Origin of the sequence: Pseudomonas sp. RV120224-01b, assembly GCF_003208145.1 — a bacterium.
GTDB classification, from domain to species: Bacteria; Pseudomonadota; Gammaproteobacteria; order Pseudomonadales; family Pseudomonadaceae; genus Aquipseudomonas; species Aquipseudomonas monteilii.
Genome location: NZ_QKMQ01000002.1, coordinates 1 through 114,782 on the forward strand (window position 1 = coordinate 1; position 114,782 = coordinate 114,782).

At 62.4% G+C, this 114,782-nt stretch carries 105 protein-coding genes and 1 rRNA gene (1 of these 106 running past the window's edge); 61 read left to right on the forward strand and 45 right to left on the reverse strand.

Translation table 11 applies throughout. The features are described 5' to 3' along the window. Nucleotides 1-113, reverse strand: a 16S ribosomal RNA gene (locus tag N436_RS03200); the annotation flags it as partial. A 458-nt stretch (nt 114-571) separates the two neighbouring features. Between N436_RS03200 and N436_RS03210 the strand changes: the two genes are divergently transcribed. After that, nucleotides 572-1,468 (forward strand): formate/nitrite transporter family protein, encoded by an 897-nt coding sequence (locus N436_RS03210; RefSeq protein ID WP_110740418.1) that lies wholly within the window; start codon nt 572-574, stop codon nt 1,466-1,468. A gap of 3 nt (nt 1,469-1,471) precedes the next feature. Here N436_RS03210 and N436_RS03215 read toward each other — a convergent pair whose 3' ends face one another. Continuing rightward, nucleotides 1,472-2,563, reverse strand: a complete 1,092-nt coding sequence (locus tag N436_RS03215; protein ID WP_110740419.1) for an MBL fold metallo-hydrolase — start codon at nt 2,561-2,563, stop codon at nt 1,472-1,474. A gap of 130 nt (nt 2,564-2,693) precedes the next feature. On the opposite strand from N436_RS03215, the gene N436_RS03220 reads away from it, so the two are divergent. After that, complete coding sequence (locus N436_RS03220; protein ID WP_110740624.1) at nt 2,694-3,767, forward strand: diguanylate cyclase; 1,074 nt, start codon at nt 2,694-2,696, stop codon at nt 3,765-3,767. 51 nt (nt 3,768-3,818) lie between these two features. After that, nucleotides 3,819-6,404, forward strand: coding sequence for an EAL domain-containing protein (locus N436_RS03225; protein WP_110740420.1), 2,586 nt, complete (start codon nt 3,819-3,821; stop codon nt 6,402-6,404). A gap of 87 nt (nt 6,405-6,491) precedes the next feature. Here N436_RS03225 and N436_RS03230 read toward each other — a convergent pair whose 3' ends face one another. Further along, a complete protein-coding gene (locus N436_RS03230; RefSeq protein ID WP_110740421.1) occupies nt 6,492-6,818 on the reverse strand; it encodes a DUF2025 family protein in 327 nt (108 codons plus the stop codon). A gap of 117 nt (nt 6,819-6,935) precedes the next feature. Next, complete coding sequence (locus N436_RS03235) at nt 6,936-7,853, reverse strand: LysR family transcriptional regulator (RefSeq protein ID WP_110740422.1); 918 nt, start codon at nt 7,851-7,853, stop codon at nt 6,936-6,938. 111 nt (nt 7,854-7,964) lie between these two features. On the opposite strand from N436_RS03235, the gene N436_RS03240 reads away from it, so the two are divergent. Further along, a complete protein-coding gene (locus N436_RS03240) occupies nt 7,965-8,723 on the forward strand; it encodes an SDR family NAD(P)-dependent oxidoreductase (RefSeq protein ID WP_110740423.1) in 759 nt (252 codons plus the stop codon). 36 nt (nt 8,724-8,759) lie between these two features. On the opposite strand, the gene N436_RS03245 is transcribed toward N436_RS03240, so the two are convergent. The 7 genes from N436_RS03245 to N436_RS03265 form a co-directional block, all read right to left on the reverse strand. Further along, entirely contained in the window at nt 8,760-9,617 is an 858-nt protein-coding gene (locus N436_RS03245; protein WP_110740424.1) for an HlyD family secretion protein, read from the reverse strand. A 12-nt stretch (nt 9,618-9,629) separates the two neighbouring features. Beyond that, nucleotides 9,630-9,836 carry a DUF1656 domain-containing protein gene (locus N436_RS03250; RefSeq protein WP_016713807.1) on the reverse strand — a complete coding sequence of 69 codons (207 nt, stop codon included), beginning with the start codon at nt 9,834-9,836 and terminating at the stop codon, nt 9,630-9,632. Next, nucleotides 9,823-11,811, reverse strand: a complete 1,989-nt coding sequence (locus N436_RS03255) for an FUSC family protein (RefSeq protein WP_110740425.1) — start codon at nt 11,809-11,811, stop codon at nt 9,823-9,825. The genes N436_RS03250 and N436_RS03255 overlap by 14 nt, the downstream gene beginning before the upstream one ends. Nucleotides 11,812-11,995: 184 nt before the next feature. After that, nucleotides 11,996-12,112, reverse strand: a complete 117-nt coding sequence (gene ccoM / locus N436_RS28845) for a cytochrome c oxidase subunit CcoM (protein WP_008097462.1) — start codon at nt 12,110-12,112, stop codon at nt 11,996-11,998. Nucleotides 12,113-12,247: 135 nt separating this feature from the next. Continuing rightward, nucleotides 12,248-12,409 carry a hypothetical protein gene (locus tag N436_RS28520; protein WP_016713805.1) on the reverse strand — a complete coding sequence of 54 codons (162 nt, stop codon included), beginning with the start codon at nt 12,407-12,409 and terminating at the stop codon, nt 12,248-12,250. Between the two features lie 67 nt (nt 12,410-12,476). Then, nucleotides 12,477-12,806 carry a hypothetical protein gene (locus N436_RS03260; protein WP_016713804.1) on the reverse strand — a complete coding sequence of 110 codons (330 nt, stop codon included), beginning with the start codon at nt 12,804-12,806 and terminating at the stop codon, nt 12,477-12,479. Nucleotides 12,807-12,868: 62 nt separating this feature from the next. Continuing rightward, nucleotides 12,869-13,564: a M949_RS01915 family surface polysaccharide biosynthesis protein gene (locus tag N436_RS03265; protein WP_110740426.1), complete on the reverse strand. Its 696-nt coding sequence runs from the start codon at nt 13,562-13,564 to the stop codon at nt 12,869-12,871. A 162-nt stretch (nt 13,565-13,726) separates the two neighbouring features. Between N436_RS03265 and rapA the strand changes: the two genes are divergently transcribed. Both rapA and N436_RS03275 read left to right on the forward strand, forming a co-directional pair. Continuing rightward, nucleotides 13,727-16,573 (forward strand): RNA polymerase-associated protein RapA, encoded by a 2,847-nt coding sequence (rapA, locus tag N436_RS03270; RefSeq protein ID WP_110740427.1) that lies wholly within the window; start codon nt 13,727-13,729, stop codon nt 16,571-16,573. 321 nt (nt 16,574-16,894) lie between these two features. Then, nucleotides 16,895-19,159, forward strand: coding sequence for a bifunctional diguanylate cyclase/phosphodiesterase (locus N436_RS03275; protein ID WP_110740428.1), 2,265 nt, complete (start codon nt 16,895-16,897; stop codon nt 19,157-19,159). On the opposite strand, the gene N436_RS03280 is transcribed toward N436_RS03275, so the two are convergent. Then, nucleotides 19,059-19,946 (reverse strand): NAD(P)-dependent oxidoreductase, encoded by an 888-nt coding sequence (locus tag N436_RS03280; protein WP_110740429.1) that lies wholly within the window; start codon nt 19,944-19,946, stop codon nt 19,059-19,061. The genes N436_RS03275 and N436_RS03280 overlap by 101 nt on opposite strands. A gap of 169 nt (nt 19,947-20,115) precedes the next feature. Beyond that, nucleotides 20,116-20,427 carry a DUF2288 domain-containing protein gene (locus N436_RS03285; protein WP_016713799.1) on the reverse strand — a complete coding sequence of 104 codons (312 nt, stop codon included), beginning with the start codon at nt 20,425-20,427 and terminating at the stop codon, nt 20,116-20,118. A gap of 359 nt (nt 20,428-20,786) precedes the next feature. On the opposite strand from N436_RS03285, the gene N436_RS03295 reads away from it, so the two are divergent. From N436_RS03295 to nhaA, 8 genes are all read left to right on the forward strand, one after another. Continuing rightward, nucleotides 20,787-21,902: a branched-chain amino acid ABC transporter substrate-binding protein gene (locus tag N436_RS03295; protein WP_105945871.1), complete on the forward strand. Its 1,116-nt coding sequence runs from the start codon at nt 20,787-20,789 to the stop codon at nt 21,900-21,902. A 185-nt stretch (nt 21,903-22,087) separates the two neighbouring features. Further along, complete coding sequence (livH, locus tag N436_RS03300; RefSeq protein ID WP_003254876.1) at nt 22,088-23,011, forward strand: high-affinity branched-chain amino acid ABC transporter permease LivH; 924 nt, start codon at nt 22,088-22,090, stop codon at nt 23,009-23,011. Then, nucleotides 23,008-24,264, forward strand: coding sequence for a high-affinity branched-chain amino acid ABC transporter permease LivM (locus tag N436_RS03305; protein ID WP_016713795.1), 1,257 nt, complete (start codon nt 23,008-23,010; stop codon nt 24,262-24,264). Before livH ends, N436_RS03305 begins: the two co-directional genes overlap by 4 nt. Continuing rightward, the gene (gene livG, locus N436_RS03310) at nt 24,261-25,028 is read left to right on the forward strand and encodes a high-affinity branched-chain amino acid ABC transporter ATP-binding protein LivG (protein ID WP_013973920.1); all 768 of its coding nucleotides are present in this window, start codon (nt 24,261-24,263) and stop codon (nt 25,026-25,028) included. Before N436_RS03305 ends, livG begins: the two co-directional genes overlap by 4 nt. Continuing rightward, nucleotides 25,029-25,730: an ABC transporter ATP-binding protein gene (locus tag N436_RS03315; protein WP_003254879.1), complete on the forward strand. Its 702-nt coding sequence runs from the start codon at nt 25,029-25,031 to the stop codon at nt 25,728-25,730. Between the two features lie 238 nt (nt 25,731-25,968). Then, the gene (locus N436_RS03320) at nt 25,969-26,643 is read left to right on the forward strand and encodes a COG3650 family protein (protein ID WP_028698538.1); all 675 of its coding nucleotides are present in this window, start codon (nt 25,969-25,971) and stop codon (nt 26,641-26,643) included. A gap of 103 nt (nt 26,644-26,746) precedes the next feature. After that, nucleotides 26,747-28,354 (forward strand): NAD(P)/FAD-dependent oxidoreductase, encoded by a 1,608-nt coding sequence (locus tag N436_RS03325; protein ID WP_016713793.1) that lies wholly within the window; start codon nt 26,747-26,749, stop codon nt 28,352-28,354. Nucleotides 28,355-28,605: 251 nt separating this feature from the next. Beyond that, the gene (nhaA, locus tag N436_RS03330; RefSeq protein WP_110740430.1) at nt 28,606-29,781 is read left to right on the forward strand and encodes a Na+/H+ antiporter NhaA; all 1,176 of its coding nucleotides are present in this window, start codon (nt 28,606-28,608) and stop codon (nt 29,779-29,781) included. 69 nt (nt 29,782-29,850) lie between these two features. On the opposite strand, the gene N436_RS03335 is transcribed toward nhaA, so the two are convergent. Continuing rightward, entirely contained in the window at nt 29,851-30,315 is a 465-nt protein-coding gene (locus N436_RS03335; protein WP_009684613.1) for a glycine zipper 2TM domain-containing protein, read from the reverse strand. A gap of 147 nt (nt 30,316-30,462) precedes the next feature. Between N436_RS03335 and N436_RS03340 the strand changes: the two genes are divergently transcribed. Further along, nucleotides 30,463-30,696, forward strand: a complete 234-nt coding sequence (locus tag N436_RS03340; RefSeq protein ID WP_104833309.1) for a hypothetical protein — start codon at nt 30,463-30,465, stop codon at nt 30,694-30,696. 42 nt (nt 30,697-30,738) lie between these two features. On the opposite strand, the gene pdxH is transcribed toward N436_RS03340, so the two are convergent. The 5 genes from pdxH to dinG all read right to left on the reverse strand — a co-directional run bounded on the left by pdxH (nt 30,739) and on the right by dinG (nt 38,198). Then, nucleotides 30,739-31,386 carry a pyridoxamine 5'-phosphate oxidase gene (gene pdxH, locus N436_RS03345; protein ID WP_016713790.1) on the reverse strand — a complete coding sequence of 216 codons (648 nt, stop codon included), beginning with the start codon at nt 31,384-31,386 and terminating at the stop codon, nt 30,739-30,741. 18 nt (nt 31,387-31,404) lie between these two features. Next, nucleotides 31,405-32,385: an OmpA family protein gene (locus N436_RS03350; RefSeq protein ID WP_016713789.1), complete on the reverse strand. Its 981-nt coding sequence runs from the start codon at nt 32,383-32,385 to the stop codon at nt 31,405-31,407. A 99-nt stretch (nt 32,386-32,484) separates the two neighbouring features. Further along, nucleotides 32,485-33,630: a serine hydrolase domain-containing protein gene (locus N436_RS03355; protein ID WP_105945867.1), complete on the reverse strand. Its 1,146-nt coding sequence runs from the start codon at nt 33,628-33,630 to the stop codon at nt 32,485-32,487. Nucleotides 33,631-33,739: 109 nt separating this feature from the next. Further along, nucleotides 33,740-35,974, reverse strand: a complete 2,235-nt coding sequence (locus N436_RS03360) for a beta-galactosidase (protein WP_110740431.1) — start codon at nt 35,972-35,974, stop codon at nt 33,740-33,742. A 79-nt stretch (nt 35,975-36,053) separates the two neighbouring features. Continuing rightward, nucleotides 36,054-38,198 (reverse strand): ATP-dependent DNA helicase DinG, encoded by a 2,145-nt coding sequence (dinG, locus tag N436_RS03365; protein WP_019096578.1) that lies wholly within the window; start codon nt 38,196-38,198, stop codon nt 36,054-36,056. Between the two features lie 98 nt (nt 38,199-38,296). On the opposite strand from dinG, the gene N436_RS03370 reads away from it, so the two are divergent. Further along, a complete protein-coding gene (locus tag N436_RS03370; RefSeq protein ID WP_105945865.1) occupies nt 38,297-38,761 on the forward strand; it encodes a CopD family protein in 465 nt (154 codons plus the stop codon). Between the two features lie 118 nt (nt 38,762-38,879). On the opposite strand, the gene N436_RS03375 is transcribed toward N436_RS03370, so the two are convergent. From N436_RS03375 to N436_RS03390, 4 genes are all read right to left on the reverse strand, one after another. Beyond that, nucleotides 38,880-39,638, reverse strand: a complete 759-nt coding sequence (locus tag N436_RS03375; protein WP_105945864.1) for a hypothetical protein — start codon at nt 39,636-39,638, stop codon at nt 38,880-38,882. After that, nucleotides 39,631-39,906, reverse strand: coding sequence for a DUF1145 domain-containing protein (locus N436_RS03380; RefSeq protein WP_016713783.1), 276 nt, complete (start codon nt 39,904-39,906; stop codon nt 39,631-39,633). Before N436_RS03380 ends, N436_RS03375 begins: the two co-directional genes overlap by 8 nt. Nucleotides 39,907-40,004: 98 nt before the next feature. After that, nucleotides 40,005-40,724 (reverse strand): OmpA family protein, encoded by a 720-nt coding sequence (locus N436_RS03385; protein ID WP_110740432.1) that lies wholly within the window; start codon nt 40,722-40,724, stop codon nt 40,005-40,007. An 89-nt stretch (nt 40,725-40,813) separates the two neighbouring features. Beyond that, nucleotides 40,814-41,506 (reverse strand): OmpA family protein, encoded by a 693-nt coding sequence (locus tag N436_RS03390; RefSeq protein ID WP_110740433.1) that lies wholly within the window; start codon nt 41,504-41,506, stop codon nt 40,814-40,816. Between the two features lie 159 nt (nt 41,507-41,665). Between N436_RS03390 and N436_RS03395 the strand changes: the two genes are divergently transcribed. From N436_RS03395 to N436_RS03410, 4 genes are read left to right on the forward strand one after another with little or no spacing between them, the layout of a single operon-like run. Further along, the gene (locus tag N436_RS03395) at nt 41,666-42,160 is read left to right on the forward strand and encodes a DUF6231 family protein (RefSeq protein ID WP_060497855.1); all 495 of its coding nucleotides are present in this window, start codon (nt 41,666-41,668) and stop codon (nt 42,158-42,160) included. Nucleotides 42,161-42,162: 2 nt separating this feature from the next. Next, nucleotides 42,163-42,639, forward strand: coding sequence for a YchJ family protein (locus tag N436_RS03400; RefSeq protein ID WP_025754557.1), 477 nt, complete (start codon nt 42,163-42,165; stop codon nt 42,637-42,639). 2 nt (nt 42,640-42,641) lie between these two features. Next, nucleotides 42,642-43,118 carry an LEA type 2 family protein gene (locus N436_RS03405; RefSeq protein ID WP_105945862.1) on the forward strand — a complete coding sequence of 159 codons (477 nt, stop codon included), beginning with the start codon at nt 42,642-42,644 and terminating at the stop codon, nt 43,116-43,118. Nucleotides 43,119-43,125: 7 nt separating this feature from the next. Then, nucleotides 43,126-43,329, forward strand: coding sequence for an SEC-C metal-binding domain-containing protein (locus N436_RS03410; RefSeq protein ID WP_110679145.1), 204 nt, complete (start codon nt 43,126-43,128; stop codon nt 43,327-43,329). Between the two features lie 31 nt (nt 43,330-43,360). Here the strand turns inward: N436_RS03410 and N436_RS03415 are convergent, their stop codons facing one another. The 4 genes from N436_RS03415 to N436_RS03430 are packed head-to-tail and all read right to left on the reverse strand — an operon-like array spanning nt 43,361 to nt 46,966. Continuing rightward, nucleotides 43,361-44,263 (reverse strand): pyridoxal-phosphate dependent enzyme, encoded by a 903-nt coding sequence (locus tag N436_RS03415; RefSeq protein ID WP_105945861.1) that lies wholly within the window; start codon nt 44,261-44,263, stop codon nt 43,361-43,363. Next, on the reverse strand, nt 44,260-45,471 hold the full coding sequence (locus tag N436_RS03420) for an MFS transporter (protein WP_110740434.1): 1,212 nt from the start codon (nt 45,469-45,471) through the stop codon (nt 44,260-44,262). The genes N436_RS03415 and N436_RS03420 overlap by 4 nt, the downstream gene beginning before the upstream one ends. Then, nucleotides 45,468-46,256 (reverse strand): alanyl-tRNA editing protein, encoded by a 789-nt coding sequence (locus N436_RS03425; RefSeq protein WP_105945859.1) that lies wholly within the window; start codon nt 46,254-46,256, stop codon nt 45,468-45,470. Before N436_RS03425 ends, N436_RS03420 begins: the two co-directional genes overlap by 4 nt. Continuing rightward, nucleotides 46,253-46,966, reverse strand: a complete 714-nt coding sequence (locus N436_RS03430; RefSeq protein WP_177410253.1) for a serine O-acetyltransferase — start codon at nt 46,964-46,966, stop codon at nt 46,253-46,255. Before N436_RS03430 ends, N436_RS03425 begins: the two co-directional genes overlap by 4 nt. 171 nt (nt 46,967-47,137) lie before the next feature. On the opposite strand from N436_RS03430, the gene N436_RS03435 reads away from it, so the two are divergent. Both N436_RS03435 and N436_RS03440 read left to right on the forward strand, forming a co-directional pair. Continuing rightward, nucleotides 47,138-48,478, forward strand: coding sequence for a PLP-dependent aminotransferase family protein (locus N436_RS03435; RefSeq protein WP_105945858.1), 1,341 nt, complete (start codon nt 47,138-47,140; stop codon nt 48,476-48,478). A gap of 103 nt (nt 48,479-48,581) precedes the next feature. Beyond that, the gene (locus N436_RS03440) at nt 48,582-51,023 is read left to right on the forward strand and encodes a penicillin acylase family protein (protein WP_110740435.1); all 2,442 of its coding nucleotides are present in this window, start codon (nt 48,582-48,584) and stop codon (nt 51,021-51,023) included. Between the two features lie 38 nt (nt 51,024-51,061). Here N436_RS03440 and N436_RS03445 read toward each other — a convergent pair whose 3' ends face one another. Next, complete coding sequence (locus tag N436_RS03445) at nt 51,062-51,511, reverse strand: type II toxin-antitoxin system HicB family antitoxin (RefSeq protein WP_256589612.1); 450 nt, start codon at nt 51,509-51,511, stop codon at nt 51,062-51,064. Next, nucleotides 51,508-51,690 (reverse strand): type II toxin-antitoxin system HicA family toxin, encoded by a 183-nt coding sequence (locus N436_RS03450; protein ID WP_110740625.1) that lies wholly within the window; start codon nt 51,688-51,690, stop codon nt 51,508-51,510. Before N436_RS03450 ends, N436_RS03445 begins: the two co-directional genes overlap by 4 nt. Before the next feature lie 205 nt (nt 51,691-51,895). On the opposite strand from N436_RS03450, the gene N436_RS03455 reads away from it, so the two are divergent. The 5 genes from N436_RS03455 (at nt 51,896) to pdeM (ending at nt 58,948) form a co-directional block, all read left to right on the forward strand. Beyond that, nucleotides 51,896-52,912: a ligase-associated DNA damage response exonuclease gene (locus N436_RS03455; protein ID WP_110740436.1), complete on the forward strand. Its 1,017-nt coding sequence runs from the start codon at nt 51,896-51,898 to the stop codon at nt 52,910-52,912. Beyond that, nucleotides 52,909-54,567, forward strand: a complete 1,659-nt coding sequence (locus N436_RS03460; protein WP_110740437.1) for an ATP-dependent DNA ligase — start codon at nt 52,909-52,911, stop codon at nt 54,565-54,567. Before N436_RS03455 ends, N436_RS03460 begins: the two co-directional genes overlap by 4 nt. A 100-nt stretch (nt 54,568-54,667) precedes the next feature. Continuing rightward, the gene (locus N436_RS03465; RefSeq protein WP_110740438.1) at nt 54,668-55,783 is read left to right on the forward strand and encodes a succinylglutamate desuccinylase/aspartoacylase family protein; all 1,116 of its coding nucleotides are present in this window, start codon (nt 54,668-54,670) and stop codon (nt 55,781-55,783) included. 67 nt (nt 55,784-55,850) lie between these two features. Continuing rightward, complete coding sequence (locus N436_RS03470; protein WP_110740439.1) at nt 55,851-58,301, forward strand: ligase-associated DNA damage response DEXH box helicase; 2,451 nt, start codon at nt 55,851-55,853, stop codon at nt 58,299-58,301. Next, a complete protein-coding gene (gene pdeM, locus N436_RS03475; protein ID WP_110740440.1) occupies nt 58,298-58,948 on the forward strand; it encodes a ligase-associated DNA damage response endonuclease PdeM in 651 nt (216 codons plus the stop codon). The genes N436_RS03470 and pdeM overlap by 4 nt, the downstream gene beginning before the upstream one ends. Before the next feature lie 6 nt (nt 58,949-58,954). On the opposite strand, the gene N436_RS03480 is transcribed toward pdeM, so the two are convergent. Further along, nucleotides 58,955-59,182 (reverse strand): hypothetical protein, encoded by a 228-nt coding sequence (locus N436_RS03480; protein ID WP_016713758.1) that lies wholly within the window; start codon nt 59,180-59,182, stop codon nt 58,955-58,957. Between the two features lie 94 nt (nt 59,183-59,276). Then, nucleotides 59,277-59,843 carry a dCTP deaminase gene (gene dcd, locus N436_RS03485; protein WP_003258001.1) on the reverse strand — a complete coding sequence of 189 codons (567 nt, stop codon included), beginning with the start codon at nt 59,841-59,843 and terminating at the stop codon, nt 59,277-59,279. 328 nt (nt 59,844-60,171) lie between these two features. On the opposite strand from dcd, the gene N436_RS03490 reads away from it, so the two are divergent. After that, nucleotides 60,172-60,381: a cold-shock protein gene (locus N436_RS03490; protein WP_003254922.1), complete on the forward strand. Its 210-nt coding sequence runs from the start codon at nt 60,172-60,174 to the stop codon at nt 60,379-60,381. A gap of 121 nt (nt 60,382-60,502) precedes the next feature. Here N436_RS03490 and apbC read toward each other — a convergent pair whose 3' ends face one another. After that, a complete protein-coding gene (gene apbC / locus N436_RS03495; RefSeq protein ID WP_016713757.1) occupies nt 60,503-61,597 on the reverse strand; it encodes an iron-sulfur cluster carrier protein ApbC in 1,095 nt (364 codons plus the stop codon). A gap of 159 nt (nt 61,598-61,756) precedes the next feature. On the opposite strand from apbC, the gene metG reads away from it, so the two are divergent. The 7 genes from metG to N436_RS28525 all read left to right on the forward strand — a co-directional run bounded on the left by metG (nt 61,757) and on the right by N436_RS28525 (nt 67,445). Then, on the forward strand, nt 61,757-63,796 hold the full coding sequence (metG, locus tag N436_RS03500) for a methionine--tRNA ligase (RefSeq protein WP_110740441.1): 2,040 nt from the start codon (nt 61,757-61,759) through the stop codon (nt 63,794-63,796). Nucleotides 63,797-63,885: 89 nt separating this feature from the next. Further along, nucleotides 63,886-64,434, forward strand: coding sequence for an Rnf-Nqr domain containing protein (locus N436_RS03505; RefSeq protein WP_110740442.1), 549 nt, complete (start codon nt 63,886-63,888; stop codon nt 64,432-64,434). Next, nucleotides 64,431-65,405 carry an RnfABCDGE type electron transport complex subunit D gene (locus tag N436_RS03510; protein WP_105945850.1) on the forward strand — a complete coding sequence of 325 codons (975 nt, stop codon included), beginning with the start codon at nt 64,431-64,433 and terminating at the stop codon, nt 65,403-65,405. The genes N436_RS03505 and N436_RS03510 overlap by 4 nt, the downstream gene beginning before the upstream one ends. Next, nucleotides 65,402-66,004: an RnfABCDGE type electron transport complex subunit G gene (locus N436_RS03515; RefSeq protein WP_105945849.1), complete on the forward strand. Its 603-nt coding sequence runs from the start codon at nt 65,402-65,404 to the stop codon at nt 66,002-66,004. Before N436_RS03510 ends, N436_RS03515 begins: the two co-directional genes overlap by 4 nt. Beyond that, on the forward strand, nt 65,997-66,521 hold the full coding sequence (locus tag N436_RS03520) for an Rnf-Nqr domain containing protein (protein ID WP_105945848.1): 525 nt from the start codon (nt 65,997-65,999) through the stop codon (nt 66,519-66,521). The genes N436_RS03515 and N436_RS03520 overlap by 8 nt, the downstream gene beginning before the upstream one ends. Nucleotides 66,522-66,525: 4 nt before the next feature. Next, a complete protein-coding gene (gene nth, locus N436_RS03525; protein ID WP_105945847.1) occupies nt 66,526-67,164 on the forward strand; it encodes an endonuclease III in 639 nt (212 codons plus the stop codon). 104 nt (nt 67,165-67,268) lie between these two features. Beyond that, nucleotides 67,269-67,445: a PA3496 family putative envelope integrity protein gene (locus N436_RS28525; protein WP_012273877.1), complete on the forward strand. Its 177-nt coding sequence runs from the start codon at nt 67,269-67,271 to the stop codon at nt 67,443-67,445. A gap of 56 nt (nt 67,446-67,501) precedes the next feature. Here N436_RS28525 and N436_RS03530 read toward each other — a convergent pair whose 3' ends face one another. Then, a complete protein-coding gene (locus N436_RS03530) occupies nt 67,502-68,125 on the reverse strand; it encodes a response regulator transcription factor (protein WP_019096559.1) in 624 nt (207 codons plus the stop codon). A gap of 369 nt (nt 68,126-68,494) precedes the next feature. Here N436_RS03530 and N436_RS03535 point away from each other — a divergent pair, with 369 nt between their 5' ends. Further along, on the forward strand, nt 68,495-68,962 hold the full coding sequence (locus tag N436_RS03535) for a hypothetical protein (RefSeq protein WP_105945846.1): 468 nt from the start codon (nt 68,495-68,497) through the stop codon (nt 68,960-68,962). A gap of 69 nt (nt 68,963-69,031) precedes the next feature. Here N436_RS03535 and N436_RS03540 read toward each other — a convergent pair whose 3' ends face one another. Beyond that, nucleotides 69,032-70,249: an argininosuccinate synthase gene (locus tag N436_RS03540; protein WP_016713748.1), complete on the reverse strand. Its 1,218-nt coding sequence runs from the start codon at nt 70,247-70,249 to the stop codon at nt 69,032-69,034. A gap of 279 nt (nt 70,250-70,528) precedes the next feature. Continuing rightward, entirely contained in the window at nt 70,529-71,455 is a 927-nt protein-coding gene (locus N436_RS03550) for an OmpA family protein (RefSeq protein WP_110740444.1), read from the reverse strand. A 130-nt stretch (nt 71,456-71,585) separates the two neighbouring features. Between N436_RS03550 and pyrC the strand changes: the two genes are divergently transcribed. Together pyrC and rnt are read left to right on the forward strand one after the other, a co-directional pair. Beyond that, entirely contained in the window at nt 71,586-72,632 is a 1,047-nt protein-coding gene (pyrC, locus tag N436_RS03555) for a dihydroorotase (RefSeq protein WP_016713746.1), read from the forward strand. Between the two features lie 59 nt (nt 72,633-72,691). Further along, a complete protein-coding gene (rnt, locus tag N436_RS03560; protein ID WP_225917480.1) occupies nt 72,692-73,303 on the forward strand; it encodes a ribonuclease T in 612 nt (203 codons plus the stop codon). An 84-nt stretch (nt 73,304-73,387) separates the two neighbouring features. On the opposite strand, the gene N436_RS03565 is transcribed toward rnt, so the two are convergent. Next, nucleotides 73,388-73,990, reverse strand: coding sequence for a peroxiredoxin (locus N436_RS03565; protein ID WP_012273884.1), 603 nt, complete (start codon nt 73,988-73,990; stop codon nt 73,388-73,390). Nucleotides 73,991-74,214: 224 nt separating this feature from the next. Between N436_RS03565 and N436_RS03575 the strand changes: the two genes are divergently transcribed. Both N436_RS03575 and bfr read left to right on the forward strand, forming a co-directional pair. Further along, nucleotides 74,215-74,433, forward strand: coding sequence for a bacterioferritin-associated ferredoxin (locus tag N436_RS03575; RefSeq protein WP_045185737.1), 219 nt, complete (start codon nt 74,215-74,217; stop codon nt 74,431-74,433). A 201-nt stretch (nt 74,434-74,634) separates the two neighbouring features. Beyond that, the gene (gene bfr, locus N436_RS03580; protein ID WP_060497889.1) at nt 74,635-75,108 is read left to right on the forward strand and encodes a bacterioferritin; all 474 of its coding nucleotides are present in this window, start codon (nt 74,635-74,637) and stop codon (nt 75,106-75,108) included. Between the two features lie 57 nt (nt 75,109-75,165). Here bfr and grxD read toward each other — a convergent pair whose 3' ends face one another. Further along, on the reverse strand, nt 75,166-75,501 hold the full coding sequence (grxD, locus tag N436_RS03585) for a Grx4 family monothiol glutaredoxin (RefSeq protein ID WP_016713741.1): 336 nt from the start codon (nt 75,499-75,501) through the stop codon (nt 75,166-75,168). A 91-nt stretch (nt 75,502-75,592) separates the two neighbouring features. Then, nucleotides 75,593-77,701, reverse strand: coding sequence for a molybdopterin oxidoreductase family protein (locus N436_RS03590; RefSeq protein ID WP_105945841.1), 2,109 nt, complete (start codon nt 77,699-77,701; stop codon nt 75,593-75,595). 374 nt (nt 77,702-78,075) lie between these two features. Here N436_RS03590 and argF point away from each other — a divergent pair, with 374 nt between their 5' ends. Then, nucleotides 78,076-78,996, forward strand: a complete 921-nt coding sequence (gene argF, locus N436_RS03595) for an ornithine carbamoyltransferase (RefSeq protein WP_105945840.1) — start codon at nt 78,076-78,078, stop codon at nt 78,994-78,996. Continuing rightward, a complete protein-coding gene (locus N436_RS03600; protein WP_105945839.1) occupies nt 78,993-80,102 on the forward strand; it encodes an ABC transporter ATP-binding protein in 1,110 nt (369 codons plus the stop codon). Before argF ends, N436_RS03600 begins: the two co-directional genes overlap by 4 nt. Before the next feature lie 136 nt (nt 80,103-80,238). On the opposite strand, the gene ybaK is transcribed toward N436_RS03600, so the two are convergent. Continuing rightward, nucleotides 80,239-80,709: a Cys-tRNA(Pro) deacylase gene (ybaK, locus tag N436_RS03605; protein WP_105945838.1), complete on the reverse strand. Its 471-nt coding sequence runs from the start codon at nt 80,707-80,709 to the stop codon at nt 80,239-80,241. A 304-nt stretch (nt 80,710-81,013) separates the two neighbouring features. On the opposite strand from ybaK, the gene N436_RS03610 reads away from it, so the two are divergent. From N436_RS03610 to glpD, 4 genes are all read left to right on the forward strand, one after another. After that, nucleotides 81,014-81,865: an MIP/aquaporin family protein gene (locus tag N436_RS03610; protein ID WP_028698555.1), complete on the forward strand. Its 852-nt coding sequence runs from the start codon at nt 81,014-81,016 to the stop codon at nt 81,863-81,865. A gap of 51 nt (nt 81,866-81,916) precedes the next feature. Then, complete coding sequence (gene glpK / locus N436_RS03615) at nt 81,917-83,416, forward strand: glycerol kinase GlpK (protein WP_110740445.1); 1,500 nt, start codon at nt 81,917-81,919, stop codon at nt 83,414-83,416. 102 nt (nt 83,417-83,518) lie between these two features. Next, nucleotides 83,519-84,274 (forward strand): DNA-binding transcriptional repressor GlpR, encoded by a 756-nt coding sequence (gene glpR, locus N436_RS03620; protein WP_016713733.1) that lies wholly within the window; start codon nt 83,519-83,521, stop codon nt 84,272-84,274. A gap of 174 nt (nt 84,275-84,448) precedes the next feature. After that, nucleotides 84,449-85,978: a glycerol-3-phosphate dehydrogenase gene (glpD, locus tag N436_RS03625; RefSeq protein WP_105945836.1), complete on the forward strand. Its 1,530-nt coding sequence runs from the start codon at nt 84,449-84,451 to the stop codon at nt 85,976-85,978. Between the two features lie 58 nt (nt 85,979-86,036). Here the strand turns inward: glpD and N436_RS03630 are convergent, their stop codons facing one another. Continuing rightward, nucleotides 86,037-90,446 (reverse strand): NEL-type E3 ubiquitin ligase domain-containing protein, encoded by a 4,410-nt coding sequence (locus N436_RS03630; protein ID WP_110740446.1) that lies wholly within the window; start codon nt 90,444-90,446, stop codon nt 86,037-86,039. 338 nt (nt 90,447-90,784) lie between these two features. Here N436_RS03630 and N436_RS03635 point away from each other — a divergent pair, with 338 nt between their 5' ends. From N436_RS03635 to N436_RS03665, 7 genes are all read left to right on the forward strand, one after another. Further along, nucleotides 90,785-91,702, forward strand: a complete 918-nt coding sequence (locus N436_RS03635) for a glutamate/aspartate ABC transporter substrate-binding protein (RefSeq protein WP_110740447.1) — start codon at nt 90,785-90,787, stop codon at nt 91,700-91,702. A gap of 146 nt (nt 91,703-91,848) precedes the next feature. After that, nucleotides 91,849-92,595, forward strand: a complete 747-nt coding sequence (locus N436_RS03640; RefSeq protein ID WP_019096550.1) for an amino acid ABC transporter permease — start codon at nt 91,849-91,851, stop codon at nt 92,593-92,595. Further along, nucleotides 92,596-93,267, forward strand: coding sequence for an amino acid ABC transporter permease (locus tag N436_RS03645; RefSeq protein ID WP_060497899.1), 672 nt, complete (start codon nt 92,596-92,598; stop codon nt 93,265-93,267). It abuts the gene before it with no gap. Then, nucleotides 93,264-93,998 (forward strand): amino acid ABC transporter ATP-binding protein, encoded by a 735-nt coding sequence (locus tag N436_RS03650; protein ID WP_003258023.1) that lies wholly within the window; start codon nt 93,264-93,266, stop codon nt 93,996-93,998. The genes N436_RS03645 and N436_RS03650 overlap by 4 nt, the downstream gene beginning before the upstream one ends. Before the next feature lie 73 nt (nt 93,999-94,071). Next, entirely contained in the window at nt 94,072-95,976 is a 1,905-nt protein-coding gene (locus tag N436_RS03655; RefSeq protein ID WP_025754577.1) for an ATP-binding protein, read from the forward strand. Further along, the gene (locus tag N436_RS03660) at nt 95,973-97,301 is read left to right on the forward strand and encodes a sigma-54 dependent transcriptional regulator (protein ID WP_110740448.1); all 1,329 of its coding nucleotides are present in this window, start codon (nt 95,973-95,975) and stop codon (nt 97,299-97,301) included. Before N436_RS03655 ends, N436_RS03660 begins: the two co-directional genes overlap by 4 nt. 25 nt (nt 97,302-97,326) lie before the next feature. Then, complete coding sequence (locus N436_RS03665) at nt 97,327-97,662, forward strand: GlpM family protein (RefSeq protein WP_110740449.1); 336 nt, start codon at nt 97,327-97,329, stop codon at nt 97,660-97,662. Between the two features lie 18 nt (nt 97,663-97,680). Here N436_RS03665 and N436_RS03670 read toward each other — a convergent pair whose 3' ends face one another. Beyond that, nucleotides 97,681-98,676, reverse strand: a complete 996-nt coding sequence (locus N436_RS03670; protein ID WP_110740450.1) for an alpha/beta fold hydrolase — start codon at nt 98,674-98,676, stop codon at nt 97,681-97,683. A gap of 196 nt (nt 98,677-98,872) precedes the next feature. Here N436_RS03670 and metR point away from each other — a divergent pair, with 196 nt between their 5' ends. After that, complete coding sequence (gene metR, locus N436_RS03675; RefSeq protein ID WP_019097212.1) at nt 98,873-99,790, forward strand: transcriptional regulator MetR; 918 nt, start codon at nt 98,873-98,875, stop codon at nt 99,788-99,790. Here the strand turns inward: metR and N436_RS03680 are convergent. Continuing rightward, the gene (locus tag N436_RS03680) at nt 99,774-100,187 is read right to left on the reverse strand and encodes an NUDIX domain-containing protein (protein WP_105945832.1); all 414 of its coding nucleotides are present in this window, start codon (nt 100,185-100,187) and stop codon (nt 99,774-99,776) included. The two genes, metR and N436_RS03680, sit on opposite strands and share 17 nt — an antisense overlap. Nucleotides 100,188-100,427: 240 nt before the next feature. Between N436_RS03680 and N436_RS03685 the strand changes: the two genes are divergently transcribed. After that, a complete protein-coding gene (locus N436_RS03685) occupies nt 100,428-102,047 on the forward strand; it encodes an FMN-binding glutamate synthase family protein (protein WP_016713720.1) in 1,620 nt (539 codons plus the stop codon). A 124-nt stretch (nt 102,048-102,171) separates the two neighbouring features. Here the strand turns inward: N436_RS03685 and N436_RS03690 are convergent, their stop codons facing one another. Further along, a complete protein-coding gene (locus N436_RS03690; RefSeq protein WP_105945831.1) occupies nt 102,172-103,590 on the reverse strand; it encodes an amino acid permease in 1,419 nt (472 codons plus the stop codon). Between the two features lie 392 nt (nt 103,591-103,982). Here N436_RS03690 and N436_RS03695 point away from each other — a divergent pair, with 392 nt between their 5' ends. The 3 genes from N436_RS03695 to N436_RS03705 all read left to right on the forward strand — a co-directional run bounded on the left by N436_RS03695 (nt 103,983) and on the right by N436_RS03705 (nt 108,521). After that, nucleotides 103,983-107,132 carry a transglycosylase domain-containing protein gene (locus tag N436_RS03695; RefSeq protein WP_110740451.1) on the forward strand — a complete coding sequence of 1,050 codons (3,150 nt, stop codon included), beginning with the start codon at nt 103,983-103,985 and terminating at the stop codon, nt 107,130-107,132. Nucleotides 107,133-107,221: 89 nt separating this feature from the next. After that, nucleotides 107,222-107,767 carry a PadR family transcriptional regulator gene (locus tag N436_RS03700; protein ID WP_028698561.1) on the forward strand — a complete coding sequence of 182 codons (546 nt, stop codon included), beginning with the start codon at nt 107,222-107,224 and terminating at the stop codon, nt 107,765-107,767. After that, nucleotides 107,760-108,521, forward strand: coding sequence for a siderophore-interacting protein (locus N436_RS03705; protein WP_105945829.1), 762 nt, complete (start codon nt 107,760-107,762; stop codon nt 108,519-108,521). Before N436_RS03700 ends, N436_RS03705 begins: the two co-directional genes overlap by 8 nt. A gap of 120 nt (nt 108,522-108,641) precedes the next feature. On the opposite strand, the gene N436_RS03710 is transcribed toward N436_RS03705, so the two are convergent. Both N436_RS03710 and N436_RS03715 read right to left on the reverse strand, forming a co-directional pair. Continuing rightward, nucleotides 108,642-109,277 (reverse strand): Pr6Pr family membrane protein, encoded by a 636-nt coding sequence (locus tag N436_RS03710; protein ID WP_110740452.1) that lies wholly within the window; start codon nt 109,275-109,277, stop codon nt 108,642-108,644. Nucleotide 109,278: 1 nt separating this feature from the next. After that, nucleotides 109,279-109,500: a VF530 family DNA-binding protein gene (locus N436_RS03715; RefSeq protein ID WP_003252112.1), complete on the reverse strand. Its 222-nt coding sequence runs from the start codon at nt 109,498-109,500 to the stop codon at nt 109,279-109,281. 164 nt (nt 109,501-109,664) lie between these two features. Here N436_RS03715 and N436_RS03720 point away from each other — a divergent pair, with 164 nt between their 5' ends. The 3 genes from N436_RS03720 to N436_RS03730 form a co-directional block, all read left to right on the forward strand. Continuing rightward, entirely contained in the window at nt 109,665-111,713 is a 2,049-nt protein-coding gene (locus N436_RS03720; protein WP_110740453.1) for a TonB-dependent receptor, read from the forward strand. A gap of 217 nt (nt 111,714-111,930) precedes the next feature. Next, nucleotides 111,931-113,265, forward strand: a complete 1,335-nt coding sequence (locus N436_RS03725) for a carbohydrate porin (RefSeq protein ID WP_105945826.1) — start codon at nt 111,931-111,933, stop codon at nt 113,263-113,265. Between the two features lie 29 nt (nt 113,266-113,294). Beyond that, nucleotides 113,295-114,782, forward strand: the 5' portion of a protein-coding gene (locus N436_RS03730; RefSeq protein ID WP_105945825.1) for a glucose/quinate/shikimate family membrane-bound PQQ-dependent dehydrogenase. 924 nt of this gene lie beyond the right edge of the window; only the first 1,488 of its 2,412 coding nucleotides appear in the window; it begins with the start codon at nt 113,295-113,297; the stop codon falls past the right edge of the window.

Genomic DNA, 114,782 nt, shown 5'->3' on the forward strand with positions numbered 1-114,782 from the left:
TACTCACCCGTCCGCCGCTGAATCAAGGAGCAAGCTCCCGTCATCCGCTCGACTTGCATGTGTTAGGCCTGCCGCCAGCGTTCAATCTGAGCCATGATCAAACTCTTCAGTTCAATACTGCTTGGGTTTTTAAGAAACCCTAAACTTGGCTCAACAATCTCAAATGACTATGTGATTTCTCGCATGGCCACTTGTGATGCTGATAATCTTTTTGACTATCAGTCCGTACTCACAAGCACCCACACGAATTGCTTGATTCGATTTGTTAAAGAGCGTTTGGTTAAGAGCTTTTCGTCTCAACCGAGGCGCGCATTCTACGCTTTCCTCATTTGCTGTCAAGCGTTTATTTTGAAGTTTTTTACTACCGCTTTCTTTCGAAAGCCAACAACTTCAAACACTTACCGCTTGCCCCGAAGCGTTCATCGCTGCGAGGAGGCGAATAATACGCGCTTTGAAATCAGAGTCAACACCTTGATCTGAAAAAACTTTCCGCGTGTGTTTTACCCCCACCTGGCAACTAATGAAAGCGCCACGGATCTGTAGAGAAACACCCCCACGGAGCGTAGCGGCCATGAGCGATGCGCAAAGCGAGAAAACCCCGGGCCTGTCTGCAGATGAAGAGCAGGAGGTCAGCCACAACCAGCCACCGCGGGCGGCAGTGCTGCACGAGATGATCCGCTACCAGGGCGATCAGGAACTGGAACGTACCCTCGCCGCGTTGTGGTGGTCGGCACTGGCCGCCGGCCTGTCCATGGGGCTGTCGCTGATGGCCATGGGGCTGTTCTACGCACGCCTGCCGGAAGGAGAGAGTGCCCAGGTGGTCGCCAGCATCGGCTACAGCGCCGGCTTCCTCGCCGTGATCCTGGCACGCCAGCAACTGTTTACCGAGAACACCCTCACCGCCGTGCTGCCCGTCATGACCTCCCCCACCCTGGCCAACTTCGGTCGCCTGCTGCGCCTGTGGGGTGTGGTGTTGCTCGGCAACCTGGCCGGCACCCTCCTAGTGGCCTGGGTCATGCTGGAGCTGCCGATATTCGACAGCAAGACGGACGTGGCTTTTCTGGAGGTTGGCCGCAAGGTCATGAAGAACGACCTGAGCCAGATGTTCGCCAAAGGCATCGTGTCGGGCTGGATGATCGCCACCATGGTCTGGATGATCCCGTCCATGGAGCACGCCAAGGTCTGGATCATCCTGATGATCACCTACCTGATGGCCCTCGGCGACTTCACCCATATAGTGGTGGGTTCCGTCGAAGTGTCCTATCTGGTGTGGGCCGGCGAAGAAACCTGGCGCAGCTTCTGGCTGGAATTCGCCTTGCCGACCCTGACAGGCAACATTATTGGTGGCAGCTTCATCTTCGCCCTGATCAGCCATGCCCAGGTACGCAGCGACAGTGGCAAGCCGCCCTCGCAACTGCTGAAAGACGACCAAGCCCCGCACCGGCGCAGCAAGAATGACAACAACTGAATCTCAGCGTGCCGCCATTGTGCGCTCTTTGGCGTGGCCCCGCTGACGCACAGGCCGTGGCTGCCACCAGTTCTGCCCGGCATGCGGTGAGTCAAGGCTGACCCGTTCGCCCATCTGCGGCGTGCTCAAGCGCACCTGGGCCTGGTTGGCCAGCGTCAGTATGCGCTCGAAAGGCTCCTGCCAGCCGTGGGTAGACAGGTCGAACGTACCGTTGTGAATCGGCAGCATCCAGCGCCCGCGCAAATCCAGGTGGGCCTGCAGGCTCTGCTCCGGCTGCATGTGTACGTTGGGCCAGGCGACGTTGTAGGCGCCGGTTTCGATCAAGGTCAGGTCGAACGGCCCGAAACGCTCGCCTATCTGCTTGAAACCGTCGAAGTACCCGGTATCGCCACTGAAGAAAACCCGCACATCGTCATCGATGATCACCCAGGACGCCCACAGCGTCCGGTTGCTGTCCAGCAGCCCGCGCCCGGAAAAGTGCTGTGCCGGGGTGGCGACAAAGCGCACGCCCTCCACCTCGCTTTCCTGCCACCAGTCCAGTTGGCGCACCTTCGCCGGCGCCACGCCCCAGCTCATAAGCAGGTCGCCCACGCCCAGTGGGGCCAGGAATACCCCGGTGCGTGGCGCCAACTGGCGAATCGCCTGCTCGTCGAGGTGGTCGAAATGATCGTGCGACAGTACCACCGCAGCCAGTGGCGGCAACTGGTCCAGCGCCAGCGGTGGCGCATGGAAGCGCAGCGGCCCCGCCCACTGCACCGGCGAGGCGCGCTCGGCGAACACCGGGTCGGTAATAAAGAAGCGCCCGCGCAGCTTGAGCAATACTGTGGAATGGCCCAGGCGCCACACGCTGTGATCAGGGGCGTCGAGCACCTGCTCGCGGGTCATGGGCTGGAGGCTGATCGGGGTGGCCGGCCGGGTTTTCGGGGGCTTGCGCACGAACAGGTACTTGAGCCCGATGCGCAGCTTTTTCAGCACCCCATCCTGCGGCAACGATGCCTGATTGTGAAAACGCCCATCCCGCTGTGGTGCCGGCTCGCCGGCTGCGTTGGCCAAAGGGATCATCAGCAACACTCCGAGCAACAGGAAAGCCTTCATGCTACCCCACAGTGATCAGATCAACCGTGAATTGGCTTGTAAGGTCATTTTTCGCCGATGAAACACTGTTCAACAATATTCATGCGCGTTATGCGATAAACGGTACCCCGGTAGAATAGCGATGAACACGATGGACAACCGCAGCGGCAAAGGCCTTTCATTCGTCAAGCGCATCTATCTGCCGCGTGTCATCGGCCTGGGCATCGGTCTGTTCAGTGTCATGGCGGCCATTGCGCCGCTGTCTCCCCCCACCTGGGCATGGCTGCTGGTGCTGTTCAACGGGTTGCTGTGGCCGCACATGGCCTACCTGTGGGCAAGCCGCTCGGCGATGCCCTACCAGGCAGAACAGCGCAACCTGCTGCTGGACTCGCTGATGGGCGGGTTCTGGACTGCCGCCATGCATTTCAATCCGCTCCCCAGCGTGACGGTCCTTTCCATGATGACCATGAACAACGTCGCAGCCGGCGGCAAGCGCATGGTCGTTCGTGGGCTGCTGGCCCAGTTGGCCGGCATGCTTGTCTCCATCCTGCTGCTTGGCCCCGGCCTGCAGCTGACCGCCACCCCCCTGCAGGTGTACGCCTGCCTGCCAATGCTGACGCTGTACCCGCTGGCCCTGGGCTGGGTGTGCTACCAGTTGGCGATCAAACTGGCTGACCACAAGCGCCGGCTGAGCGCCCTGAGCCTCACCGACAGCCTGACCGGGCTGCTCAACCATGGCGCGTGGAAAGACCTGCTACTGCTGAAGTTCCAGGGCTGTAAACAACAGCAGGGGCACGCGGTCATCGCCCTGATCGACATCGACCATTTCAAGACCATCAACGATACCTTCGGCCACGTGGTCGGCGACTGTGTGCTGCGCCAGCTGAGCGCAGAGCTGCGCCGTAATCTGCGCGAAGGCGACCAGGCCGGGCGTTATGGCGGCGACGAGTTTTGTGTGATGCTGCCAGACACCAGTGAGGCCCAGGCTTGCCAGGCCATGGAGCGCCTGCGCGAACGGGTCGCCAACTACCGCAACCCACAGTTGCCGCACCTGCGCATCAGCCTGAGCATCGGCCTGTCACCCTTCGAAGCCACCCTGGAGTCACCCGAGCACTGGCTCGACCAGGCAGACAAGGCGCTTTACACCGCCAAGCACGCAGGCCGCGACCAGGTCAATTTTGCCCGTGGCGAGGCTTCTACGCTCAAGCTGGCCTATCCTGATTGAACCTCCTTCCTGACTGCCTGGCGGGAGGCTGCTTGAAGGAGCCGCTCACGCATGGCCAGGACTGCCAAACTCCACCCCGCCAGCCCCACACCGCGCTTTCAGGTGCGCCGCCTGATTGCCGGTTTCAGTGCAGTTTTCGGCCTGGCCTGCCTGGTTACGCTGGGCGCACTGTTCAACATCGCCGCCACCCTTGATCACCAGGAGCGTCAGCGTAGCGCCTTCCATGCGAACCAGGCCCTGGAGCAGCGACTGATCGCCTCGCGCCAGTTCTTGTCCAGCTATGCCGTGTGGGATGCTGCCTTCGAACACCTGGCGGGCCAGGTAGACTGGAAGTGGGCCTTTGAAGAAAAGAACGTAGGCGAGTCGCTGTACAGCGCCAGCGGCTACGAAGGGGTGTTCGTTGTAGAGGACAGCCGCACCACCTACGCACTATTCAAGGGACAGCCCAGCCAGGCAGGCGCCAACACCTATATAGACGCGCCCCTGCAGCCGATCATCGACCAGGCCCGCGCCGCGGCCGTACCACGGGAACAGACCACCCGTTACGTGCTGTTCAACGGCTGGCCGGCCGTGCTGACTGCCGCCGCTGTGCGACCGGATCGCGATGTCACCGACAGTGAGGTACGCCAGGCCCCGGTGATGCTGTTCATCGACCAGCTCACCGAAGACAAGCTGACGCGGCTGGGCACCGGTGCCGGCCTTACCGGCATGCATGTGGACAAGGACAACAGGGGTGAGCATGGCCACTTGCGCATCGAACTGGGCGATACCGGCTACCACCTGGCCTGGAACAGCCCGCTACCGGGGCGCCAGCTGCTGTGGGCCGTCTTGCCGCCGCTGGTAGGCGCGCTGCTGATGCTTGGCTTGATCATGCTCTACCTGTTCCGCCTCACCTTGCGCAGCTCGCGGGCAATCGGCCTTACACTCACTCACCTGCAACAGAGCAACCAGGCGCTGGAAGCCAGCGAGCAGCGTTTTCGCGCAGTGGCCGAATCGGCATCCGACTGGATCTGGGAAACCGACCGGCAACAACGCCTGACCTACCTGTCGCAACGCTTTGCCAACGTCACCGGCTACCCCGTGGATGACTGGCTGGGCCAACCGCTCAACCAGCTGCTGGCCTGCGATACCACCCCGCTCTCGCCTTGGCTGGACGCCCTGACCAGCGCCGACCCACAACAGTTGGCCAATTTGCGCTGTACCTACCGCGACCAGAATGGCCAAAACCGCTACTGCAGGATTTCGGCCCGCGCCATCTGGTATGACGACAAGCCCAGCGGTTTTCGCGGCACCGCCAGCGACATCACCGACGAAGTCGACGCCCACGCGCGCATTCAGCACCTGTCGTTGCACGACCCACTGACCGGCCTGGCCAACCGCAACAAGCTCGCCAGGCACCTGGAGCAAGCCCTGCTGCGTGGCACCGACTCGCCACCCTTGAGCCTGCTGCTGCTGGACCTCGACAACTTCAAACCGATCAACGACTCGCTCGGCCATGCTGCCGGGGATGCCGTGCTGCAAGAGGTGGCGACGCGGCTGCGCGATACCACCCGCGACGGTGACCTGGTAGCGCGTCTGGGCGGCGACGAGTTCATCCTGGTGCTAAGCGGTATGGACAACCGCAACGAAATCGACCGCTTCTGCGCGCGCTTGATCAGCCTGCTGCAACAACCCATCACCTTCGACAGCCAACCCCTGCATGTCGGTGCCAGTATTGGCGTCGCCCAAACCCGCACCCAGGGTTTCGATGCGGGCGAATTGATCCGCTGCGCCGACATTGCGCTGTACCAGGCCAAAGCCGATGGCAAGAATACCTGGCGTTACTTCGCTGCCGAGATGAACCAGCAGATCCAGTACCGCCGCCAGTTGGAAAACGACCTGCGCCGGGCCCTGCGCAACCAGGAGTTCGAACTGCATTATCAGCCGCGCTACCGCCTCAGCGACCGACGCATCGTAGCGGTCGAAGCCTTGCTGCGCTGGCAGCACCCGCAGGAAGGGTTGCTGGGGCCGGACACGTTCATCCCGCTGGCCGAGCAAAGCGACATCATCGTCGCACTGGGCCGCTGGGTGCTACGCGAGGCTTGCCGCACAGCCCATGACTGGCCAGCCGACATTCTGGTTTCGGTGAATCTGTCGCCCGCGCAGTTCCTGCGCAGCGACGTGGTAGCTGACGTGCGTGAAATCCTGCTGGAAACCGCCTTCCCGGCCCAGCGCCTGGAGCTGGAAATTACCGAGAACGTGATGCTCAACGACATCGAAGGCGCGCTGGGCACCATGCTGTCGCTCAAGGAGCTGGGCGTGCGCCTGAACATGGATGATTTCGGCACGGGTTACTCATCGCTGGGCTACCTGCGTACCTACCCGTTCGACAGCATCAAGATAGACAAGCGCTTCATCAGTGGCCTGAACAACAACGGCGGCAGCGACCGCGCGGTGGTTCAGGCCATCATCAACCTGGGCGAAGCGATGGGGTTGACGGTGACTGCCGAAGGCGTCGAAAGCGAACAACAGCTCAAAGCATTGGAGAAGGACCGCTGCCACGAAGTACAGGGCTATTTCATGAGCCGACCGCTAGACAGTGCCGGGCTGGAGGCGTTGTTGCACCAAACATCCCAAAGCAGCACACAGCCTCTGTAGGCGCGGGTTTACCCGCGAACACCGGCAGCGCCGGTGCCATGCACCGCATCGGATTCTTCGCGGGCAAGTCAGCTCCTGCAGGGGGCATCAGGGCTGTTGCAGGCTGCGCTCGGCCACGATCTCTGGCAGGTCCTGGCGGCGCAGGTAAGCACGCAGCGGCTCACCAATATTCAAGCGGTCATCCACATGCTGCTCCAGCAACAGCGCCAGCCGTTCACGACACAACGCCATGCGCTGCCCTTGCTCAGGTCGCCAGACAAACTCGTTGCACGGGGTAATGCTGTCGTCGACCACGTCCATGCCGAACGAATCCTCGGAAAAACGCACAATATGGACACCGCGCTTGCCATGAAAACCGACAAAGCCCTTGAGCTGGTCGGCAGCGTTGCAGATGTCCTGGGAAGTGATGGCCATGACGTAACCTCGCAATTATATCGGAAGATACGCACGCCTGGCGGGGGATGGGTCGCCTCTACCGGGCAACTCGCAAGCCGCAGCCTAACGCAGGTGCGCATGAACGCGCCATGGTTTTCAGCGCTCACCGTTTACCGCATCGACCTGAGAGCGCAACAGCTCCGCCAGCCACTGCATGAAGGCCTGGACCCGGCGGGGCACATGCCGCTGCCGTGCATACAACAAAGAGACAGGCATAGCCGGGGCCTGCCAGTTTTCGAGCACCGAAACCAGCTCACCTCGCCGCAGGTATTCGTCGACACCTACCGCCGGCACCTGGATCAGCCCCAGCCCGGCCAGGCAAGCCGCCGAATAGGCCTCGGCATTGTTGACCGTGACCCCACCGGACATGGCCTGGTACTGCAGTTCACCGCCTTGCACGTATTCGAAACCGGCACTGCGTGCGCCCAAGGTGCGTACGTAATGCACCAACTGGTGCCCGGCCAGGTCTTGCAAGGTACGCGGCATGCCATAACGGGCCAGGTAGGCGGGGCTGGCACAGTTACGCATGCTCAATTGCCCGACCGGCCGTGCCACCACGTCCAGGTCATGCAAGGCGCCAATACGCATCACGCAATCGAACCCTTCGCGCAGCAGGTCAACCTGGCGGTCGGTGCAACTAAGCTCCACTTCCAGCTGCGGAAAACGCTGCATGAAAATCGGCAGCGCCGGGATGATGACCCGCCGGGCCATCATGGTCGGCAGGTCGATGCGCAGTCGCCCGGCCAGCTCGGCATCATCGGCACGGAACAGGCTCTCGATCTCGTCCATGCCCGATAGCAGGTCCTTGCTACGCTCGTACAACAAAGCGCCATCCTGGGTCGCCTGCACACGCCGGGTGGTGCGGTTGAACAACTGTGTGCCCAGCAAGCGTTCCAGCGCCCTCACCTGCTCCGACACGGTCGACCGTGGCAACCCCAGGCGCTCGGCGGCCAAGGTGAAACTGTTGACCTCACACACCCGCACAAAGGTGCGCAATAACTCCAGCTTGTTCACTGCGGGCCTCGACTATCCGGTTTTTGCGAACAGTATTTCCGTTTTTGCAGGATTTAACAGCCAGGCAGCGACCAATAACCTGTCCTCATCCACCCACCATGAGGTTTCACCATGACCCGCAAAATTGCCCTGATCACTGGCGCCAGCCGCGGCCTCGGCCGCAATGCTGCCGAACACCTGGCTGCACGCGGTATCGATGTCATCGGCACTTACCACAGCAAGGCGGACAAAGCCCACGCGGTGGTCGCACGGCTGGAACAGGCCGGGGTCAAGGCCGCCATGCTTCAACTGGACGTCAGCGACAGCAGCAGTTTTGCCAGTTTCGCCGAGCGCTTGGGCGTGACCCTGCAGCAGCACTTTGGCCGCGAGCGTTTCGACTTCCTGGTAAACAATGCCGGGATCGGGCTGAATGTGCCGTACGTGGATACCACCGAGGCGCAGTTCGACCAGTTGCTGAACATTCAACTGAAAGGGCCGTTCTTCCTCACCCAGCGCCTGCTGCCACTGCTGGTCGACAATGGCCGCATCATCAACATTTCCACCGGTCTGGCGCGCTTTGCGCTGCCAGGGTATGCCGCCTATGCCGCGATGAAGGGCGCAATGGAAGTGCTGACCCGCTACCAGGCCAAAGAACTGGGTGCGCGTGGCATTCGCGTGAACATTCTGGCACCGGGGGCAATCGAGACGGATTTTGGCGGCGGGGTGGTGCGGGATAACCAGCAGGTGAATGCCTTCATTGCTGGCAACACGGCGCTGGGGCGCGTGGGCTTGCCAGATGACATCGGGGCGGCCATTGCGCTGTTGCTGGAAGACGGTAATGGCTGGATTACCGGGCAGCGGCTGGAGGTGTCGGGCGGGATGTTCCTCTGAGCCCGCCAGTTTGGGGCCACACAGTGGCCCCCCCTTTCACTGCTCATGCACCTGCACACTGGCCGTCATCCCCGCACTCAGGGTCACCCCTTCCGGCACCTGGTCCAGGCGGATCCTTACCGGTATGCGCTGGGCCAGGCGCACCCAGTTGAAGGTAGGCTCCACTTCCGGCAGCAGTTGGCTGTCCGGGTTGCTGTTGCGGTCGGTAATACCGCGGCTGATGCTCTCCACATGCCCTTGCATCGGCTCACCCGCCCCCATCAGCCAGACTTTCACGGTATCCCCCACACGAATACGTGGCAGCTTGGTTTCCTCGAAGTACGCCTGGATATAGAAGGTTGAATCATCCACCAGGGCCATGACCGCTTCCCCGGTGTTCACATAGTTGCCTTCGGCCAGACGCAGGTTGGTGATATGCCCGCTGCGCGGCGCCCGCACTTCACTGCGCGCAAGGTTGATCCTGGCCACCTGCAACTGCGCCTCGGCTTCGTGCAACTCGCCACGGGCGATGGCCGCATTGATCTGGGCGTTTTCACGCAACTCGGCACTGATCGCCTCGGGCCCCAAGGCCGTGCGCCGGGCGGCTTCGCGTTCGCGCAGGCGCAACTGCTGGGCGCGGGTCTCGGTCACGGCGCTGGCCTGGTCGAACGCGGCCTGGAAGCGCTCGCGGTCGATACTCATCAACAGGTCGCCCGCCTTGACCTGCTGGTTGTCATGGACCTTGAGCCCGCGTACCCAGCCGGACACGTCAGGCGCAATCACCACCACATCGGCGCGCACACGGGCGTCGCGGGTCCAGGGGGTAAGCATGTAGTACTGCCACAGCTGATAGCCGGCCAACACGGCCAAGGCCACCACACACAGCGTCACCAAGGTACGTACGGCCGCACGCATCGAAACACTCCTTCATAAAGGCCCCAGCAGGCGTACCACCAGGAACAACACACAAACGAACAGCGCTGCATCAAACAGCGCCTCATGCCAGATCCAGCGCCCTAGCGGCGTGGCCTGCACCACCAGGCGCAACAGGCCGGTGAGCAGCAGCGCCAGCAACACATAAAGCAGAAACGGGCTGAGCAGCACGCCGCCCACTTCCCATTCACGCAACCCCATGGGCTTCCTCCTGCCAGCGGCACCACTTGCCCCAGCTTTTTTGCAGTTGCAGCACCGCACCTTCAGCCAGCCGCAACGGGTCGCTGGCAGGCAGCCGGCGCAGGACAGCGATGAATTGCTCACTGGCGGTGTCCAGGCGCTGCCCTCGCCCGGCGGCAGGCCCTTTGGCCAGTACCGCCTCCACCTGTTGCAGGTACTCGCGCTCGGCACGCCCCAAGGGGGCCTGGGCGACCGCCAGGCACATGCGCAGGTGTACCAGCTCATCACCAATGTCCAGCCCATGCAGGCCGTCGTCCCAGCGCTTGCGCTCGTCTTCCGGTAATTCACTGGCATGCCGCGCCAGTTGCATCAGGCGGTCAGCCATCCGCCCGCCAAACCAGCTGTCGGCCCCACGCAGGTCGCGCCGGGTCAGGCGCACCAGGTCGCTCTGGGTGGCTGCGCGCAGTCGCCGGCCCAGCCAGGCCGGGTGGCGGAACACCAGCAAACGGAAGGCCATGACCGCTGCAGACACCCCCACCAACATGGCCAACGCACTGTTCAGCATGGACGCCACACCGAACTGCATGGCGTTGAGCGGCGACACCAACACGATGAAGTGCAGGCAATAGGAGGTGGCCGTGGCCCCGGTACGGGGGTGGGCCATGCCCAGCGCACCCAGAAACAGCGGCACACCCATGGCAAGGCACAGCATGGCGAAGCTGCTCCATTGCGGCAGCACAATTTGCCCGACCAGAAACGCAGCAGGTATGGCCAGGAAAATCCCGCGCAAAAAACTCAAGCCAATCTGCGCGCCGTTCTCACGGCTGGCGAACAGGCTACAGACTACGCAGGTCAGCACCAGGCCACCCGGCGCCGAAGGCCAGGCCGTGGCCAGCCAGAACCCGCTCATAACCAGAAAGGCCAGCGCACTGCGCGAACCAAACAGCAAGGCCAGCGACCAGTCGCGGTGCGCGGCCAGGCCTTGGGACACATCCTTGGGCGCCCTGCCCGCTTCCACATCCTCCAGCGCCTGGCCGGCAGCCATGGCGTAATCCAGCAGCAGGGCCATGCGCGCCAGGCAGAAGTGCTCCGCCGAACTGATCTGCTCATCGTGGGCGGCATCCCAGATACGTTGGCGCAACAGCAACAGGCCGGGCTTGTCGGGTTTGCCCAACAGTGTGCGCACGTCGTGCAACCAGGGCGCCAGGTGCTCAGCCTCCCGCTCATCCAGTTGCCGCCACTGACGGCGCACCGAACGGGAGATGCGCAACAGCACCATCAGCTTCTGGCTGAGCCCACGAATGGCACGGGCACGCTGCCGGCCACGGTTGCCTTCAAACCAGGCATGTTCGCGCTGGCTGTCGATGGCCACGATACGCCCCAGGCTCTCCAGCAAGCCTTTGCGCGCCTCGTCCTCGCCACCCAGCATGGCACTGGCGGCTTGCAGACCGTTCTGCCAGGCCTGTCGGGCCTGCCCGCCCAGTTGCTGTTCCACACGCATGGGCCAGAGCAAGGCACTGCTGGCGGTGGCGCAGAAAATGCCCAGGCAGATCTCGGTGCAGCGCGCCACCGCCTGGTCGAACACCTGCAGCGGGTGGTCGATGGCCGGCAAGGCGATGATGGCGGCGGTGTAGCCGGCCAGCACGAAGGCATAGGCCCAGGCGCTACGCAGCTGGGTAGAGGCGGCGGTGCACAGGGCCAGCCAAAGGGCCAGGGTGAGCAGAAACAAACCTGGGGTCTGCGAAAACAGGCCAATGAACAGCACCGACATGACAGTGCCAACCAAGGTACCCGCCAGCCGCGCCAGGCCCTTCTGCACCACCATGCCCGACAGCGGCTGGGCGACGATGAAAGCGGTCATCAGTGCCCATGCCGGTTGCTCCAGGCCCCACCGCATCGCCAGCCACAACGCCAGGCCACCCCCGAGCAGGGTCTTGATGGCGAACTTGAGGGCGAGGCTGCTGGGGGCGAACAGGGCCTGGAAGGTAATGGGCACGAAGCGGACCTTGCGGGGATGGTCTTGTAGAAAAGATAGACAATGGGGAGCAGGATAAAGTGGAAATGAATAATTAGCTAGCTAATCATCTTTATCGACGTGCAGCCAAAGCACAAATCCCAGGCAAAAAAAATGGGCGACCGAAGTCGCCCTAAATGCCTTGCGTGCTCGTGTACCCGGAAGGTCAGCGCGGCTTGCGCTTGTTCGAGTCCTTCCAGATGAAAATGCCCAGACCGGCAAAGAAGGCAAACATCAACCCGACCGTTACCACACCGGCGATAACCACGTTGTCGAAGAACATGCTGGCCTCCCCATTCGTTTGCCGTTGTCCGATGGGTGCAAGGTAACCAATGTGGCGGGGGGGAAAATTGATCGGGATCAATGGTGCCCGAGGCCGGGCACGCGAGGCGGGTGCAGGGTTGACCTGCGTCAAATTTCAGCGCTTCTTCGGCTTGCTCTTGGGTTTCTTTTTCTTGCTGCTGTTCAACGGCAGGGCCTGCTCGAACGCGTTGCGCATGTCGTTCAGGCGCTTTTCCTTGAGGTCGTGGACGCGCTTGGCGCGTTCGGCATCGAAATCGATGAGGTTGTCTTGGCTCATGGGTGGGCTCGACGATCAACTGAGACTTGCATGATGAGGCCAGCCGCAGGTACTGACCAGCCCCCTGTCAGACTTCGATGTCCACCAGCAGCCCCTGACGTACGTGTTCGCCCATCAACGGGGCCACCGGCACGGTGTTGTCGGCGTTGACCTCATCACCGGGCATGGCACTGTAGCGTTCCTGGTCACCCTTCTGCCTGCGTTGCTGCTGGCGACGCTGCTCATCGCGCAGCAACAGTGCCTGCTCTTGCGGGTCACGCTGGTGCTTGAGGTCGATGGCACTTTCGCCGGACGCAGGCTGCGTCGGCACCACCGGTTTGATGTCGGGGGTGGGTTTGACCGGGTCCTGTTGCGAGGTCACCGGGGCGGCACTGAGCGGAATGATCGGCGGCAGCATGGACGTTCTCCTGTGCCCCTGTATCGGCAGGTGCGGGTTTACCTTGATGTCATGGACAACATTTACTCGGTTTCGTCGTCAGGCTCGTCGTCATCTGGCGGGCTGGCTTCGCTCCAGGGCCGCTTGTAAACCTCCTGCCAGACCGCGTCCATATGGTCGCGCAATACCTGCGGCGCGGTTTTCAGCGAGGCACTGTCCTCGCGCTCGCCACCGACCGGTTCCTCGCCCGCCGGAGTGATCAGCGACTGGCCGGTAATGGTGTAGCTGGCCTGCCCTTCGCGCATCTCGATGGCGATGTCGTGCGGGTCGATACCGCCGCCACAGAAGGCATGGCTGGCTACCGTCACCTCGGCGACACCGTCCTTGTTCAAGTCGCTCACGTCACTGACGTCGGTGTAGAAGTCCACGTCCAGGTCCAGCCCCGGGCAGGTGGTTTCCTGTTCGATCTGCCAACGCGCCTTGAATGCATCGCTTTCGGCAGTGCGCCCGTACAAGGTGGCCTTGAGTACCACCTTGTCCACTTCCTGTTCGCTTTCCGGGTCACTGGCCTGGCCATCGCTGCGGCTCAGTACCAGCAGGCCTTCACCGTCGCGGTCACGGTAGTGCACGCTCTTGATCGGTGTCTGTACGCCCAGCACTTCAAGCTGTTCCATCGGAATGGGGGGCAAGGTCTCGAAATTCTTCTGCTCGCAGGCACTCAGCAGCAGCAGGCTGCCCACGGCCATGGAAGCGCTCATCCAGCGGTGCTTGGCAGACATATAGAAGCGGTGCCCTCGTCGGCTGCACAGTGCGAGGCGATGAAACAGCTAGACTGACTTACTTCCTGTTGTCGTTCGGCACCTTTCGGTGCGTTCGCACTTTGGTCTGACCGGCCGATCCGTTAACATAATCGGCTTTTTCATCGCGGGAGTTCAGGCAGTATGGCGCAGCAGTATCAACCGGGGCAACGCTGGATCAGCGACAGCGAAGCCGAGCTCGGCCTGGGTACCATCCTGGCGCAGGATGGCCGCCTGTTGACCGTGCTTTACCCGGCCACTGGCGACACCCGCCAGTATTCCCTGCGCAATGCGCCGTTGACCCGCGTGCGTTTCTCGCCCGGTGACCAGATCACCCACTTCGAGGGCTGGAAGCTGACCGTGCGCGAGGTCGAGGACATCGACGGGCTCATGGTGTACCACGGCCTGGACGGGCAGAACCAGCCGCGCACCCTGCCAGAAACCCAGCTGTCTAACTTCATCCAGTTCCGCCTGGCCAGCGACCGCCTGTTCGCCGGGCAGATCGACCCACTGTCGTGGTTCAGCCTGCGCTACAACACCCTGCAGCACACCAGCAAGCAGATGCAGTCGGCACTGTGGGGCCTGGGCGGCTGCCGCGCGCAACCGATCGCCCACCAATTGCACATCGCCCGCGAAGTCGCCGACCGCAGCGCCCCGCGCGTATTGCTGGCCGACGAAGTGGGCCTGGGCAAAACCATCGAAGCTGGCCTGGTGATTCACCGCCAGTTGCTGTCGGGCCGTGCCAGCCGCGTACTGATCCTGGTACCGGAAAACCTCCAGCACCAGTGGTTGGTGGAAATGCGCCGCCGCTTCAACCTGCAGGTAGCCCTGTTCGACGCTGAACGTTTCATCGAGAGCGACGCCAGCAACCCGTTCGAGGACGCCCAGCTCGCGCTGGTTGCCCTGGAGTGGCTGGTCGACGACGAAAAAGCCCAGGATGCGCTGTTTGCTGCCGGCTGGGACCTGATGGTGGTCGACGAAGCGCACCACCTGGTCTGGCACGAAGATCAGGTCAGCGCCGAATATGGCCTGGTCGAGCAACTGGCCCAGGTGATCCCGGGCGTGCTGCTGCTCACCGCCACCCCAGAGCAGCTTGGCCAGGACAGCCACTTTGCCCGCTTGCGCCTGCTCGACCCCAACCGTTTCCACGACCTGGCCGCCTTCCGTGCCGAGAGCGAGCACTATCGCCCGGTAGCCGAAGCTGTACAGGAACTGCTCGACGAGGGCCGCCTGTCGCCCAAGGCGCACGCCACCATCCAGGGCTTCCTGGGTGCCGAAGGCGAAGCCCTGCTGGCCGCGGTCAACGATGGCGATACCCAGGCCAGTGCGCGCCTGATTCGCGAACTGCTTGACCGCCACGGCACTGGCCGCGTGCTGTTCCGCAACACGCGTGCCGCAATTCAGGGCTTCCCTGAGCGCCAGTTGCACCCCTACCCGCTCGCCACGCCCGAGCAATACCGCGACCTGCCGGCTGGCGAACACGCTGAGCTGTACCCGGAAGTGGCCTTCCAGGCCCAGGGTGAGGTAGCCGACGACGAACGCTGGTGGCGTTTCGATCCGCGCGTCGACTGGCTGATCGATACCCTGAAGATGCTCAAGCGCACCAAAGTGCTGGTGATCTGCGCCCACGCCGAAACCGCCATGGACCTGGAAGACGCCCTGCGCGTGCGCTCCGGCATCCCGGCGTCGGTGTTCCATGAAGGCATGAGCATTCTCGAACGCGACCGTGCCGCCGCCTACTTTGCCGATGAAGAATTCGGCGCGCAGGTGCTGATCTGCTCCGAGATCGGCAGCGAAGGCCGTAACTTCCAGTTCGCCCACCATCTGGTGATGTTCGACCTGCCAGCGCACCCCGACCTGCTCGAACAGCGCATCGGCCGCCTGGACCGGATCGGCCAGAAGCACACTATCCAGCTGCACATCCCGTACCTGCAGGACAGCCCGCAAGAGCGCCTGTTCCAGTGGTACCACGAAGGCCTCAACGCCTTCCTCAACACCTGCCCGACCGGCAACGCCCTGCAACACCAGTTTGGCCCGCGCCTGTTGCCGCTGCTCGAAGGTGGCGAGAGCAAGGCCTGGGATACGCTGGTGGCCGACGCCCGCAGCGAGCGCGAACGCCTGGAAACCGAACTGCATACTGGCCGCGACCGCCTGCTGGAGCTCAACTCTGGCGGCGCTGGCGAGGGCCAGGCGCTGGTCGAGGCCATTCTTGAACAGGACGACCAGTTCGCCCTGCCGATCTACATGGAAACCCTGTTCGACGCCTTTGGCATCGACAGCGAAGACCATTCCGAGAATGCCCTGATCCTCAAGCCAAGCGAGAAGATGCTCGACGCCAGCTTCCCGCTGGGCGACGACGAAGGTGTGACCATCACCTACGACCGTGGCCAGGCGCTTTCGCGCGAGGACATGCAGTTCCTCACCTGGGAACACCCAATGGTGCAGGGCGGCATGGACCTGGTACTGTCCGGCTCGATGGGCAACACCGCCGTGGCGCTGATCAAGAACAAGGCGCTCAAACCGGGCACCGTGCTACTCGAACTGCTGTTCGTCAGCGAAGTGGTGGCACCGCGCAGCCTGCAACTGGGCCGCTACCTGCCGCCGGCGGCACTGCGCTGCCTGCTCGACGCCAACGGCAACGACCTGGCATCGCGCGTGGCCTTCGAAACCCTCAACGACCAGCTCGAAAGCGTGCCACGCGCCAGCGCCAACAAGTTCGTCCAGGCCCAGCGCGATGTGCTGGCCAAGCGTATCAGTGGTGGTGAAGAAAAAATCTTGCCGACCCACATCGAGCGCGTGGCCGAAGCCCAACGCCGCCTGGCGGCAGAGGCCGACGAAGAGCTGGCCCGCCTGGTGGCACTGCAAGCGGTCAACCCGAGTGTGCGTGACAGCGAAATCAACGCCCTGCGCAAGCAGCGTGAAGATGGCCTGGCAATGCTGGAAAAGGCCGCCCTGCGCCTGGAAGCCATTCGCGTGCTGGTAGCGGGCTAAAACCCGGAGCTATTGGGGCCGCTTTGCGGCCCATCGACGGCAAGCCAGCTCCCACAGGTACAGAGCAGATCTCAAGTTTTGCCTTGTACCTGTGGGAGCTGGCTTGCTGGCGATGGGCTGCGCAGCAGCCCTGATCTCACGAGCCCCCCGTAGCACAGTCCAAACTCTATTATTCCTGGCTGCGATCGTACTGATAACCAAATCATTGGAATCAATGTGCCATTAGTCAGGAAGGCTTAAATACTCCTTCCTATACTGCCTCTGGACAGTCTGCACAGGGTTGTAGCGCAGACGAGTGAAAACTCGATCAAGAGGCATTCCATGGAGTGGCTAGGGCTGCAACTGTTCGCCGACTTGCCGGCAACCGGGCGTATCGTCATTGATTGCCGCCATGAACCGTTCCTGGTTCTGCTCGCCTACTTCGTTGCCTGCGCGGCCTGCTTCGCCACGCTCGACATGGCCGAGCGACAATCCCACAGCCCCGAACCCACTGCCCACCGCCAATGGAACATGCTCGGCGCGTGCTGCCTGGCCGGTGGCATCTGGGCCATGCACTTCATCAGCATGCTGGCGTTCCAGGCGCCGGTGGAAGTGCACTACGACGTTTCCCTGACCATTCTTTCGCTGCTCATCGCCCTGGGCGTAGCCTGGCTGGCCATGCACAGCCTGGAACGCACACAAATGCGTACGCATCACTTTGTGCAAAGCGCAGTGTTGATTGGCCTGGGCATCATTCTCATGCACTTTGTCGGCATGGCTGCCATGGAAACCGGCGCCGTGCAGTATTACCAGACCGGCCTGCTGCTGGCCTCTGGCGCCATTGCCCTGCTCACCAGTCTGGCCGCGTTGTGCCTGGCCCGTTACTTCCGTAATGGCAGCGGCACCCTGTACCAGGCCATGAAGTACGGCGCCAGCCTGCTGATGGCGGCCGGTATCGTCGCTACCCATTTCACCGCGATGTCGGCCATGACGCTGGTCATCCCGGCCGATACCGCCCTGCGCCTGCCTTCTGGCGACAACAGCCTGCAACTTGGGCTTGGCATCGGCTTCATCACCCTGCTCATCAGTGGTGCCAGTATCAGTGCCGCATTGGCCGACAAGAAGTTGCAGAGTAAAGAGCACGACCTGCGCCGGGTCAGCGTGCTACTCAGCCAGCTGGACCAGGCCCGCGCCTCGCTGCAACAAGCGGCGCATTACGATGCGCTCACCAATCTGGTCAACCGCCGTGGCTTCAACCAGGTGTTTGCCGAGCGGCTGGCCGAACACCAGGCCAGTGAAAGCCGCCTGGCAGTGATGTTCCTCGACATCGACCATTTCAAGCGCATCAACGACAGCCTCGGCCATGACGCCGGTGACGAGCTGCTCAAGGTGATCGCCAACCACATCAAGGCCGCCACCCGCAGCCAGGACCTGGTCGCGCGCTTCGGGGGCGACGAGTTCTGCATCGTCACCAGCCTCAATAACCGCGACGAAGCCCGCCATCTGGCCCAGCGCATCATGCAACGAATGAAAGAGCCCATCGACCTGGGTGGCCGGCGCATGGTCATGACCACCAGCATCGGTATCAGCATCTTCCCTGACGACGGCACCAGCGTCGAAGAGCTGCTCAAACATGCCGACCTGGCCCTGTATCAGTCAAAGGACAACGGGCGCAACAGCCTGAACTTCTTCAACGACAACTTGAAGACCCAGGCCACCATGGCATTGCAACTGGAAGAAGAACTGCGCATGGCCCTGCTCGAAGAACGCGGGCTTTGCGTCCATTACCAGCCCATCTTCGACATGCGCAGCGGGCTACTGGCCAAGCTGGAAGCCCTGGTGCGCTGGCAGCACCCGCAACATGGCCTGCTCGGCCCCGAACGCTTTATCGGCATTGCCGAAGCCAACGGCCTGATCATCGACCTCGACCTGTGGGTACTGCGCCACGCCTGCAGCGATCTGGCCCACCTGCAGCGCTATGGCTACGGCGACTTCAAGGTCACGGTCAACTGCTCGGCCGTGACCCTCAGCCATAACGAGCTACCCAACGAAGTGGAGAAAGCACTGTTTCACGCCGGGCTCTGCGCCCGGCAACTCGAGCTGGAAGTGACCGAGAACGCCCTCATGGGTGATCTCCAGCGCACGGTGAACCTGCTCAAGCGCGTTCGCGCCCTGGGTGTGGCGCTGTCGATCGACGACTTCGGCACCGGTTACTCGTCTCTGGCCTACCTCAAACGCCTGCCGCTGGATGTACTGAAGATCGACCGCACGTTCCTGCAGGATGTGCCGGGTAGCCAAAAAGATCGGGAAATCGTCCAGGCGATCATCGTCATGGCACACACGCTGCACTTGCAGGTGGTCAGTGAGGGCGTAGAGACCGCGGAGCAACAGGCGTTCCTCAAAGCCCACGGCTGCGACTATCTGCAGGGTTACCTGCTGGGTCGCCCGGTACCACTGGCCGAGCTGCGACCACTGCTGGAGCGGTTGCAGCGTCAGGAAGGCGTGCTCAACCCTTGTTACGGTAAAGTTCTACCAGGGTCGCCGGATCTTTTTGCAGGTAACCCTGGCTACCGTGCAGGCGCATCAATTGCGCGGCGAGGCCACTGAGCGGCGTCGCCGAACCCTGCTCGCGGGAGAATTTGACTGCGCCATCAAGGTCCTTGAGCAGCGTGCGCACATGCCACTTGATCGGCTCGAAGCGGCTTTCGGCCATTTGCGGCGCCAGGATCTGCAGGGGCTTGGAGTCAGCAAAGCCACCGGCCAACGCTTCGGCGATCAACGTCGCATCCACCCCGGACTGCTCGGCCAACGCCACGACTTCGGCAATGACCAAGGCGTTGCACGCCACGATCATCTGGTTACAAGCCTTGGTCACCTGGCCTGCGCCCACCGCCCCCATATGCGTCACCCGCTGGCCAAGTACCTGCAACACCGGCCGGGCACGCTCAAGGTCAACCGCCTCGCCACCGACCATGATCGCCAGGGTACCGGCTTCGGCACCGGGCGTGCCGCCGGACACCGGGGCATCCAGCCAGGCCATGCCACACAGTGCGGCCAGCTCGGCAGCCATTTCACGGGTGGCGGTGGGCTCCAGGCTGGAGAAATCGATCAGCAACTGGCCACTGCGTCCACCCTGGGCAATGCCGTGTTCGCCGAACACTACCTCGCGCACCACAGCCGTATCGGCCAGGCATAGCAGTACCATGTCGCTGCCCTGGCACAGTTCGGCAGGGCTGTTGGCCAGGCGCGCACCGGCCTCGACCAGCGCCGCACACTTGTCCGGGCTGCGGTTCCACACGGTCAGCGGGTATCCCGCTGCCAACAGGCGTCGGCACATGGGCAGGCCCATCAGGCCGATGCCGGCGAATCCAAGCGAAGGTAGTGCAGTGCTCATCAATGACTCCCGACTATTCGAATTGTTTTACAGGTTGGCAGAGGGGTAGACACATTACGCATCCCGTAAACTGTTACCGCCACGCCGAATTGTTACTTCCCTCTACCCGCCTTGAATGCTTTCAAGCACCAATAAGGGGCTGCTGCGCATTTTTGCGCACCAAAAACGATCACGCCACTTCCGGGCCCTTCACCTGAATCACGATGAACGGCGACACCACTACCGCCCAGATCTCTGGATCGCGGCTTTGCAGGTCCAGCGCTTGTTCGGCCGACACCGGCCCAACAGTGCCATCACTACGCCACTTGGCGAAGATCTCGCTGCGATTCTCGGCCATCGCCTCGGCAACGGTGATCAGGTCCAGGCTGGGGTCGACCCAAATCAGGTCACCCTTGGCCCAGAAACGCTCCAGTGCTTTCCACTCAATGATTGCCGTCTCGCCAAGCAATTTGGCATAGAGGGTGCTTGTTTGATCAGTCATGGGTGGTATCCGCAAAAATCGGCCAATAAAAAAGGCCGGCATTTTTGCAGAAAAACCCGGTTTCAAATATGTAATTTGGTCGATTGACCCCGAAGTTGTGGGGTGGGGTCACAGATACAGGCAGTTTGATGGCGCCTTTCTGTATCTTTCTGTCGATCAAGCGACAACCCAGGAAACAGGCACTTTTCGACCGCTTTTCAAGCGCTCGAACAGCGCTCTACACTGTACCGGTACAGTTCCGGGACATGTTCCGGGGGAAGGTGGGCTTGCGCGTTGGCATGGCCACGCCGCAAATCCCGCCCGGTCTGTAGCCCTGGCCGCCAGGACTATAAGAATTACAACAGAATGAGTGGAGCACTATGATCAAGATTTCCAAGCTGTTCGCCGCAATGGTACTGGCCGGGGTAGCCAGCCATTCGTTTGCCGCCGATACCATCAAGATCGGGATTGCTGGCCCTAAAACCGGCCCTGTGACCCAGTACGGCGACATGCAGTTCATCGGCGCCAAGCAAGCCATCAAGGATATCAACGCCGCGGGCGGCGTCGATGGCAAGATGCTCGAAGCCAAGGAATACGACGACGCCTGCGACCCTAAACAGGCCGTGGCAGTCGCCAACAAAGTGGTCAACGACGGCGTCAAGTTCGTCATCGGCCACCTGTGCTCCAGCTCCACCCAGCCAGCGTCCGACATTTACGAAGACGAAGGCGTGATCATGATTACCCCGGCCGCCACCTCGCCGGAAATCACCGCCCGTGGCTACAAGCTGATCTTCCGTACCATCGGCCTGGACAGCGCCCAGGGCCCGGCTGCCGGCAACTACATCGCCGACCACGTCAAGCCGAAAGTGGTTGCAGTACTGCACGACAAGCAGCAGTACGGTGAAGGCATCGCCACCGCGGTCAAGCAAACCCTCGAGAAGAAAGGCACCAAGGTTGCCGTGTTCGAAGGCCTGAACGCCGGCGACAAGGACTTCTCCTCGATCATCCAGAAGCTCAAGCAGAACAACGTCGATTTCGTCTACTACGGCGGCTACCACCCAGAGCTGGGCCTGATCCTGCGCCAGGCGCAGGAAAAGGGCCTGAAAGCCAAGTTCATGGGCCCGGAAGGCGTGGGTAACGACTCCATCTCGCAGATCGCTCAAGGCGCCTCCGAAGGCCTGCTGGTCACCCTGCCGAAGTCGTTCGATGCCGACCCGGAGAACAAGAAGATCGTCGACGCCATCAAGGCTGACGGCAAGGACCCAAGCGGCCCGTTCGTGTTCCCTGCCTACTCGGCTGTCGAGCTGATCGCCCAGGGCATCAAGGCCGCCAAGTCCGAAGACACCGACAAGGTGGCCGCCGCCATCCACGCCGGCTCCTTCAAGACCCCGACCGGCACCCTGTCGTACGACGAGAAGGGCGACCTGAAAGACTTCAAATTCGTGGTCTACGAATGGCACTTCGGCAAGCCGAAGACCGAAGTCTCCCCTCAGTAACTGCGTGACTAATAGCTGACCGAAGAAGCCCACTGTGCGAGCAGTGGGCTTTGTTTTACGAGGTTCATGGGCCCGATCCCCGCGATCCGGGGGCAGGCTCACCTGAAAATCTTAAAACCGTCACCCGCGGTTTCCTGGCCTACCCCCGCCAGCGAAATGCAAATCAGGTTTTTAGGAGCGCTGTAATGCCTGAGATCTACCATTTCTTCCAACAACTGGTTAATGGATTGACCATCGGCAGCACCTATGCCTTGATCGCCATCGGCTACACGATGGTGTACGGCATCATTGGCATGATCAACTTCGCCCACGGCGAGGTGTACATGATCGGTTCCTATGTGGCCTTCATCGCCCTGGCGGGCCTGGCCATGATGGGTATCCATTCGCTGCCTATCCTGATGACCGTCGCCTTCGTCGCGACGATCTTCGTCACCAGTGCCTATGGCTACAGTATCGAGCGCGTTGCCTACCGCCCCCTGCGCAACAGCAACCGTTTGATCCCGCTGATTTCCGCCATCGGCATGTCGATTTTCCTGCAGAACACCGTCTTGCTGTCGCAAGACTCCAAGGACAAGTCCATCCCCAACCTGATCCCCGGCAGTTTCTCCTTCGGGCCAGGGGGTGCTGAAGAAGTACTGATCAGCTACATGCAGGTCCTGGTGTTCGTGGTCACCCTGGTGGCCATGACCCTGCTTACCCTGTTCATCTCCCGTTCCCGCCTGGGCCGCGCCTGCCGCGCCTGCGCCGAGGACATCAAGATGGCCAACCTGCTGGGCATCAACACCAACAACATCATCGCCCTCACCTTCGTCATCGGTGCCGCCCTGGCCGCCGTGGCGGCCGTGCTGCTGAGCATGCAGTACGGGGTGATCAACCCCAACGCCGGTTTCCTGGTGGGCCTGAAAGCCTTCACCGCGGCGGTACTGGGTGGCATCGGCAGCATCCCGGGCGCCATGCTCGGCGGGCTGGTGCTGGGTGTGGCCGAAGCGTTCGGCGCCGACATCTTCGGCGACCAGTACAAGGATGTGGTGGCATTCGGCTTGTTGGTTCTTGTCCTGCTATTCCGGCCGACCGGCATCCTGGGCCGCCCGGAGGTTGAAAAAGTATGAACAGAAATCTCAAACAGGCGTTCTTCAGCGCCTTGCTGGTATGGGCCGTGGCCTTCCCGGTACTGGGCCTGAAACTGAGCATCGACGGCATCAGCCTGGCCGTGCACAGCCAAGGGTCGTTCACCATCAGCATCATCGCCGTGTGTTCGGTGCTGATGTTCCTGCGCGTGCTGTTCGACAAGCAGTGGAGTGCGGTGATGGGCAGCCGTTCGGATCGCAAGCTGATCCCGCCGGCCGTCAGCAACTACCTCACCCTGCCCAAGACCCAACGCTACGTGATCATTGGCCTGATCGTCGCGGCACTGGTATGGCCGTTCTTCGGCTCGCGCGGTGCAGTCGACATCGCCACGCTGATCCTGATCTACGTGTTGCTGGGCCTGGGCCTGAACATCGTGGTCGGCCTGGCGGGCCTGCTCGACCTGGGTTACGTGGGCTTCTACGCCGTCGGCGCCTACAGCTACGCCATGCTCTCGCACTACCTGGGCTGGAGCTTCTGGGTGTGCCTGCCGATCGCCGGCCTGATGGCCGCCACCTTCGGCTTCCTGCTTGGCTTCCCGGTCCTGCGCCTGCGTGGTGACTACCTGGCGATCGTGACCCTCGGCTTTGGCGAGATCATCCGCCTGTTCCTGCGTAACCTCACCGACTGGACTGGCGGCCCCAACGGCATCAGCAACATCCCCAAGCCGGAGTTCTTCGGCCTCACCTTCGAACGCCGCGCCGCCGAGGGCATGCAGACCTTCCACGAGTTCTTCGGGCTGGAATACAACTCGATCAACAAGGTGATCTTCCTGTACCTGGTGGCGCTGTTGCTGGCCCTGCTGGCGCTGTTCGTCATCAACCGCCTGCTGCGCATGCCGATCGGCCGCGCCTGGGAAGCCCTGCGTGAAGACGAGATTGCCTGCCGTGCGCTGGGGCTGAACCCGACCGTGATCAAGCTCTCGGCATTCACCCTGGGTGCCTGCTTCGCCGGTTTCGCCGGCAGCTTCTTCGCTGCGCGCCAAGGCCTGGTGACGCCGGAGTCGTTCACCTTCATCGAGTCGGCGATCATCCTCGCCATCGTCGTGCTCGGCGGCATGGGCTCACAACTGGGCGTGATCCTCGCGGCCATCGTGATGATCCTGCTGCCCGAGCTGATGCGTGAGTTCAGCGAATACCGGATGCTGATGTTCGGTGCGCTGATGGTGTTGATGATGATCTGGCGTCCGCAAGGCCTGCTGCCTATGCAACGTCCACACATGGAGCTGCGTCGATGAGCCGCGAAATTCTGCAAGTCAGCGGCCTGAGCATGCGCTTCGGCGGCTTGTTGGCGGTGAACGGCGTAGGCCTGACCGTCAAGGAAAAACAGGTGGTGGCGTTGATCGGCCCGAACGGCGCCGGCAAAACCACCGTGTTCAACTGCCTGACCGGCTTCTACAAGCCGAGCGGTGGCACCATCCTGCTCGATGGCCAGCCGATCCAGGGCCTGGCCGGCCACCAGATCGCCCGCAAGGGCGTGGTGCGGACCTTCCAGAACGTGCGCCTGTTCAAGGAAATGACCGCGCTGGAAAACCTGCTGATCGCCCAGCACCGTCACCTCAATACCAACTTCTTCGCCGGCCTGTTCAAGACCCCGAGCTTCCGTCGCAGCGAGAAAGAGGCCATGGAGCGCGCGCAGTACTGGCTGGAGAAGGTCAACCTGACCGAGTTCGCCAACCGTACCGCCGGCACCCTCGCCTACGGCCAGCAGCGCCGCCTGGAAATCGCCCGCTGCATGATGACCCAGCCGCGCATCATCATGCTCGACGAACCGGCTGCGGGCCTGAACCCGAAAGAAACCGAAGACCTCAAGGCACTGATCGCCTACCTGCGTGAGTCGCACAACGTCACCGTGCTGCTGATCGAGCACGACATGAAGCTGGTGATGAGCATCTCCGACCATATCGTGGTGATCAACCAGGGCACCCCCCTGGCCCACGGCACGCCGGAAGAGATCCGCGACAACCCTGATGTGATCAAAGCCTACCTGGGGGAAGCGTAAATGCTGAAGTTCGAAAACGTTTCCACCTTCTACGGCAAGATCCAGGCGCTGCACAGCGTCAACGTGGAGATCAACCAGGGCGAGATCGTTACCCTGATCGGCGCCAACGGCGCTGGCAAGTCGACCTTGCTGATGACCCTGTGCGGCTCGCCGCAGGCGCACAGTGGCAGCATCAAGTACCTGGGTGAAGAACTGGTCGGCCAGCCGTCCTCGCACATCATGCGCAAGAGTATTGCCGTCGTGCCGGAAGGCCGCCGCGTGTTCGCCCGCCTGACCGTCGAGGAAAACCTGGCGATGGGTGGTTTCTTCACCGACAAGGGCGACTACCAGGAGCAGCTGGACAAGGTGCTGCAGCTGTTCCCGCGCCTGAAGGAACGCTACATCCAGCGTGGCGGCACCATGTCCGGTGGTGAACAGCAGATGCTCGCCATTGGCCGGGCACTGATGAGCAAGCCCAAGCTGCTGCTGCTCGACGAGCCGTCGCTGGGCCTGGCACCGATCATCATCCAGCAGATCTTCGACATCATCGAACAGCTGCGCCGTGATGGCGTGACGGTGTTCCTGGTGGAGCAGAACGCCAACCAGGCGCTGAAGATTGCTGACCGGGCGTATGTGCTGGAAAACGGCCGGGTGGTGATGCAGGGCACGGGTGAAGCATTGTTGACTGACCCGAAGGTGCGCGACGCGTACCTCGGCGGTTGATAAATAAAGGGCCAACTACTGGCCCTTTATTTTGCCTGTCAGAAATGTAATGCCTGTACCGGCCCTATCGCCGGCAAGCCAGCTCCCACAGGTCACCACAATCTTCACGAGCTGTGGAGTCCTGTGGGAGCTGGCTTGCCGGCGATAGGGCCGGTACAGGCAACCATTAACTTGTGATCCCGCGCCAGCCTGAGTAACGTGGCCAGCTCTTTGGCAAAGATTCCCCGGAGCCCGCCCCATGCGCCTCACCCCCACCCTGCTGCTCACCGCCCTGCTGCCCCTGTTCGCAGGCTGCCAACTGATGGCTAGCCCGCCAAGCGACCCGAACATCGGCACCACGCGCATGCAGGGCGAACTGCGTGCCGCCGGTGGCCAGTTGCTGTTCAAGCCATGCAGCGAAAACCGCACCTTCGTGATCAACGATGTCGGTGCGACGGGCATCCTGCAAGAGGCCGCCAACCTCGCCAAGGACGCCAACGACAAGCTGTTCGCCGACGTGCGCGGGCGCCTTACCGGGAGCAAGCAGGCCAACAATGATGGCCAGCTGGAAGTGCGCCGCCTGTACCGCCTGGAACCTTCAACCCGCGCTTGTGACGACCCCAACTTCAAGCAGCTGACCCTGCGCGCCAATGGCCACGAACCGGAGTGGGACATCAAGGCCAGTGGCAAGGGCATGGTGCTCAACCGCGTCGGCCAGGAGCCCCTGCCCCTGCCCTTCCTGGAAGAAGAAGTACCCGGCGGCGGCCTGACCCTGACCAGCGAAGCCAACAACCAGCATGTGGAACTGTGGGTCGCACCGCAGCGCTGTGTAGACAACGCCACCGGTGCCATCCACCACCTGCGTGCCGAGCTGCGCATCGACGGCAAGACCCTGCAGGGCTGCGGTTACTACGGCGGCGCACGCGACAACTGATCGCCGGGCGCTTTTATCCTGCCAGTCGGGGCGGCTAACAGCTTATACTTGGCGGTTTGTGTAAAGCCGCCGGCCGCCCATGGCCGGGATACTGGACCCTGCCATGCTACGAATCACCGAACTGAAGCTGCCCCTGGACCATCCCGACGAAGCCCTGCGTGAAGCCATCGTCCAGCGCCTGGGCATCCGCGACGAGCAACTGCTCAGCTTCAACCTGTTCAAGCGCAGCTACGATGCGCGCAAGAAGAACAGCGAACTGCTGTTCATCTACACCATCGACCTGGAAGCCAGCAACGAAGCCGAACTGCTCAGCAAGTTCGCCGACGATCGCAACATCGGCCCAGCGCCGGACGTCACCTACAAGTTCGTCGGCCAGGCCCCGGCAGGCCTGCAGGAACGCCCGATCGTGGTCGGTTTCGGCCCCTGCGGCATCTTCGCCGGCCTGCTGCTGGCACAGATGGGCTTCAAGCCGATCATCCTTGAGCGTGGCAAGGAAGTACGCCAGCGCACCAAGGACACCTGGGGCCTGTGGCGCAAAAGCGTACTCAACCCCGAGTCCAATGTGCAGTTCGGCGAAGGCGGCGCCGGCACCTTCTCTGACGGCAAGTTGTACAGCCAGATCAAGGACCCGCAACACCACGGCCGCAAAGTGCTGGAAGAGTTCGTCAAGGCCGGTGCGCCCGACGAGATCCTGTACATCAACAAACCGCACATCGGTACCTTCCGCCTCACCGGCATGGTCGAGCAGATGCGTCAGGACATGATCGCCCTGGGTGCCGAAGTACGCTTCCAGCAGAAGGTGACCGACCTGTTGGTCGAAGACGGCCAGCTGACCGGCGTGGTGCTGGAGAGCGGCGAGCAGCTGCATTCGCGCCATGTGGTCCTGGCGCTGGGCCACAGTGCCCGCGACACCTTCCGCATGCTGCACGCCAAAGGCGTGTACATGGAAGCCAAGCCGTTCTCGGTCGGTTTCCGTATCGAGCACCCGCAAACGCTGATCGACAAGGCACGCCTGGGCAAGTACGCCGGCCACCCGAAACTGGGCGCTGCCGACTACAAGCTGGTGTACCACGCCAAGAACGGCCGTTCGGTGTACAGCTTCTGCATGTGCCCGGGCGGCACCGTGGTCGCGGCTACCAGCGAGCCGGGCCGGGTGGTGACCAACGGCATGAGCCAGTACTCGCGGAACGAGCGCAACGCCAACTCCGGCATCGTCGTCGGCATCGACCCGGAGCGAGACTACCCGGGTGGCCCGCTGGCCGGTATCGAACTGCAAGAGCGCCTGGAAGCCCATGCTTATGTGATGGGGGGCAGCAACTACCAGGCGCCTGCGCAATTGGTAGGCGACTTTGTAGCTGGTCGGCCCTCGACCGCGCTGGGCAGTGTCGAGCCGTCCTACAAGCCGGGCGTGACCCTGGGAGACCTGGCGCCGAGCCTGCCGGACTTCGCCATCGAGGCAATCCGTGAGGCATTGCCGGCATTCGACCGGCAGATCAAGGGTTACAACCTGCATGACGCGGTGTTGACCGGGATCGAGACACGTACCTCGTCGCCATTGCGGATTACCCGGGGTGAGGATTACCAGAGCCTGAACCTGAAAGGCCTGTTCCCGGCAGGTGAAGGGGCCGGCTACGCGGGCGGGATCCTGTCGGCGGGTGTCGATGGCATTCGCATCGCCGAGGCAGTGGCGCGGGATATGCTCGGCCTCTGATGCTTGATTGCCTGCCAGCACCCTTTCGCGGGTTTACTCGCGAAAGGGTGCTGGCAGGCATCAGAATAATCCACCCCCAACATCAGGCTTCCCCTCCCCCTTCCTTCCTCAGTTCCATCTAGGCTTCCCCCAGGCCTGTCAGCAACAACATATAACAAAAACGAATATTGTTTTTGTTTTAAAGCATATGGTCACAGGCTAGGGTGTACGCCCGTTCCATTCGTAAACTGCTCATGGAGAGCCTATAGCCCGTGCGTAGCCTGTTCACCCGCTTCTTCCAGCTTGAAGCCGCCAGCGGCCTGCTGCTGATCGCCGCCGCCGTACTGGCACTGATCATCAACAACTCACCGCTGTCCTACCTGTACAGCGGCCTGCTCGACGTTCCCGTCGCTGTCCAGGTCGGCGCGTTGAACATCGCCAAGCCGTTGCTGCTTTGGATCAACGATGGCCTGATGGCGCTGTTCTTCCTGCTGATCGGCCTGGAGGTCAAACGCGAGGTGATCAATGGCCACCTGTCCAAACCTTCGCAGATCGTGCTTCCTGCCACGGCCGCTATCGGCGGCATGGTGGTACCCGCGCTAATCTACTGGTTCATCAACCGCGAAGACCCTGCCGCCGTTGCCGGGTGGGCGATCCCCACCGCTACCGACATCGCCTTTGCCCTCGGCGTACTGGCCTTGCTGGGCAAGCGCGTGCCGGTGTCGCTGAAGCTGTTCCTGATGACCCTGGCGATCATCGACGACCTGGGTGCAATCGTTGTCATCGCCCTGTTCTATTCCGGCACCCTGTCGAGCGTGTCACTGCTGCTGGCTGCGGCCTGCCTGGTGGTGCTGGTGGCGATGAACCGGCTTGGCGTGGTCAAGCTTGGGCCGTACATGGTCGTTGGCCTGATCCTGTGGGTCTGTGTGCTCAAAAGTGGCGTGCATGCCACGCTGGCGGGTGTCGCCCTGGCCTTGTGCATTCCACTGCGCACACGCAACGCCGAAACTTCGCCGCTGCTGGCGCTTGAACATGCCCTGCACCCGTGGGTGGCCTATGCCATCCTGCCGCTGTTCGCCTTCGCCAACGCCGGTGTCTCGCTGGCAGGCATGACCGTAGAAAGCTTCACTCACCCCGTGCCGATGGGCATCGCGGTCGGCCTGCTGCTGGGCAAGACCGTGGGGGTTTTCGGCCTGACATGGGTGGCCGTCAAGCTACGACTGGCCGCGCTGCCTGCTGGGGCCGGCTGGGGGCAATTGCTGGGGGTCGCGATACTCTGCGGCATTGGCTTTACCATGAGCCTGTTCGTTGGCTCGCTCGCCTTTGTGCCGGGTAGCAGCGAATACGCCGGCATGGACCGCATGGGCATTCTTACCGGCTCGTTCTTCGCCGCAGTGATCGGCTATGCCGTCACCGCCATGGCCAGCCGCAAAACCCACGCAGGCTGAGTTGGCTGACGCATGAAAAAACCCCGACTGGCAGGCGCCATGTCGGGGTTTTGTTTTACCGTGCGGCGGTCAGTGCGAAACGCGGCTGGTACCGTCAACGGTCATGATGCGTACACGGTCGCCCACGCGGAAGATTTCGTTCTCCTGCACGGCCTGAACGTAGGCGCGCATGCTGCCATCGTCCTCACGTACGGTGATCTCGACGCCTTGGGTGCGCGTCAGGCCTTCCTCGGCAGCAGACCCGGCCAGGCCGCCGGCGACAGCACCGATAACAGCTGCCACGATGCTGCCACGGCCACCGCCTACGGCACTACCGGCAACGCCACCCACGATGGCGCCAGCGCCGCCACCGATCGGGGTTTTGGTACCCTCGATCTTGACCGGGCGCAGGGATTCGATGGTGCCCATGCGCACGGTTTGCACGCGGCGGGCTTCGTCACGGGAGTAGCTATCACCGGTCAGGCTTGAGGCACAGCCCCCCAGCAGCAGCGACATGGTGGTAAAAGTCGCCACCAGCAAAGCGGATTTACGCATGGGTAAAGTCTCCATAAGTCAGGTGCTCATTAGACGCTGCACATTGACGGCTGTCACGGTACAAACGTAATAAAATTGTTTTCATTCAGCCGGGGTACAGCCTGCGGGGCTGTGTCGAAGGCCTTTCAAGTGAGACCAAGGATAGCCATGGATTACTTCATCGTCGTGGTCACCACCGTTGCAGGGCTGTATTTTCACGGGTGGTTGTATGTGCGCATGCGCCGCTGGATGGACCGTGACCTGGCGTTGTCGTTGGCGGGGGCGGATGCGGGGAAGCGCGCGTATATGCTGCAGCGGCTGGAGCAAGCGCGGGTGGAAAAGGTGGGGCGCAAGCAGTTGCCAGGGTGGTTGGAGCGGGAGGCTGCGGGGTATGTGGGGTAGCCTCTGGTCGAGTATTGGGGCCGCTTTGCGGCCCCAACATTTTCAGGGTGCCAGACGCTCGCGCTGCCATTGCCCATCGACCAGCCGATAGTTCAGCCGGTCATGCAGGCGGCTAGCCCGACCCTGCCAGAACTCGATACGCTCAGGCAGCAAACGGTACCCACCCCAATGCTCAGGGCAATGGGGCTGGGTGTCCGAGAAGCGCGCCTCAGTTGCCTTGACCAGCCCCTCCAGTTCTTCACGCCCGGCAATCACCCGGCTCTGCGGCGAAGCCCAGGCCCCCAGGCGGCTGCCCAGCGGGCGCACCTGGTAGTAGTCGTCCGACTCCTTGGCCGTGACCTTTTCCACCCGCCCCTCAATGCGCACCTGGCGCTCCAGCGCCGGCCAGAAGAAGGTCATGGCTGCAAAGGGGTTGGCTTGCAGCTGCTGGCCCTTGGCGCTGTCGTAGTTGGTGAAGAAGGTAAAACCACGCGTGTCGAGCCCCTTCAACAGCAGTACACGGCAATGCGGGCGGCCTTCGCCGTCGACAGTGGCCAGGGTCATGGCGTTGGCTTCCACCGGTACCTGCTCGGTTTTCACCGCATCGGCAAACCACTGGTGAAACAGGGCGAACGGCTCACCCGGAGCCTGGGCTTCGGCCAGGCCATCACGGGTGTAGTCGCGGCGCATATCGGCCAGGGATTGGGTCATTGCTGCGTTCCTTGACGATCAGTTGGTCTTCGCAGGGCTGTTGGCAGCTACTTTCTTGTCAGTGGTAGCTTTCTTGGCGGCTGGCTTGGCCGGCGCGGCTTTTTTCTTGGCGGTGGTCTTGGCGGGAGCCTTGGCCTTGGCTGCTGGTTTTTTCGCCACTGGCTTCTTCGCGGCTGGCTTGCTGTCGGCGGCCTTGGCAGCCGGTGCCTTGGCATCCTGAACCGCAACCATCGAAGCCGGCGCAGGTGCCGGGCCGGCCTGCTGATATTTGGCCAGCAGTGCGACCATGGTGTTCTGCGGGGTCAGCAACATTTCAACGCGGCGGTTCAGGGAACGGCCTTCGGCGCTGTCGTTGGCGGCACGTGGCATCACCGAGCCCATGCCCTTGAGGGTCAGGCGGTCTCGCTGCAGGCCGCTGAGGCGGAAAATGGCCGATACCGACGCGGCGCGCTCCAGGCTGAGCTTCTGGTTGGCAGCTGCAACACCGCTGCTGTCGGCATGGCCGAGCACCAGCACGGCAGTTTTCGGGTCACCTTCGACGGCCTTGGCCACTCGGGTGATCGGGCCGAGTGTCATGGGCAGCAGCATGTTCGGGCGGTCAGGGTTGTACGAGCTGTCTACCGGCAGGGTTACCGCCAGCACATTGTCGCGACGCTCTAGCTCCAGCTTGCTGTCCTTGATGGCTTCGCGCAGCTTGGGCTCGTACTCGTCCAGCCAGGCCTGGGTCGCCTTCTGGTCGATCTTCGGCACCACAGGCCCTTTGGCTTGCTTGTCATCACCACCGAACGGCCACCACCAGCGGCTGGCGCTTTCAGACTTGGCATCGGCTTTGGCCACGTTTTCAGTGACGGCTGCCTTCACTTCCTGCTCGGCGACCTTGTCCGAACCGAAAGGCCACCAGCTGGAGCCACCTGCCTTGGAGCCTTCCGGAGAGTGGCTGGCACAGCCGGTAACGGCGGTCAGGCACAGGGCGAGTGCTAAGGTTTTATGTGAAGACATCAGCGATACACCATGAAATTAAAAGAAATTTTGCCCACACACATAAGGCGTTGGCATTGAGGATAGTCAAAGGGCTGGGGCAATACCCGCATTACCCGATCAAAGGCAACTGGCAAGGACACGCACCAGCTTCTGGGCTCGTGGGTCCATCAGCACATAAGGGCCGAGGGTATTGACCACGAAGCCGAACGCCACATCGTGCTCCGGGTCGGCAAAACCGACCGAGCCACCGGCACCGGGGTGGCCAAAGGCACGTGCGCCGAGGCCGAAGGTGGCATTGGCCACATCGGGCTGGTCGAGCATACAGCCGAGGCCGAAACGGGTCTGGGTGAGCAAGGTACGGTCTTGGCCCAGGCTGTGTTCACGGGTCAGTTCATCGAGCAGTTCGGACTCGAGCAGGCTGCCGTCCAGCAGCCCGGCATAGAAACCCGCCAGGCTGCGTGCATTGCCATGGCCATTGGCCGCTGGCTGCTGCATGCGTCGCCATTCCGGCTTGTTGGTGCTGGTCAGGATTGCTGGCGGGTTGGTGAAGGCACGGGTCGACAACGCCTCGGGCTCACGCATGGTCACCTGCAACAGGCGCTGCGCGGCGGCATCCCCGGGGTTGCCCTTGCCACGGGCGATGTGCGCCACGCGGTGGAACTCTTCATCTGCCAGGCCAACATGGAAGTCCAGCCCAAGCGGGCGGGCGGTACGGGCCACGATCGAGTCGCCAGGGCCACGGCCATCGGCACGACGGATCAGTTCACCGATCAGCCAGCCGTAGGTGATGGCGGCATAGCCGTGTTCCGTACCTGGAGCCCACCAAGGTGTCTCGGCGGCCAGGGCATCCACCATGGCCTGCCAGTCATACAGGGCTTCGGCTGGCAGCAGTTCACGGATGGCAGGCAGGCCGGCACGGTGGCTAAGCAGTTGGCGCAGGGTGATCGACTGTTTACCCGCTTGGGCAAACTCGGGCCAGTATTTGGCCACTGGCGCATCGAGGGCCAACTTGCCCTCACCCACCAGTTGCAGGGCAGTGACGGCGGTGAAGGTCTTGGTACAGGAGAACAGGTTGGCGATGGTGTCGCTGTGCCAGGCCTGCTGCCCATCCTTGTCGGCGCTGCCGGCCCACAGGTCGATGACGGTTTCGCCCCCTACCTGGATGCACAGCGCGGCGCCACGCTCCTGGGGATCATCGAACAGCGCGGCAAAGGCTTCGCGCACGGCTTCGAACTTCAGCTCATAGTGACCCTGGATCTGCACCCGCTGTACCCCGTACGACCATGTCCAAAAAAGGTGTGCATTGTTTCAGTAGTTGGGTGTTTTGCAAACTGGCTTGGGCCAAATGGTCGCGACGAACGGTAGCCTGCACTCAAGGCGCCGGCTTTTCCAGCTGGGTACGCAGTTGGCTCACGGCCTGCAGGTTGCTCTTGCGCACAGCGTCGACAAACCCTGGGTAGGGCATATCCGTAATCGCGACCAGCCCCAGGTGCCCGTTCTCGCCGTCGAGCAGGCGGCCACTAGCTGGCTGATCGAGGTACTGGAACCAGTGGGCACCCACGATCATCGGCTGCGCCAGGGCCGCCTTGAGGAAGTTGCCATAGGCCGGGCCACGGTCCTCTTCCCGCGCCACCTCCAGCGGCCCTGGCCAGAACGGCCCGCGATCGCGCGAACCGAACTGGAACTCGGACACCAGCACCGGCTTGTCCAGCTCGGCCAGGCGGGCGAAGTCGTAGCCGTCCTGCGGCTTGAGGGTATAGAAGTTGAAGCTGAGCACATCGCAGAATTCGGCACAGGCCTTGACCGCCTCCGGCGTGCTGACCGCATAGCGGCCACCCAGCAGCAGGTGATTGGGGGCATGCCATTTCAATGAGTCGGCAATGGTCTTGAAGTAAGTCTCGGCAAACACCTGCTGGAAGTGCTGGTAGTCGCGCTCGATTTCCGGGTGTTCCGGGTTGGGCAACGGTGCCTCGAAGCCTGGGTCTTCCATCAGCTCCCAGGCGGTCAGTTCGATGCCCCAGGCCTTGGACAGCCCCTCCTGGTTACGGTACTTGTCGCGCAACTGCTTGAGAAAGGCGCGCTTGGCCGGTACGTCGGTGGTCAGGCGCAAGGTGCCATAGGCCAGGCCATAGCGGGCTTTGGGGTCGTTACCGGGGGCAGCCCACGCCAACTCGTTGTCGGCAAAGTAGCCGATCAGCCAAGGGTCGTCGCGGTGATCGCGGGCGGCAATGGCCACGGCGCGCTCTGTAGCCATGGCAAAACGTGGGTCGAACGGGTCGGGCATACTGCCCCACCAGTCCATGCCGGTGCTGATGCTGGCGTAGTCTCCCACGATCGACAGCGGCAAGGTGTAGGGCATCCGCTTGGCCTGGCCCAGGGCAGGCTCACTCCAGTTGCCGATCGTGTTGAACCCCCAGGCCTGCAACCGGTCGAGCGCGTGCGCCTGCCAGCGGGCAGCATCCAGTACCAGCGGCGGGCAGTTGGCTGGCTGCCCTTCCAAGGCCGGCGGGCAGGGTTTACCGTAGGTACGCTGCAGGTTGGCAGCATAGAAGTCGAACCAGCGCCCTTGCTTGAAATTGCGCCCTTGCGACGAGGCATTGCCATCGTCGTTGTTGCCTTCGCCATAGAATGCCGCCAATGCCTCGCCCTCACCCGGCAATGCCTTGAACATGCCTTCACGGCCGGCGACGTAAGTACGCCCGCCGTCTGCAGCTATCGCATTTACCCCCAGGGAATAGAACGGGTGCCCCTCGGGCGTTACCAGGTACCAGCGGCCATCACGCTTTTCGGTACGGAAGAACCCTTTGGCCTCGAACGCCGGCCCGGCAACAAGCCCGCCGTAGCTGTCCAGTTGCTGCTTGTCACGCTCAGCCAGCCAACCCTTGAGCTGTTGCTGCTCGCGCTTATCGGCCGCCTTGAGTTGATCGTCATTGGCGACCTTCTCTGGCCAGTTGGCGCGGGTGGACTGGCCGTAGGCATCGATCAGCTCGTGGTAAGCCGCCTGGTAGGCCTGGTCGTCATCCTGGATGCCCACCCGTTCGATCAGCAGGTTCTGCGCCACCTTGGGGTTGGGGATGCTCAGGCTGACCGAGGTCACCTGCTTGAGGTCAACCGCGCCAGCGCTGCTGGTCAGTAGCAGGCGCTGGCCGCCATGGTTCCAGGGCATGGGAGGGCCGGCGCGCATGCCCTGGCTCAACGGCGAGCTGGCCGTCAGTGGCACCATCACCGTTTGCGCAGGGCCGGCCGGCAGGTCGATGCGGCTGGTCAAGGTGCGGCCATCGCTGCCTTGCACCGTAACATCAACAGTCAGTGCCCAGTCCATGGCACTTTGCAGGCGCAAGGTGAGGAACTGCCCGGCCGACCAGTCCCACACCCCGCCTTGCGGGCTCAGGCGCAAGGTCGGTCGCAGGGCCGGGTTGAACACCACACGGCGCAGCACCTCGCCCTCGGCCGTTTGCTCCGCGTTGTACTGCGGCATGCCTGCATCTTCGGTCGCCACATTGACCACCGAGGCCGGGCGCACGAAGCTGAACAGCGTCTGCTGCCCGGCCAGCAAGGGCGAGCTGAACAACAGGGCGAAAACGGCGGGCAGGGTACGGCGGACCATAAGGCTGGGGCTCTCCTTCAGGGCCGTCATGGCCCAAGACTGAGTAATGGACAACGCGCCGGAGCAAGTGCTCCGGCGGTCAGGAAATCTCCCGCCGGAACGGCGGCAGCGCATTGAGAATAGCCTTGCCGTAGCGCTGGGTGACCAGGCGCCGGTCGAGCAAGGTGATGACGCCGCGATCCTGCTCGGTACGCAGCAGGCGGCCACAGGCCTGGATCAACTTCAACGAGGCGTCGGGCACGGCAATTTCCATGAACGGGTTGCCACCGCGAGCCTCGATCCACTCCGACAAAGCGGCTTCCACCGGGTCGTCGGGCACGGAGAAAGGTATTTTGGCGATGACCACATGCTCGCAGTACGCACCTGGCAGGTCGACACCTTCGGCAAAGCTGGCCAGGCCGAACAACACGCTGTGCTGGCCATCATCGACCCGCGCCTTGTGCTTGTTCAGGGTTTCCTGCTTGGACAGGTTGCCCTGGATCAGCACCAGCTTGCGCCAGTCACGGTCCAGGCCGTCGAACACATCCTGCATTTGCTTGCGTGACGAGAACAGCACCAGCGCGCCACGGGCATCCTCGACGATGTTTGGCAGCTCACGGATGATCGCCGCCGTATGCGCCGCCGCATCGCGGGGGTCGGCCTGCAGGTCGGGGACCCGCAGCAGGCCGGCATCGCCATGCACGAACGGGCTGGGCACCACGCAGGTGACGGCATCGCGCGGCAACCCCGAGCGCATGCGGAAGCGGTCGAACTTGCCCAGCGCGGTCAACGTCGCCGACGTGACCAGTGCGCCGTGGGCAACGCTCCACAGACTGCGGCGGAGCATTTCGGCGGCGAGGATAGGGCTGGCGTTAACTTCGATGTCGAACAGTGCGCCACTCTCGGCCAGCGTCAGCCAGCGAGCCATGGGCGGGCTGTCTTCCGGGTCCTCGGCGGTAAAGGCCGTCCACAGTTCCCAGTTGCCTTGGGCACGGGTGACCAGGCTGCCAAACAGCGGGTACCACTCTTCGGCCTGATGGCTGGCGATACCGATATTGACCTCGCCGTCCATGCCCTCCTTGAGCAAGTCGGCCAGGCGGGTGAACAGGTCGTTGAGGCGGGCAAAGCCCTTTTTCAGTTCGATGCCCACTTCGCGGATTTGCTCTGGCACCACACCGCCCTCGAAGCGGTAACGCGGGCGTTCACGGCCTTCGGTGTCCTCGCTGGGGCGGAAGTCCGCCACCTGCTCGCACAGGGTGAACATGAACTGCTGTTGGGTGCGCACTTCCCGCGCCAGCTCCGGCACCTGCTCGATGTACTTGCCAAGGTCACCGGGCAGCGGGTGCTGAGCCAACAGCTTGGTCAGGTTCTTGGCGGTCTGTTCCAGCCAGTCGGCGGTGGAGCGCAGGCGCGAATAATGGGCGAAATGACCAATGGCCTTGTCTGGCAGGTGATGGCCTTCGTCGAACACGTACAGGGTATCGCGCGGGTCGGGCAACACCGCGCCACCGCCCAGGGCCAGGTCGGCCAGCACCATGTCGTGGTTGGTGACGATCACGTCGACCTTGCCCATGCCTTCGCGGGCCTTGTAGAACACGCACTGCTGGAAGTTCGGACAGTGGCGGCCTGTGCACTGGCTGTGGTCGGTGGTCAGCCGTGCCCAGTCCTGGTCTTCCAGGGCCTCGGGCCAGCTGTCACGGTCACCGTCCCAGCGGTTGCCAGCGAGCTTCTCGATCATGCTGTTGAACAGCTTCTGGCTGCGCTCGTCGACTTCGATACGGAAGCCTTCTTCCTCGAACAGCTGGGCGGTGGCCGACTGGGCATGGCCTTCCTGCAGCAGGATGTCGAGCTTGGACAGGCACAGGTAGCGCCCACGGCCCTTGGCCAGGGCGAAGCTGAAGTTGAGCCCGCTGTTGCGCATCAGGTCGGGCAGGTCCTTGAAAACGATCTGCTCCTGCAGGGCCACGGTCGCGGTGGCGATCACCAAGCGCTTGCCGGCGGCCTTGGCGGCCGGGATGGCTGCCAGGCTGTAGGCCACGGTCTTGCCGGTACCGGTGCCCGCCTCGACCGCCACCACGGCAGGCTCGCCGGCACGGCGGCCTTCATCGTCGCAGGCGATGTCGCCAAGCACCTTGGCCACTTCGGCGATCATCAGGCGCTGGCCATAGCGCGGCTTGAGGCTCTTGGCTTCGAGAAAACGCGAATAGGCGCCCTGGATGGTGGCTTTGAGTTCGTTGCTGATCATGGTCTGCAGGCGCCCGAAGGGCTGGATATATTTTCAGTGTTTCACACGGGGCGGCTATCATACCCCGCTATTGCCCATTATGCCGCATGGAGATCCGGATGCTTGCCTTTGCCCTGCCCTACACACTGCATGTTCTGGCTGCCCTGGTATGGGTCGGCGGCATGTTCTTCGCCTGGCTGGTGCTGCGCCCGGCAACGGTTGTAGCCCTTGAAGGGCCTGCGCGGCTGCGCCTGTGGGTGGAAGTTTTCCGACGCTTCTTCGGCTGGGTCTGGGTGGCCGTGGCGATCTTGGCGATAAGTGGTATCGGCATGTTGCACATGCGCTTCAGCGGCTTCGAGACTGCGCCAAAGTACGTGCAGGTGATGATCGGCGGCGGGATCGCCATGTTTGCCTTGTTCATGCGCATTCAGGCGTTGCTGTTGCCCGAGCTGAAGGCAGCGGTGCAGGCGGAGGACTGGCCGACGGGTGCGGCAGTGCTGGGGCGGATTCGACGGATGGTGGGGATCAACCTGCTGCTGGGCATGGCGGTGGTCGCCGTGGCCAGTTCGCGCCTGATGATCTGATGTTGCCTGAACTAGCCCTATCGCCGGCAAGCCGGCTCCCACAGGTACTCTGCATGGCTTGCAGCTGATGCGGTCGGGGTGGGAGCTGGCTTGCCGGCGATAGGGCCAGTTCAGGTTTTCAAAGGCGCTGCAGGATCAACTCACCCGCTGCCCCCGCCAATCCTGGCTGGCCCGGCTGCCCCGGCCGGCCATTGGCCCCGGCGTCGGTGCTGTACACAAGGCAACCTTTACTCGCCCCGCCTTTACCCGCCTTGCCTGCCGCCCCGGCCTTGCCCGGTGCGCCGCCATCCAGGCGCACCACAATGTGCTCCTGCGGGAAGCCCTGCGGCAGGCTCAGACGAATGCGCCCACCCGGGGCACCGTCGTGCCCGTTGCCGCCATTATCGCCATTGGCACCGCGACTGGCCTGGCCCCATGTGCAACCACCTGCCTGGCCATTGGCACCATCAAGCCCCACGTACCCCGGCGCACCGGCGCCGCCACGGGCATCGATCGCCACCCGCTCGGCATCCAGCTCAGCCAGTTTCAGGTCCAGGCTGCGGCCCGAGCGGGCTGCCCGCTGGTAGCTACCGGCAGCCCCTGGAGCACTGAACTCACTGCCTTCGCCCAACCTGGCGCTGCGCGCCTCGATCAGCAACGGGCTATCGGAAGGTGCAATGGCGATACGCGCATCACGCCCCAGCTCAAGCTGGTCGACCTTCAATTGCGCAAGCGAGGCAGGCAGCAGCAGGGTTGCCGAATCAGCGACACGCAAGTGCGTGAAGTGCACGCTGGCCGATTTGTCGGGCAGGCGCAGCATGGAGTTGGCGGCGACTTCCAGGCTTTCGGCCTGAGCCAGGGGAGTGGCCAACATGGCCAGCAACATCAGATTACGCATTTCGCGGCGCCTCCTGCGCACGGGGAATGGACATGACATGGAAGATACCCGTCAACAGGATCTGCAATCGGTCGAACCAGCGGTGGCTGCGCCCACGCAGGCTGCCATTGAAGAACAGCACTTCGAGCAGGTGCAGGCCGAACAGGAAGATACCAGCGGCATTGATCAGCAGATTGAAGGGCAAAGGTTGTGGCAACAGCTGATTGAACAACACCACACCCCAGAAAGCGACCGTCAGGACCTTGCCCAGGCCCAGGATGAACTTCATACCCCGCCCCTATCGATTGTTGTTATGTCGAGACGGCCCGATCGAGCGGGCCGTGCGCCCCACATTAACTGCAATGCCAAGGCAGGCGCCAGCACCGCTCAGTTGAGGTGCAGCTCCACCCGTCGGTTGCGCGCGCGGCCTTCCTCGGTTTCGTTGTCGGTGACCGGCTCGCTTTCCCCACGCCCCTGACTGGTGACCTTGCCGGGCTCCAGGCCCTGGCTGATAAGGTACTCGGCAACACTGCTGGCACGGCGCTCGGAAAGCGCCTGATTGTAGGTGTCGGAGCCCACGCTGTCGGTGTGCCCGATCACCGCGACCTTGGCTACCGTCGGTGAGTTGAGCTTCGCCACCAGGCCTTGCAGCCGTTGCTGGGCCGCCGGGGTCAGGTCGGCGGAATCGAAGGCGAACATCACCGCGCCGTTGTCATCCAGGATGATGACTTCAGGTGCAGGTTCGGGTGCGGTAACAGGGGGGGCTGCCGGATACACCTTCAACGGGCAACCCATGTGGTCGACCGCCGTGTTGGCTGGGGTGTCGGGGCAACGATCGCGGCGGTCGAAAATACCATCGCCATCTTCGTCACCGTCCTGGGCATAGCAGATCAGCCCCCCGGTAATGGCGCCCAGGGCGCCGCCACCTGCGGCCCAGGCAGAACTTTCGATAGCGCCCAGGCCGCCACCGACCAGGCCGCCCAACAGGCTGCAGATGGGCCAGGTCCTTTGGTTGAGGGGCGCGCTGCCATCGCTATGGGTAGCGCAGCCCGCGAGCAGGCTGGCAGCCACCAACAGCGGCAATGCCGCCTTCGACGTCACACTCATGCTGAATGCTCCTGTGTCATTGGCCACAAACGGCTGACCGGCATCAAGACGCGCCCGTGCCACTGCTCAAGGCACGGGCGCATGCCGTGTTACCGCTGGATCTTGATCTCGGTACGACGGTTCATGGCGCGCCCTTCGGCCGTGGCATTGTCAGCCACCGGTTGGGTTTCACCGGCACCGACCACCGAAACGAAGCTGCTGCGCGGTACGCCGCTCTCGACCAGGTAATCGGTCACCGAGTGGGCACGACGTTCGGACAGTTTCTGGTTGTAGCTGTCGGAACCGACGCTGTCGGTGTGGCCGCTGACACTCAGGCGGGCGGACGGCGCTTCCTGTTTGAGGCGCGTGGCAATGGTGTTGAGGCGTTCTTTGTCGCGGGCGGTCAGCTTCGCAGAGTCGAATTCGAAGTGCACATCGCGGATGACGATGACCTCTTCTTTCTGCACCACCACTTCCTCGACCACGACTGCCGGCTCAGGCGGGCACCCGTTGGCATCGACCTGCACCCCACGCGGGGTGCCAGGGCACTTGTCACGGCTGTCCGGCACGCCGTCGCCATCCTCGTCGCCATCTCCATGGGCCCAGCAGTAACCCGCCGCCAGGCCACCGCCCAGCAACGCGCCCCAGCCAGCCCAGCTGGAACTTTCGATAGCGCCCAAGGCGGCGCCGCCTACACCCCCGACGGCGGCACATTTCGGCCAGTCGGTTTTTTGCAAACCTGCACAACCAGTCAACACACTGGTGAGCAGTACCAGGGGTATCGCTGTGCGTACTATGCTCATTTCATTGCTTCTCCTAGGGGGAATCGGCATAAGGCCGATCTCTGGGAGTAAAGACCGCGCATTCCAACCCTGCCAGCAATAAGCCACGACGCGGTCACATGCCTCTTTGCCCGCAGGCTGCGGCCCGCTAGTCTTGGACGACTTGAACGAGGATTGGCAATGACCGAAGGTTTCTCCCAACGTACGCCGCAGCAGGCTTTGGCAGCCCTGCTGGAGCGCTTCACCCCGCAACGCCTGCTGCTGGTGGGCACACGCTTCCCGGCGCTCGACGCCTTCGCCGCGGCACACCCGCAGGTGAGCATCGCCACAGCGGCCCCTGGCCCGCTTCCGGCCGAGCTTGCGGCCCAGCGTTTTGACCTGGCGGTGCTGGTGGACTGCCTGGAGCACCTGCCCAAACGCACGGGCCTGGAACTGCTCGGCGGCATCCGCAACCTCAATGCCAGCCGGGTTGCCGTGCTGGCCGACCTGGCCGCCTGCGGCTGGCAAGACACCGACTTTTTCGCCCTGGCCCTGTCGGCCAGCGAGAAATTCTGCCGTGACCAGCAGGTATTGAGCCTGTTCACCTATGATCTACATGACTACAAGCAGGTCCCGGACTGGCTCAACGCCAGGTTCTGGGCCAACCCTGAAAACTTCGGCAAGTACTGGTGGTGATGATGAGTGTCTCGGTCTGCCCTTGTGGCAGTGGCAACCTGCTGGATGCCTGCTGTGGGCATTACCATGCCGGCACCCCGGCACCCGATGCCCAGGCGCTGATGCGCTCACGTTACAGTGCCTACGTGCTGGGCCTGGTCGACTACCTGGTGGCCACCACTTTGCCTGCCCAACAAGCCGACCTGGACCGTGCCGCCATGGCCGCCTGGAGCGCCCAGAGCACCTGGCTGGGCCTGGAGGTAGAAAGCGCTGAAGTACTCGGCGGCCAACCGGAACACGGCTTTGTCACCTTCACCGCACGCTGGCACGACCAGGAGGGCGACCACCAGCACCGCGAACGCTCGGCGTTCGTCCAGCATGCCGGGCGCTGGTACTTCATCGACCCTACGGTCGGGTTGAAGGCCGGGCGCAACGACCCCTGCCCCTGCGCCAGCGGGCAGAAGTTCAAGAAATGCTGCGCCAGTTACGTCGGGAGCTGAGCATGAACGCCCGCGCCCGTCTGCTGCTGCTCGGTACACTGATGACATGGCTGGCGGGCTGCAGCAGTTGGGGCGGTGAAGACTGGCGCGAACCCGAGGTGCGCCTGGTCGAAGTCGAAACGGTCAAGGCCAGGTTGCTGGAGCAGGAGTTCGTGCTGCACCTGCAAGTCGACAACCCCAATGACAGCCGTCTGTTCATCCGCAACCTGTCGTATGCCGTGCGCCTGAACGACCTGCTGCTGGTGCAGGATGAAACCAGCGTATGGCGCAGCGTGGGCGGGCATGCCCGGCGTACCTTCAAGATCACCGCGCGTACCAACCTGTGGCAGCACCTCAAGCCGCTGGCCAAGCTGCTCAGAAGCAAGCAACCGCTGCACTACACCCTGCAGGGCGAACTGGCGACCGGGCTGCTTATCCATCGGGACCTGCACTTATCGCGCAGTGGTGAGATAATCCCCGGCGATCACATCCCGGAGTAACCCTGCAATGTCCCAGCAACCCCACGTTCATGGCCCTGACTGCAACCACGACCATGATCACCACCATGACCATGACCATGGCCATGTTCACGGCCCGCACTGCAACCACGGCCACCAGGAGCCGGTACGTAACGCCCTGAAGGACGTTGGCCGTAACGACCCGTGCCCATGCGGTAGCGAGAAGAAGTTCAAAAAGTGCCACGGCGCCTGATCTGACGTCGCCCCCTGCTGAGGGCCTTGGCCTATGCGGCCTTGCGCCGGGTCGCCCCCAGCAGGTCCTGGTACCACAGGCCGGCGTCATAGGCGATGGTCACCACAGTGGTTCCGGCATACCGCGGGTGCTGGGCCATGCGCTGAGCAACGGCCAGGCAGGCGGCAGCGGTATTGCCCACGAAAATGCCACTTTGCATGTAGAACCAGCGCTGCGCAGCCAGCATCTCTGCGTGTTGCACCTGGGCCCGCTCGTCCACCAGCGACCAGTCCATGAAGGGCGGGCAAACCCCCACCGCCATGCCTTCGAAGCGATGGTCGGCAAACACACCTGCCCTTGAGTCACACCCGCAGGGGTCGACCAACACCGTCGACACCTCGAAACCGTGATCTTTCAGCCCCAGCGTAATGCCCGTGAAGCTTGCACCCGTACCCGCACAGCCAACAAACAGGACTTCCCGCCCTGCCCCGGCGTTGGTCAGTTGCACGGCCAGCTCGCTGGCCGTCTGGTAACGGTGGGCCTCGATACCCACCGGGTTGTTGAACTGGTCGGTATAGAAGTATGACTTGCCCAACGCGGCCTGGTTATCCAGGTGGTGCATGACCACATCCTTGGGGGTGGCACCGGCCATCAGCATTTCCTTGCCGATCAGCCGGGCACCGAAACACTCGAGCAGATCCCGCTTGGTCTGGCTGAAGCTCAGCCCGACCGCCAGCTCCACCGCGACCTGGTACTTGTGACAGGCCGCCAGCAAGCCGAAGCCGAAACTGCCACCGGTTTTCTCGATGACGGTTGTCACACCGGGAATGATGTCGCCATTGCGCACGGCATGCTCGACGATGCGCCGGGCCGCCCGGTATTTGTGGCTTCCCCCCGGGTTGTTCATTTCCAGCTTGGTATAGATGCGATCGCTGACACTGATGAGCTCGCTCATTTGCGGCTACCTTCCATTGAAGTATGCAGGCAGGCCTTGTTCTGCAGCAGGCCGGCAGTGGCAACCAGCAGCCCGATGCACAGGGCCATACAGATGGCGTTGGTGCCATCCCAGCCGACCGTGCTCAGCAACAGCGAAGGGCTGAACGCGCCGAGGGTGGCGAAGATGGCAATGGCCAGGTCGTTCTTGCCCTGCATCTGCATCGCTGCCGGGCTGTTCTGCAGCGACTGGGCCAGCAAGGCGCCGCCGCCTACATACGTCAGGTTCCAACCCAGCCCGAGGGCAATCAGTGCCAGGGTCATCATGGCGTAGCTGTGCGACCAGATATTCAGGGCCGAGCAGCCGATCAGCAGGGCCAGGCCCGCGCAAATGGTGGTCCTGATACCCAACCGCTGGATGATCGCACCGGTGAAGAACGACGGGGCAAACATGGCAATCACATGCCACTGGATCGCCAGGCGTACGTCCGAGAAGTCCTCGTGCATGTGCTTCATGTGCATCGAGGCCTGGATCATCAGCAGGTTCATGATCCCGTAGCTCAGTGCAGCAACGCCCATTGCTACCACCACACTCGGGCTTAACGGCTCGGTGCGTGGGCGGGCCGACTGGGCGGCGCTGTTGACCGTGGTGGTCACACCGCCATCGTCTGGCAGGCAAAGGGCAATCAGCAGTGACAGCAGCGCCAGGCCGACAAACGCGGAATAACACAGCGAAAACAGTGGATAGCCACCCACATCTCGCAGCCACTCGGTAAGCGTCGGCCCGACCACCGCGGCGATGACGCCCCCAGCCACAACCAGCGAAAGGGCTTTGGGTTTCAGGGCCTGAGACAGATTGTCGGTGGCCGCGAAGCGGTTGAAGTTGGCGAAGGCGATGTACACGCCCAGCGCAGAATGGCTAAGGACCAGCGTTGCAAAATGCTGGTGCTCCACCGCCAGAAAGCCGCTGATACCCGACAATGCCAAAGGAATCGCGCCCAGCATGAAAGCCTTCTTGCGGCCGATGCGGCTCATCAGCCTGGAGACCGGGTAGGTTGCCAGCATCAGGCTCAGAAACTGAAACCCGTATGGCACGGTGGACCACGCGGCATCAGGGGCCAGCGCCGCGCCGACAATGGCGGCCATGGTCACGGACATGACCGCTGTGGTCAGGTTGATCGACTGTGCGGTGAAATACAGGTACGTGCGCCGCGGTAACGTGCTGTTCATAGTGCGTGCCCGTGGTAAGTGGACAGGTCGATTTCGGCATCGGGGAACGCGCAGATCAGCCGTTCCTTACCTTTACCCAGGCGTTTGCGCCTGACGCTCAGGCGCCCGATACGCCCTGGTGAATCGAGGTGTGTGCCACCGCACGGAATTTCGATGCCGTTGTAGGTCCACAAACGTGCGTCTTCCAGGCCCTCGACCGCGTAGTGCTCGATGGGTGCATCGCAGCCGATCAGTTCGTTGGCCCGCCGCTCTATTTCAACCACCTCTTCGGCCGTGAAAGCGTCCTCGACCAGGAAGTCGAAACGTGCCGAATCCTCTTTGATGTGGCAGCCGATGGTCCATTGCTGCAGCTCTTCACGCAGCCCGATAGCAGCGGCATACAGAAAGTGACTGGCACTGTGAGACAGCGTCAGCCGTTCGCGCCGTTCAACATCGATGGTGATGCGGGCCGGCATGCCTGGCGTGACGTCATCCAGCAAGTGCAGGTCATCAGGGTGCAGGCTGTGAATAATGATGCCGCCCAGTTTTCCGCCCTTGAAACCTTCGAGGCGAATCGGGCTGCCATACAGTTTTTTCACCCAGACAAACCGCACAGTTCCCACCGGTAATTCAATAGTGCCGAAGTCCGCTTCCTGGCCGCCACCTTCCGGGTAAGCCACGGTACTCTGCAATTCAATGCCATCACTGTGCACGCGTGTTACTTGCGTATCAACGCCGGCCAGGTACTGGTCTTTGTAATACAGCTTTTCGGTATTGCGTAAAACTTCATAGTTCAGAGCGTTCATGATTCCAGCACCACCTGCAATGATGTTTTAACCTGTACCCGGGCAGCAGCGGGAACATCTTTGGTAATAATGCAGCCCGGCCCGATAAATGCGCCGTCACCCACGTGGATAGCGCCCAGCACACTGGCGAATGCGCCGATTTGTACCCGGTTACCCAAGGTCGGGTGCCTGGGGCTTGAAGGGTTGCCGCTGATACCGCGGGCGCCCAGGGTGACGCCGCCCAGCACGTAGCAATCGTCACCAATGGTCGAGGTTTCGCCTATGACGGTGCCCATGCCGTGATCGATGATGAAGCGTGCGCCAATACGGCTGCGGAAGTGGATCTCCGCCCCGGAGAGCATTTTGCCGCGCCTGGAGATCATGGCCGCCAGGCATTGACCTCCGGCACCATAGGCAGCAGCGGTATTGTTGTAGATCCAATGGGCGAGCCGATAATGCAGAACGGCAGAATAAGAGGTGTACGTTCTTGCAATGAAGACCAGGTCGCAGCCCGCGGCCGGATCTTTCAGGGCAAAGGCCTGCAAATCGGCATGGGCTTGTTCGGTGACACACTGAATAACTGCAGTTTCTTTAAACGCTTCGAATTCTTCAACTGAACAACACTCCAATAGCGCCGATGTAACAAGGTTCCTTACAACCTTGAATGTTTCCGGTTCATCAGGCACAGGTAGCCTGGCAATGACGGCTGATTGCATATCCATAGAGTGCATGGGCTCGATATCCAGTTGTCTGGTTGAACAGACGCTTAAGGTGCTGCCTTTGCGGGCAACCAACACTTCCGACAAGGGAATAGTGGCATGTACTGGCCATTTGAAAACGAACAGTCGACAAGCATTTCCGTTAACTGTTAGGCTTTTTTTTCTAACGGTTTGAGACCTGCCATGAACACCAGCAGCCTTCATCACCAGTTAAGACAACGCCTGGATGCAGGGGAGTGGCTGCCCGGGCAGCGCATGCCCTCCATCCGGAAACTGACGGCTGCGGTCGACTTCAGTTACCACGACGTTGTTTCGGCCTACGCCCAGCTGGTCAGCGAAGGTGTGTTGACGGCTTCACCGGGCAGGGGCTACTTCGTCGCGACCCGGTCACGGCAAACCGGTGTGATCCACGAGCCCGAATGCATGGCGGGCGACCCGCTCTTCAAGCTGCTGCAAGGTGGCCAGCACTACACCAAGCTGGGCAGCGGCTGGCTCCCCCCCGCCTGGCGTGACACCGAACTGCTGGCCAAGGCCATTCGCCGCACGGCGCGGCTGGAGCAAAGCTCGCTGGCCGAATACGGCGACATCCAGGGCTACCTGCCCATGCGCAAACAGCTGTGCGTACACATGAAACGGCTGACCCGTGTCGATGTCCGCCCCAACCAGTTGCTGACCACACTGGGCGCTACACAAGGCCTGGACCTGGTTGCGCGGCTACTGATCAAGCCAGGCGACCACGTTTTCGTCGACGAGCCGGGTAACGGCAACCTGATCAAGCTGATCCAGCTGGCGGGCGGGCACGTTGTCGGCATACGGCGAACCCAGGACGGGCCGGACGTGGAAGAGATGAAAACCTACCTGGCCAGGCACAAGGTCAAGGCATTTTTCTGCAACAGCACCTTCCACAACCCGACCGGCAGCAACATCAGCCCGCACAACGCCTTCAGCGTCCTGCGCCTGGCGGTAGAGCACGAGTTCTTCGTGGTCGAGGACGATGTGTATGGCGACTTCAGCCCGGCCGTACGCCAGACCTTTGCCGAGCTGGACAACCTTGACCGGGTTATCTACATCGGCAGTTTCTCCAAATGCCTGTCAGCATCGCTGCGCGTGGGCTTCATCGCCTGCTCACAAGACCTGATCGAACCGCTGACACGCCTGAAACTGCTGACCTGTGTTGCCGTCCCGGCGTTTTGCGAACGCTTCGTCAACACCATATTGTCGGATGGCACCTATGCCCGGCACATGAATGATGTGCAGCAGCGCCTGATCAGGCAGCAGGTCCAGACCCAGCGGCTTCTGATCGAGCGAGGCTGGCAGTTTGAAATCGCACCGCAAGGGGGGATGTTCCTCTGGGTCTACCACCCGGACCTGCCAGACCTGCAACCCCTGGTGCGCAAACTGGAACAAAACAAGATCCTGCTGATGCCCGGCTCGGCGTTCGCCGTTACCCGTGACTACCGGCGCTATGCGCGCATCAATTGCACGCACTTTTCCGAGACGTTGGCAGACCACTTCAACGTTTGAGGCAGCGCTGGCAAATAAACCGACCTGGGACCTTGCATGGCGCCTGCGCGCTTACTACCTTAGCGCCTTTCGAAACCCGCCACGCCTTGCAGGAGCCCTTGTCATGGCCGCCCCCGCCTTTCCTCCCTTCCGCCCGCGGTTCGCAACCGCTGCCACGCTGCTCGGCATGCTCGGGCTGGCCGGCTGCCAGACGGGCGGCTACCAGGACAGCGTGCCACCGACCAGTGGCGTGCAGCCGCTCAAGGGCCTGGCGCAGAATGTTTCAGTACGCCGCAATGCCATGGGTGCGCCACTGATCGAAAGCAGCAGCTTCCATGATGCGCTGTTCAGCCTGGGCTATGTGCATGCCGGTGACCGCATCGAGCAGATGGTCGCCATGCGCCTGCTGGCCCAAGGCCGCCTGGCCGAACTGGCCGGCAGCGAAGCGCTGGACATCGACCGCCTGATGCGCGCGGCCAACCTCAAGCAAAGCGCCGCCCAGCAGTACGCCGACGCCTCGCCACGGCTCAAGCGCTTTTTCGAAGTGTACGCACGCGGGGTCAACGCCTACCTGTTCCGCTACCGCGACAAGCTGCCGGCCGGCCTGGCCAGCAGTGGCTATCGCCCGGAATACTGGAAGCCCGAAGACTCGGCGCTGATCTTCAACTTGTACGCGTTCAGCCAATCGGTGAACCTGCAGGAAGAATTGAGTGCCCTGACCCTCGCGCAGAAAGCCGGCAGCGACAAGCTGGCCTGGCTGCTGCCAGGCGCCCCGGACGAGCCATTGGCCGAAGGCGAGGTGGACAAGCTCAAGGGCCTGAACCTGGCCAGCCAGCTGCCTGGCCTGCCAGCGCTGGCGGCCGCCAGCCAGAAACTGGCCGACCTCGACCTGCTCGGCAGCCCGGGCTCGGCCAACCTGGCCCTGGCCCCGCAGCGCAGCCGCAGTGGCAAGAGCCTGCTGGCCAGCGACAGCCGCGCTGCCTGGGCCCTGAGCCCGGTACAGATCCACACCGGCAAGTACCAGGTTGCCGGCCTGTCGTTGCCGGGCTTGCCGATCGTGCTGGCCGGTTACAACGGCAAACTGGCCTGGAGCAGCAGCGCCGTGATGGCCGACAACCAGGACCTGTTCCTGGAGCAACTGCGTCGTCAAGGCAGCCAGCTGAGCTACCTGGCCGACGGCAAATGGCTGCCGGCCCGCGCCCGTAGCGAAACGTTCTTCGTCCGAGGCCAGCGCCCGCTGCGCGAGGTGATGTATGACACCCGCCACGGCACCCTGCTGGCCCAGCCAGACAACGCCAGCCTGGGCCTGGCGCTGAACCTGCCGCAGTTCAAAGGCGACCGCAGCCTGGATGCGCTGTTCGACCTGACCCGGGCCAGGAACGTGGAACGCGCCTTCGACAGTACCCGCGAAGTGACCGCCGCGGCCCTCAATTTTGTCTTCGCCGAGCCGGAGCACATCGGCTGGCAAGTCAGTGGCCGCTACCCCAACCGCCGCGAAGGCCAGGGCCTGCTGCCCTCGCCGGGCTGGGACGGGCGCTACGACTGGGATGGCTATGCCGACCCGATGCTGCACCCGTACGACCAGGACCCGCCTGCTGGCTGGATCGGCCACGCCAACCAGCGCAGCCTGCCGCGCGGCTACGGCATGCAGCTGTCCAGCACCTGGTACTACCCTGAGCGCGCCGAGCGCCTGGCCCAACTGGCCGGCAATGGCCGCCACGACAGCCGCAGCCTGATGGCCCTGCAGAACGACCAGGTGACCCTGCTGGCCGACAAGCTCAAGCAGATGTTCGACGCCCCCGGCATGGCCCAGCCCTTGAAGCAGGCGATCGACGCCCTGCCTGCCGCACAACGCGACAAGGCCCGCGACACGCTGGCCCGGCTCAAGGCCTTCGATGGCCGACTGAGCCCAGTGTCGGCGGATGCCGCGCTGTACGAGCTGTTCTTGCAAGAGGTAACGCGGCAAACCTTCCTCGACGACCTGGGCCCGGAATCCGGCCCGGCCTGGCAGGCGTTCGTCAGCAATGCCCGCTTGTCGTTTTCGGCCCAGGCCGATCACCTGCTGGGCCGCGACGACAGCCCGTTCTGGGATGACCGCAACACCCCACAAAAAGAAGACAAGCCTACCATTCTCGCCCGCAGCCTGGCGGGAGCAATGGACGCCGGGATCGCGCAACTGGGCGCCGACCGCCGCGCCTGGCAGTGGGGCAAGCTGCACCAGTACCGCTGGCCAGCACCGGCCTACCATGGCCTGGGTGAAGCCATCAGCCGCTCACCACTGGCTGCAGGTGGCGACTTCACCACCCTGGCCCTGACGCCATACGCCTGGGGCAGCGACTTCGACACCCGCCTGCCGGCCTCGACGCGGATGATCGTCGACTTCGGCCAGCCCGAACCGTTGCAGGTGCTGACCAGCAGCGGCCAGTCCGGTAACCCGGCAAGCGCGCACTACAACGACGGACTGGATGCCTGGTTCAAAGGCCGGTTCATGAGCCTGCCGCTGCAGCAGCAGAACTTCGGGCGGGCGTATGGCAGCCAGCGCTTGACCTTGGTGCCTGGCAAGTAAGCCCTCGGTCCGAGCCGCCAGCTGTGGCGGCTCGGGCTTTAAACAGCGACGACTGAAAGCTCGATCCGCTGTCCCAACACATGCAAGGCATGCTCAACCTGCTCGATTTTCGAGCGATGCAACAGATCGACCAGACGATCGACCTGGGGACGATTTACCCCTAGCCGGCGTGCCATCTCGGTCTTGCTGATTTTTTGTCCCACCATCGTATTCCACAGCGCCGCCTTCGCTGCCGTCAGGGCTGGCAGGCGTACCACGGGCTGGCCAGCCGCAGGCGCTGAAGGTAGAGGGATAGCCTGTTTCTGATCCACATAGAACGAAAGCGCAGACTCCAAGGCATCCACCGCATCGAACAATGCTTCCTCCGAAGTATCACCCGCGCAGGCCATCTCTGGCACATCGGGACAACTCACCCAGACACTACCGCCTTCCTGATGAACAACCACCGGATACTCGAATATCATCACATGCCTCTCTGAACCCTTCATGCGTTCAATCCCAAGTCTTTCAGGATTTTCTTTCTCAGGCCTTCGCTTATTTCCTTCGCACCATGGTCCGGGAAAATCGTCTGGCGATTACCCAGGTAAACCTTGAAATGACTGCCCTTGGCAGCCACGAACGTAGCGCCTTGGCTACGCAGCCATCGGCGGAATTCACTGTATTTCATGCAGGCCTTCGTAGAGTCAATGTGCATGACGCGCCAGCAGATCGCAACATTTTTGTTGCACCCGTTCAACCACACACAGTTAACCGCAAAAGGCCGTTCGGCATTTCTGAATGGCGTGTAGTCCATTTCGCCAAGTAAAACCGTTCGAACTCCCGAGACCGTTCCGAGCTCTTAACAGGTATTCTCGGCAACCCGCGCTCGCCCTATGGACCTTGTCATCGCCCGCCCCGAAGGCCTCTACTGCCCGCCCGGTGATTTCTACATCGACCCTTGGCGGCCCGTGGACCGCGCCGTGATCACCCATGGCCACGGTGACCATGCACGTACCGGCAATGGCCATTATCTGACCGCCAGCCCAGGTGCCGGCATTCTGCGTAGCCGGTTGGGCCAGGGCATCGATTTGCAGACCCTGCCCTACGGTGAGCGCCTGCTTCACCATGGTGTGACCCTGAGCCTGCACCCGGCCGGACACGTGCTGGGTTCGGCACAGGTGCGCCTGGAGTACCAAGGTGAAGTCTGGGTCGCGTCCGGTGACTACAAGGTAGAGCCCGATGGCACCTGTACGCCCTTCGAACCCGTGCCGTGCCACACCTTCATCACCGAGTCGACGTTCGGCCTGCCCATTTATCGCTGGCCCATCCAGGCTGAGGTCTTCGCCGACATCAATACCTGGTGGCGGACCAACAGCAACCAGGGCAAGGCCAGCGTGCTGTTCTGCTATGCCTTCGGCAAGGCCCAGCGGATTTTGCATGGGCTGGACGCCAGCATCGGCCCGATACTCGTACACGGCGCCGTCGAGCCGCTCAACCGGGTGTACCGGGACGCCGGTATCCACCTGCCGAAAACCCTCTACGCCGGCGATATAACGCGCAACGACCCACTGCTGCGCCAAGCGCTGGTCCTGGCGCCCCCGTCGGCCAGCGGCAGTAGCTGGATGCGCCGCTTCGGCGAGTACAGCGATGCCTTCGCCAGTGGCTGGATGCTGCTGCGCGGCACCCGCCGGCGGCGCGGTGTGGACCGGGGCTTCGTCCTCTCGGACCATGCCGACTGGCCCGGTCTGCTGTGGGCAATCGGCCAGACCGGCGCCGAACGGGTGATGGTCACCCATGGCTCGGTCAACGTGCTGGTGCGCTACCTCAACGAACAAGGCCTCGATGCCCGCGCCTTCGCCACCGAATACGGCGACGAAGACGACGTCGTCACGGCCGAACCCACACCATGAAAGCCTTTGCCACGTTGTACCTGCGCCTGGATGCGACCACGTCCAGCAACGCCAAGCTTGAGGCACTGCGCGACTATTTCGCCAATGCCCCCGCCGAGGATGCCGCCTGGGCCGTGTACTTTCTGGCCGGCGGGCGCCCGCGCCAGCTGGTGCCCACTCGCGTGTTGCGCGCACAGGCAACGGCTCAGGCCGGGTTGCCGGACTGGCTCTTCGAAGAAAGCTATCAGGCAGTGGGTGACCTGGCCGAAACCATTTCGCTGTTGCTACCCATACACGCCGATGGCAGCGATGAAGGCCTTGCCACCTGGGTGGAGCAGCATTTGCTGCCCCTGCGCGGGCTACCGCCTGAGCAGGTTCAGCAGCGCCTGCAGCCGCTCTGGGCGCAGCTGGATCGCCCCAGCCTGATGCTGTGCCTGAAGCTGATCACCGGCAGTTTTCGCGTGGGCGTATCGAAGTTGCTGGTCACCCGCGCCCTGGCGCAACTGGCCGGGTTGGACGCCAAGCGCGTGGCCCAGCGCCTGGTCGGTTACACCGATATTGGCCATCGCCCTACCGCAGCCAGCTACCAGAAGCTGATCGCCCCGGAGTCCGCCGATGAGCATCGCCAGCGCGGCGGCCAGCCCTACCCATTCTTCCTGGCCCACCCGCTACAAGCCTCTATCGACCAGTTCGATACTTTGCTCGGGCCGCCAGGCAGCTGGCAAATCGAGTGGAAGTGGGACGGCATTCGCGCCCAGGTGGTCAAGCGCGAGGGCCAGCTGTGGGTGTGGTCGCGCGGCGAAGAGCTGGTGACCGAGCGCTTCCCGGAACTGCACAGCCTGGCGCAGACGCTACCCGATGGCGTGGTGCTCGACGGCGAGATTCTGGTCTGGAAGCCAGGTGATACGGGGGCTGAACTGGCCGTGCAGCCTTTTTCCTTGCTACAGCAGCGCCTGGGGCGCAAAACGCTGGGCAAGCAATTGCTGACCGACGCACCGGTGGTGTTGCAGGCCTACGACCTGCTGGAGTGGCAAGGCGAAGACTGGCGCAACCGGCCGCAGCACGAGCGCCGCAGCCAACTGGAACGCTTGGTCGATGCGCACCCGCTTGCCCCCGTGCTGCTGTCGCCGCTGCTGACAGGCCCGGACTGGGCCGACCTTGCCCACCAGCGCGAACAGTCGCGCAGCCTGGGTGTCGAGGGCCTGATGCTCAAGCAACGCGAGGCCCTTTACGGTGTGGGGCGCACCAAGGATATGGGTACCTGGTGGAAATGGAAGATCGACCCGTTCAGCGTCGATGCCGTGCTGATCTATGCCCAACGCGGCCACGGCCGGCGTGCAAGCCTGTACAGCGACTACACCTTCGCCGTGTGGGACGCACCGGCCGGCACCCCGGGGCGAGCATTGGTACCCTTTGCCAAGGCCTATTCGGGGCTCAGTGACGAAGAAATGCGCAAGGTCGATGCCATTATCCGCAAGACCACGGTGGAAACCTTCGGCCCGGTGCGCAGCGTAACGCCTACGCTGGTGTTCGAACTGGGCTTCGAAGGCATTGCCTTGTCCAGGCGCCACAAGAGCGGTATTGCCGTGCGCTTTCCGCGCATGCTGCGCTGGCGGCTGGACAAGCCGGTGGAAGAGGCGGATGACCTGGCCACCTTGCAGGCACTGCTGGCCTGAAAAGGTGGCGGCTCCATTGAGGCGCAACCCTAAAAACTATGCTTCTATCAGTGTGCCGACCTGTGTCGCAGACCGTATTCGCCACGCATCCAGGACCACCATGCACCATTCAACCCACGACCTGCTCTCACCCGTTCCGGGCATCACCCGCCAGTTGCACAGTTTCCACTTCGGCCCTCGCAGTGGCGGCAAAGTCTATATCCAGGCTTCCCTGCATGCCGACGAACTGCCCGGCATGCTGGTGGCATGGCACCTCAAGCGCCGCCTGATTGCGCTGGAAGAACAAGGCCGCCTGCAGCGCGAGATCATCCTGGTGCCGGTGGCCAACCCGGTCGGCCTGGAGCAAGTGCTGCTGGATGCACCGCTGGGGCGCTTCGAGCTGCAAAGCGGCGAGAACTTCAACCGCAACTTCGTCGACCTGTCGGACAGCATCGGCGACCAGATCGAAGAGCACCTGACCCAGAACCCGGCGCACAACGTCGAGCTGATCCGCGAATACCTGCGTCGTGGGCTGGACGCGCACCCGGCCCGCACACCGCTGCAAGCCCAGCGCCTGATCCTGCAGCGCCTGGCCTGCGATGCCGACATGGTGCTGGACCTGCACTGCGACTTCGAGGCGGTCGAACACCTGTACACCACACCCGATTCCTGGCCACACATCGAGCCGCTGGCCCGCTACCTGGGCGCCCAGGCCAGCCTGCTGGCCACCGACTCGGGCGGGCAGTCGTTCGACGAATGTTTCAGCCTGGTCTGGTGGCAGTTGCAGCAACGCTTCGGCAAGCGCTTCCCGATCCCGCTGGGCTGCTGCTCGGTAACGGTCGAACTGCGCGGCCAGGCCGATGTCAGCCATGACCTGGCCAGCAAAGACTGCCAGGCGATACTCGACTTCCTTACCCACGCGGGTGTTATCGAAGGCGCCAGCCCTGCCCTGCCACCCTTGCCCAGCCCGGCCACACCGCTGGCTGCTGTCGAACCGGTAGTGACGCCACTGGGCGGGTTGCTGGTGTATCACGCCAAACCCGGACAGCACCTGGAAGCCGGGCAGTTGATTGCCGAAGTCATCGACCCGCTCAGTGACCGGGTAACGGCAGTGCGCAACAGCCAACCGGGCCTGCTGTATGCCCGCAGCGTAAGGCGCATGGCCACTTCCGGTATGGTCATCGCCCATGTTGCTGGCGAGCAGGTATGTCGCAGTGGCTACCTGCTGGGCAACTGATTCGGTAAAACCATTGCGCCTGGCGGGCGGTCTGTAGAAGCACAGCCTTCGAAGGACCACTTGCCTCATGCCCGCCGCCACCGACCTTGCCAATGCCTGGTTTGCCAGGCGTGGTTGGAAGCCTTTCGCTTTCCAGCGCCGCGTTTGGGCGGCTGTGGCGCGCGGCGAGTCCGGCCTGCTGCACGCCAGTACCGGTGCCGGCAAAACCTACGCCGTGTGGCTCGCCGCGCTTCGTGCGTTCAAGCCCCAGCCCCACGGCAGCCAACCGGCGCCATTGCAGGTGGTGTGGGTGACGCCCATGCGCGCCCTGGCTGCCGACACCGCACGCGCCCTGCAGGTGCCCGTGGATGAACTGGCGCTGCCGTGGAGCGTTGGGGTACGCAGCGGTGACACAGGCAGTGCCGAACGAGCCCGACAGGCTCGGCGCCTGCCAAGCGTGCTGGTCACCACGCCCGAGAGCCTGACGCTGCTGCTGACGCGCGCACAGGCCCGCGAAGATTTCGCCACCCTGCGGCTGGTGGTCGTGGATGAATGGCACGAACTGCTGGGTAACAAGCGCGGGGTACAACTGCAGCTGGCCCTGGCCCACCTGCGCCACTGGCATCCAGGCCTGCCGACCTGGGGCCTATCCGCCACCCTGGGCAACCTGCAACATGCACGGGACGTTCTGCTGCCGCAAGGCGGCCTGCTGGTACAGGGCCGACAGGACAAGGCGCTGCAAGTCGATACCTTGTTGCCAACAGCGATCGAGCGCTTTCCTTGGGCCGGGCACATGGGCCTGAAGATGCTCGACCAGGTCAGCCGGGAAATCGAGGCCAGTGCCAGTTGCCTGGTGTTCACCAACACGCGCGCCCAGGCCGAGCTCTGGTACCAGGCCCTGCTTGAAGCCCGCCCTGACTGGGCCGGACTGATTGCCCTGCACCATGCCTCGCTGGCCCGCGATACCCGCGACTGGGTGGAACGTAGCCTCAAGCAGGGCAGCCTGAAAGCGGTGATCTGCACGTCCAGCCTTGACCTTGGCGTGGACTTTCTACCCGTGGAACGGGTGCTGCAAATCGGCTCGGCCAAAGGCATCGCCCGCCTGATGCAACGGGCCGGGCGCTCCGGGCACGCACCGGGGCGGCGCTCGCGAATCACCCTGGTGCCTACCCATAGCCTGGAACTGGTGGAGGCAGCTGCAGCCCGACAGGCACTGATGGCCGGGCACATCGAAGCCCGCTGCTCGCCGCAACTGTGCATGGACGTGCTGGTGCAGCACCTGGTCAGCATGGCCTTGGGCAGTGGCTTTCGACCCAAGCAGCTACTGGCCGAAGTGCGCAGCACCTGGGCCTTCCGCGCGTTGCGCGACAGCCAGTGGCAGTGGGCGCTGGACTTCGTCTGCCACGGTGGCAGTTCACTTTCCGCCTACCCGGATTACCAGCGCGTCGAGCCCCGGCCCGACGGCGTTTACCGGGTTGCCAGCGAACGCCTGGCACGGCGCCACCGCATGAGCATCGGCACCATCGTCAGCGACGCCAACCTGCAACTGAAATACTGGAGCAAGGGCGGTGGAGGCAAGACGCTGGGCAGTGTCGAAGAAGCGTTCATCGCCCGCCTGCGTCCCGGCGACACGCTCGTGTTTGCCGGGCGGGTGCTGGAACTGGTACGCGTGGAAAACATGACCGCCTATGTGCGCCGCAGCACCGCGCGCAAGGCTGCGGTGGCACGCTGGAGCGGTGGGCGCATGCCGCTATCGAGCGAACTGGCCGACGCCCTGGTCGAGCAGCTCGATTCTGCGGCCCATGGCCGCTTTGACGGCCCGGAGATGCGAACCGTGCGCCCGCTGCTGGCGTTGCAGGCACAGTGGTCGGCGTTGCCGACCACCGGCACGCTGCTGGCCGAGACTTTCAAGTCCCGCCAGGGCTGGCACGTGTTCTTGTACCCCTTTGCCGGGCGCCTGGCCAACCTGGGCCTGGCCAACCTGATTGCCTGGCGGGTCAGCCGCGTACAACCGCTGTCGGTATCGATTGCCGTCAACGACTACGGGTTCGAACTGCTCAGCCCTGCACCGGTGGACTGGACAACGCACCTGCCGAAAGCGCTGGGTACCGAGCACTTGCTGGAAGATGTGCTGGCCAGCCTGAACGCAGGGGAAATGGCACTGCGGCGTTTTCGCGAAATTGCCCAGATTGCCGGGCTGGTGTTTGGCGGGTACCCGGCGGCACAGAAGAGCACTCGACAGATCCAGGCATCCAGCGGGCTGTTCTATGAAGTGTTTCGCAAGCATGACGCCGGTAACCTGCTACTCGGCCAGGCACGGGACGAAGTGCTGGGCGAGGAGCTGGAGATCGAGCGGCTGCGTCGGCAATTGCTGAAAATGGCCGGCCTGAAGCTGGACCTGCAGGTATTGAAGCGACCGGGGCCGCTGGCCTTCGCTTTGCTGGTAGAGGGCATGCGCGAGACGCTGAGTACCGAGAAGCTGGCAGACCGGATTGCGCGAATGGTTGCAGAACTGGAACAAGCGGCGGGCAAGGCATGAGTCACCAGCCCATCGAACACGCAGGCCAGGTGCTCTGGCTGCTTGCCGACAAGGCCATCTATTGGCCCAGCCGCCGAGCATTGCTGGTGGCCGACGTACACATCGGCAAGGCTGCCAGCTATCGTGCCCTGCACCAGCCTGTGCCGCGAGGCACCACAGACGCGACGCTCACCCGGCTGGATGCCTTGCTGGCAGCCCATGACTGCGACCAGCTGATCGTCCTCGGGGACTTCCTCCATGCACGCACTGCCCGGGCGCCAGCAACGCTGGCCAGGCTGCATGCGTGGCGGCAGCGCCACGCGTACCTGAACATTGTGCTGATACGCGGCAATCATGATCGTAACGCCGGCGATCCACCTGCATCGCTTCGCATTGAGGTCAAGGATGAGCCTTGGATACTGGAACCTTTCGCGCTACAACACGAACCAGCGCCTCACCCGGCTTACCCAGTGCTGGCCGGCCATGTGCACCCGGTCTTTGTGCTACGCGGCACGGCCCGCCAGCGCCTGCGACTGCCGTGCTTCCTGATCGACGCTCACGTCAGCCTGTTGCCGGCATTCGGAGAGTTCACCGGCGGCTGGAAGATCGCGCCATCCGGCACCAGCCGGGTATACATGGCTGGCGCAGGGCGCGTCTGGCCGCTGTAACGGCGTTCAGGCGACAGGTGCTGGCGGCGGCTCATCCGGCAAGGTCGGCTCGCCCGGCTCCATGGGTGGCCTCTCGCCAGGCTCTGGGGGCTGCGGGGTATCGGGGTCAGGCTGATGGGGCACGCCCCCCGCCTGCATGGGCAGCGGGTGCGCCAGCAATGACCAGGGCAACAACCCCACGTGGTTGGGCTGCAGGCCTGCCAGCTTGGCACTGATTGCGGGATGGAGTTTCATTGGCTGCTCCTGACGAAAGCCGATGCACATCATGCGCACCGGCGTTACTTCGTTGGAGTGCCAAAGGCGCGGGTAATTCCCCGCGCTTGTCGGCTCAGGTACGCGGCAGGGTGACGCCGCGCTGGCCCTGGTATTTGCCCCCACGGTCCTTGTAGGACACTTCGCATTCTTCGTCAGACTGCAGGAACAGCATCTGTGCCACGCCTTCGTTGGCGTAGATCTTCGCCGGCAGCGTGGTGGTGTTGGAGAACTCCAGCGTCACGTGGCCTTCCCACTCGGGCTCCAGCGGGGTGACGTTGACGATGATGCCGCAACGGGCGTAGGTGCTCTTGCCCAGGCAAATGGTCAGCACGTCACGCGGAATGCGGAAGTATTCGACGGTGCGCGCCAGGGCAAAAGAGTTTGGCGGGATGATGCACACGTCGCTCTTGATGTCGACGAAGCTGCCGGCATCGAAGTTTTTCGGGTCGACGGTAGCCGAGTTGATGTTGGTGAACACCTTGAATTCGTCAGCGCAGCGTACGTCGTAGCCATAGCTGGAGACGCCAAAGGAGATCACCCGGCTGTCTTGTTCGCCGCGCACCTGGCGCTCGACGAACGGTTCGATCATGCCGTGTTCCTGCGCCATGCGGCGAATCCACTTGTCCGATTTGATGCTCATGGCGGGGGTGTCCTGAAGAGTTGCGTGGTGAAAATCGTGACGCGCATCTTACCGGTCCCGGCGCCCAGGTTAAAGTTCTATGCCTCATCCCGCGCCGGGCGGGGGCTGCAGCCGCCGTCGATCCGAATTTGCGTAAAGCGCCTTCTGACCATTGGCAGGTTGCGGAAAGTGGGGTAAGGTGGCGCCACTGTGCTGCACGTGACACCGAGAATCTCTAGTTTGATGCACGATCCTGATCGGCCCATCGCTGAATTTTCTGCTCTCTTTGCGCTCAGTCCCGGGCAGGGTTTTTCCTGACCGTTATCAAATTGTCCAAGGAGACAGAAAAATGTCCAACCGTCAATCCGGTGTTGTTAAGTGGTTCAACGATGAGAAAGGCTACGGCTTCATCACCCCTCAGTCGGGCGACGACCTGTTCGTGCACTTCAAAGCCATCCAAGCTGACGGCTTCAAAACCCTGAAAGAAGGCCAGGCTGTTACTTTCGTCGCTACCCGCGGCCAGAAAGGCATGCAGGCTGAAGAAGTTCAGATCGCCTAAGTCGATCTAGCTTCCTAGCTTTCAAAAAAACCCGCCTCTGGCGGGTTTTTTTATGCCTGGTTGAAAGACCGAGTCACCTGTTTCGCGGGCAAGCCCGCGAAACAGGTGACTCGGTCTCCGATCAGTCTTCGCTGATGGTAATGCTCGGCATCGCCGGCGCCGCCGCCTCTTGCAGCACAATCCGCGCGCCTACCTGGCGGGCCAGTTCCTGATAGACCATGGCAATCTGGCTTTCCGGCTCGGCAATTGCCGTCGGCTTGCCGCTGTCGGCCTGTTCGCGGATCAACATCGACAATGGCAACGACGCCAGCAGGTCAACGCCATACTGGCTGGCCAGTTTCTCACCACCGCCTTCGCCGAACAGATGCTCGGCATGGCCGCAATTCGAACAGATGTGCACGGCCATGTTCTCGACCACACCCAGCACCGGGATGTTGACCTTGCGGAACATCTCCACACCCTTCTTGGCATCCAGCAACGCCAGGTCCTGCGGCGTGGTGACGATCACCGAGCCCGCCACCGGCACTTTCTGCGCCAAGGTCAGCTGAATGTCGCCGGTACCCGGCGGCATGTCGATGACCAGGTAGTCCAGGTCATCCCAGGCGGTCTGGGTGACCAGTTGCAGCAGCGCACCGGAAACCATAGGGCCGCGCCAGACCATCGGTGTGTTGTCGTCGGTGAGGAAGGCCATGGACATGACCTCCACGCCATGGGCCTTGATCGGCACAAACCACTTCTGCTCGCGAATCTGCGGGCGGGTGCCTTCGGCAATGCCGAACATCACGCCTTGGCTAGGGCCGTAGATATCGGCATCGAGAATACCCACCCGTGCGCCTTCGCGGGCCAGCGCCAGCGCCAGGTTGGCCGCAGTGGTCGACTTGCCCACACCGCCCTTGCCCGAGGCCACGGCGATGATGTTCTTGACGTTGGCCATGGCCGGCACCTGGGCCTGGGCCTTGTGAGCGGCGACCACGCAGTCGATCGATACCTGGGCGCTGCTGACGCCCTCAAGGTTGCCGATGGCCGTCTGCAACACCTGGGCCCAACCGTTCTTGAACAAACCTGCGGCATAGCCCAGCTGCAATTGCACACTGACCTGCCCGCCCTGGATGTCGATGGCGCGCACGCAACCGGCGCTGACCGGATCCTGGTTCAGGTAGGGGTCGGTGTACTGGCGAAGCACGCCTTCGACGGCGGCACGGGTGACGGCACTCATGGAGACTCCCATTGGCAAACTGAATGTAAAACAGGCGCCTATCCTAACCCGTCAATCGTCAGTAGATGCGCATGCGGGGTGAAATATCTTCGCCAGCCCTTTATAGTGGCCGATCACCCTTAATTTTTACCCCGTAGCCAGATAAGTAGCCGAGCCACCATGTCCGAGCCACGTCAGATTCTCGTCACCAGCGCCCTGCCCTATGCCAATGGATCCATCCATCTAGGCCATATGCTCGAGTACATCCAGACAGACATGTGGGTCCGCTTCCAGAAAATGCGTGGCAACCAGTGCATCTATGTCTGCGCCGACGACGCCCACGGCTCGGCCATCATGCTGCGCGCCGAAAAGGAAGGCATCACCCCGGAGCAGCTGATTGCCAACGTCCAGGCCGAGCACAGCAGCGACTTCGCCGATTTCCTGGTGGATTTCGACAACTTCCACTCTACCCACAGCGAAGAGAACCGCGAGCTGTCGGGCCTGATCTACACGCGCCTGCGTGAAGCCGGGCACATCGCCACCCGTTCGGTAACCCAGTACTTCGACCCGGAAAAGGGCATGTTCCTGGCCGACCGTTTCATCAAGGGCACCTGCCCCAAGTGCGCGGCGGAAGACCAGTACGGCGACAACTGCGAAAAATGCGGTGCCACCTACGCGCCTACCGAGCTGAAGACCCCCAAGTCGGCGATCTCCGGCGCCACCCCGGTGCTGCGTGACTCCCAGCACTTCTTCTTCAAGCTGCCAGACTTCCAGGCCATGCTGCAGCAGTGGACCCGCAGCGGCACCCTGCAGGACGCGGTAGCCAACAAACTGGCCGAATGGCTGGACTCCGGCTTGCAAGAGTGGGACATTTCCCGCGATGCGCCGTACTTCGGCTTCGAAATCCCGGGTGAACCGGGTAAATACTTCTACGTGTGGCTGGACGCGCCAATCGGCTACATGGCCAGCTTCAAGAACCTTTGCGCACGCCGCCCGGAACTGGACTTCGATGCGTTCTGGAACGAAGGCTCCAAGGCCGAGCTGTACCACTTCATCGGCAAGGACATCGTCAACTTCCACGCCCTGTTCTGGCCAGCCATGCTCGAAGGTGCCGGTTTCCGCAAGCCGACTGCCGTCAACGTGCATGGCTACCTGACCGTCAACGGCGCGAAGATGTCGAAATCGCGCGGCACCTTCATCAAGGCCCGTACCTACCTCGATCACCTGCAGCCGGAATACCTGCGTTACTACTACGCAGCCAAGCTGGGGCGTGGCGTCGACGACCTGGACCTGAACCTGGAAGACTTCGTGCAGAAGGTCAACTCCGACCTGGTGGGCAAGGTCGTGAACATTGCCAGCCGCTGCGCCGGCTTCATCCACAAAGGCAACGAAGGCGTGATGGTAAGCGGTGATGCCGCTCCTGAGCTGACCGAAGCCTTCCTGGCTGCCGCTCCGTCCATCGCCGAAGCCTATGAAGGCCGTGACTTTGGCCGCGCCATGCGTGAAATCATGGCGCTGGCCGACCGCGCCAACGCCTGGATCGCCGACAAGGCACCGTGGTCGCTGGCCAAGCAGGAAGGCAAACAGGATGAAGTGCAGGCCATTTGTGCCCAGGGCATCAACCTGTTCCGCCAGCTGGTGATCTTCCTCAAGCCGGTACTGCCGGTGCTGGCAGCAGACGCCGAGGCGTTCCTCAACGTTGCCCCGCTGGCCTGGAACGACCACCTGTCGCGCCTGGAAAACCATAAACTGAACCCGTTCAAGGCCCTGATGAGCCGCATCGAACCGGCCAAGGTCGAAGCCATGGTCGCCGCCAGCAAGGAAGACCTGCTGGCCGCCGAAGCCAAGGCCCCGGCCGGCAACGGCGAGCTGACCAAGGACCCGCTGTCGGCAGAAATCGAGTTCGACACCTTCGCTGCCGTCGACCTGCGCGTGGCGCTGATCGTCCAAGCCGAAGCCGTGCCGGGCGCCGACAAACTGCTGCAACTCACCCTGGACATCGGTGACGAGCGCCGCAACGTGTTCTCCGGCATCAAGTCGGCTTACCCAGACCCGTCCAAACTGGAAGGCCGCCTGACCATGATGGTCGCCAACCTCAAGCCCCGGAAAATGCGTTTTGGCGTATCCGAGGGCATGGTCATGGCTGCCGGCCCTGGCGGTGAAGAAATCTACCTGCTGAGCCCGGACAGCGGCGCCAAGCCAGGCCAGCGCATCAAGTGACACCCCCTGCCCCGGCCCTCGTGCCGGGGCAGTTTCTTCTGCGCCTTGATTACCGGACAATCACCCGCATTCCCGGCTATCGTCATCTCATGAGCGATTACCTTCTGGTCGTGATCAGCGCCGCGCTGGTCAATCACCTGTGCCTGCAGCAGCAGCCAATCCCCCGGCTGAACCTGCATGTGCATGGTCTGGCCTGCGCCCTTTGCATTGCCTTGGGCACGATCGGCGCACAATTGCTGATGCGGGGGGTACTTGCCCCGCTGCACATCCCCGACCTTGCCCTGTTCCTGTTATTGCCCTGGCTGGCACTGCTCGCCTGGGGCTTGCCCTGGCTGCTGGCCAAGTGGCGCCCGGCCTGGCCCGTAGTCGGGTTGCCAGCGCTGCTGTCGAGCAATGCCACAGTGCTGGGGCTTGCCCTGCAGCAGGCAGGCGATGGCAGCACCTGGGCCTCGACGCTGCTGCAAGGTTTACTGGCGGGCGGCGGCTTCTGGCTGGCACTGGTGTTGTTCGCCGATTTGCGCCAGCGCAGTGACCATGCCGATATCCCCGGCGCACTGCGCGGCCTGCCGCTCGAATTGATCGGCGCCGGGGTGATGGCCATGGCATTTTCTGGCTTTAACGGTATGTTCGGACAATGATCAGCCAGCCCGATCCGCGACTGCGCACCAGTATGGGCCTGGTCCTGCTGGCCTGTTTGCCTGGCCTGCTGGCGTTGTTGTGGTTGCATGGCTGGGGCATGCTGCTGAACCTGTTGCTAAGTGCCACCGCCGCATTGCTGTGCGAAGCTGTGCTGCTGGCGTTGCGCGGCCAACCGCTGAGCACAGCGCTAGGCGACGGCAGCGCACTGGTAACCGCCGTGCTGCTGGCGGCCGCCCTGCCCACCCTGGCCCCGTGGTGGTTGCCGGTGGTCGCGGCAAGCGTTGCCATCGGTTTCGGCAAACAGGCCTTTGGCGGCGTCGGACGCAACCCGTTCAACCCGGCCATGGTCGGTTATGCCTTCGTGCTGCTGAGCTTCCCGTTGCAGATGAACCATTGGCCAGGGCAACCCCCAGGCCTGTTCGACAGTTTGCAGCAGGTATTCACCGGGGGCGAACAGATCGACGCCTGGGCCCGGCCGACGTTGCTCGACGGCCTGCGCCACAACCGCAGCCTGACCATCGAGGAGCTGTTTGCCAGCCATCCTGGCTTCGGCAACATCGGCGGGCGCGGCAGCGAATGGGTCAACCTGGCATTCCTGCTCGGCGGCCTGTTCCTGTTGCAGCGCAAGGTGATCAGCTGGCATGCACCACTGGGCCTGCTGACAGGGCTGTTCGTGTTCAGCCTGCTGGGCTGGAACGGCTCTGGGTCGGACTCCAACGGCTCGCCCTTGCTGCACCTGTTCTCCGGCTCGACCATGCTGGCAGCCTTTTTCATTGCCACCGAGCCGGTGTCGGGGCCCAGGAACGAACGGGCCAGGCTGTACTTCGGCCTGGGTGCCGGGCTACTCATCTACCTGATTCGCACCTGGGGCAGCTACCCTGATGGCACCGCGTTCGCCGTCCTGCTGATGAACCTCATGGCACCAACGCTTGAACGCCTTGCGGCACAGCCCCAACAGGCCGCCCGATGAAACGCCTGACGCATGATGTGAGCCTGCTGGTGCTGATTGGGGTATTGGCAGTGTCTGCCACGCTGGCATGGCGGCACTTGACCGGCCCAGCCATCACCGGTGCCGAGAAGCAATTGCAAAGCCGTCAACGGCTGGCCGTGCTGCCAGAGGGCAGCTACGACAACCAACCGTTGGACAGCCCGCTCGCGAAGCCCGAGGCGCAGCGGCCCAACAGCCGCATCCTGGCGGCTTACCGTGCCACGATGGAGGGCAAACCAAGCGCGATCGTCCTGGTCACTCAAACCCAAGGTTATGCCGGACCCATCGTACTGAGCGTGGCCATCGCCACAGATGGCCGCCTGATCGGCAGCCAGGTCATAGAGCAACAGGAAAGCCCCGGTCTGGGCGCACGCCTGGGCGACCCGCAGTTGCACTGGCTGGGGCAGTTCGACAACCGCCATCAGGGCGACCATTGGGCGCTGAAGCGGGACCAGGGTGACTTTGACCAACTGGCCGGCGCAACCGTGACTTCACGGGCGGTGATCACCGCGCTGCAAGAGGCGCTGAGCTATTTCGATGAGCAGCGCAGCGTACTGCTGGAGGGTGCAGCACATGAATAGGTTCTGCCTGCTGGCCGTAAGCCTGACGCCCCTGCTGGGTGCGACCCGAACGCTGCATGAGGGCGTCGCCATTGGCCTGTGCGCAGTAGTGATGGGCAGCCTGCATCAGCTTTTGCTGACACCGCTGCGCCAGCGCCTGGCCAGCTGGGCCTATGTGCCAGCCAGCCTGCTGATGCTGGCAGCCTTGGCCAGTTGCCTGCAAATGGCCCTGCGCGCAGGGTCGCTGCCTTTGGCACTTGCCTTGGGCCATTATCCCGCCCTGCTGTGCCTGCAGTGCCTGGCCTGCGATCATCTGCTGCCCGATCAAGGCCGCTGGCGCATGCTCGCCGGGTATTTCTGTGCGGTATTTGCCCTCTGCCTGGTGCTCGGCGCCAGCCGCCAATGGCTGGCCAACGTTGCCGACCTGCACGTGGCCAGCCTGGCCCCGGGCGCCCTGCTACTGCTCGGACTGCTGCTGGCCTTGTACAATCGCTTGCGTCCGGGCCCTGCCCACCCACGTCGTCAAGGAAAGCTCTGATTTCATGAATGCCGCCAAACGCCTGGAGATTTTTCGCAGGCTGCACGAAGACAACCCAGACCCGAAGACAGAACTGGCCTACACCACCCCGTTCGAACTGCTGGTCGCCGTGACACTGTCCGCGCAATCCACCGACGTCGGCGTCAACAAGGCCACTGCCCGCCTGTTCCCCGTCGCCAATACGCCCGAGGCCATCTATGCCTTGGGCGTTGAAGGCCTTAGCGAATACATCAAGACCATCGGGCTATACAACAGCAAGGCCAAGAATGTCATAGAGGCCTGCCGGCTGCTGATCGAACGGCACGGCAGCGAGGTGCCACAAACCCGCGAAGCCTTGGAGGCACTGCCCGGTGTGGGCCGCAAGACCGCCAACGTGGTGCTCAACACAGCGTTCCGCCAACCGACCATGGCGGTGGACACCCACATCTTCCGGGTGAGCAACCGCACGGGTATTGCGCCTGGCAAAACGGTGCTGGAAGTGGAAAAGAAACTGGTCAAGTTCGTGCCAAAAGATTACCTGCTCGATGCCCACCACTGGCTGATCCTGCACGGGCGCTACGTGTGCCAGGCGCGCAAGCCAAGGTGCGGCAGTTGCAGGATCGAAGATTTGTGCGAGTACAAGCACAAAACCTCCGACGATTGAGGCGATAGCTGGAAACCCCTCACCACGATTGAAAAAATCTTTTTTACCGGCGCCTGCTTTCTGGTTATAAGGACGGCCAATGGCCCCTTGGCTTGGAGCGACTCATGAGTACCGATAAAGACGACCTGTCGATCGAAGATGATTTTGTTGCCGCAGACGATGACGCGGAGCCCCAGGTGGAAACCGCAAAGACCAACCTGAGCAAACGCCGCACCATCGATAACATGCTGGAAGAACGGCGCCTGCAAAAGCAGCTGGCCGATTTCGACTACGACCTGTAAAGCAAGACCTGTAGCCTTGGCAAAGCCTCCTGACTGGAGGCTTCAAGGCTTGGCAGTCAGTTCAGTCCTTGCCGCTGCGCCAACTCGATCAGGTCGACCAGCGACCGTGCATTGAGCTTGAGCAGCAGCCGCGACTTGTAGGTACTGACCGTCTTGTTGCTGAGGTACATGCTGTCGGCAATCTCCTTGTTCGAACGCCCTCGCGCCAGTTGTTGCAGCACCGTCATTTCACGCGCGGAGAGGCGATTGACCATGTCCACCTCGCTTCCCGCCCCCCTGCCACGTGACGCATGCAACGCCTGGTTGGGGAAGTAGCTGTAACCCGACAACACTGCCTTGATGGCGCTTAACAACTCGGTAAGTTCCTGCTGCTTGCACACGTATCCTGCAGCGCCCGCCTGCATGCAACGCATCGAGAAGTTGCCGGGGGCCTGCGATGTCAGCACCAGGACCTTGCTAGCCGGGCTGAACGTCGTCATGCGGGCGATCACCTCCAGGCCATCCAGCTTCGGTATCCCGATATCCAGCACCACGATATCCGGCAGGTGCTGCCGAGTAAGCTGCAGCGCCGCCACCCCATTGTCGGTCTCCGCCACGACGTCATACCCATGCCGCTCCATCAGCATGCGTACGGCCAGGCGTATGACCGGATGATCATCCACGATAAGCACTTTATTCATGCGATATCCATTCATTCATTGTTTTGCTTTGGCACGCCACGATAACCGACAGGACGCTTGCTGGCGCGGCGATTTACTGACGAAACTCATGGACAGACAAAACTTACAACACTTACAGAAATTTCCTACACTTCATGACCAAGGTTGTAACAAACGCGTTCCTTAGCACCAAAACAACGGTATCACCCGCCTGCAAAAACGCACCAGTTGAAAACTGAACATCTGCTGGCGAAACGTCCAACTCAAACGCGCTGAAAAAACAAAGCCGAGTGGATTTATGTCGATTATTCCTCACCTGGAAAACAATCCAGTCTTTAGTTGAGTACCGCAGTAAGGTAATGATGGGCAAAACCGCTGGAGATGGCCCACATGACCCAAGCACAACCTGTTGCCCCGCTGACGATCATTGCCATCTTCGCGGGGATTATCGAAGCCTCCGCCCTTGCCACACTGCCTTTTCTCAGCGAGTCCAGCCAAAAGCTCTACACCTGGTTCCTGGTAGGCTTTCCGTTCTTTCTGACGGCACTGTTTTTTCTCACGCTCAACTTCAATTACAAGTCGTTCTACAGCCCGCCACCAAACAAGATGGCACTCGACAAAACCCCAGCTGTGAACAGTGTCATCAGTGATGCTCCTGAGGCGGCGCAAGGCGAGCCTGTCACGTTCATGTTTTCCGGCCCCGACGCCTATCGCATGATGGAACAACAACTCCTGCATGCACTTGCCCAACCGCCCGTGCCGCCCCGAATATGGCGCTTTTGCAACCTGGAAAAACGTCAGTGTGCGCAGCTGTCGATCAGTGCACTTGAGGGCGATGTTGTGAGCCAACACAGTTGAATGCCTGACTTTTCTGCACGCAAAAAAAACCCCGGCTTAAGCCGGGGTTTTCATTGCACAAGCGCGCAATCAGAGCATCGAACGGCCCTTGTTGGCGGCAATGCGCATGCGCAGTGCGTTCAACTTGATGAAGCCTGCGGCATCGGCCTGGTTGTAGGCGCCGCCATCTTCCTCGAAGGTCGCGATGTTGGCATCGAACAGCGAATCGTCCGACTTGCGGCCAACCACGGTAACGTTGCCCTTGTACAGCTTCAGGCGCACGACACCGTTCACGTTGACCTGGGAAGCGTCGATCATCTGCTGCAGCATCAGACGCTCAGGGCTCCACCAGTAGCCGGTGTAGATCAGGCTGGCGTACTTCGGCATCAGCTCATCTTTCAGGTGAGCGACTTCGCGGTCCAGGGTGATCGACTCGATGGCACGGTGCGCCTTGAGCATGATGGTGCCGCCAGGGGTCTCGTAGCAACCACGCGACTTCATGCCGACGTAACGGTTTTCCACGATGTCGAGGCGGCCGATGCCGTTGGCACCACCGATACGGTTCAGGTCGGCCAGGACGGTGGCCGGGGTTTTCTCGACGCCGTCAATGGCAACGATGTCGCCGTTGCGGTAGGTCAGCTCGATGTAGGTCGCCTGGTCCGGGGCGTTCTCAGGCGAGACGCTCCAGCGCCACATGTCTTCTTCGTGCTCGGTCCAGGTATCTTCCAGGACACCGCCTTCGTAGGAGATGTGCAGCAGGTTGGCGTCCATCGAGTACGGCGACTTCTTCTTGCCGTGGCGCTCGATCGGGATGCCGTGCTTTTCGGCGTAGTCCATCAGCTTCTCGCGGGACAGCAGGTCCCACTCACGCCACGGGGCGATGACCTTGACGCCAGGCTTGAGGGCATAGGCACCCAGCTCGAAACGAACCTGGTCGTTGCCTTTACCGGTGGCGCCGTGGGAAATGGCGTCAGCACCGGTTTCGTTGGCGATTTCGATCAGGCGCTTGGCGATCAGCGGACGGGCGATGGAAGTACCCAGCAGGTACTCGCCTTCGTAGACGGTGTTGGCGCGGAACATCGGGAACACGAAATCACGCACGAACTCTTCGCGCAGGTCGTCGATGTAGATCTCTTTAACGCCCATTGCCTGAGCCTTGGCACGGGCCGGCTCGACCTCTTCGCCCTGACCCAGGTCAGCGGTGAAGGTCACCACTTCGCAGTTGTAGGTATCCTGCAGCCACTTGAGAATCACCGAAGTATCAAGGCCGCCGGAATACGCCAGTACGACCTTTTTTACGTCCGCCATGCCATCACTCCACGGGGTTGTACGGAAAGGGATCGATTCTAACGGCCTTGCAGATAAAATTACAGTGGGGCGACAGCTTCTGACGACAAAGCGACAGGAACTTTCGCAAGCGCGACGGCGCCGCCGAGTACGACGCCGAACCTGTGGGAGCGGGCATGCCCGCGAACACCGGCGCAGCCGGTGCCATCTACCGCGTCGCCTGCTTCGTGGGCTTGCCCGCTCCCACAGGGATTGCGCAGGCTCTCAACGTTTGAGGAGGCCGTACGAAAAGAATGCGGGTTACTTGACCGCTGGCGCAGGAGCCGTTGGCTCAGGGGCTTTTTCGGCAGGTTTCTCCACCGGCTTCTCAACCACCGTAACCCGATCCAGTTCGATATTCACTCGCCGGTTGCGCGCCCGGTTGGCAGGGCTGTTGTTTTTCGCCACCGGGTACTGCTCACCATGGAAGCGCACGATGATCTGCTCTTCCTTCAAGCCATGGGCCTTGAAGTAATCAGCCACCGACAATGCCCGACGGCGCGACAGGTCGCGGTTGGTCAGGCGGTTGCCGCTATTGTCCGAATGGCCGTCGAGCTCGATGTGGTTAACCGTCGGGTCGGCTTTCATGTAGTCAAGGATCAGGTCCAGACGCGCCTTGGCGGCTTCATCCAGTTCAATGCCGCCCCCCGGGAAGCCCACCTGGGTCTGACGCACCTGGTCGTAGTTCATCGCAAGCAGCTTGCCCGCGCAGGCCTGATAGTCGCTGTAAGCCTTGGCAAAGCTGACCGGCAACACCCGCACCTCCATCGGCCTGCCCGCCTCACCGGCATAGTTGCGCACCACCGTGCTGCGCCCGTCGAGCAGGCCATTGATCAGGCGGCTGGCCTGGCCTTGGGACGAGCTGAACAGCACACCGGTACGGGCCATGCGGACATTGCCCAGGTTGATGTCGCCGCGCCCGGGTTGCCATGGGGCCGCCGCCGCCAGCAGGCTGGCGGTGCCTGCACCCAGTACGTTGCTGTCCGAGCGCAACTGGAACACCGGCTGCTCACCCGCGCGGCGCACGAACTCACCACTGCCGAAACCTTCGATCGGCTGGATCAGGCGGCACTCGAACTGGTCACCCTCGACCTTCCAGGCAATGTTCTCCATGCGCGTCTGGAAAGTCAGTGCACCGGCCGGCAGGCTGGCGAACAGGGTCAACAGGGCTAGGTAACGCTGGCGCACGGGCGGCTCCACAAATTCTGACGGCTTACCTGCAGGCTATCGGACGCTGGCCGGAAAACTTGATAGCCGTGCTCGACCCAGGGTTTTCCGGTAGCATTGGGGCTTGAGTTCGACCCGCCTGGAATCCCCAATGTCCGATCGCCTGACCCTCCTGCGCCCCGACGACTGGCACATCCATCTGCGCGATGGTGCCGTCCTGCCCCACACCGTTGGCGACGTGGCGCGTACCTTCGCCCGTGCCATCATCATGCCAAACCTGGTTCCACCGGTGCGCAATGCCGCCGAGGCTGGCGCCTACCGTGAGCGCATCCTTGCCGCGCGCCCGGCCGGTAGCCGCTTCGAGCCGCTGATGGTGCTGTACCTCACCGACCGTACCAGCCCCGAGGACGTCCGCGCGGCCAAGGCCAGCGGCATCGTGTACGCTGCCAAACTGTACCCGGCCGGCGCCACCACCAACTCCGACTCGGGCGTGACCAGCATCGACAACATCTTCCCGGCCATCGAGGCACTGGCGGAAGTTGGCATGCCCCTGCTGGTGCATGGCGAAGTGACCCGTAGCGAAATCGACGTGTTCGACCGCGAGAAGCGCTTCATCGACGAGCACATGCGCCGTCTGGTCGAGCGCTTCCCTACGTTGAAAGTGGTGTTCGAACACATCACCACCGGCGATGCCGCGCAGTTCGTCACCGAGGCCCCGGCCAACGTTGGCGCGACCATCACCGCCCAGCACCTGCTGTACAACCGCAACCACATGCTGGTCGGCGGCATTCGCCCGCACTTCTACTGCCTGCCGATCCTCAAGCGCAACACCCACCAGGTGGCGCTGCTGGATGCGGCCACCAGCGGCAACCCGAAGTTCTTCCTCGGCACAGATTCGGCACCTCACGCCCGCCACGCCAAGGAAGCCGCCTGCGGTTGCGCCGGTTGCTACACCGCCTATGCGGCCATCGAAATGTACGCCGAAGCGTTCGAACAACGTAACGCACTGGACAAGCTGGAAGGCTTTGCCAGCCTGCACGGCCCGGCTTTCTATGGCCTGCCGGCAAACACCGACACCATTACCCTGGTCCGCGAAGAATGGACCGCCCCGGACAGCCTGCCGTTTGGCGAGCAGACGGTAATCCCGCTGCGCGCTGGTGAAAAACTGCGCTGGCGCCTGCTGGAGGACAACGCGTGAGCGAAGACCTCTACGAAGACGACCTGGACTCCCAGGGCAGCAGCGGTTCGCGCCACCCGATGGCCGAGCGCTTCCGTGGCTACCTGCCGGTCGTGGTGGATGTGGAAACCGGTGGTTTCAACAGCGCCACCGATGCCCTGCTGGAAATTGCCGCCGTCACCATCGGCATGGACGAGAAAGGCTTCCTGTTCCCCGAGCACACCTACTTCCACCGGGTGGAGCCGTTCGAGGGTGCCAATATCGAAGCCGCGGCGTTGGAGTTCACCGGTATCAAGCTGGACCACCCGCTGCGCATGGCCGTCAGCGAGGAAAGCGCGCTGACCGACATCTTCCGTGGCGTGCGCAAGGCGCTCAAGGCCAATGGCTGCAAGCGGGCGATCCTGGTCGGCCATAACAGCAGCTTCGACCTGGGCTTCCTGAATGCAGCGGTAGCGCGCAACGACCTGAAGCGTAACCCGTTCCACCCGTTCTCCAGCTTTGACACCGCTACGTTGGCGGGCCTGGCGTATGGCCAGACCGTACTGGCGCGCGCCTGCCAAAGTGCGGACATCGACTTCGACGGGCGTGAAGCGCACTCGGCGCGATACGACACCGAGAAGACGGCAGAGCTGTTCTGCGGCATCGTCAACCGCTGGAAAGAAATGGGCGGCTGGCGCGACTTCAACGATTGAGTTGATGCGAGGGGCGCTTCGCGCCCCAGAAGCCAGGCACAAAAAAACCGGCCACCAGGGCCGGTTTTTTCATGCACGCAGCAATTACAGCTTGCCGGCGTTCTCGCTCAGGTAGGCAGCAACGCCTTCTGGCGAAGCGTTCATGCCTTTGTCGCCTTTTTTCCAGTTGGCAGGGCAAACTTCGCCGTGCTCTTCGTGGAACTGCAGGGCGTCAACCAGGCGCAGCAGCTCGTCCATGTTACGGCCCAGTGGCAGGTCGTTGATGATCTGCGAACGGACAACACCGTTGGTGTCGATCAGGAAGGCGCCACGGAAAGCCACGCCGCCTTCGGACTCGACGTCGTAGGCTTTGCAGATTTCGTGGGTCATGTCGGCAGCCAGGGTGTACTTCACCTGGCCGATGCCGCCGTTGTTGACCGGGGTATTACGCCAGGCGTTGTGGGTGAAGTGCGAGTCGATCGACACGCCGATCACTTCTACGTTACGGGCCTGGAAGTCCGGGATGCGGTTGTCCAGGGCGATCAGCTCGGACGGGCAGACGAAGGTGAAGTCCAGCGGGTAGAAGAACACCAGGCCGTACTTGCCCTTGATGGCCGAAGCCAGGTTGAAGCTGTCGACGATCTCGCCATTGCCCAGCACGGCCGGAACGGTGAAATCGGGGGCTTTCTTACCAACGAGTACGCTCATTGTAATCTCCTGATGAGGGTGAAAAACCGTTTGCCGGGCCAGACGGGCTTGCCCGACATCCAACAAAGGCCGACCATCATACACGGCTTCTGATGACAGGCCGAATCCATCAGGCAGGCAACCGCCGGTCGCTCAAGCACGGCCCTTCCAGAAAGTCCTTTGACAAGCATTCTCATTAACATTAAGCTCCAACCCATCGACTCAACCCGCGATGGTCAGCCCTTATGTATGTGTGTCTTTGTGTCGGCGTTACCGACGGACAGATCCGCGATGCGATCTATGAAGGATGCTGCAGTTACAAGGAAGTGCGAGCCGCGACCAATGTCGCAAGCCAGTGTGGCAAATGCGCCTGCCTGGCCAAGCAGGTGGTCCGTGAGACCCTGACCGAGCTTCAGGTCAGCCAGGCAGCCCTGCCCTACCCCGTAGAATTTACCGCAGCCTGAAACCCCAGAATTCAAAGAACCGGACCCTGTGTCCGGTTTTTTTATGCCTGTAATTCAATAAGTTAGCGCCGCAACGCGGTTCACAAACATTCTTATTCCTATTAATTTTCACTTATTATTCAATAACTTAGGTTTGACACTCCTAAGTATCGGGCTCAAACTTCACTGTATTGGCACACTTCTACAGGGCAGGAACCCGCAATGAAAGGCGACGTAAGCGTCATCCAGCATCTCAACAAGATCCTCGGAAACGAGCTGGTCGCGATCAACCAGTACTTCCTGCACGCACGCATGTACGAAGATTGGGGCCTGAACAAACTCGGCAAGCTCGAGTACAAGGAATCCATCCACGCGATGAAAGACGCTGACAAACTGATCAAGCGTATTCTCTTCCTTGAAGGCATCCCGAACGTTCAGGACCTGGGCAAGCTGATGATCGGCGAGCACACCAAGGAAATGCTCGAGTGTGATCTGAAGCTCGAGAAGAAAGCCCTGGTAGACCTGAAGGCGGCCATTGCGCATTGCGAAACGGCTGGCGACTTCGGCTCGCGTGACATGCTTGAAGATATTCTCGAGTCCGAGGAAGAGCACATCGACTGGCTGGAAACCCAACTGGGTCTGATCGACAAGATCACTATCGAGAATTACCTGCAGTCGCAGATGGGCGAAGAGTAATTCTTCACCGCATAAAAAAACCCGCGATCCGCGGGTTTTTTTATGCTTGCCGGAAAATCAGGCTTCGGAAGCCTTGGCCTTGGCAGCCGCTTCCTTGATCAGGGTTTGCAACTCACCCTTCTCGAACATTTCCAGCATGATGTCGCTGCCGCCAACCAGCTCACCGGCTACCCACAGCTGTGGGAAGGTCGGCCAGTTGGCGTACTTTGGCAGGTTGGCGCGGATTTCCGGGTTCTGCAGGATGTCGACGTAGGCGAACTTCTCGCCACAACCCATCACAGCCTGCGATGCCTTGGCCGAGAACCCGCACTGCGGGGCATTCGGCGAGCCTTTCATGTAAAGCAGAATGGTGTTGTTGGCAATCTGCTCTTTGATCGTATCGATGATATCCATCTAGCACCTCAGCTGAACTTTCCGACGCGGTCGTCGGCACGGTGACGCATTGTAACGGAAAGCCGAGCGGCGTGCTCGGCCTTACCATTGCTCATGCGGCCTCTACCTGCACGGGCACGCCATTGAGTGCAGCGTTGCCGGAAACCGCGTCCCGAAAGCGCTCGTCGGTCAGGTCATTGGCACTCACGCCGGGTTGTGTCTGGGCGATCTGCATGTGTACGCCCTGGCGGCCATGGCCGAAGCCGTGGGGCAGGCTGACCACCCCCGGCATCATGTCTTCGCAGGCCTGCACCTCGATTTCCAGATCACCCGTACGCGAACGGATACGCACCCGCTGGCCGTCCTGCAGCTGCCGCTGCAGCAGGTCTTGCGGGTGCATCAACAACTGATGGCGTGGCTTGCCTTTCACCAGGCGATGGAAGTTGTGCATCCATGAATTGTTGCTGCGCACATGGCGGCGGCCGATCAGCAGCAGTTCACCCGGTGCAGGGGGCGCCAGTTGTGCGAGGCGACTCAGGTCGTCCAGCAATACCTGAGGTGCAGCGTCAACAGCCTTGCTGACCGTCGCCAGGCGTGCCGCGAGGTTCCTGCGTAAAGGCCCTAGATCAAGCCCGTGCGGGTGCTCATCCAGTGTTGCCAGGGATAACCGCCACGGTGTTGCGTCGCCATAGCGCCCTTTGCGCAAGGCCAGGTCGATCATCTGCGCGGGCGCCACGGTTGGTTTCAATTCAAGCTCGGCGCGCCTGGCGAATGCCCGCGCCAGGCCGACGAAGATTTCCCAGTCGTGCAGCGCCCCTTCCGGCTTGGCCAGGATCGCCCGATTGAAGCGGGTGACGTTGCGCACGGCCAGCAAATTGAAGGTGCTGTCGTAGTGGTCGTTTTCCAGCGCGCTGGTGGAAGGCAGGATCAGGTCGGCATGCCGGGTGGTTTCGTTGATGTAGAGGTCGATGCTGAGCATGAACTCAAGCCCCTCCAGCGCTGCATCCAGCTGGCGACCGTTAGGGGTGGATAGCACGGGGTTGCCGGCCACTGTCACCAGCGCGCGGACCTGCCCTTCGCCTGGTGTCAACATCTCTTCGGCAAGGGCCGCCACGGGCAACTCGCCACCGTACTCGGGCAAGCCCGATACCCGGCTTTGCCAGGCGTTGAAATGGCCACCCGAGGTGGTCGCCACCAGATCGACGGCAGGCTCCGTGCACAACGCGCCACCTTCACGATCGAGGTTGCCGGTCACCAGGTTGATCAGTTGCACCAGCCAATGGCAGAGGGTACCGAAGGCTTGGGTAGAGACACCCATGCGCCCATAACACACGGCCTTGCCTGCAGCGGCGAAATCCCGTGCCAGCTGGCGGATATCCGACGCGGCAATACCACAATGCACGCTCATGGCCTCGGCACTGAGCGGCGCGAGTGCTTCGCGCACTTGTTGCAGGCCGTTGACCGGCAAGTGCGAACCCTGCGCCAGGCCCTCTTCGAACAGGGTGTTGAGAAAGCCGCACAAAAAGGCCGCATCGCCACCCGGGCGAATGAACAGATGGGTATCGGCCATGGCCGCCGTCTCGCTGCGCCGCGGGTCTACCACTACCAGACGCCCTCCCCGCGCGCGCAAGGCCTTCAGGCGCTTCTCTACATCGGGCACGGTCATGATGCTGCCGTTGGAGGCCAGCGGATTGCCACCGAGAATCAGCATGAAGCCGGTCTGGTCGATATCCGGGATCGGCAGCAGCAGGCCATGGCCATACATGAGGTGGCTGACCAGATGTTGTGGCAACTGGTCCACCGAAGTGGCCGAGAAACGGTTGCGCGTCTTGAGCAGGCCAAGGAAGTAGTTGCTGTGGGTCATCAGGCCATAGTTGTGCACGCTCGGGTTACCCTGGTAAACCGCCACGGCATTGCGCCCGTGCGCCTGCTGGATCGCCCACAGCTTGTCGGCGGCCAGGGCAAAGGCCTCGTCCCAGCCAATGGCCTCCCAGCGCTCCCCCACCCGCTTGTGCGGCTGGCGCAGGCGGTCGGGGTCGTTCTGGATGTCTTGCAGGGCCACGGCCTTGGGGCAGACATGGCCGCGGCTGAACGGGTCCTCGGGGTCGCCTTTGATCGAGCTAATCAGCGCCCGCCCATCGTCTTCGTGGCTGACTTCGATGTTCAGCCCGCAGATCGCTTCGCACAGGTGACAGGCACGGTGGTGCAGGGTCTTGGTCATGGCCGCCTCTGCCTTGTTGTTGTCGAACAGTGACTATGCGCCCGGCCCCTCCCCCGGGCCAGCGCCCTTCGCCGTGTGAATCCACCGACATCAGGCGCACGATTCGCGACAGCCATTTGCCAAATTGCCAGCAAGCCGTGTACAACCCTGTGTAGTAAATAAAAAACAGCACCGGCCAGCGGGTAAAGACACCCTTTGCAACATCCTTTCGAATAGGCCGCTGTTTCCCCCCTTGGCTTGAGGCGACATTTACTTATAGTATTGCGCCTTTCCCTATTTCGTCCGCCCCGTGCGGCTTACGCCGCAGGTCACTCCCGTTGTCAAAAAAAACCATACGGTCGACCTGCATACCGTTGCAGATAAGGTAGTCAATCATGAGCGCTAGGCACTTTCTCTCCCTGCTGGACTTCACCACCGACGAATTGCTCGGGGTGATCCGCCGCGGCATCGAGCTGAAGGACCTGCGCAAGCGAGGCGTGCTGTTCGAGCCCCTGAAGAACCGCGTATTGGGCATGATCTTCGAGAAGTCCTCGACCCGCACCCGGGTGTCGTTCGAAGCCGGCATGATCCAGCTCGGTGGCCAGGCCATCTTCCTGTCGCCGCGCGATACCCAGCTGGGCCGTGGCGAGCCGATCGGCGACAGCGCCATCGTGCTGTCGAGCATGCTCGACGTGGTGATGATCCGTACCCACGCCCACAGCACCCTGACCGAATTCGCCGCCAAATCGCGCGTACCGGTCATCAACGGCCTGTCCGACGAGTCGCACCCGTGCCAGCTGCTGGCCGACATGCAGACCTTCCTGGAACACCGCGGCTCGATCCAGGGCAAGACCGTGACCTGGATCGGCGACGGTTTCAACATGTGCAACTCCTACATCGAAGCTGCCCGGCAGTTCGATTTCCAGCTGCGCATCGCCTGCCCCGAAGGCTACGAGCCGGATGAACGCTTCATGGCGCTGGGCGGTGACCGCGTGCAGATCATCCGTGACGCCAAGGAAGCCGTACGTGGCGCACACCTTGTGGTCACCGATGTCTGGACTTCCATGGGCCAGGAGGAGGAAACTGCACGGCGCCTGGCGCATTTCGCGCCTTACCAGGTCACCCGCGAACTGCTCGACCTGGCGGCACCCGATGTCCTCTTCATGCACTGCCTGCCCGCCCACCGTGGCGAGGAAATCAGCCAGGACCTGCTCGACGACCCTCGTTCGGTCGCCTGGGACGAGGCTGAAAACCGCCTGCATGCACAGAAGGCGCTTCTCGAATTCCTTGTAGAACCGGCTTACCACCACGCATGAGTCAACCCCTACTGCTCAACCTGCGCAACCTCGCCTGCGGCTATGGCGACCAGCGCATCGTCCAGAACCTCAACCTGCACCTGAACGCAGGCGACATCGGTTGCCTGCTGGGTTCATCCGGTTGTGGCAAAACCACCACCCTGCGCGCCATTGCCGGCTTCGAGCCGGTGCATGACGGTGAAATCCAGCTGGCCGGCGACGTCATTTCCCGCGCCGGCTTCACCCTGGCCCCGGAAAAACGCCGCATCGGCATGGTGTTCCAGGACTACGCGCTGTTCCCGCACCTGACCGTGGCGCAGAACATTGCGTTTGGCATCGCCAAGCACCCACGCCAGGCCGCCGTCATCGAAGAGATGCTCGAACTGGTCAAGCTGGGCGGCCTGGGCGGGCGTTATCCGCATGAGCTGTCTGGTGGCCAGCAGCAACGGGTTGCTTTGGCCCGTGCACTGGCGCCAGAGCCGCAGTTGCTGCTGCTCGACGAACCGTTCTCCAACCTTGACGTGGAGCTGCGTCGGCGCCTTAGCCACGAGGTTCGCGACATTCTCAAAAGCCGCGGCACCAGCGCCATCCTGGTGACCCATGACCAGGAAGAAGCGTTCGCCGTCAGCGATCAGGTGGGCGTGTTCAAGGAAGGCCGCCTGGAGCAGTGGGACACGCCCTACAACCTTTACCACGAGCCACAGACACCATTCGTGGCCAGCTTCATCGGCCAGGGGTACTTCATCCGGGGGCAGATGAGCAGCCACGAGGCGGTCAATACCGAACTGGGTGAACTGCGCGGTAACCGCGCCTACACCATGGCGCCAGGCAGCTCGGTGGATGTGCTGCTGCGACCGGACGATATCGTGTATGCGCCGGACAGCCCGCTGAGGGCGGCTATCGTGGGCAAGAGCTTCCTGGGGGCGTCGACCTTGTATCGCCTGCAACTGCCGACCGGCAGCCAGCTGGAAGCGATTTTCCCCAGCCATGTCGACCATCAGGTGGGTGGGGATGTGGGGATTGCGGTGAAGGCCGATCACCTGGTGCTGTTCCCGGTGCCGGGCAGTGTGGCGGCGCAATTGCCTCGGCAGGAGAATGGCGTACGTCGGTACAGTTCGGCGACCTGACTTCAGATCCTTGGGGCCGCTTTGCGGCCCATCGCCGGCAAGCCAGCTCCCACCTCGACCGCATCGACCTGAAACTCTGCGCAATTCCTGTGGGAGCTGGCTTGCCGGCGATGGGCTGCAAAGCAGCCCCAAAATCTCAACCCCGACCGATTCCGGCAAACTTGCCTTGGGTATGCTCGGCAAGTACAACTGCAGCCAATTCCACCTCCAGCCCACGCCGCCCGGCGCTAACATGGATCGTTGCAAAGTTTTGCGCTGAATCATCAATGAACGTCCGCAGACGTTTCTTCTGCCCCAAGGGGCTGATCCCACCCACCAGGTAACCCGTAGCCCGCTGCGCCGCCGCAGGGTCGGCCATTTCGCACTTCTTCACCCCCGCAGCATGGGCCAGGGCCTTCAGGTCCAAAGTACCCACCACAGGCACTACTGCCACCAACAGCTCCCCCTTCTCGCTGCTCGCCAGCAAGGTCTTGAACACCTGCTGCGGGTCGAGCCCAAGCTTTTCCGCCGCCTCCAGGCCGTAAGACGCCGACTTGGGGTCATGCTCATAACTGTGCACGCGGTGCTCGGCACGGTGCTTCTTCAACAGGTCTAGGGCGGGGGTCATGCAGGGGCTCCGGTCTTGGACGGCTCGGCGGCTACTTTAGGACAATTCCCACATCCCAGCCAGCGCACCGCAATTGGGCGCCTCTAGCACGGGGATCCGCGGTTGATTTTAGCGGCCATATCGTGACTGGTCGTTCACTTTCGACCTTTGACATCAGCGTTTCTTGTCTATATTTTTTCGTTTCTGAATAAAATGGTGCACTTATAAGGTGCATTTCCTACATCTGCCCGGGGTCAATGGGGATAGACACCGGGCTTTGCTGTCGAGCGCCACGCGCCTCACAACAAAAAAAACGAGGTCATACATGACGACTGCTCTACGCCAACCCACGCTGTCCAGCCAATGCCTGGCCGAGTTCCTCGGCACCGCCCTGCTGATCTTTTTCGGTACCGGCTGCGTTGCCGCCCTCAAGGTCGCCGGCGCCAGCTTCGGCCTATGGGAAATCAGTATCATCTGGGGCGTCGGCGTGAGCATGGCGATCTACCTCACCGCCGGCATTTCCGGCGCGCACCTGAACCCGGCCGTGAGCATCGCCCTCACCCTGTTTGCCGGTTTCGACAAGCGCAAGCTGCCCTTCTACATGCTGGCCCAGGTGTGCGGCGCGTTCTGCGGGGCAGCGCTGGTGTATACCCTGTACAGCAACCTGTTCTTCGATTTCGAACAGGCCCACGCGATGTTGCGCGGTAGCGAAGCCAGCCTGGAGCTGGCCTCGGTGTTCTCCACCTACCCACACCCGTCGCTGTCCACCGGCCAGGCATTTCTGGTGGAAGTGGTGATCACCGCCATCCTGATGGCCGTGATCATGGCCCTGACCGACGACAACAACGGCCTGCCACGCGGTGCCATGGCACCGCTGCTGATCGGCCTGCTGATTGCCGTGATCGGCAGTGCCATGGGCCCCTTGACCGGCTTTGCGATGAACCCGGCCCGCGACTTCGGGCCAAAACTCATGACCTTCCTGGCCGGCTGGGGCGAAATCGCCTTCACTGGCGGGCGGGATATTCCTTATTTCCTGGTTCCGGTGTTCGCACCGATCCTTGGCGCCTGCGTGGGTGCCGCGACCTATCGCGGCCTTATCGCCCGCAACTTGCCAACGGCACCTGCCGCGAACCCTGAGACAAATGACATCCGCCAGGGCGATACTCAAGCCAGTTGATGCCGGCATCACGCCCAGCCCTGACCCCCTATTTTTGCAAGGCCTACGACCATGACAGACACCCAGGATAAGAACTACATCATCGCCCTGGACCAGGGCACCACCAGTTCGCGGGCGATCATTTTCGACCGCGACGCCAATGTGGTGGGTACCTCCCAGCGCGAGTTCGCCCAGCACTACCCGCAGGCGGGCTGGGTCGAGCACGACCCGATGGAGATCTTCGCCACGCAAAGCGCGACCATGGTCGAAGCCTTGGCCCAGGCCGGTATCAGCCATGCTCAGGTCGCCGCACTGGGCATCACCAACCAGCGCGAAACCACCGTGGTATGGGACAAGGAAACCGGTCGCCCGGTGTACAACGCCATCGTCTGGCAGTGCCGCCGCAGTACCGAAATCTGTGCCCAGCTCAAGCGTGACGGGCATGAAGACTACATTCGCGAAGCAACCGGTCTGGTCACCGATCCCTACTTCTCTGGCACCAAGCTGAAGTGGATCCTCGACAACGTCGAAGGCGCGCGTGAACGTGCCGAGCGTGGCGAGCTGCTGTTCGGCACCATCGATACCTGGCTGATCTGGAAGTTCTCCGGCGGCAAGGTACACGTCACCGACTACACCAATGCCTCGCGCACGCTGATGTTCAACATCCACAGCCTGCAGTGGGACGCCAAGCTGCTGGAGATCCTGGGCATCCCGCACCAGATGCTGCCAGAGGTGCGCCCGTCCTCGGAAGTGTACGGCCACACCAAGAGCGGCATCGCCATCGCCGGTATCGCCGGCGACCAGCAGTCGGCACTGTTTGGCCAGATGTGCGTGGAGCCAGGCCAGGCCAAGAACACCTACGGCACCGGCTGCTTCCTGCTGATGAACACTGGCGACCAGGCGGTCAAGTCGTCCCATGGCCTGCTCACCACCATCGCCTGCGGCCCGCGTGGCGAGGTGGCCTATGCGCTGGAGGGTGCGGTGTTCAACGGTGGCTCCACCGTGCAATGGCTGCGTGACGAACTGAAAATCGTCAACGATGCTTTGGATACCGAGTACTTCGCCAGCAAGGTCAAGGACAGCAACGGCGTCTACCTGGTGCCCGCCTTCACCGGCCTGGGTGCCCCGTACTGGGACCCGTATGCCCGTGGCGCGCTGTTCGGCCTGACCCGCGGCGTGAAGGTGGACCACATCATCCGCGCCGCACTGGAGTCGATCGCTTACCAGACCCGCGATGTACTCGACGCCATGCAGCAAGATTGCGGCCAGCGCCTGTCCGAGCTGCGCGTGGACGGCGGTGCGGTGGCCAACAACTTCCTCATGCAGTTCCAGGCCGACATCCTCGGCACCTGCGTAGAGCGGCCGAAGATGCGCGAAACCACAGCGCTGGGTGCCGCCTATCTGGCTGGCCTGGCCTGTGGCTTCTGGAGTGGCCTGGACGAGCTGCGTGATAAAGCCATCATCGAGCGCGAATTCAGCCCACAGCTGGATGAAGCGCAGAAAGAGAAGCTGTATGCCGGCTGGAAAAAGGCGGTCGAGCGCACCCGTGACTGGGAAGATCACGAGGCGTAATGCCAATCGGGGCCGCCTCGCGGCCCCAATCGTCTACTGGCCGTCATCCGCGTCCTACGGCATCATTGCAGAATTTGTCCGGCAGCCCCAAAGGACCGCCCCATGAATCTGCCCCCTCGCCAACAACAAATCCTCGAACTGGTGCGTGAGCGCGGTTACGTCAGTATCGAAGAAATGGCGCAGCTGTTTGTCGTGACACCGCAAACCATCCGCCGTGACATCAACCAGCTGGCCGAACTCAATTTGCTGCGTCGCTACCACGGTGGCGCGGCCTACGACTCGAGCGTGGAAAACACCGCTTACGCCATGCGTGCCGACCAGATGCGCGACGAAAAGCAACGCATTGCCGAAGCGGTAGCCCGGCAGATTCCCGACCATGCTTCGGTGTTCATCAACATTGGCACCACCACCGAGTCCATCGCCCGGGCACTGCTCAATCACAACCACCTGAAGGTCATTACCAACAACCTGCATGTGGCTGCAATCCTCGCCGCCAAGGATGACTTCGAAGTACTGGTGGCCGGTGGCACGGTACGTCGCGATGGCGGGGTGGTCGGCCAGGCCAGCGTCGACTTCATCAACCAGTTCAAGGTCGACTTCGCCCTGGTCGGCATCAGCGGCATCGATGAAGACGGCAGCCTGCTCGACTTCGACTATCAGGAAGTGCGGGTATCCCAGGCCATCATCGCCAATGCCAGGCAAGTGATCCTTGCCGCCGACTCCAGCAAGTTCGGGCGCAACGCCATGGTGCGTCTGGGCTCGATCAGCCTGGTCGATTGCCTGGTAACCGACCAGGCTCCGACCACCACCCTCACCCAGCTGCTCAACCAGTACAAGATCCGCCTCGAAGTGGTTTGAGCCGCCTGCGGGCTGCCAAGCGGCCCGCCATTTTCGTAAATGTTCACTTTATTGTCATCTGATCAGTTTTTTCTATAAAGACTGACTGGCGACCGGCTTTCTCTTGCGCTAGTATTTTCGAAAACGAACATCAATGTTCATATTCGATGTGAACAGCCTCAGGAGGCCTTGCCCGTGTCCCAGCCCGTTTCGTCCCAGCCCCCACTCGCCGACTGCTATGACCTCGCCGTGATCGGCGGTGGCATCAATGGCGTGGGCATCGCTGCCGACGCCGCTGGGCGTGGCCTGAAGGTATTTCTTTGCGAGAAGGACGACCTGGCCCAACACACCTCTTCAGCCAGCAGCAAATTGATCCACGGCGGCCTGCGCTACCTGGAGCACTACGAGTTCCGCCTGGTGCGTGAAGCGCTGGCTGAACGTGAAGTGCTGCTGGCCAAGGCACCCCACATCGTCAAACCGATGCGCTTTGTGTTGCCACACCGCCCGCACCTGCGCCCGGCGTGGATGATTCGTGCAGGCCTGTTCCTGTATGACCACCTGGGCAAGCGCAAGCGCCTGGGTGCCTCGCGCAGCCTGCGCTTCGGCCCGGGGTACCCGCTCAAGCCGGCAATCACCCGCGGTTTCGAATACGCCGATTGCGCGGTGGACGACGCCCGCCTGGTGGTGCTGAACGCCATGGCAGCTCGCGAACATGGCGCACACGTGCGCACCCGCACCCGTTGCCTGCGCGCCGAGCGCGTCGATGGCTTGTGGGAGGTGTCGCTGCAACACGCCGATGGCAGCTTGCAGACCATCCGCGCCCGCGCCCTGGTGAACGCCGCCGGCCCATGGGTCGCCAGCTTCATCAAGGACGACCTCAAGCTTGACGCCCCCTACGGTATCCGCCTGATCCAGGGCAGCCACATCATCGTCCCGCGCCTGTACGAAGGCGAGCATGCCTACATCCTGCAGAACGAAGACCAGCGCATCGTCTTCTGCATCCCCTACCTGGATCGCTTTACCCTGATCGGTACCACCGACCGCGAATACAGCGGTGACCCGGCCAAGGTGGCGATTACCGAGCAGGAAACCGACTACCTGTTGAAGGTTGTGAACGAACACTTCAACCATCAACTCAGCCGCGCCGACATCCTGCACACTTATTCCGGCGTACGTCCGCTGTGCAACGACGAGTCCGACAACCCGTCGGCGGTAACCCGCGACTACACCTTGGCCTTGTCTGCCGCCGAGGGCGAAGCGCCACTGTTGTCAGTGTTCGGAGGCAAGTTGACTACCTACCGCAAACTTGCGGAATCGGCGATGGCGGAACTACAGCCGTTCTTCCCCCAGATGCGCGCCAGTTGGACCGCTGACGCGCCATTGCCGGGCGGCGAGCAGATGACCACCACGCAAGGCTTGTTAGACACTCTGCTTGCCCGACATGGCTGGCTGCCCGTTGACATCGCCAAGCGCTGGGTAGTGACCTACGGCAGCCGCGTGTGGCGCCTGCTGGAGGGTGTTGCCGGCCCGGATGACCTGGGCCAGGCAGTAGGCGGCGGCTTGTTCACTCGCGAAATCGACTACCTGCGCAGCGAAGAGTGGGCGGTTGATGCCGAGGATATTCTGTGGCGTCGGACCAAGCTGGGCCTGTTCACTAGCGCCATGGAACAACAAACCCTGAAAGACTACCTGCAAGACAGCCGCGCCGGTGTCGAAGCCGCTTGAAGCCCCCAGGCGCCGTGCATCGCTCACACGCTGCACGGCGCTGTTGCAAGCAAGCGGTTCAGACTGACCAGCGCGAATAAGCCTCTGCGGTCAATTGCTCGATCAATGCACGCTCACGGACTTCCAGGTCCGCCTTCAGTTCGTTGCATCGTTCCAGATAGGTCAGCTCATCAATACTGCCGTCTGCCACAAGCCTGTCGTACGCTTCCAGAAATTCGCGCTGAGCATCCACCAATGCCCTGAAACGGCCCGAATAGGTCGCCCGCAGATAGTCCTGCCAATACTCCTGATTGGCCAGTGACTGCATCAACCGATCGCTGCTTTCTGACGTAAGTATTTCAACCCTGGCAACATTGATGTCCTCCGTCGTCACCAGCGACTCGCGAAGGTAGTGCATCGTCACTGGCTGGCCCGGTATCTGCAATGGCCCCGCCAGCCCCACACGGTAGGCAAGGTACGTTTCGACATCGTCAATGCGTTCCAGTAGCGCGGGGTTGTTCGCAAATTCTTCCCTGAGCCTGGTGAGTTTTTCCGCCGCAACTCTATCCAGCTCTTGCAACCGATAGAGCGAACGCCCAAGTTTCATTAACGCTCGCTCGCTCTGCATCTGAGGTAGGCCTGCAGTCTCTCGATGAACCAGGGCACGTATTTCCATCTGGCTGAACACCCAAAGCAAGCGATCCTCACAGGTCGCGACCCCGCCCGCCTGCTCGAACAACAGTTCACGCAGCTCGCTGTTCTGCTCGCACGCTTCGATGATCGCCCACACTCTGGCGCGGTAGTACGCGGGGTATTTCAGGTAGTCCGGTGACTGAGCAAAGTCGCGCAGGAAGTTGAAGAAGTCATCGCCGCCAGACGCGTGCCGAAGGTTGCTCCATAACATCTCGCGCTCAATCCTTTGAGCGCCAATCGACCCCGTCAGCCACGTCGATAACTCTGCCTGTCGAACAAGATGATGGCGGTAGTCAGGGCTGTGCCGGACGACGGGTTGAACAGCGCTCGATGGCCCTGGCTGTTCTTGCAGATACCGCTCGCTGGCTTCGTCCAGTGGATTGTCATGCAAGGCCATTTGCTGCAAACGCACACGCAACCCTTGTAGGTCCTGGTTGACTTGCTGAATCCGGTTTTCACGCAGATCGGCAATACCTCGCCACGGCATTTGCTCAATTCGGGCGGGAAGCGCTTCTATCTCGGCCGCACGCATCCCCACTGCTCTCAAGTTCAACATCTGCCGCACAGCCGGCGCGTCGCCCAACGGGTTGTAATTGAGTTCCAGCCTTTCAAGGTTGAGCAATGCGTTCAATCGATGGCTATCGGCTTGCGTAAAAACGATCTGGTTATTGTCCAGGCGCAGCACGCGTAGTTCTGTCAAATGTTCCAGCCCATGGGGAATCGACAACAGCCGATTGCTACGCAAATCAAGTTCCGTCAGGTTCGGGAAGCGGCCTAGGAAGTCGGCATCGATCTCTGCCAGATCCATGTCTCGCAGCACCAACCGGGTAACATGCTCGAACATGATGCCGTCAGGTAACTGTGGCAAGCTGCCCACCCGCTCGCCACGAATTTCAAGCGCATAGGTGCCATCTGCTCGCCGACCCGACTTACGGCGCCAACAACGCCGAATGGTGTTGACCACCCTGCTACGCCTCAACAGATCAACAAGCCTCACATACTCCGCTCGCCAGCTCGCCAGCGCCTGCCTCAGGCCCCCCCATTGTGCGTGTAATGCCTCGTAGTGGGACCATGAGTCGACGCCCCTGGAAACCAGGTCAAGCATGTACTGCTGCATTTGAGCATCATCGAATGTCGGAAAAATTTGCCGAATTCCGCGCCTGCTGGCCTGGCCTCGGCTTTCACCCCGGCCGCTGAGGGGATAGCCAAGTCGACCATCGGCAAAACGCACGGGCGGGCGAACGCCACCAGCGATCGGTACTTGCCCAATAAGCCTGGACGACAATTCCCGATGGTCACGCGCGTATGTCGCCAGTTTTTCAACCAGTTGCGGTTCGGTGAGCATCGCATCGCCCAACAACAATTTCTGTTCATCCCCCATGCAGAGCAACAGGGCGTTCATGAAGCTGTCGGTTGCAAGGCTATTGGCCTGGGCTGCGACTGTTCGCATATGCACGCTGTAGCCCTGCTCCTGTCGTACGATGCTGATAACCTGCTGTGCCAACTCTGCGCCCACCTGCCCAAGTACCGGCCCCCCGGATGCCCCCTCACGCAGTTCGACACGCAGCGTTTCAGGCCAGGCGGCCAACTCATGTACCAGCCCTACGGCCAGTTTCTCAGTGTCGGTATTCACCGCCTGCCTCAAGCGCAATCCGGCACAGGCGCGGTCCAGACGGCTGTCACCAAGGAACCAGCGCACTCTCTCCGCCATTGCCAGCGGCACACGCCCGGTCTTGTTCAGTTGCTCCAGGTCTCGGCCGTCAACCTGCTTGCGTATTTCCTTGGCACCCCGCACGGAAAGCCCGGGAAAGCTCCGCCGCAACAAGGCATCCTCCACCTCTTCTGCCTCCTGGGCTTGTGCGACCAACACCTCCAAGGCCTGCGCCTCCACCGTTGGATGCAACGCATGCAGGCGATAGCGCTCGAACGCATCCTGAAGCCGAGCAGGCGCTGGTGCGCCCTCCGCACAAAGCTGCCGCAGCCGCGCCTCATCGAACCCTGTGCAATCAAGCAAAGCGGTGGCCTGCTCCTGGGTGATATCGGCAAAACGGGCATCCAGCCGGCGCAAAAGCCGTAGTTCGCCGCCCCACTCCTGGGGCTGCTCCAACGCATGTCGCCAACCGCCACTGCCGTTTCTTTCGAGCCTGGGCCGGTAAGCGCTCTCGCGCAGCGGGTGACGAATCGACAGACCTTTGCCATCCGCCGCCCCAGCCAACTGGAATGCCCCATCATGCAAGTGCAGGTGCCAGCCTTGCGGGTCAGCATGGATCTGCCACACGGACAGGTCCGTATGCTGCTCCAGACGGTAAGCAGCCAAGTCAGTGGTACAGAGTTTCACACGGCCACTTTCAGCCACCACCGGTGCAAGCTCGTCGACGAACATGACACGCTCAAGCACCTTGGCGCCGGCTGCCACCCCCACCCCAACGGCAGCCCCCAGGGCTACGTTTTCTGCTACCGAGAACAGATGCCCCAAAGCGGCCTCACGGTCACCAAGCCGCCAATCCTGATAACCCTCGTACACTTCATCGGCAATCTCCAGCGCAGCCACGCTCATCATGACCTCACCCAACACCGGAACAAACAGCCCGGCAAGGCCAAGTAATGTAAGGCCAGCATTTTCATAGCCTTTCAGGCGCTGGTTGCGAGAGGCAGCGTCCTCGACCCCGGTTGGTACCGCCAGTGCTTTCGCGTCACCCAGAATCTTGTTGAGCCGCTGGGCGCGCAGGTAGGCGAACAGTGGCTCGGTAATCGGGAAGTTACGGCCATCAAGTTCAAGTGCAGTACCCACCTTGGTGGCAGTTAACAGGTGCTCAAGCTTGGTACAGAACGCTACGCGGTCTGTCTCGGCAATGAACCGGGAAAAATAACGGGCGTAGGACGCTTCGCGCAGTCGTCCTCCCAGTGCCTGGTAGAGTGCCTGCCACGAACTGTACTGCCGGACAGGCTGCTCTGGGTCACCCGGTGTCCACAGCAGGAGGTTCTGCAGACGGGAGCCCTGGCTATCCCACACCTCGACGACCACTACCCCCTGCACACACTTGCCGAGCACAAAAAGCTGGCGATATTTGAGCTTGGTGGTATCGGCCGGCACGATCGCCTTGCGTGAAAACACTCTCAGCAACTGCAAATAGCTACTTTCCTGGATCTGCCCCTTGAGCAAGGCAAGGCGCACGGCCGCCTCCATTGCCGCACGTGATGCCTCTTCCAGCAACGCTTCGACTTGCCTGCGCGGCGCGCCAGCGGGGCTACCGTCAACGTCGGGTGGCAGTAGATGCTCATGCAGCACAGCCTGGTAGCCACCGCCCAGATCAAGTTTGCGACAAAGCTTGGCGAACTGAACGAAGGAAATCGGCAGCAGGGCTCCCGAGGCGCTTTCCAACCGACGACGAACCAGTGGCCGAGCCTGCAACTCTTCCTCGGCAAAATTGTGCAATGCAGCAGCCAAAAGCGGCACTGAAGCGGTTCGTACAGTTCGGACTATAGGTGGCAAAGGAAATATGCTGGGAAACTCCTTACGCACCACCGTGCACAACACACCATTGCGCACGTCCACCTTGACGTTGTGCTGCGCCTGCAGTGCTTGTTCAAGCAAGGGCGTGGCGTATTCGGTAAGCCCGGGTATACGACCCAGAAGTTGCTTTACCTGCTCTGCACTTGCCTGCTCTTGCTTCAACGCCAGGTGCAATTCGCGCAGCGCGCTGCCGGTAGCGTTGCTGACCCAGGCGGGCAGCTGCCTGGCAAGCAGTGCATCAATGGAGTCTGTGGGGTAAGGGTATTCATTGGAGCTGGACATGGAGCGAGCCTCTTCAATAGGAAGCACGCAAGAAGCCACAGCCCAATTCTCGGGAAGCGGTAATTACATCTGAGGGTAGCTACCCGACCACACACCCATTCGGATTACCGAACAAGGGCAGTCGACACATTCGGATATCCGGACGAAAAAGCACGTCACACTTAGGTCAGAAAACTTTAATCCCCAGCATTTTTGCGGCGTTATGATCGGCATCAGGGCTTGGCACGACTCATGCTCTACACTTGGTAGCCGAATGCACTCGCTTCTTGCGGTATTCGTTGAACGAAAGAGTCCGCCAACGGCTCCATAAAAAAAACAAACACGTCGAGGAAAATTTGATGCGTATCGTTCGTCAATTGCTGGGCGCCGCCATCGCGGCCGCTGTGATCGCTTCGCCGGCCATGGCCGAAGAACTGACCGGCACCCTGAAGAAGATCAAGGAATCGGGCACCATCACCCTGGGCCACCGCGACTCCTCCATCCCGTTTTCCTACCTGGCCGGCAAGCCCGAGCCCGTGGGCTACTCGCATGACATCCAGCTGGCTGTCGTCGACGCCCTGAAGAAGCAACTGGGTACGGACATCAAGGTCCGTTACAACCTCGTCACCTCCCAGACCCGTATCCCGCTGGTGCAGAACGGCACCGTGGACCTTGAGTGCGGCTCCACCACCAACAACGTCGAGCGCCAGCAGCAAGTCGGCTTCTCGGTCGGCATCTTCGAAGTCGGTACCCGTCTGCTGACCAAGGTCAAGGACGGTCAGCCTGCATTCAAAGACTTCCCGGACCTGGCCGGCAAGAACGTGGTAACCACCGCCGGTACCACGTCCGAACGCATCCTCAAGGCGATGAACGCCGACAAGCAGATGAAGATGAACGTGATTTCCGCCAAGGACCACGGTGAAGCCTTCAACATGCTCGAAAGCGGCCGCGCCGTGGCCTTCATGATGGACGACGCCCTGCTCGCCGGCGAAATGGCCAAGGCCCGCAAACCTTCGGACTGGGTCATCACCGGCACCCCGCAGTCGTACGAAATCTACGGCTGCATGGTGCGCAAGGATGACGCAGCCTTCAAGAAAGCGGTCGATGACGCCATCGTCGGTTACTTCAAGTCGGGCGAAGTCAACAAGAGCTACGACAAGTGGTTCCAGCAGCCGATCCCGCCAAAGGGCCTGAACCTGCAGTTCCCGATGAGCGACGAGCTGAAGAAACTGATCGCCGAGCCGACCGACAAGGCAGCGGACGAGAAGAAGTCCTGATCCTCAGCGTTTAGTGGCCAGGTGCGCATCCGCGCACGATTGAACCCACAGGCCACGCATTAGTGTCTACCCTTTCATCCGAGGGCGCCCAGCGCCCCCGGATGCTCGAAGGTGCCCGTGAAACAACCGTCTGAGGGGAAATCCCGATGAATTACAACTGGGACTGGGGCGTGTTCTTCAAGTCCACCGGCGTGGGCAGCGAAACTTATCTGGACTGGTACGTCACCGGTCTGGGCTGGACCATCGCCATCGCCATTTCCGCCTGGATCATCGCCTTGCTGCTGGGCTCGGTGCTCGGTGTGATGCGCACCGTGCCGAACCGCGTGGTATCCGGTATCGCGACCGCCTATGTGGAGCTGTTCCGCAACGTGCCGCTGCTGGTGCAGCTGTTCATCTGGTACTTCCTGGTACCGGACCTGCTGCCCGAAGGCCTGCAGGAATGGTTCAAGCAAGACCTCAACCCGACTACCTCGGCACTGATCAGCGTGGTCATCTGCCTGGGCCTGTTCACCGCCGCCCGCGTGTGTGAACAGGTACGTACCGGTATCCAGGCGCTGCCCCGCGGCCAGGAAGCCGCTGCCCGTGCGATGGGCTTCAGCCTGCCGCAGATCTACACCAACGTGCTGCTGCCGCAAGCCTACCGGATCATCATTCCGCCGCTCACGTCGGAATTCTTGAACGTGTTCAAGAACTCCTCGGTGGCGTCGCTGATCGGCCTGATGGAGCTGCTGGCACAAACCAAGCAAACCGCCGAGTTCTCCGCCAACCTGTTCGAGGCCTTTACCCTGGCCACGCTGATCTACTTCACCCTGAACATGGGCCTGATGCTGCTGATGCGCATGGTCGAGAAGAAAGTCTCGGTGCCTGGCCTGATTTCCGTAGGGGGCAAATAAATGGACATGGATTTCAGCGAAATCATCCCGGCCCTGCCTGCCCTGTGGGACGGCATGGTCATGACCCTGCAGTTGATGGTCATGGGCGTGGTCGGCGGCATCGTGCTGGGCACCATTCTGGCGCTGATGCGCCTGTCGTCGAACAAACTGCTGTCGAACGTGGCCGGCGCCTACGTCAACTATTTCCGCTCCATCCCGCTGCTGCTGGTGATCACCTGGTTCTACCTGGCGGTGCCGTTCGTGCTGCGCTGGATCACCGGCGAGGACACCCCCGTGGGTGCCTTCACCTCGTGTGTGGTGGCGTTCATGATGTTCGAGGCGGCCTACTTCTGCGAAATCGTCCGCGCCGGCGTGCAGTCGATTTCCAAGGGCCAGATGGGCGCCGCCCAGGCCCTGGGCATGACCTACGGCCAGACCATGCGCCTGATCATCCTGCCCCAGGCCTTCCGCAAGATGACCCCGCTGCTGCTGCAGCAGAGCATCATCCTGTTCCAGGACACCTCGCTGGTGTACACCGTGGGCCTGGTGGACTTCCTCAACTCGGCACGCTCCAACGGCGACATCATCGGGCGCTCCCATGAGTTCCTGATCTTCGCCGGTGTCGTGTATTTCCTCATCAGCTTCTCCGCTTCGTGGCTGGTCAAGCGCCTGCAAAAAAGGATCACCGTATGATTTCCATCAAGAACGTCAACAAGTGGTACGGGGACTTCCAGGTACTGACCGACTGCAGCACCGAGGTCAAGAAGGGTGAAGTGGTGGTGGTGTGTGGCCCGTCGGGTTCGGGCAAGTCCACCCTGATCAAGTGCGTGAACGCCCTGGAACCCTTCCAGAAAGGTGACATCGTGGTCGATGGCACCTCGATTGCCGACCCGAAGACCAACTTGCCCAAGCTGCGCTCCCGGGTTGGCATGGTGTTCCAGCACTTCGAGCTGTTCCCGCACCTGTCCATCACCGAGAACCTGACCATTGCCCAGCGCAAGGTGCTCGGCCGCAGCGAAGCGGAAGCGACCAAGAAGGGCCTGGCCCTGCTCGACCGCGTCGGCCTCGGTGCCCACGCCAAGAAGCACCCCGGCCAGTTGTCCGGTGGCCAGCAGCAGCGTGTGGCCATCGCCCGCGCCCTGTCGATGGACCCGATCGTCATGCTGTTCGACGAACCGACCTCGGCACTGGACCCGGAAATGGTCAACGAAGTACTGGACGTCATGGTCGAGCTGGCCCACGAAGGCATGACCATGATGTGCGTGACCCACGAAATGGGCTTCGCCCGCAAAGTGGCCAACCGCGTCATCTTCATGGACAAGGGCAACATCATCGAGGACTGCCAGAAGGAAGACTTCTTCGGCAACCCGTCGGCCCGCCACGAGCGTACCCAGCACTTCCTCAGCAAGATCCTGCAACACTGATTTTGCCTCACTGAACCGGTCGGCGCCGCTGCCCTTTCGGGCAGTTGGCGCTGGTCGTGACAAGGCCACTGTGATGAAATGCGACCCTTCGCTTCTTCTCCCTGCCAAGCCTGCCGTGAATTCCCGCCTGCTCCGCCAATTGCTGTTGCCGCCCCTGATCATCCTGCTGATGGTCGGCCTGGGAATGGCTGGCTACCTGATCAGCGAAAGCAACGGCATTCGCACCCTCAGCGAAAACGGCGAACGCCAGCTGGAGCTGCACGCACGCACGGTCGAAAGTGAAATCAGCAAGTACACCTATCTGCCAAGCCTGCTGGAGCTGGAAGACAGCGTCTCGCACCTGCTCACCGACCCGGACGGCGGCTCACGGCAAACCGTAAACGAATACCTTGAAGGCCTGAATCGGCGCAGCCGCAGCCGGGCCATCTTCGTCCTCGACACCAATGGCCGGGTCCAGGCCACCAGCAACTGGCGCGACGCCGACTCGTTCCTGGGTGAAGACCTGTCGTTCCGCGCCTACTTCCAGACAGCCGTGCGCGGTGAGCCTGGGCGTTTCTATGGCATCGGCAGCACCACTGGCGAGGCTGGCTACTACCTGGCTCATGGCCTGGAGGAGCACGGCAAGATCATTGGCGTGGCCGTGATCAAGGTGCGCCTGGACACGCTTGAGGAGCGCTGGCAACGTGCCCGTCTGGAGGCGTTCGTCAGTGACGAGAACGGCATCATCATCCTCTCCAGCGACCCGGCCCGACGCCTGAAGTCGGTGCGCCCGCTGACCCCGCAAATCAAGGAGCGCCTGGCGCGCAGCCTGCAATACTACTGGTGGCCGCTGAACGAGTTGCAGCCACTGGCCCGGGAAACCCTGGCCGACGGTGTGGAAAAACTGACCTTCCCGGCCAACAGCGAAACCGCAAAAGGCAAACCCCACGAGGTTGCCTACCTGGCGCAGACCCGTCGCCTGGTGGATACACCCTGGCATTTCACCCTGCTGACCCCGCTGCAGGACCTGCGTCGCGAGTCCATGGTGCAGGGCATTCTGGTGGGCGTGGCGTTCGCCTTGCTGGCGATCCTCGGCATCGCCTGGAACGAACGACGCAAGGTCATCGCCACCCGCCTGGCAGCCCGTGAGGCCCTTGAGGAAGCGAATAGCCAGCTGGAGCGGCGGATTGCCGAGCGCACCGCCGACCTGCGCGCCAGCAACGAACGCCTGAAGGGGCAAATTCGCGAGCGCCGGCATGCCGAGCAAACCTTGCGCCACGCCCAGGATGAGTTGGTGCAGGCCGGTAAGCTGGCGGCCATCGGGCAGATGTCCACCAGTATCGCCCATGAGCTGAACCAGCCGCTGGCCGCGTTGCGCACCTTGTCTGGCAACACGGTGCGTTTCCTCGAACGTGGGGCACTGGAAACCGCCAGCACCAACCTGCGCACCATGAACGACCTGATCGACCGCATGGGCCGCATTACCGCCAGCCTGCGCTCCTTCGCCCGGCGCGGCGATGACAGCGGCCAGGCCTCGCTGGCCAAGGCGGTGGAAGCGACCTTGCAAGTATTGGCCAACCGCATCAGCGCCTGCCATTTGCAGTTGCACCACCAGTTCGACGACCAGCAACTGGCTATCGACCAGACGCGCCTCGAACAGATTCTGGTCAATCTGATCGGCAACGCGCTTGATGCCATGGCCGCGCAACCGCTGCCCGAGCTATGGCTGGAAGGCGAACTGCAGGGCGACAAGTACCGCTTGCAGGTGCGCGACAATGGCCACGGCATCGATGCCGAGGCGCGCAAGCACCTGTTCGAACCTTTCTTCACCACCAAACCGGGCGAACATGGCCTGGGCCTGGGCCTGACCTTGTCGGCGAGCCTTGCCGCCGCCGCCAAGGGCAGCCTCAACGTCGAGCACCCCGCCACTGGCGGCACGGCCTTCGTCCTGGCCCTACCCCTGGTTTCTCCCCCTAGCGAATCGGCAGAGCACCCATGAACCAAGCGCCTCTTACCGTCCTGATCGTCGAAGACGACCCGCATGTGCTGCTCGGCTGCCAGCAGGCGCTGGCGCTGGAAGATATCGCCTGCGAAGGCGTGGGCAGCGCCGAGCAGGCGCTGGAACGCATCGGCGACGATTTCGCCGGGATTGTCGTCAGTGACATCCGCCTGCCGGGCATTGACGGCCTGGAACTGCTCAACCGCCTGAAGGCCCGTGATCGCAGCCTGCCGGTGGTGTTGATCACCGGCCATGGCGATATCGACATGGCCGTCGGCGCCATGCGTAACGGCGCCTACGACTTCATGGAAAAACCGTTCTCCCCCGAGCGCCTGGTCGATGTGGTGCGCCGCGCACTGGAGCAACGCGGGCTGTCGCGAGAAGTGGTGGCCCTACGCCGCCAACTGGCCGAACAGAGCAGCCTTGAGGGCCGCATCATTGGCCGCTCCCCCGCCATGGAGCACTTGCGCGAACTGATCGCCAACGTCGCCGACACCTCAGCCAACGTGCTGATCGAAGGCGAGACCGGCACCGGGAAAGAGCTGGTCGCACGCTGCCTTCACGACTTCAGCCGCCGCCAGAGCCAACCGTTCGTGGCGCTGAACTGCGGCGGCCTGCCGGAAAACCTGTTCGAAAGCGAGATTTTTGGCCATGAGGCCAACGCCTTCACCGGCGCCGGCAAACGCCGCATCGGCAAGATCGAGCACGCCAACGGCGGCACGCTGTTCCTCGATGAAGTGGAGAGCATGCCGATCAACCTGCAGATCAAGCTGCTGCGCGTGCTGCAGGAACGGACCCTGGAACGATTGGGCTCTAACCAGAGCATCCCGGTGGATTGCCGGGTAATTGCCGCGACCAAGGCCGATCTCGACAGCCTGGGCCAGAGCGGCCAGTTCCGCAGCGACCTGTATTACCGGCTGAACGTGGTCACCCTGGAGCTGCCGCCACTACGCGAACGCCGCGAAGACATCCTGCAACTGTTCGAACACTTCCTGCAGCAGTCGGCCCTGCGCTTCGACCGGGAAACCCCGACGTTGGACAGCCAGACCTTGTCGCGCCTGATGGCCCACGATTGGCCGGGCAATGTGCGCGAGCTGCGCAACGTGGCCGAACGCTATGCGCTTGGCCTGCCGGCGTTCAAGAAAGGCCCCAGCGGCGGCGCCAGCCAGGGTTTGGGCTTTGCCGAGGCGGTGGAGGCGTTTGAACGCAACCTGCTCAGCGACGCACTGCAACGCACCGGGGGCAACCTGAGCCAGGCCAGCCAGGAGCTGGGCATGGCCAAGACCACGTTGTTCGACAAAGTGAAGAAATACGGCCTCGGCTGACCTCAACCCAAACTGGAATAACAACGTGGACCTGGTATTCAAAGCGGCCCTGGGCGCTGGCGTGGTACTGCTGCTGGCGGTGCTGTCAAAGACGCGTAACTACTACATCGCCGGGCTGGTGCCGCTGTTCCCCACCTTTGCCCTGATTGCCCATTACATTGTTGGCAAGGGGCGCAGCATTGCCGACCTGAAGACCACCATCATGTTCGGCATGTGGTCGATCATTCCGTATTTCGTGTACCTGGCGACCCTGTATGTACTGGTTGACCACCTGCGCCTGGAGGCATCGCTGGCACTGGCCACGGTGGCCTGGCTGATGGCTGCGACCGTGCTGGTGACCTTGTGGGTGCGGATGCACTGATTGATATCGGCGCGGGTTTCAGAGCCCTGCAATATGCGTGACATCCTGCCGATGCGCCTGCAGATAAGGCAACACAGCCCCCAGCAGCGGTGCCTTGAACGGCTCCTGGAAGCGATGCGCCAGCCCTGGTATCAAGCGCAGCTGGCTGCCTTGAATATGCGCCGCCAGGTGCACGCCATGCATCACCGGCAGCAACGGGTCAGCCGTGCCGTGCACCACCAGGGTCGGCACCCTCAACTGGTTCAATAGCTCGACGCGGCTTGGCTCGGCCAGGATCGCCATGATCTGACGCTTGGCTCCGTCCGGGTTGAACGCCCGGTCGTAGGCCACCGCTGCCTGGTGCAGCAACACCGCACGGTCATCCCGCACCTCAGGGCTGCCCAACGCCGCCAACAAGTCTGCCTGCTGCTCGATGGCCACCTCGCGGTTGGGCGCGCTGCGCCGGGCCAGCAACTGCACCAGCGCCGGGTCGGGCGCCGGCAACCCCGCCGCCCCGGAACTGGACATGACCAACGTCAGGCTGCGCACGCGCTCGGGAGCCATGGCCGCCAGGTGCTGGGCGATCATGCCGCCCATGCTCACGCCCAGTACATGAAACTGGCGCACCCCCAAGGCGTCCATCAGGCGTAAACCATCGTCTGCCATGTCGGTCAGCGTATAGGGCGCCGCCACTGGCAGGCCCAGCTTGTAACGCAGCAGCTCCACCGTCAGGTTGGCCGACGGCGGCATCTGGTTCCAGCGTGACAGCCCGACATCGCGGTTGTCGTAGCGAATAACCCTGAAACCTTGGCGGCACAATGCCTCGACCACATCGTCCGGCCAGTGGATCAGTTGCCCGCCCAGGCCCATGACCAGTAGCAAGGCCGGATCACGCGGCGCGCCCACGCTCTGGTACACCAGGCTGACCGCGCCCAGCTCGGCGCGCTGCACCGGTACGTGGGCGTCACAACGCTGTTCGGCGAAGCTGGCAGGTACGCTGAAAAGGAAGAAAAGAAAAAGCCAAAAAGCCCGCATGAAAGAAACACCAGAATGCAGATCCCCAGTAAAGCGCGAGTCTGATGAATTCTGTTCGGGCGCGCTGCCACAGTTTGGTGACAGTTTCATGACTCCCGCCAGACGGTGCGGCTGAACGCCCAGTCGACAGGCACGGCAACATGAGAGAAACTCAACTCATTCCCTGTTTCTTCAATCCCACACCCCGGAGTCAGCTGTGCTGGAGATCCGTCACCTGAAAACCCTTCATGCCCTGCGCGAAGCCGACAGCCTGGTGGAAGCCGCCGAGCGCCTGCACCTGACCCAGTCGGCGCTGTCGCATCAGTTCAAGGAGCTGGAAGAACGCCTGGGCCTGCCGCTGTTCGTGCGCAAGACCAAGCCGATCCGCTTCACCAGTGCCGGGCTGCGCCTGCTGCAACTGGCCGATGCCACCCTGCCACTGCTGCGCGGCGCCGAGCGCGACATTGCGCGTCTGGCCGGTGGCACCGCCGGGCGCCTGCACATGGCCATCGAATGCCACAGCTGCTTCCAGTGGCTGATGCCGACCATCGACCAGTTCCGCGATGCCTGGCCGGAAGTGGAGCTGGACCTGGCCTCCGGCTTTGCCTTCGCCCCGCTGCCGGCCCTGGCACGCGGCGACCTGGACCTGGTAGTGACCTCCGACCCGGTGGACCTGGCAGGTATCACGTATGTGCCGCTGTTCACGTACGAAGCGATGCTGGCCGTGGCCAACCAGCACGCGCTGGCCAGCAAGCCCTACATCGTGCCGCAAGACTTGCTCGACCAGACGCTGATCACCTACCCGGTGGAGCGCGACCGCCTGGACATTTTCACCCGCTTCCTGGAGCCGGCCGACATCGAGCCGGCTGCCGTGCGCACGTCGGAGCTGACGGTGATGATGATGCAACTGGTGGCCAGCGGCCGTGGGGTCTGCGGCATGCCGCACTGGGCGCTGCACGAGTACAGCTCACGCGGCTATGTGAAGGGCAAGCGCCTGGGTGAAAAAGGCCTGTTCGCCACCCTTTATGCTGCCGTGCGCACCGACATGCTCGATGCGCCGTACATGCGCGACTTCCTGTTGACCGCCAAAGATACCTCGTTCGCCACGCTTGACGGCGTCAGCGCGGTGCGCTGACTGCCTGGCGGTACAGCGGCAGTATCAGGTCGCGGGTCAAAGGCGCCAGTAGCAGGGCTGGTGCCTGATCGGCAGCCAGCCACACCACCTCTTCGATCTCCGCAGCCGGCGTTACCGGCGCGGCGCTGTCGACACGGAACAGTTCGGCTTGCACCTCGAAACCTGGTTCGTTCGCGGCCGGGGCACTGAACCGGCCCAGGTGCACGGCCTGGTCCGCGTTGATGTTCAGCCCCAACTCTTCATGCAGTTCACGCACCAGCGCCTGCACCGGTGATTCACCGGCATCGATCTTGCCACCTGGCTGCATGAAGGCCTCGGTGCCGCGCTTGCGCACCAGCAAGGTACGGCCCTGGGGGTCGATCAGCAGGGCGGCGGCGATGCGGATGATGTTGGGCATGGGAGGGCTCGCTGGAAACAATGGCCGGGGAGGATCCCATGGGGATCATTGGCCTGACAAGGCCAGCGCCCACAAGAAGACCGCTGCTCCCACAGGGCATGTGTTCCGGCTGTGGTCATACCCTCGATTCGAGAATGATTTTCGCTACCCCGATTTTAATTTGCAGCGCCCCGCAACTTGGCTATGGTCGGGGTTTGCCCCCAGGCCCTGAGCCTGACCGCGCCATCGCAAGGACCCCGTATGAGCCTGTCACTTCTCAGTCGCTATGCCTTCTTCGCCGCCTGTGTGCTGTTCACCCTGGCGAGCCTGCCCTTCACCCACCACGAATGGCTGTGGCCGTTCACCCTGACCACTGGCATCCTCAGCCTGATCGGCGTATTCGACCTGCTGCAGCAACGCCATGCGGTGCGCCGCAACTACCCGATCCTGGGCAACATCCGCTACCTGGTCGAAGCCATTCGCCCGGAAATTCGCCAGTACCTGCTGGAATCGGACAGCGACGCCTTGCCGTTCTCCCGCGCCCAGCGTTCGCTGGTGTATGCCCGGGCGAAGAACGAGGCCTCGGACAAGCCATTCGGCACCCTGATCGACGTGTACGAGTCCGGCTTCGAGTTCATCGGCCACTCCATGCGCCCGGCGCCGCTGGCCGACCCGTCCAGCTTCCGCGTCATTGTTGGCGGGCCGCAGTGCAGCCAGCCGTACTCGGCGTCGATTTTCAACATTTCGGCAATGAGCTTCGGCTCGCTCAGCGCCAACGCCATCCGCGCCCTCAACCAGGGTGCCAAGCTGGGTAATTTCCACCATGACACCGGCGAGGGCAGCATCAGCCCTTACCACCGCGAGCACGGTGGCGATCTGGTCTGGGAACTGGGCAGTGGCTACTTCGGTTGCCGCACGCCAGACGGGCGCTTCGACCCCGAACGCTTCGCCGCCCAGGCGCGCAGCCCGCAGGTGCGCATGATCGAGATCAAGATGAGCCAGGGCGCCAAACCCGGCCATGGCGGCATCCTGCCCAAACACAAGGTCACCCAGGAAATCGCCGAGACCCGTGGGGTGCTGATGGGTGAGGACTGCATCTCGCCGTCGCGCCACAGCGCTTTCTCTACGCCAATCGAGATGATGCAGTTCATCGCACAGCTGCGTGAATTGTCCGGTGGCAAACCCGTCGGTTTCAAATTCTGCCTGGGCCACCCCTGGGAGTTCATGGGCATCGCCAAAGCCATGCTGGAAACCGGCATCCTGCCCGACTTCATTGTTGTCGATGGCAAGGAAGGCGGCACCGGCGCGGCGCCGGTGGAGTTCACCGACCATATCGGCGTGCCGCTGCGCGAAGGGCTGCTGTTCGTGCACAACACCCTGGTGGGCCTGAACCTGCGCGACAAGATCAAGCTCGGGGCCAGCGGCAAGATTGTCAGCGCCTTCGACATCGCCAGCGTACTGGCGATTGGCGCTGACTGGGCAAACTCAGCGCGCGGCTTCATGTTCGCCATCGGTTGCATTCAGTCGCAGAGCTGCCACACCAACAAGTGCCCGACCGGCGTGGCGACACAAGACCCGCTACGCCAGCGGGCGCTGGTGGTGCCGGACAAGGCCCAACGGGTATTGAACTTCCACCACAACACCTTGCGTGCGCTGGCTGAAATGCTCGCGGCGGCAGGCCTGGAGCACCCTGCGCAGCTGGAGGCCAAGCACCTGGTGCGGCGCATCTCGGCCACCGAGATCAAGCTGTTCTCGCAGATGCATGTGTTCTTGAAGCCGGGGGAGCTGCTGACGGGTGAGGTGAACGGGCAGTTCTATTCGCGCATGTGGCAACTGGCGCGGGCGGACAGTTTTGAACCGCACAGTGAAGTAGCTGCCTGATAGAGCCCCGGGGCTGCTGCGCAGCCCATCGCGACACAAGGCCGCTCCCACAGGAGATTGCGTACTCCTGTGGGAGCGGCCTTGTGTCGCGAAAGGGCCGCAAAGCGGCCCCCGCCATATCAGATCAGGAAGCGGTACTCGCTACACCCTGCACTTCTTTCGGCGCAAGACGGAACGCGTAATACAACACCGTCAACAGCACCAGGAACGCCGGGCCGATGTACAGGGCCACGCGGGTATCCTCGAAGTACGCCATCAAGCCAACCACCAGCACCAGGAACGCCAGCGCCAGGTAGGAGCTGAGCGGCCACAGCCACATGCGGTACTTCAGTGCCTTGCGCTCGGCAGTGGTAAGGCCTGCACGGAACTTGAGCTGTGCGAGCAGAATCATCACCCAGGTCCAGATCGCACCGAAGGTGGCGATCGAGGTGACCCATACAAAGACTTTTTCCGGCACCAGATAGTTGGCCAGTACACCCAGCAACAGCGCGCCGATCGACAGCAGCAGCGCATTGCGCGGTACGCCATTCTTCGAAGTGCGGGCGAAGGCCGCTGGCGCCTGGCCGTTCTGCGCCAGGCTGTAGAGCATGCGCCCGGTGCTGAAGATGCCGCCGTTGCACGACGACAGTGCCGCTGTGATGACCACGAAGTTGATGATGCCGGCCGCAGTCTTGATACCGAGGCGCTCGAAGGTCATCACGAACGGGCTGCCCTGGCTGCCGATTTCGTTCCACGGGTAGATCGACAGGATCACGAACAACGCGCCCACGTAGAACAGCAGGATGCGCCAGAACACCGAGCCGATGGCCTGCGGGATGGTCTTTTGCGGGTTACGTGCTTCGCCGGCGGTCAGGCCGATCATTTCCACGCCCAGGTAAGCGAACATCACCATCTGCAGCGACATCAGCACGCCGGTCACGCCATTGGGCATGAAGCCACCGTTGCTCCACAGGTTGGAAATGCCCATAGCCACACCGTCATTGCCAAAACCAAAGGCAATGATGCCGATACCGCCCAGGACCATGGCGATGATGGTGACGATCTTGATCAGGGCGAACCAGAACTCGAATTCACCGAAGGCCTTCACCGCTACCAGGTTGACCGCGCCCATGCTGCCCAGCGCCGCCAGGGCCCAGATCCAGCGCGGTACGTCGGGGAACCAGATGCCCATGTAGATGGCCACTGCGGTAATTTCGGCAACGCAGGTCACCAGCCACAGGAACCAGTAGTTCCAACCGGTGAGGAAGCCCGCCAGCGGGCCGAGGTAGTCCTGGGCATAACGGCTGAAGGAGCCGGCGACAGGGTTGTGCACGGCCATTTCACCAAGGGCGCGCATGATCACAAGGATGGCCAGGCCGCCGATGATGTAGGACAGCATGATCGCAGGGCCGGCCATTTCGATGGCCTTGGCCGAACCCAGGAAAAGACCGACACCGATACAGGCGCCCAGCGCCATCAGACGGATGTGCCGTTCGCCCAGTTCACGCTTGAGCGGGCCGCCTTCAGTGGCAGGGCCGTGGGCAGGGTGGTTGCCGACTGGCATAGCAATACAACCTCATTTTGTTATTGGATTTGACCTTCGTGCAGCACCGGCCATGCCGATAGGCGTGGCGTTGGCTTGCCAGGCTGGCCTTGTGGGCCGGCCCGTATGCCGGAATAGAGCGCCCGGCAGGTCGAAGGGGGCGAGCAGTATAGGAAGTGCGTTGTAGGGGTTTTCACTGTATATGTGCAGAAATTTGGCGAGAACCCCGGGATCGCGTCGCACTCATCACGATCGCCCGGGCACCATAGCAACATCCCGGTACGAAGAAACCCACACCAAAGCCGCATAGCCCTACCTCGCCTTTCTTCCCTTCCTACAAATTTTTCACCTCACCCGCTCAACGTCTAAGCTTCAGACAAGCAAGACGAAAATACCTGGCCGGATAGAAGACTATGGGCGCACTGTGGCAATCGGAACCAACCAGAACGGAAGCACCCGAGATACCTCCGGCCGAGACGCCACAACCCAAGTCACCCCGTCAGCGTCGGCTATGGTGGCGGCTGATCATCCTTATTCTGCTGGTGGCGCTGGTTGCCATCGGCTTTGCGGCGTATGACGAATTCCGCACGTCCGAGCTGCAATCGCGAGAATTCAGCAAACTGGCCGGCACGCTGACCTATTCGCTGCAGCCAGGCCCCAGCGATGCCATCGTCTACCCGGGGGAAGGGCCGTTCGACAAACGCCTGGGCTACAGTGCGTTGGGCGAATTCCTGCCACGGCTGCTCAAGCGCGACTACCTGATCAGCGAGCAGGTGAAGTTCTCGCCAGCGTTGATGAACTACGTCGATCACGGGCTGTTCGTGCCCTACATCGAGAAAATCCAGGCCGGCCTGTCGATCACTGACTGCCGTGGCGACACGCTGTACCAGTACAACTACCCGCAGCACCTGTACCCTGATTTTGCGGCGATCCCGCCGGTGATGGTCAACAGCCTGCTGTTCATCGAAAACCGCGACCTGCTCGACACCCAGGACCCACGCAACAACCCGGCCGTGGACTGGCCACGCTTTGCCAAGGCAGCCTACAGCCAGGTGGCCAAGTACCTGGCCTTGCCCGGCCAGTCCGCTGGCGGGAGTACCTTGGCCACGCAGCTGGAAAAGTACCGCCATTCGCCAGACGGCCTGACCGTCTCGGGGGCCGAGAAAATCCGCCAGATGATTTCCGCCAGCGTGCGCGCCTACCAAGGCGGCCCTGACACGACTGAGGCTCGTCAGCGTATCGTGCGTGACTACCTCAACAGCGTGCCTCTCTCGGCTGTACCGGGGCATGGCGAAGTGCATGGCATGGCCGAAGGCCTGCGGGTGTGGTACGGCGCCGACTTCGACCAGGTCAACCAGGCCCTGACTTCCACGGCCAGCGACCCCGAGAGCATGGCCGCACGTGGCCTGGCCCTGCGCCAGGTGCTGTCACTGATGATTGCCCAGCGCCGCCCCTCGCATTACCTGTCCAAGGGCCGGGTCGAGCTGGCAGAACTCACCGATTCGCACATCCGCGTGCTGGCCGCCAACAAGGTGATCGAGCAGCCCTTGGCCGATGCCGCGCTGGCCAGCAAGGCGGTGTACCGCGACTGGGTCGCGCAGCCGACCATCGTGCCGATTGTGACCAACAAGGGCATCAGCCTGGCACGCAACCGCCTGGCCGCCATGCTCAACCGCCCTTTGTACGACCTCGACCGCCTCGACCTGTCGGCCACCAGCACCTTGCAGGCAGATTTGCAGTTGCAAGTGAGCCAGTACCTGAAGAACCTTGCCGACCCCGAATTCGCGGCGCAGATCGGCCTGATCGGCGAGCGCCTGCTGACCAGCAAGACCACCGACCAGGTGAGCTACAGCTTTACCCTGTTCGAGCGCACCGGCGACGGCTCACGGGTGCGGGTGCAGACCGACAGCACCAACCAGCCTTTCGACATCAACGAAGGCAGCAAGCTGGAGCTGGGCTCGACTGCCAAGCTGCGGGTGCTGACCACCTACCTGGAAATCATCGCCGAGCTGCACGACAAGTACGCGGGCAAACCCGCCGCCGAGTTGAAAAAGGTCGAAGTCGCCGAACTCGACCGCATTACCCAGTGGTCGCTGGAGTGGCTTGCACAAAACAGCAAGAACCAGAGCCTGGATGCCATGCTCGATGCGGCGCTGGAGCGCAAGTATTCCGCCAACACCGGTGAAGCCTTCTTCACCGGTGGCGGCATGCACGTGTTCAACAACTTCCGCAAGGAAGACAACAACCGCAACCCGACGCTCAAGGATGCCCTGCGCGAATCGATCAACCTGCCGTTCATCCGCCTGATGCGCGACCTGGTGCGCTACGTGACCTACCAGCAGCCGTACAACCGCGTGCCGCTGCTAAAGGACGACGCCGACCCGCGCCGCCAGGAATACCTGGCCCGCTTCGCGGACAAGGAAGGCACCAATTACCTGATGCGCTTCTGGAAGAAATACCAACGCAAGACCTCGCAGCAGCGCCTGGACACCTTCCTCGACAGCATGCGCGTGACGCCGCAGCGGCTGGCGGCGGTGCACCGCTACCTGTTCCCCGAAGCCGGCCAGGAAACCTTCAATGCCTTCGTCCGTGCCCACCTCAAGGGCGACAAGATTGCCTTGGGCAAGCTGACCGACGGTCGCCTGTCGGAAATGTACGACGCCTACGGCCCAGGCAAGTACGACCTGCCTGATCAAGGCTATATCGCCAAGGTCCACCCGCTAGACCTGTGGCTGCTCGGCTACTTGCTGAAGAACCCCAGCTCGACCCTGACCGAGATGGTCAACGCCAGCCGCTTCGAGCGCCAGGAGGTGTACGGCTGGTTGTTCAAGAGCCGTCACCAAGGCGCCCGCGACAGCCGCATCCGCACCATGGTCGAGATCGAAGCCTTCCTCGACATCCACCAACGCTGGAAACGCGTGGGCTATCCATTCGACCACCTGGTGCCTTCGCTGGCCACTGCCATCGGCAGCTCGGGCGACCGCCCTGCTGCCCTTTCCGAACTGGTCGGCATCATCCAGAACGACGGCGTTCGCCTGCCAACCTTGCGTATCGATACCCTGCACTTTGCGGCCAACACACCTTACGAAACCAAGCTGATCACCGACCCTGACCGGGGTGTGCGGATTCTGCCGGTTGAAGTCGCGCGTGCCCTGAAAGGCGCCATGTCGCAAGTGGTAGACGCAGGTACCGCACGGCGTATTTCCGGCAGCTTCAAGCTGCAGGACGGCACACCATTGGTGATGGGCGGCAAGACCGGTACCGGTGACAACCGCATCGAAAGCTTCGGCGCCGGCGGTCGGTTGATTGGCTCGCGCTCGCTCAACCGTACCGCCACTTTCGTGTTCTTCCTGGGCGACAACCACTTCGGCACCCTCACCGCCTTCGTCCCGGGGCGCTCGGCAGAGGCGTTCAAATTCACCTCGGCGCTGCCCGTGCAGGTGCTCAAGGGCATGGCCCCGATCCTCATGCCGTACCTGCAACCGGGCAATCCGAATGAATGCAAACCGCCTCAGGTTGCCCTGCACACACCACCTGCGGCAGGGAACGTATCGAACGACTAGATGATAATCATCTGCATTTAAGGGCTTGTCTTTAGATATATCTTGAGTAATATCTTACGATATATCGCAAACGACGGAGCCCTGCCCCCATGCGCGAACACACCCCCCATGATCCCTTCGAACGGCGCCCTGGCCGTGGCGAGCGCGGCCCACGCGTTTTCGCACCCGGAGACCTCAAGCTATTGATGCTCGACCTGCTGGCCGAACAGCCCGGCCACGGTTACGACCTGATCCGCCAGATCGAAAACCTGTTCGATGGCAGCTACAGCCCAAGCCCCGGGGTGATCTACCCCACGCTGAACTTCCTTGAAGAAGCCGAGCTCATCAGCGGCCAGATACAGGGCAGCAAACGCCTCTACGCCATTACCGATGCCGGCCGCCATGCGCTGGCCGAGCAAGCTGTCGCGCTGGACGGCGTACGTATGCGCATCGAAGTCAGCAAACGCGCCCTGCGCGGCCATGACCGCCCGCCAGAAATTCACGAAGCGGTCGGCAACCTGCGCCACGCACTGCACATGCACAGCGGCCGCTGGACACCGGAAGAAATCGAACGGGTTCGCGACCTGCTCAACCATACCGCCAAGGCCATTGCCTCCGGGCCGGCCGAACCTGTCAGGGAGACTCCCCATGAGTGACACCATCCACCGCGTCAACCACGAGATCCGCCAACGCCGCCTGCAGGTACTGCGGGTCACCGACCTCACCCCGCGCATGCGCCGCATCACCCTGGGTGGTACCGAGCTGCAAGGCTTCACCAGCGTGGGCAGCGACGACCATATCAAGCTGCTGTTCGCCGAAACGCCAGAACAACAGCAGGCCATCGAGGCCCGTAATCTGGGGCGTGACGGTGGTGCACGGCCCACCATGCGCGAGTACACACCACGGCGTATCGACCTGGTGGCCAATGAGCTGGATATCGACTTCGTGCTGCACGGTGACGGCCCTGCCTCCACCTGGGCTGCGCAGGCCGCGCCGGGGCAAACGCTGGATATCGCCGGGCCACGGGCGTCGATGGTGGTGCCGGACATTTTCGACAGCTATTTGCTGATTGGTGACGAAACGGCCATTCCGGCGATTGGCCGTCGGCTGGAAGAGTTGCCAGCGGGCCGCCAGGTGCTGGCGGTGATCCAGATCGAAGATGAGCAGGAGCGCCAGCCACTGCCGAGCAAGGCTCAGGTTGAAGTGATCTGGGTGCGCCGCCAGCAGGAAGATTTGCTGGCACTGGTGAAGAACCTGACCTTGCCGCAAGGCCGGTTGTATGGCTGGGTGGCGCTGGAAAAAGCCCTGACCCGCCAGGCCAAGGCGCTGCTGCTGGAGAAAGGGGTGCCGGAAGATGCGCTGAAGGCTGCAGCCTACTGGCGTGCCGATGGGACTGCGGACGACGAATAAACTGTCGTTTCCAGGCCCGGCCTCTTCGCGGGCAAGCCCGCTCCCACAGGTACTCCACTGCCCTTAAGGTTTGTGTAGTACCTGTGGGAGCGGGCTTGCCCGCGAAGAGGCCGGGACAGGCTAAGCAAACTTATACTTCCCGCGCCACCGATCCAGCCCCAGCAAAACGAGACCAATCCCCCAAAAGCCCGCCAGCACCCCCAAGGCATTGAGCATCACCTGCCCATACCCCAGGCTCGACACATCGATGAACGGGTAGGCATACACGCCAATCTCGCTCCCCCGCCACAGCGCATAGGCAAAGTACACCGCCGGGTAAATCGCCCAGACCGCCAGGTGCCATAGCCGCAACGTGCCCTTGCGCACCTCGCACCACCAATACAAGGCATACAGCACCGGCATCACGTCGTGCAGCAGTTCATCCGCCAGCCACTGCCAGCCTTGCGGCTGCCACAAATGGCGCAACAACAGGCTATAGGCCAACGCAACCAGCAGGATGCTGGCAGCAATGGCTGAACTCACCGAAGGAGACAGGAAAAAACGCTTGGCACGCCCTTCCCGCCCGAACGCCGCATAACTGAGCACCGTCGCCACCAAGGTATTGCTCAGCACGGTGAAGTACCCGAACACGTTGATCAGGCCGCCAATCAGGCTGGCCTGTTCCTGCCAGCGCGCCACCAGCACCAGGTACACCTGCACAGTCAGACCGAACCAGCCCAGTACAGCCATACCGCTCAGCCATGGACGCTGTGCCATGTCAGGCCTGGCGCTGCAGCTTCACATACAACTGCTCGACCTTTTCCCGCGCCCACGGTGTTTTGCGCAAGAAGGTCAGGCTCGACTTGATGGTCGGGTTGCTCTTGAAGCAGCGCACATCGATGCGTTCGGCCAGGCCCTGCCATTGGTAGTGCGCCACCAGCTCGGTAAGGATCTGCTCAAGGGTCTTGCCGTGTAGCGCGTTGTGTTGGGCCGTGCTCATGCTGTGCTCCGTAGGAAAGATGCGCACCTTACACGAGTGTAGTGGTGGGTGGGATCAGTCGACTCGACAGAAAAACCGCTGGCCATGGGCAAAACCTCTGTGCTGAAATAGATATGTTATGTTGTAACATTACAAAAGCTTCTGCCAAGGAACGCCCTATCCCCATGCTGTACTCACCGCTTCGCCTCTCCCCACTTGCCGTCGCGCTCTGGCTGGCTGCATCGCCCAGCCAGGCCGTGGAACTCGAACCCCAGGTCATCACCGCCAACCCGCTGGGCAATCGCCAGCTGGCCGCCCCCAGCACCGTGCTTGAAGGCGACAACCTGTTGCAGCAACAGCACGGCAGCCTCGGTGAAACCCTGAACAAACAGCCCGGTGTCGCCTCCACCTGGTTCGGACCGGGCGCCAGCCGCCCGGTGATTCGTGGCCTGGACGGCGACCGCATTCGTATCCTGCGCAATGGCGTCGGCGCGCTGGATGCCTCGTCGCTGTCCTACGACCATGCCGTGCCGCTGGACCCGATCACCGTCGACCGTGTCGAGATCGTCCGTGGCCCTGCCGCCCTGCTGTACGGCGGTAACGCCATCGGCGGTGTGGTCAACACCTTCGACAACCGCATCCCGGATACGCCCATCGAGGGCATTCATGGTGCCGGTGAGCTGCGCTACGGCGGCGCCGACACCACCCGCAGCAGCGCCGGCAAGCTGGAGGCCGGCAACGGTGCCTTTGCCCTGCACCTGGATGCCAACAGTCGCCAGTTCAACGACCTGCGCATCCCCGGCTATGCCCGCAGTTCCAAGGTACGTGACGCTGACGAGCCCGGCAGCAAGCACCGCCTGGAAAACAGCGACGGTCGCCAGGATGGCGGTGCGGTCGGTGGCGCGTACCATTGGGATCACGGCTACGCTGGCCTGTCCTACAGCGGCTATGACAGTAACTACGGCTCGGTGGCCGAATCCGGCGTGCGCCTGGACATGAAGCAGGACCACTACGCCTTCGCCTCCGAACTGCGCGACCTCGACGGCCCGTTCAGCTCGGTCAAGGTCGATGCCGGCTACACCGACTACGAACACAGGGAGATTGAAGAAGGCGAGGTGCACACCACCTTCAAGAACAAAGGCTACGAAGCGCGCATCGAAGCCCGCCACCAACCGCTCGGGCCGGTGGAAGGGGTGATTGGCGCCCAGGTCAGCCGCAACGAGTTCTCTGCCCTGGGCGAAGAAGCCTTTGTCCCGCACACCGATACCGACAGCCTGGCGCTGTTCATGCTCGAACAGTGGCAGGCCACCGAGCGCCTGAACCTGAGCCTGGGGGCACGCATGGAACACACCCGGGTAGACCCCGACGCCAAAGGCAACGAAAACTTCGTCGATGCCGACAGCGCCAGCAGCTTCAACGCCTTCAGCCTGTCTTCAGGTGCGGTGTACCAGCTCGACCCGATCTGGTCGCTGGCCGCCAACCTCGGCTACACCGAACGCGCCCCGACCTTCTACGAGCTGTATGCCAATGGCGCACACGTGGCCACTGGCGCCTTTGAAGTTGGCGATGCCAGCCTGAACAAGGAAAAGGCCATTTCCGCCGACCTGGCACTACGCTTCGACAATGGCACGCACAAGGGCAGTGTCGGGGTGTTCTACAGCCACTTCCGCAACTACATCGGATTGATCGGCACCGGCAACACCCGCGAAGGTGGACATGACCACGACCATGGCGAGGACGACCACGACCACGATCATGACCACGACGGCTTCCCGGAGTACCAGTACCAGGGCGTGCGTGCGCGCTTCTATGGCATCGAAGCCCAGGACCGCTGGCAACTGGCCGAGAACCGTTACGGCAGCTTCGCGCTGGAACTCTCCGGCGACTACACCCGGGCCAAGAAACTCGACAGTGGCGAGCCGCTGCCACGCATCGCCCCGCTGCGCCTGAACAGCGGGCTGGTCTGGGAACTGGACCGCTGGCAAGCACGGGTCGATGTGCAACATGCGGCATCGCAACACCGCAAGCCGGCCAACGAAACCAGCACCGATGGCTACACCACGCTGGGGGCGAGCGTTGGCTACCGCTTCGAGGTTGGCCAGAGCCAGTGGCTGGCGTTTGTTCGCGGTGAGAACCTGACCGACCAGACTGTGCGTTATGCCAGCTCTATTCTGCGCGACATTGCCCCGGCACCGGGGCGCAGTGTGGAAGTCGGCCTGCGTACTACCTTCTGAAATCGCGGGGGCGCTTGGCGCCCCCTACAGGCCATTGTTACCAGACAAACAATAATGACCTGCGACATTTTGTCTTTTTTTCTTACAACTTCCCCTATATCCTCCTCGCCGCAAGCTGAAACGCTTCATCGAAACCATCTTGTCGCCATATCCATTGAAGGGCCCGCCCTTCGATGCGCTTGCCGTTTTTTCAATAATCAAAAGATAGCGCTATCTCATGTTTCAACTGCCCAAACCCTGTTACATCGGCCTTGCCCTCAGTGCCTTGGCGACACCCGCCAGCGCCAGCGAAATGTTCGCCAACGACTCCCCCTGGATGCTCGGCGACTGGGGCGGCACCCGCAGCGAATTGCTGGAAAAAGGCTACGACTTCACCCTCGGCTACACCGGCGAGATGGGCAGCAACCTGCACGGGGGCTACGACCACGACCGCACGGCGCGCTACAGCGACCAGTTCACCTTTGGCAGCCACCTGGACCTGGAAAAGATCCTGGGCTGGCATGACACCGAGTTCCAGCTGACCATCACCGAACGCCACGGCGACAACATCAGCAACGACCGCATCAACGACCCACGCGTCGGCGGCTTCACCTCGGCCCAGGAAGTCTGGGGCCGTGGCGAAACCTGGCGGCTGACCCAGATGTGGATCAAGCAGAAGTACTTCGACGGCGCGCTGGACGTGAAATTTGGCCGCTTCGGCGAAGGCGAGGACTTCAACAGCTTCCCCTGCGACTTCCAGAACCTGGCCTTCTGCGGCTCGCAGGTGGGCAACTGGGTGGGCGGCATCTGGTACAACTGGCCGGTCAGCCAGTGGGCCCTGCGCGTGCGCTACAACCTGAACCCGGAGCTGTACGCCCAGGTCGGCGTCTTCGAGCAGAACCCTTCCAACCTCGAATCCGGCAACGGCTTCAAGCTCAGCGGCAGCGGCACCCAGGGCGCGGTAATGCCGGTGGAACTGGTGTGGAGCCCGCGCCTGAATGGCCTGAAAGGGGAATATCGCGCCGGCTACTACTACAGTAATGCCAAGGCACAGGATGTTCTAAAGGACAGCAACGGCCAGCCGGCAGCCCTGAGCGGCGCCGCCTACCGCAGCAGTTCCAGCAAACACGGCATGTGGCTCGGCGCCCAGCAGCAGGTGACTTCGCTGGCCTCCGACCAGTCGCGTGGCCTGAGCCTGTTCGCCAACGCCACGGTGCACGACAAGAAGACCAATGCCATCGACAACTATGTGCAGGCAGGACTGGTATACAAAGGGCCTTTCGACGCCCGCGCCAAGGACGACATCGGCTTCGCCCTGGCCCGCGTGCATGTCAACCCTGCCTACCGCAAGAACGCCCGCCTGGCCAACCAGGCCGCCGGCCTCGATGACTACGACAACCCCGGCTTCCTGCCCGTGCAGGACACCGAATACAGCGCCGAGCTGTACTACGGCATTCATTTGGCCGACTGGCTCACGGTTCGCCCCAACCTGCAGTACATCCGCCACCCGGGCGGGGTGTCGCAGGTCGATGGCGCCCTGGTCGGCGGCCTGAAGATCCAGAGCAGTTTCTAACCCCTTTTTGACCTGACGGAGAACCTACGATGAGCACTGAAAGTGCCAACAATGGAAGCCGCTGGCTACCGCGCCTGATGGGCGCGCTGCTGTTGCTGATGGGCCTGGCCCTGCTGGCCGGCGGCATCAAGCTGAGCCAGCTGGGTGGATCGCTGTACTACCTGATCGCCGGTATCGGCTTTGCCCTGTCGGGCATCCTGCTGCTGGCTCAGCGCCGTATCGCCCTGGGCCTGTATGGCCTGGTACTGCTGGCCAGCACCGTCTGGGCCCTGCTCGAAGTGGGCCTGGACTGGTGGCAACTGGTGCCACGCCTGGCTATCTGGTTCGCCATCGGCGTGGTGCTGCTGCTGCCATGGGCACGTCGCCCGCTGATCGGCCCGGCCAGCAAAGCCAACACTGCGCTGCTGAGCGTTGCCGTGGTCGCATCCGGCGCTTGCGCGGTCGCCAGCCAGTTCACCCATCCCGGTGAAGTGTTCGGCGAACTGGGCCGCGAAAGCAGCGAAATGGCCAGTGCCGCCCCGGCCATGCCCGACGGCGAATGGCAGGCCTACGGCCGTACCGAACATGGCGACCGCTACTCGCCACTGCGCCAGATCACTCCGCAGAACGCCTACCGCCTGGAAGAAGCCTGGCGTATTCGTACCGGTGACCTGCCGACCGAAAACGACCCGGTGGAGCTGACCAACCAGAACACCCCGCTGAAGGTCAACGGCATGCTCTATGCCTGCACCGCGCACAGCCGCCTGCTGGCCCTGGACCCGGACACCGGCGCCGAAATATGGCGCTACGACCCTCAGGTCAAAAGCCCGGTCGGCACCTTCAAAGGCTTTGCCCACATGACCTGCCGTGGCGTTTCGTACTATGACGAAAACCGCTACGTCAGCCGCGACGGCAGCCCTGCGCCGAAAATCACTGACGCCGGCCAGGCCGTGGCCCAGGCCTGCCCGCGCCGCCTCTACCTGCCTACCGCAGATGCCCGCCTGATCGCCATCAACGCCGACAACGGCAAGGTGTGCGAAGGCTTCGCCAACCAGGGCGTGATCGACCTCACCACCGGCATCGGCCCGTTCACTGCTGGCGGCTACTACTCCACCTCGCCTGCTGCGGTTACCCGTGACCTGGTGATCATCGGCGGCCACGTGACCGACAACGAGTCGACCAACGAACCGTCCGGCGTGATCCGCGCCTACGACGTGCACGACGGCCACCTGGTATGGAACTGGGACAGCAACAACCCGGACGACACCAAGCCATTGGCCCCCGGCAAGCAGTACAGCCGCAACTCGGCCAACATGTGGTCGATCGCCAGCGTCGATGAAGACCTTGGCATGATCTACCTGCCGCTGGGCAACCAGACCCCGGACCAGTGGGGTGCCGACCGCACACCGGGCGCCGAGAAGTACAGCGCCGGCGTGGTCGCGCTTGACCTGGCCACCGGCAAAGCCCGCTGGAACTACCAGTTCACCCACCACGACCTGTGGGACATGGACGTTGGCAGCCAGCCGACCCTGGTGCAC

Bases quoted from the DNA above. Each gene is read 5' to 3' on its own strand.
- N436_RS03210 (WP_110740418.1), top strand. From the start codon at position 572: ATGAGCGATGCGCAAAGCGAGAAAACCCCGGGCCTGTCTGCAGATGAA.
- N436_RS03215 (WP_110740419.1), bottom strand. From the start codon at position 2,563: ATGAAGGCTTTCCTGTTGCTCGGAGTGTTGCTGATGATCCCTTTGGCC.
- N436_RS03220 (WP_110740624.1), top strand. From the start codon at position 2,694: ATGGACAACCGCAGCGGCAAAGGCCTTTCATTCGTCAAGCGCATCTAT.
- N436_RS03225 (WP_110740420.1), top strand. From the start codon at position 3,819: ATGGCCAGGACTGCCAAACTCCACCCCGCCAGCCCCACACCGCGCTTT.
- N436_RS03230 (WP_110740421.1), bottom strand. From the start codon at position 6,818: ATGGCCATCACTTCCCAGGACATCTGCAACGCTGCCGACCAGCTCAAG.
- N436_RS03240 (WP_110740423.1), top strand. From the start codon at position 7,965: ATGACCCGCAAAATTGCCCTGATCACTGGCGCCAGCCGCGGCCTCGGC.
- N436_RS03245 (WP_110740424.1), bottom strand. From the start codon at position 9,617: ATGCGTGCGGCCGTACGTACCTTGGTGACGCTGTGTGTGGTGGCCTTG.
- N436_RS03250 (WP_016713807.1), bottom strand. From the start codon at position 9,836: ATGGGGTTGCGTGAATGGGAAGTGGGCGGCGTGCTGCTCAGCCCGTTT.
- ccoM (WP_008097462.1), bottom strand. From the start codon at position 12,112: ATGTTCTTCGACAACGTGGTTATCGCCGGTGTGGTAACGGTCGGGTTG.
- N436_RS28520 (WP_016713805.1), bottom strand. From the start codon at position 12,409: ATGAGCCAAGACAACCTCATCGATTTCGATGCCGAACGCGCCAAGCGC.
- N436_RS03260 (WP_016713804.1), bottom strand. From the start codon at position 12,806: ATGCTGCCGCCGATCATTCCGCTCAGTGCCGCCCCGGTGACCTCGCAA.
- N436_RS03265 (WP_110740426.1), bottom strand. From the start codon at position 13,564: ATGTCTGCCAAGCACCGCTGGATGAGCGCTTCCATGGCCGTGGGCAGC.
- rapA (WP_110740427.1), top strand. From the start codon at position 13,727: ATGGCGCAGCAGTATCAACCGGGGCAACGCTGGATCAGCGACAGCGAA.
- N436_RS03275 (WP_110740428.1), top strand. From the start codon at position 16,895: ATGGAGTGGCTAGGGCTGCAACTGTTCGCCGACTTGCCGGCAACCGGG.
- N436_RS03280 (WP_110740429.1), bottom strand. From the start codon at position 19,946: ATGAGCACTGCACTACCTTCGCTTGGATTCGCCGGCATCGGCCTGATG.
- N436_RS03285 (WP_016713799.1), bottom strand. From the start codon at position 20,427: ATGACTGATCAAACAAGCACCCTCTATGCCAAATTGCTTGGCGAGACG.
- N436_RS03295 (WP_105945871.1), top strand. From the start codon at position 20,787: ATGATCAAGATTTCCAAGCTGTTCGCCGCAATGGTACTGGCCGGGGTA.
- livH (WP_003254876.1), top strand. From the start codon at position 22,088: ATGCCTGAGATCTACCATTTCTTCCAACAACTGGTTAATGGATTGACC.
- N436_RS03305 (WP_016713795.1), top strand. From the start codon at position 23,008: ATGAACAGAAATCTCAAACAGGCGTTCTTCAGCGCCTTGCTGGTATGG.
- livG (WP_013973920.1), top strand. From the start codon at position 24,261: ATGAGCCGCGAAATTCTGCAAGTCAGCGGCCTGAGCATGCGCTTCGGC.
- N436_RS03315 (WP_003254879.1), top strand. From the start codon at position 25,029: ATGCTGAAGTTCGAAAACGTTTCCACCTTCTACGGCAAGATCCAGGCG.
- N436_RS03320 (WP_028698538.1), top strand. From the start codon at position 25,969: ATGCGCCTCACCCCCACCCTGCTGCTCACCGCCCTGCTGCCCCTGTTC.
- N436_RS03325 (WP_016713793.1), top strand. From the start codon at position 26,747: ATGCTACGAATCACCGAACTGAAGCTGCCCCTGGACCATCCCGACGAA.
- N436_RS03335 (WP_009684613.1), bottom strand. From the start codon at position 30,315: ATGCGTAAATCCGCTTTGCTGGTGGCGACTTTTACCACCATGTCGCTG.
- N436_RS03340 (WP_104833309.1), top strand. From the start codon at position 30,463: ATGGATTACTTCATCGTCGTGGTCACCACCGTTGCAGGGCTGTATTTT.
- pdxH (WP_016713790.1), bottom strand. From the start codon at position 31,386: ATGACCCAATCCCTGGCCGATATGCGCCGCGACTACACCCGTGATGGC.
- N436_RS03350 (WP_016713789.1), bottom strand. From the start codon at position 32,385: ATGTCTTCACATAAAACCTTAGCACTCGCCCTGTGCCTGACCGCCGTT.
- N436_RS03360 (WP_110740431.1), bottom strand. From the start codon at position 35,974: ATGGTCCGCCGTACCCTGCCCGCCGTTTTCGCCCTGTTGTTCAGCTCG.
- dinG (WP_019096578.1), bottom strand. From the start codon at position 38,198: ATGATCAGCAACGAACTCAAAGCCACCATCCAGGGCGCCTATTCGCGT.
- N436_RS03370 (WP_105945865.1), top strand. From the start codon at position 38,297: ATGCTTGCCTTTGCCCTGCCCTACACACTGCATGTTCTGGCTGCCCTG.
- N436_RS03375 (WP_105945864.1), bottom strand. From the start codon at position 39,638: ATGCGTAATCTGATGTTGCTGGCCATGTTGGCCACTCCCCTGGCTCAG.
- N436_RS03380 (WP_016713783.1), bottom strand. From the start codon at position 39,906: ATGAAGTTCATCCTGGGCCTGGGCAAGGTCCTGACGGTCGCTTTCTGG.
- N436_RS03385 (WP_110740432.1), bottom strand. From the start codon at position 40,724: ATGAGTGTGACGTCGAAGGCGGCATTGCCGCTGTTGGTGGCTGCCAGC.
- N436_RS03390 (WP_110740433.1), bottom strand. From the start codon at position 41,506: ATGAGCATAGTACGCACAGCGATACCCCTGGTACTGCTCACCAGTGTG.
- N436_RS03395 (WP_060497855.1), top strand. From the start codon at position 41,666: ATGACCGAAGGTTTCTCCCAACGTACGCCGCAGCAGGCTTTGGCAGCC.
- N436_RS03400 (WP_025754557.1), top strand. From the start codon at position 42,163: ATGAGTGTCTCGGTCTGCCCTTGTGGCAGTGGCAACCTGCTGGATGCC.
- N436_RS03405 (WP_105945862.1), top strand. From the start codon at position 42,642: ATGAACGCCCGCGCCCGTCTGCTGCTGCTCGGTACACTGATGACATGG.
- N436_RS03410 (WP_110679145.1), top strand. From the start codon at position 43,126: ATGTCCCAGCAACCCCACGTTCATGGCCCTGACTGCAACCACGACCAT.
- N436_RS03415 (WP_105945861.1), bottom strand. From the start codon at position 44,263: ATGAGCGAGCTCATCAGTGTCAGCGATCGCATCTATACCAAGCTGGAA.
- N436_RS03420 (WP_110740434.1), bottom strand. From the start codon at position 45,471: ATGAACAGCACGTTACCGCGGCGCACGTACCTGTATTTCACCGCACAG.
- N436_RS03425 (WP_105945859.1), bottom strand. From the start codon at position 46,256: ATGAACGCTCTGAACTATGAAGTTTTACGCAATACCGAAAAGCTGTAT.
- N436_RS03430 (WP_177410253.1), bottom strand. From the start codon at position 46,966: ATGCACTCTATGGATATGCAATCAGCCGTCATTGCCAGGCTACCTGTG.
- N436_RS03435 (WP_105945858.1), top strand. From the start codon at position 47,138: ATGAACACCAGCAGCCTTCATCACCAGTTAAGACAACGCCTGGATGCA.
- N436_RS03440 (WP_110740435.1), top strand. From the start codon at position 48,582: ATGGCCGCCCCCGCCTTTCCTCCCTTCCGCCCGCGGTTCGCAACCGCT.
- N436_RS03445 (WP_256589612.1), bottom strand. From the start codon at position 51,511: ATGAAGGGTTCAGAGAGGCATGTGATGATATTCGAGTATCCGGTGGTT.
- N436_RS03450 (WP_110740625.1), bottom strand. From the start codon at position 51,690: ATGAAATACAGTGAATTCCGCCGATGGCTGCGTAGCCAAGGCGCTACG.
- N436_RS03455 (WP_110740436.1), top strand. From the start codon at position 51,896: ATGGACCTTGTCATCGCCCGCCCCGAAGGCCTCTACTGCCCGCCCGGT.
- N436_RS03460 (WP_110740437.1), top strand. From the start codon at position 52,909: ATGAAAGCCTTTGCCACGTTGTACCTGCGCCTGGATGCGACCACGTCC.
- N436_RS03465 (WP_110740438.1), top strand. From the start codon at position 54,668: ATGCACCATTCAACCCACGACCTGCTCTCACCCGTTCCGGGCATCACC.
- N436_RS03470 (WP_110740439.1), top strand. From the start codon at position 55,851: ATGCCCGCCGCCACCGACCTTGCCAATGCCTGGTTTGCCAGGCGTGGT.
- pdeM (WP_110740440.1), top strand. From the start codon at position 58,298: ATGAGTCACCAGCCCATCGAACACGCAGGCCAGGTGCTCTGGCTGCTT.
- N436_RS03480 (WP_016713758.1), bottom strand. From the start codon at position 59,182: ATGAAACTCCATCCCGCAATCAGTGCCAAGCTGGCAGGCCTGCAGCCC.
- dcd (WP_003258001.1), bottom strand. From the start codon at position 59,843: ATGAGCATCAAATCGGACAAGTGGATTCGCCGCATGGCGCAGGAACAC.
- N436_RS03490 (WP_003254922.1), top strand. From the start codon at position 60,172: ATGTCCAACCGTCAATCCGGTGTTGTTAAGTGGTTCAACGATGAGAAA.
- apbC (WP_016713757.1), bottom strand. From the start codon at position 61,597: ATGAGTGCCGTCACCCGTGCCGCCGTCGAAGGCGTGCTTCGCCAGTAC.
- metG (WP_110740441.1), top strand. From the start codon at position 61,757: ATGTCCGAGCCACGTCAGATTCTCGTCACCAGCGCCCTGCCCTATGCC.
- N436_RS03505 (WP_110740442.1), top strand. From the start codon at position 63,886: ATGAGCGATTACCTTCTGGTCGTGATCAGCGCCGCGCTGGTCAATCAC.
- N436_RS03510 (WP_105945850.1), top strand. From the start codon at position 64,431: ATGATCAGCCAGCCCGATCCGCGACTGCGCACCAGTATGGGCCTGGTC.
- N436_RS03515 (WP_105945849.1), top strand. From the start codon at position 65,402: ATGAAACGCCTGACGCATGATGTGAGCCTGCTGGTGCTGATTGGGGTA.
- N436_RS03520 (WP_105945848.1), top strand. From the start codon at position 65,997: ATGAATAGGTTCTGCCTGCTGGCCGTAAGCCTGACGCCCCTGCTGGGT.
- nth (WP_105945847.1), top strand. From the start codon at position 66,526: ATGAATGCCGCCAAACGCCTGGAGATTTTTCGCAGGCTGCACGAAGAC.
- N436_RS28525 (WP_012273877.1), top strand. From the start codon at position 67,269: ATGAGTACCGATAAAGACGACCTGTCGATCGAAGATGATTTTGTTGCC.
- N436_RS03530 (WP_019096559.1), bottom strand. From the start codon at position 68,125: ATGAATAAAGTGCTTATCGTGGATGATCATCCGGTCATACGCCTGGCC.
- N436_RS03535 (WP_105945846.1), top strand. From the start codon at position 68,495: ATGACCCAAGCACAACCTGTTGCCCCGCTGACGATCATTGCCATCTTC.
- N436_RS03540 (WP_016713748.1), bottom strand. From the start codon at position 70,249: ATGGCGGACGTAAAAAAGGTCGTACTGGCGTATTCCGGCGGCCTTGAT.
- pyrC (WP_016713746.1), top strand. From the start codon at position 71,586: ATGTCCGATCGCCTGACCCTCCTGCGCCCCGACGACTGGCACATCCAT.
- rnt (WP_225917480.1), top strand. From the start codon at position 72,692: ATGGCCGAGCGCTTCCGTGGCTACCTGCCGGTCGTGGTGGATGTGGAA.
- N436_RS03565 (WP_012273884.1), bottom strand. From the start codon at position 73,990: ATGAGCGTACTCGTTGGTAAGAAAGCCCCCGATTTCACCGTTCCGGCC.
- N436_RS03575 (WP_045185737.1), top strand. From the start codon at position 74,215: ATGTATGTGTGTCTTTGTGTCGGCGTTACCGACGGACAGATCCGCGAT.
- bfr (WP_060497889.1), top strand. From the start codon at position 74,635: ATGAAAGGCGACGTAAGCGTCATCCAGCATCTCAACAAGATCCTCGGA.
- grxD (WP_016713741.1), bottom strand. From the start codon at position 75,501: ATGGATATCATCGATACGATCAAAGAGCAGATTGCCAACAACACCATT.
- N436_RS03590 (WP_105945841.1), bottom strand. From the start codon at position 77,701: ATGACCAAGACCCTGCACCACCGTGCCTGTCACCTGTGCGAAGCGATC.
- argF (WP_105945840.1), top strand. From the start codon at position 78,076: ATGAGCGCTAGGCACTTTCTCTCCCTGCTGGACTTCACCACCGACGAA.
- N436_RS03600 (WP_105945839.1), top strand. From the start codon at position 78,993: ATGAGTCAACCCCTACTGCTCAACCTGCGCAACCTCGCCTGCGGCTAT.
- ybaK (WP_105945838.1), bottom strand. From the start codon at position 80,709: ATGACCCCCGCCCTAGACCTGTTGAAGAAGCACCGTGCCGAGCACCGC.
- N436_RS03610 (WP_028698555.1), top strand. From the start codon at position 81,014: ATGACGACTGCTCTACGCCAACCCACGCTGTCCAGCCAATGCCTGGCC.
- glpK (WP_110740445.1), top strand. From the start codon at position 81,917: ATGACAGACACCCAGGATAAGAACTACATCATCGCCCTGGACCAGGGC.
- glpR (WP_016713733.1), top strand. From the start codon at position 83,519: ATGAATCTGCCCCCTCGCCAACAACAAATCCTCGAACTGGTGCGTGAG.
- N436_RS03630 (WP_110740446.1), bottom strand. From the start codon at position 90,446: ATGTCCAGCTCCAATGAATACCCTTACCCCACAGACTCCATTGATGCA.
- N436_RS03635 (WP_110740447.1), top strand. From the start codon at position 90,785: ATGCGTATCGTTCGTCAATTGCTGGGCGCCGCCATCGCGGCCGCTGTG.
- N436_RS03640 (WP_019096550.1), top strand. From the start codon at position 91,849: ATGAATTACAACTGGGACTGGGGCGTGTTCTTCAAGTCCACCGGCGTG.
- N436_RS03645 (WP_060497899.1), top strand. From the start codon at position 92,596: ATGGACATGGATTTCAGCGAAATCATCCCGGCCCTGCCTGCCCTGTGG.
- N436_RS03650 (WP_003258023.1), top strand. From the start codon at position 93,264: ATGATTTCCATCAAGAACGTCAACAAGTGGTACGGGGACTTCCAGGTA.
- N436_RS03655 (WP_025754577.1), top strand. From the start codon at position 94,072: ATGAAATGCGACCCTTCGCTTCTTCTCCCTGCCAAGCCTGCCGTGAAT.
- N436_RS03660 (WP_110740448.1), top strand. From the start codon at position 95,973: ATGAACCAAGCGCCTCTTACCGTCCTGATCGTCGAAGACGACCCGCAT.
- N436_RS03670 (WP_110740450.1), bottom strand. From the start codon at position 98,676: ATGCGGGCTTTTTGGCTTTTTCTTTTCTTCCTTTTCAGCGTACCTGCC.
- N436_RS03680 (WP_105945832.1), bottom strand. From the start codon at position 100,187: ATGCCCAACATCATCCGCATCGCCGCCGCCCTGCTGATCGACCCCCAG.
- N436_RS03685 (WP_016713720.1), top strand. From the start codon at position 100,428: ATGAGCCTGTCACTTCTCAGTCGCTATGCCTTCTTCGCCGCCTGTGTG.
- N436_RS03690 (WP_105945831.1), bottom strand. From the start codon at position 103,590: ATGCCAGTCGGCAACCACCCTGCCCACGGCCCTGCCACTGAAGGCGGC.
- N436_RS03695 (WP_110740451.1), top strand. From the start codon at position 103,983: ATGGGCGCACTGTGGCAATCGGAACCAACCAGAACGGAAGCACCCGAG.
- N436_RS03700 (WP_028698561.1), top strand. From the start codon at position 107,222: ATGCGCGAACACACCCCCCATGATCCCTTCGAACGGCGCCCTGGCCGT.
- N436_RS03705 (WP_105945829.1), top strand. From the start codon at position 107,760: ATGAGTGACACCATCCACCGCGTCAACCACGAGATCCGCCAACGCCGC.
- N436_RS03710 (WP_110740452.1), bottom strand. From the start codon at position 109,277: ATGGCACAGCGTCCATGGCTGAGCGGTATGGCTGTACTGGGCTGGTTC.
- N436_RS03715 (WP_003252112.1), bottom strand. From the start codon at position 109,500: ATGAGCACGGCCCAACACAACGCGCTACACGGCAAGACCCTTGAGCAG.
- N436_RS03720 (WP_110740453.1), top strand. From the start codon at position 109,665: ATGCTGTACTCACCGCTTCGCCTCTCCCCACTTGCCGTCGCGCTCTGG.
- N436_RS03725 (WP_105945826.1), top strand. From the start codon at position 111,931: ATGTTTCAACTGCCCAAACCCTGTTACATCGGCCTTGCCCTCAGTGCC.